95 protein-coding genes, 4 tRNA genes and 1 pseudogene (2 of these 100 cut by a window edge) are annotated in these 115,343 nt (G+C 69.5%); 62 read left to right on the top strand and 38 right to left on the bottom strand.

What is annotated here, in order from left to right; all coding sequences use genetic code 11:
• On the bottom strand, window positions 1–859 hold the 5' portion of the coding sequence (locus tag ACIO52_RS01470; protein ID WP_316576188.1) for a 1,4-dihydroxy-2-naphthoyl-CoA synthase. The gene continues 35 nt to the left of window position 1, outside the view; the window shows 859 of its 894 coding nt (coding positions 1–859); the start codon lies at window positions 857–859; the stop codon falls past the left edge of the window.
• Between the two features lie 141 nt (window positions 860–1,000).
• Between ACIO52_RS01470 and ACIO52_RS01475 the strand changes: the two genes are divergently transcribed.
• From ACIO52_RS01475 to menD, 3 genes are all read left to right on the top strand, one after another.
• The gene (locus tag ACIO52_RS01475) at window positions 1,001–1,447 is read left to right on the top strand and encodes a DUF6918 family protein (RefSeq protein WP_218719592.1); all 447 of its coding nucleotides are present in this window, start codon (window positions 1,001–1,003) and stop codon (window positions 1,445–1,447) included.
• 375 nt (window positions 1,448–1,822) lie between these two features.
• Window positions 1,823–2,134 (top strand): hypothetical protein, encoded by a 312-nt coding sequence (locus ACIO52_RS01480; RefSeq protein ID WP_218719593.1) that lies wholly within the window; start codon window positions 1,823–1,825, stop codon window positions 2,132–2,134.
• A gap of 264 nt (window positions 2,135–2,398) precedes the next feature.
• Complete coding sequence (gene menD, locus ACIO52_RS01485; protein ID WP_218719594.1) at window positions 2,399–4,030, top strand: 2-succinyl-5-enolpyruvyl-6-hydroxy-3-cyclohexene-1-carboxylic-acid synthase; 1,632 nt, start codon at window positions 2,399–2,401, stop codon at window positions 4,028–4,030.
• A gap of 13 nt (window positions 4,031–4,043) precedes the next feature.
• Here menD and ACIO52_RS01490 read toward each other — a convergent pair whose 3' ends face one another.
• The gene (locus ACIO52_RS01490) at window positions 4,044–4,283 is read right to left on the bottom strand and encodes a hypothetical protein (RefSeq protein WP_218719595.1); all 240 of its coding nucleotides are present in this window, start codon (window positions 4,281–4,283) and stop codon (window positions 4,044–4,046) included.
• A gap of 156 nt (window positions 4,284–4,439) precedes the next feature.
• Here ACIO52_RS01490 and ACIO52_RS01495 point away from each other — a divergent pair, with 156 nt between their 5' ends.
• Window positions 4,440–5,039: a TIGR03086 family metal-binding protein gene (locus ACIO52_RS01495; protein WP_402640681.1), complete on the top strand. Its 600-nt coding sequence runs from the start codon at window positions 4,440–4,442 to the stop codon at window positions 5,037–5,039.
• Between the two features lie 108 nt (window positions 5,040–5,147).
• On the opposite strand, the gene ACIO52_RS01500 is transcribed toward ACIO52_RS01495, so the two are convergent.
• Window positions 5,148–5,759, bottom strand: coding sequence for a TetR/AcrR family transcriptional regulator (locus tag ACIO52_RS01500; protein WP_316576185.1), 612 nt, complete (start codon window positions 5,757–5,759; stop codon window positions 5,148–5,150).
• 82 nt (window positions 5,760–5,841) lie between these two features.
• Here ACIO52_RS01500 and ACIO52_RS01505 point away from each other — a divergent pair, with 82 nt between their 5' ends.
• Entirely contained in the window at window positions 5,842–6,885 is a 1,044-nt protein-coding gene (locus ACIO52_RS01505; protein ID WP_218719598.1) for an aldo/keto reductase, read from the top strand.
• Here the strand turns inward: ACIO52_RS01505 and ACIO52_RS01510 are convergent, their stop codons facing one another.
• The 4 genes from ACIO52_RS01510 to ACIO52_RS01525 all read right to left on the bottom strand — a co-directional run bounded on the left by ACIO52_RS01510 (window position 6,886) and on the right by ACIO52_RS01525 (window position 13,706).
• Window positions 6,886–11,106, bottom strand: a complete 4,221-nt coding sequence (locus ACIO52_RS01510; protein WP_402640684.1) for a molybdopterin-dependent oxidoreductase — start codon at window positions 11,104–11,106, stop codon at window positions 6,886–6,888.
• 197 nt (window positions 11,107–11,303) lie between these two features.
• A complete protein-coding gene (locus ACIO52_RS01515) occupies window positions 11,304–12,017 on the bottom strand; it encodes a demethylmenaquinone methyltransferase (protein ID WP_402640687.1) in 714 nt (237 codons plus the stop codon).
• Window positions 12,018–12,050: 33 nt separating this feature from the next.
• Window positions 12,051–13,193 (bottom strand): glycosyltransferase family 4 protein, encoded by a 1,143-nt coding sequence (locus tag ACIO52_RS01520; RefSeq protein WP_402640690.1) that lies wholly within the window; start codon window positions 13,191–13,193, stop codon window positions 12,051–12,053.
• 72 nt (window positions 13,194–13,265) lie between these two features.
• A complete protein-coding gene (locus tag ACIO52_RS01525; RefSeq protein WP_316576182.1) occupies window positions 13,266–13,706 on the bottom strand; it encodes a DUF3592 domain-containing protein in 441 nt (146 codons plus the stop codon).
• A 24-nt stretch (window positions 13,707–13,730) separates the two neighbouring features.
• On the opposite strand from ACIO52_RS01525, the gene ACIO52_RS01530 reads away from it, so the two are divergent.
• Window positions 13,731–14,228: a DUF2505 domain-containing protein gene (locus ACIO52_RS01530; RefSeq protein WP_402640693.1), complete on the top strand. Its 498-nt coding sequence runs from the start codon at window positions 13,731–13,733 to the stop codon at window positions 14,226–14,228.
• A 42-nt stretch (window positions 14,229–14,270) separates the two neighbouring features.
• Here ACIO52_RS01530 and ACIO52_RS01535 read toward each other — a convergent pair whose 3' ends face one another.
• Genes ACIO52_RS01535 through ACIO52_RS01545 form a run of 3 tightly spaced genes read right to left on the bottom strand, consistent with a single transcriptional unit; the run spans window position 14,271 to window position 16,503 of the window.
• Entirely contained in the window at window positions 14,271–14,687 is a 417-nt protein-coding gene (locus tag ACIO52_RS01535) for a VOC family protein (protein WP_402640696.1), read from the bottom strand.
• Between the two features lie 9 nt (window positions 14,688–14,696).
• Entirely contained in the window at window positions 14,697–15,158 is a 462-nt protein-coding gene (locus ACIO52_RS01540; RefSeq protein WP_402640698.1) for a helix-turn-helix transcriptional regulator, read from the bottom strand.
• A 4-nt stretch (window positions 15,159–15,162) separates the two neighbouring features.
• Window positions 15,163–16,503 (bottom strand): geranylgeranyl reductase family protein, encoded by a 1,341-nt coding sequence (locus ACIO52_RS01545; protein WP_255588105.1) that lies wholly within the window; start codon window positions 16,501–16,503, stop codon window positions 15,163–15,165.
• A 145-nt stretch (window positions 16,504–16,648) separates the two neighbouring features.
• On the opposite strand from ACIO52_RS01545, the gene ACIO52_RS01550 reads away from it, so the two are divergent.
• Both ACIO52_RS01550 and htpX read left to right on the top strand, forming a co-directional pair.
• Complete coding sequence (locus ACIO52_RS01550) at window positions 16,649–17,671, top strand: polyprenyl synthetase family protein (RefSeq protein ID WP_255588106.1); 1,023 nt, start codon at window positions 16,649–16,651, stop codon at window positions 17,669–17,671.
• Between the two features lie 173 nt (window positions 17,672–17,844).
• Complete coding sequence (gene htpX, locus ACIO52_RS01555) at window positions 17,845–18,708, top strand: zinc metalloprotease HtpX (protein WP_402640702.1); 864 nt, start codon at window positions 17,845–17,847, stop codon at window positions 18,706–18,708.
• Window positions 18,709–18,725: 17 nt separating this feature from the next.
• Here the strand turns inward: htpX and ACIO52_RS01560 are convergent, their stop codons facing one another.
• Window positions 18,726–19,217: a YajQ family cyclic di-GMP-binding protein gene (locus tag ACIO52_RS01560; protein WP_316576178.1), complete on the bottom strand. Its 492-nt coding sequence runs from the start codon at window positions 19,215–19,217 to the stop codon at window positions 18,726–18,728.
• Between the two features lie 177 nt (window positions 19,218–19,394).
• On the opposite strand from ACIO52_RS01560, the gene ACIO52_RS01565 reads away from it, so the two are divergent.
• The 10 genes from ACIO52_RS01565 (at window position 19,395) to rplA (ending at window position 24,545) form a co-directional block, all read left to right on the top strand.
• Window positions 19,395–19,477: transfer RNA gene (locus ACIO52_RS01565), tRNA-Tyr, on the top strand.
• A gap of 313 nt (window positions 19,478–19,790) precedes the next feature.
• Window positions 19,791–19,863, top strand: a tRNA-Thr gene (locus ACIO52_RS01570).
• Between the two features lie 58 nt (window positions 19,864–19,921).
• Window positions 19,922–19,997: transfer RNA gene (locus ACIO52_RS01575), tRNA-Met, on the top strand.
• A 36-nt stretch (window positions 19,998–20,033) separates the two neighbouring features.
• Complete coding sequence (gene rpmG / locus ACIO52_RS01580; RefSeq protein ID WP_019049401.1) at window positions 20,034–20,204, top strand: 50S ribosomal protein L33; 171 nt, start codon at window positions 20,034–20,036, stop codon at window positions 20,202–20,204.
• 144 nt (window positions 20,205–20,348) lie between these two features.
• On the top strand, window positions 20,349–21,416 hold the full coding sequence (locus ACIO52_RS01585; RefSeq protein WP_308248557.1) for a fused (3R)-hydroxyacyl-ACP dehydratase subunits HadA/HadB: 1,068 nt from the start codon (window positions 20,349–20,351) through the stop codon (window positions 21,414–21,416).
• A 197-nt stretch (window positions 21,417–21,613) separates the two neighbouring features.
• Window positions 21,614–21,686 (top strand) — tRNA-Trp (locus tag ACIO52_RS01590).
• A 108-nt stretch (window positions 21,687–21,794) separates the two neighbouring features.
• Window positions 21,795–22,172, top strand: a complete 378-nt coding sequence (gene secE, locus ACIO52_RS01595) for a preprotein translocase subunit SecE (protein WP_218719608.1) — start codon at window positions 21,795–21,797, stop codon at window positions 22,170–22,172.
• A 112-nt stretch (window positions 22,173–22,284) separates the two neighbouring features.
• Window positions 22,285–23,079 (top strand): transcription termination/antitermination protein NusG, encoded by a 795-nt coding sequence (gene nusG / locus ACIO52_RS01600; protein WP_316576176.1) that lies wholly within the window; start codon window positions 22,285–22,287, stop codon window positions 23,077–23,079.
• A gap of 238 nt (window positions 23,080–23,317) precedes the next feature.
• Window positions 23,318–23,752, top strand: a complete 435-nt coding sequence (rplK, locus tag ACIO52_RS01605) for a 50S ribosomal protein L11 (protein ID WP_019049397.1) — start codon at window positions 23,318–23,320, stop codon at window positions 23,750–23,752.
• A gap of 79 nt (window positions 23,753–23,831) precedes the next feature.
• Window positions 23,832–24,545 carry a 50S ribosomal protein L1 gene (rplA, locus tag ACIO52_RS01610; protein ID WP_067641870.1) on the top strand — a complete coding sequence of 238 codons (714 nt, stop codon included), beginning with the start codon at window positions 23,832–23,834 and terminating at the stop codon, window positions 24,543–24,545.
• Between the two features lie 77 nt (window positions 24,546–24,622).
• On the opposite strand, the gene ACIO52_RS01615 is transcribed toward rplA, so the two are convergent.
• Complete coding sequence (locus ACIO52_RS01615; protein WP_218719610.1) at window positions 24,623–26,221, bottom strand: MFS transporter; 1,599 nt, start codon at window positions 26,219–26,221, stop codon at window positions 24,623–24,625.
• A 404-nt stretch (window positions 26,222–26,625) separates the two neighbouring features.
• Between ACIO52_RS01615 and rplJ the strand changes: the two genes are divergently transcribed.
• The 5 genes from rplJ (at window position 26,626) to ACIO52_RS01640 (ending at window position 37,006) form a co-directional block, all read left to right on the top strand.
• On the top strand, window positions 26,626–27,156 hold the full coding sequence (rplJ, locus tag ACIO52_RS01620; RefSeq protein ID WP_218719611.1) for a 50S ribosomal protein L10: 531 nt from the start codon (window positions 26,626–26,628) through the stop codon (window positions 27,154–27,156).
• A gap of 60 nt (window positions 27,157–27,216) precedes the next feature.
• Window positions 27,217–27,603, top strand: a complete 387-nt coding sequence (gene rplL / locus ACIO52_RS01625) for a 50S ribosomal protein L7/L12 (protein ID WP_218719612.1) — start codon at window positions 27,217–27,219, stop codon at window positions 27,601–27,603.
• Between the two features lie 230 nt (window positions 27,604–27,833).
• On the top strand, window positions 27,834–28,916 hold the full coding sequence (locus ACIO52_RS01630; RefSeq protein WP_255588111.1) for an ABC transporter ATP-binding protein: 1,083 nt from the start codon (window positions 27,834–27,836) through the stop codon (window positions 28,914–28,916).
• A 532-nt stretch (window positions 28,917–29,448) separates the two neighbouring features.
• On the top strand, window positions 29,449–32,949 hold the full coding sequence (locus ACIO52_RS01635) for a DNA-directed RNA polymerase subunit beta (RefSeq protein ID WP_218719614.1): 3,501 nt from the start codon (window positions 29,449–29,451) through the stop codon (window positions 32,947–32,949).
• A gap of 103 nt (window positions 32,950–33,052) precedes the next feature.
• Window positions 33,053–37,006: a DNA-directed RNA polymerase subunit beta' gene (locus tag ACIO52_RS01640; RefSeq protein WP_218719615.1), complete on the top strand. Its 3,954-nt coding sequence runs from the start codon at window positions 33,053–33,055 to the stop codon at window positions 37,004–37,006.
• 55 nt (window positions 37,007–37,061) lie between these two features.
• On the opposite strand, the gene ACIO52_RS01645 is transcribed toward ACIO52_RS01640, so the two are convergent.
• From ACIO52_RS01645 to ACIO52_RS01655, 3 genes are read right to left on the bottom strand one after another with little or no spacing between them, the layout of a single operon-like run.
• Entirely contained in the window at window positions 37,062–37,865 is an 804-nt protein-coding gene (locus tag ACIO52_RS01645) for a hypothetical protein (RefSeq protein ID WP_316576175.1), read from the bottom strand.
• A gap of 41 nt (window positions 37,866–37,906) precedes the next feature.
• The gene (locus ACIO52_RS01650; protein ID WP_402640713.1) at window positions 37,907–39,103 is read right to left on the bottom strand and encodes a Fic family protein; all 1,197 of its coding nucleotides are present in this window, start codon (window positions 39,101–39,103) and stop codon (window positions 37,907–37,909) included.
• 53 nt (window positions 39,104–39,156) lie between these two features.
• Window positions 39,157–39,981, bottom strand: coding sequence for a formate/nitrite transporter family protein (locus ACIO52_RS01655; protein ID WP_316576173.1), 825 nt, complete (start codon window positions 39,979–39,981; stop codon window positions 39,157–39,159).
• A gap of 157 nt (window positions 39,982–40,138) precedes the next feature.
• Here ACIO52_RS01655 and cynS point away from each other — a divergent pair, with 157 nt between their 5' ends.
• Window positions 40,139–40,588 (top strand): cyanase, encoded by a 450-nt coding sequence (cynS, locus tag ACIO52_RS01660; RefSeq protein ID WP_218719617.1) that lies wholly within the window; start codon window positions 40,139–40,141, stop codon window positions 40,586–40,588.
• Window positions 40,589–40,609: 21 nt separating this feature from the next.
• On the opposite strand, the gene ACIO52_RS01665 is transcribed toward cynS, so the two are convergent.
• Entirely contained in the window at window positions 40,610–40,807 is a 198-nt protein-coding gene (locus tag ACIO52_RS01665) for a hypothetical protein (protein WP_218719618.1), read from the bottom strand.
• Window positions 40,808–40,992: 185 nt separating this feature from the next.
• Complete coding sequence (locus ACIO52_RS01670) at window positions 40,993–41,985, bottom strand: DMT family transporter (RefSeq protein ID WP_342800194.1); 993 nt, start codon at window positions 41,983–41,985, stop codon at window positions 40,993–40,995.
• A gap of 38 nt (window positions 41,986–42,023) precedes the next feature.
• On the opposite strand from ACIO52_RS01670, the gene ACIO52_RS01675 reads away from it, so the two are divergent.
• Window positions 42,024–42,554, top strand: a complete 531-nt coding sequence (locus tag ACIO52_RS01675; RefSeq protein ID WP_218719620.1) for a CGNR zinc finger domain-containing protein — start codon at window positions 42,024–42,026, stop codon at window positions 42,552–42,554.
• Here ACIO52_RS01675 and ACIO52_RS01680 read toward each other — a convergent pair.
• Together ACIO52_RS01680 and ACIO52_RS01685 are read right to left on the bottom strand one after the other, a co-directional pair.
• Entirely contained in the window at window positions 42,551–43,237 is a 687-nt protein-coding gene (locus tag ACIO52_RS01680; protein ID WP_316576170.1) for a hypothetical protein, read from the bottom strand. The genes ACIO52_RS01675 and ACIO52_RS01680 overlap by 4 nt on opposite strands.
• A 59-nt stretch (window positions 43,238–43,296) precedes the next feature.
• The gene (locus tag ACIO52_RS01685) at window positions 43,297–44,310 is read right to left on the bottom strand and encodes an aldo/keto reductase (protein WP_402640719.1); all 1,014 of its coding nucleotides are present in this window, start codon (window positions 44,308–44,310) and stop codon (window positions 43,297–43,299) included.
• 100 nt (window positions 44,311–44,410) lie between these two features.
• Here ACIO52_RS01685 and ACIO52_RS01690 point away from each other — a divergent pair, with 100 nt between their 5' ends.
• Entirely contained in the window at window positions 44,411–45,253 is an 843-nt protein-coding gene (locus tag ACIO52_RS01690) for a helix-turn-helix transcriptional regulator (protein ID WP_402640721.1), read from the top strand.
• Between the two features lie 3 nt (window positions 45,254–45,256).
• Here ACIO52_RS01690 and ACIO52_RS01695 read toward each other — a convergent pair whose 3' ends face one another.
• Window positions 45,257–45,889, bottom strand: coding sequence for a hypothetical protein (locus ACIO52_RS01695; protein ID WP_218719624.1), 633 nt, complete (start codon window positions 45,887–45,889; stop codon window positions 45,257–45,259).
• A gap of 96 nt (window positions 45,890–45,985) precedes the next feature.
• The gene (locus tag ACIO52_RS01700; RefSeq protein ID WP_218719625.1) at window positions 45,986–47,242 is read right to left on the bottom strand and encodes an FAD-dependent oxidoreductase; all 1,257 of its coding nucleotides are present in this window, start codon (window positions 47,240–47,242) and stop codon (window positions 45,986–45,988) included.
• A 124-nt stretch (window positions 47,243–47,366) separates the two neighbouring features.
• Between ACIO52_RS01700 and ACIO52_RS01705 the strand changes: the two genes are divergently transcribed.
• On the top strand, window positions 47,367–47,699 hold the full coding sequence (locus ACIO52_RS01705) for a metalloregulator ArsR/SmtB family transcription factor (RefSeq protein ID WP_218719626.1): 333 nt from the start codon (window positions 47,367–47,369) through the stop codon (window positions 47,697–47,699).
• Window positions 47,696–48,175: an SRPBCC family protein gene (locus ACIO52_RS01710; RefSeq protein ID WP_218719627.1), complete on the top strand. Its 480-nt coding sequence runs from the start codon at window positions 47,696–47,698 to the stop codon at window positions 48,173–48,175. The genes ACIO52_RS01705 and ACIO52_RS01710 overlap by 4 nt, the downstream gene beginning before the upstream one ends.
• A gap of 38 nt (window positions 48,176–48,213) precedes the next feature.
• On the opposite strand, the gene ACIO52_RS01715 is transcribed toward ACIO52_RS01710, so the two are convergent.
• The 6 genes and pseudogenes from ACIO52_RS01715 to ACIO52_RS01740 form a co-directional block, all read right to left on the bottom strand.
• The gene (locus ACIO52_RS01715; protein ID WP_402640726.1) at window positions 48,214–49,203 is read right to left on the bottom strand and encodes a pirin family protein; all 990 of its coding nucleotides are present in this window, start codon (window positions 49,201–49,203) and stop codon (window positions 48,214–48,216) included.
• On the bottom strand, window positions 49,200–49,538 hold the full coding sequence (locus ACIO52_RS01720; RefSeq protein WP_255588125.1) for a GNAT family N-acetyltransferase: 339 nt from the start codon (window positions 49,536–49,538) through the stop codon (window positions 49,200–49,202). Before ACIO52_RS01720 ends, ACIO52_RS01715 begins: the two co-directional genes overlap by 4 nt.
• Window positions 49,539–49,553: 15 nt before the next feature.
• Window positions 49,554–50,015 (bottom strand): annotated as a pseudogene (locus tag ACIO52_RS01725) (carboxymuconolactone decarboxylase family protein); the annotation flags it as partial.
• A gap of 55 nt (window positions 50,016–50,070) precedes the next feature.
• Window positions 50,071–51,087, bottom strand: a complete 1,017-nt coding sequence (locus ACIO52_RS01730; protein ID WP_402640729.1) for an aldo/keto reductase — start codon at window positions 51,085–51,087, stop codon at window positions 50,071–50,073.
• Entirely contained in the window at window positions 51,084–51,548 is a 465-nt protein-coding gene (locus tag ACIO52_RS01735; RefSeq protein WP_402640732.1) for a MerR family transcriptional regulator, read from the bottom strand. Before ACIO52_RS01735 ends, ACIO52_RS01730 begins: the two co-directional genes overlap by 4 nt.
• An 89-nt stretch (window positions 51,549–51,637) precedes the next feature.
• Complete coding sequence (locus ACIO52_RS01740) at window positions 51,638–52,006, bottom strand: VOC family protein (protein WP_218719632.1); 369 nt, start codon at window positions 52,004–52,006, stop codon at window positions 51,638–51,640.
• A 48-nt stretch (window positions 52,007–52,054) separates the two neighbouring features.
• Here ACIO52_RS01740 and ACIO52_RS01745 point away from each other — a divergent pair, with 48 nt between their 5' ends.
• Entirely contained in the window at window positions 52,055–52,258 is a 204-nt protein-coding gene (locus ACIO52_RS01745) for a hypothetical protein (RefSeq protein ID WP_218719633.1), read from the top strand.
• A 12-nt stretch (window positions 52,259–52,270) separates the two neighbouring features.
• Here the strand turns inward: ACIO52_RS01745 and ACIO52_RS01750 are convergent, their stop codons facing one another.
• The gene (locus ACIO52_RS01750) at window positions 52,271–52,762 is read right to left on the bottom strand and encodes a SixA phosphatase family protein (RefSeq protein ID WP_402640736.1); all 492 of its coding nucleotides are present in this window, start codon (window positions 52,760–52,762) and stop codon (window positions 52,271–52,273) included.
• Window positions 52,763–52,920: 158 nt separating this feature from the next.
• Here ACIO52_RS01750 and ACIO52_RS01755 point away from each other — a divergent pair, with 158 nt between their 5' ends.
• Entirely contained in the window at window positions 52,921–54,588 is a 1,668-nt protein-coding gene (locus ACIO52_RS01755; protein ID WP_218719635.1) for an FAD-dependent oxidoreductase, read from the top strand.
• A gap of 34 nt (window positions 54,589–54,622) precedes the next feature.
• On the opposite strand, the gene ACIO52_RS01760 is transcribed toward ACIO52_RS01755, so the two are convergent.
• Entirely contained in the window at window positions 54,623–55,396 is a 774-nt protein-coding gene (locus ACIO52_RS01760; RefSeq protein WP_218719636.1) for an acyl-[acyl-carrier-protein] thioesterase, read from the bottom strand.
• A 142-nt stretch (window positions 55,397–55,538) separates the two neighbouring features.
• Here ACIO52_RS01760 and ACIO52_RS01765 point away from each other — a divergent pair, with 142 nt between their 5' ends.
• The 9 genes from ACIO52_RS01765 (at window position 55,539) to ACIO52_RS01805 (ending at window position 65,483) form a co-directional block, all read left to right on the top strand.
• The gene (locus ACIO52_RS01765) at window positions 55,539–57,194 is read left to right on the top strand and encodes a serine/threonine-protein kinase (RefSeq protein WP_218719637.1); all 1,656 of its coding nucleotides are present in this window, start codon (window positions 55,539–55,541) and stop codon (window positions 57,192–57,194) included.
• Between the two features lie 56 nt (window positions 57,195–57,250).
• The gene (locus ACIO52_RS01770; protein WP_218719638.1) at window positions 57,251–58,225 is read left to right on the top strand and encodes an NADPH:quinone oxidoreductase family protein; all 975 of its coding nucleotides are present in this window, start codon (window positions 57,251–57,253) and stop codon (window positions 58,223–58,225) included.
• A gap of 83 nt (window positions 58,226–58,308) precedes the next feature.
• Window positions 58,309–59,421: a winged helix DNA-binding domain-containing protein gene (locus ACIO52_RS01775; protein ID WP_402640741.1), complete on the top strand. Its 1,113-nt coding sequence runs from the start codon at window positions 58,309–58,311 to the stop codon at window positions 59,419–59,421.
• A gap of 127 nt (window positions 59,422–59,548) precedes the next feature.
• On the top strand, window positions 59,549–60,862 hold the full coding sequence (locus ACIO52_RS01780) for an amidohydrolase family protein (protein ID WP_402640744.1): 1,314 nt from the start codon (window positions 59,549–59,551) through the stop codon (window positions 60,860–60,862).
• A 112-nt stretch (window positions 60,863–60,974) separates the two neighbouring features.
• On the top strand, window positions 60,975–61,760 hold the full coding sequence (locus tag ACIO52_RS01785) for an ABC transporter ATP-binding protein (protein WP_316576160.1): 786 nt from the start codon (window positions 60,975–60,977) through the stop codon (window positions 61,758–61,760).
• On the top strand, window positions 61,760–62,608 hold the full coding sequence (locus tag ACIO52_RS01790; RefSeq protein WP_218719642.1) for an ABC transporter permease: 849 nt from the start codon (window positions 61,760–61,762) through the stop codon (window positions 62,606–62,608). The genes ACIO52_RS01785 and ACIO52_RS01790 overlap by 1 nt, the downstream gene beginning before the upstream one ends.
• Before the next feature lie 27 nt (window positions 62,609–62,635).
• The gene (locus tag ACIO52_RS01795; RefSeq protein WP_402640748.1) at window positions 62,636–63,805 is read left to right on the top strand and encodes a nitrate ABC transporter substrate-binding protein; all 1,170 of its coding nucleotides are present in this window, start codon (window positions 62,636–62,638) and stop codon (window positions 63,803–63,805) included.
• 10 nt (window positions 63,806–63,815) lie between these two features.
• Window positions 63,816–64,808 carry a 2-oxoglutarate and iron-dependent oxygenase domain-containing protein gene (locus ACIO52_RS01800; RefSeq protein ID WP_316576158.1) on the top strand — a complete coding sequence of 331 codons (993 nt, stop codon included), beginning with the start codon at window positions 63,816–63,818 and terminating at the stop codon, window positions 64,806–64,808.
• A 30-nt stretch (window positions 64,809–64,838) separates the two neighbouring features.
• The gene (locus tag ACIO52_RS01805; RefSeq protein WP_402640751.1) at window positions 64,839–65,483 is read left to right on the top strand and encodes a GntR family transcriptional regulator; all 645 of its coding nucleotides are present in this window, start codon (window positions 64,839–64,841) and stop codon (window positions 65,481–65,483) included.
• Between the two features lie 28 nt (window positions 65,484–65,511).
• Here the strand turns inward: ACIO52_RS01805 and ACIO52_RS01810 are convergent, their stop codons facing one another.
• On the bottom strand, window positions 65,512–66,027 hold the full coding sequence (locus ACIO52_RS01810; RefSeq protein WP_218719646.1) for an Lrp/AsnC family transcriptional regulator: 516 nt from the start codon (window positions 66,025–66,027) through the stop codon (window positions 65,512–65,514).
• Between the two features lie 141 nt (window positions 66,028–66,168).
• On the opposite strand from ACIO52_RS01810, the gene hppD reads away from it, so the two are divergent.
• The 8 genes from hppD (at window position 66,169) to ACIO52_RS01850 (ending at window position 74,279) form a co-directional block, all read left to right on the top strand.
• On the top strand, window positions 66,169–67,314 hold the full coding sequence (gene hppD, locus ACIO52_RS01815) for a 4-hydroxyphenylpyruvate dioxygenase (RefSeq protein WP_218719647.1): 1,146 nt from the start codon (window positions 66,169–66,171) through the stop codon (window positions 67,312–67,314).
• 157 nt (window positions 67,315–67,471) lie between these two features.
• The gene (locus ACIO52_RS01820) at window positions 67,472–67,996 is read left to right on the top strand and encodes a DUF3558 domain-containing protein (protein WP_218719648.1); all 525 of its coding nucleotides are present in this window, start codon (window positions 67,472–67,474) and stop codon (window positions 67,994–67,996) included.
• Window positions 67,993–68,568 (top strand): DUF3558 domain-containing protein, encoded by a 576-nt coding sequence (locus tag ACIO52_RS01825; protein ID WP_308248558.1) that lies wholly within the window; start codon window positions 67,993–67,995, stop codon window positions 68,566–68,568. Before ACIO52_RS01820 ends, ACIO52_RS01825 begins: the two co-directional genes overlap by 4 nt.
• A 284-nt stretch (window positions 68,569–68,852) precedes the next feature.
• Complete coding sequence (gene rpsL / locus ACIO52_RS01830; RefSeq protein ID WP_019049359.1) at window positions 68,853–69,227, top strand: 30S ribosomal protein S12; 375 nt, start codon at window positions 68,853–68,855, stop codon at window positions 69,225–69,227.
• Between the two features lies 1 nt (window position 69,228).
• Complete coding sequence (gene rpsG, locus ACIO52_RS01835) at window positions 69,229–69,699, top strand: 30S ribosomal protein S7 (protein ID WP_019049358.1); 471 nt, start codon at window positions 69,229–69,231, stop codon at window positions 69,697–69,699.
• Window positions 69,700–69,849: 150 nt separating this feature from the next.
• Entirely contained in the window at window positions 69,850–71,952 is a 2,103-nt protein-coding gene (gene fusA / locus ACIO52_RS01840; RefSeq protein ID WP_218719649.1) for an elongation factor G, read from the top strand.
• Between the two features lie 114 nt (window positions 71,953–72,066).
• Window positions 72,067–73,257, top strand: a complete 1,191-nt coding sequence (gene tuf, locus ACIO52_RS01845) for an elongation factor Tu (RefSeq protein ID WP_218719650.1) — start codon at window positions 72,067–72,069, stop codon at window positions 73,255–73,257.
• Window positions 73,258–73,463: 206 nt separating this feature from the next.
• Window positions 73,464–74,279, top strand: a complete 816-nt coding sequence (locus tag ACIO52_RS01850) for an alpha/beta fold hydrolase (protein WP_402640759.1) — start codon at window positions 73,464–73,466, stop codon at window positions 74,277–74,279.
• A 10-nt stretch (window positions 74,280–74,289) separates the two neighbouring features.
• Here ACIO52_RS01850 and ACIO52_RS01855 read toward each other — a convergent pair whose 3' ends face one another.
• Both ACIO52_RS01855 and ACIO52_RS01860 read right to left on the bottom strand, forming a co-directional pair.
• A complete protein-coding gene (locus ACIO52_RS01855; protein WP_394358753.1) occupies window positions 74,290–74,646 on the bottom strand; it encodes a nitroreductase/quinone reductase family protein in 357 nt (118 codons plus the stop codon).
• Between the two features lie 104 nt (window positions 74,647–74,750).
• The gene (locus ACIO52_RS01860) at window positions 74,751–75,179 is read right to left on the bottom strand and encodes a PPOX class F420-dependent oxidoreductase (protein ID WP_218719651.1); all 429 of its coding nucleotides are present in this window, start codon (window positions 75,177–75,179) and stop codon (window positions 74,751–74,753) included.
• 336 nt (window positions 75,180–75,515) lie between these two features.
• On the opposite strand from ACIO52_RS01860, the gene fusA (ACIO52_RS01865) reads away from it, so the two are divergent.
• The gene (fusA, locus tag ACIO52_RS01865; protein ID WP_402640764.1) at window positions 75,516–77,597 is read left to right on the top strand and encodes an elongation factor G; all 2,082 of its coding nucleotides are present in this window, start codon (window positions 75,516–75,518) and stop codon (window positions 77,595–77,597) included.
• Window positions 77,598–77,724: 127 nt separating this feature from the next.
• Here the strand turns inward: fusA (ACIO52_RS01865) and ACIO52_RS01870 are convergent, their stop codons facing one another.
• Window positions 77,725–78,609: a helix-turn-helix transcriptional regulator gene (locus tag ACIO52_RS01870; protein ID WP_402640767.1), complete on the bottom strand. Its 885-nt coding sequence runs from the start codon at window positions 78,607–78,609 to the stop codon at window positions 77,725–77,727.
• Between the two features lie 102 nt (window positions 78,610–78,711).
• Here ACIO52_RS01870 and ACIO52_RS01875 point away from each other — a divergent pair, with 102 nt between their 5' ends.
• Entirely contained in the window at window positions 78,712–80,226 is a 1,515-nt protein-coding gene (locus tag ACIO52_RS01875) for an MFS transporter (RefSeq protein WP_402640770.1), read from the top strand.
• A 13-nt stretch (window positions 80,227–80,239) separates the two neighbouring features.
• On the opposite strand, the gene ACIO52_RS01880 is transcribed toward ACIO52_RS01875, so the two are convergent.
• Window positions 80,240–80,857 carry a TetR/AcrR family transcriptional regulator gene (locus tag ACIO52_RS01880; protein ID WP_218719655.1) on the bottom strand — a complete coding sequence of 206 codons (618 nt, stop codon included), beginning with the start codon at window positions 80,855–80,857 and terminating at the stop codon, window positions 80,240–80,242.
• The gene (locus tag ACIO52_RS01885) at window positions 80,857–81,213 is read right to left on the bottom strand and encodes an SPW repeat protein (protein ID WP_316576152.1); all 357 of its coding nucleotides are present in this window, start codon (window positions 81,211–81,213) and stop codon (window positions 80,857–80,859) included. The genes ACIO52_RS01880 and ACIO52_RS01885 overlap by 1 nt, the downstream gene beginning before the upstream one ends.
• 325 nt (window positions 81,214–81,538) lie before the next feature.
• Between ACIO52_RS01885 and ACIO52_RS01890 the strand changes: the two genes are divergently transcribed.
• From ACIO52_RS01890 to ACIO52_RS01905, 4 genes are all read left to right on the top strand, one after another.
• On the top strand, window positions 81,539–82,738 hold the full coding sequence (locus ACIO52_RS01890) for an NAD(P)/FAD-dependent oxidoreductase (protein WP_402640773.1): 1,200 nt from the start codon (window positions 81,539–81,541) through the stop codon (window positions 82,736–82,738).
• A 99-nt stretch (window positions 82,739–82,837) separates the two neighbouring features.
• Window positions 82,838–83,047 (top strand): hypothetical protein, encoded by a 210-nt coding sequence (locus ACIO52_RS01895; protein ID WP_218719658.1) that lies wholly within the window; start codon window positions 82,838–82,840, stop codon window positions 83,045–83,047.
• Between the two features lie 56 nt (window positions 83,048–83,103).
• Window positions 83,104–83,868: an aspartate/glutamate racemase family protein gene (locus tag ACIO52_RS01900; protein ID WP_316576149.1), complete on the top strand. Its 765-nt coding sequence runs from the start codon at window positions 83,104–83,106 to the stop codon at window positions 83,866–83,868.
• A gap of 108 nt (window positions 83,869–83,976) precedes the next feature.
• Entirely contained in the window at window positions 83,977–84,717 is a 741-nt protein-coding gene (locus tag ACIO52_RS01905; protein WP_316576148.1) for a DNA alkylation repair protein, read from the top strand.
• Window positions 84,718–84,733: 16 nt separating this feature from the next.
• On the opposite strand, the gene ACIO52_RS01910 is transcribed toward ACIO52_RS01905, so the two are convergent.
• Window positions 84,734–85,789: a 2Fe-2S iron-sulfur cluster-binding protein gene (locus ACIO52_RS01910; protein ID WP_402640778.1), complete on the bottom strand. Its 1,056-nt coding sequence runs from the start codon at window positions 85,787–85,789 to the stop codon at window positions 84,734–84,736.
• 37 nt (window positions 85,790–85,826) lie between these two features.
• Window positions 85,827–86,465, bottom strand: coding sequence for a mycofactocin system transcriptional regulator MftR2 (gene mftR2, locus ACIO52_RS01915; RefSeq protein ID WP_218719662.1), 639 nt, complete (start codon window positions 86,463–86,465; stop codon window positions 85,827–85,829).
• A gap of 176 nt (window positions 86,466–86,641) precedes the next feature.
• Between mftR2 and mftA the strand changes: the two genes are divergently transcribed.
• The 9 genes from mftA to ACIO52_RS01960 all read left to right on the top strand — a co-directional run bounded on the left by mftA (window position 86,642) and on the right by ACIO52_RS01960 (window position 115,315).
• Complete coding sequence (gene mftA, locus ACIO52_RS01920) at window positions 86,642–86,746, top strand: mycofactocin precursor MftA (RefSeq protein ID WP_218719663.1); 105 nt, start codon at window positions 86,642–86,644, stop codon at window positions 86,744–86,746.
• A 2-nt stretch (window positions 86,747–86,748) separates the two neighbouring features.
• Window positions 86,749–88,242 (top strand): mycofactocin radical SAM maturase, encoded by a 1,494-nt coding sequence (gene mftC, locus ACIO52_RS01925; RefSeq protein ID WP_218719690.1) that lies wholly within the window; start codon window positions 86,749–86,751, stop codon window positions 88,240–88,242.
• A gap of 139 nt (window positions 88,243–88,381) precedes the next feature.
• Window positions 88,382–89,779 carry a mycofactocin biosynthesis glycosyltransferase MftF gene (mftF, locus tag ACIO52_RS01930; RefSeq protein WP_218719664.1) on the top strand — a complete coding sequence of 466 codons (1,398 nt, stop codon included), beginning with the start codon at window positions 88,382–88,384 and terminating at the stop codon, window positions 89,777–89,779.
• Between the two features lie 10 nt (window positions 89,780–89,789).
• Window positions 89,790–91,235: a mycofactocin system GMC family oxidoreductase MftG gene (mftG, locus tag ACIO52_RS01935; protein WP_402640782.1), complete on the top strand. Its 1,446-nt coding sequence runs from the start codon at window positions 89,790–89,792 to the stop codon at window positions 91,233–91,235.
• Between the two features lie 105 nt (window positions 91,236–91,340).
• Complete coding sequence (locus tag ACIO52_RS01940; protein ID WP_218719666.1) at window positions 91,341–92,717, top strand: GAF domain-containing protein; 1,377 nt, start codon at window positions 91,341–91,343, stop codon at window positions 92,715–92,717.
• A 469-nt stretch (window positions 92,718–93,186) separates the two neighbouring features.
• Window positions 93,187–111,090: a non-ribosomal peptide synthase/polyketide synthase gene (locus ACIO52_RS01945; RefSeq protein WP_402640785.1), complete on the top strand. Its 17,904-nt coding sequence runs from the start codon at window positions 93,187–93,189 to the stop codon at window positions 111,088–111,090.
• On the top strand, window positions 111,090–114,188 hold the full coding sequence (locus ACIO52_RS01950) for an AMP-binding protein (RefSeq protein WP_218719667.1): 3,099 nt from the start codon (window positions 111,090–111,092) through the stop codon (window positions 114,186–114,188). Before ACIO52_RS01945 ends, ACIO52_RS01950 begins: the two co-directional genes overlap by 1 nt.
• A gap of 27 nt (window positions 114,189–114,215) precedes the next feature.
• A complete protein-coding gene (locus ACIO52_RS01955) occupies window positions 114,216–114,431 on the top strand; it encodes an MbtH family protein (RefSeq protein ID WP_218719668.1) in 216 nt (71 codons plus the stop codon).
• 23 nt (window positions 114,432–114,454) lie between these two features.
• Window positions 114,455–115,315 (top strand): hypothetical protein, encoded by an 861-nt coding sequence (locus tag ACIO52_RS01960; RefSeq protein ID WP_316576143.1) that lies wholly within the window; start codon window positions 114,455–114,457, stop codon window positions 115,313–115,315.
• Window positions 115,316–115,324: 9 nt separating this feature from the next.
• On the opposite strand, the gene ACIO52_RS01965 is transcribed toward ACIO52_RS01960, so the two are convergent.
• Window positions 115,325–115,343: the 3' end of a DUF1254 domain-containing protein gene (locus ACIO52_RS01965; RefSeq protein WP_402640790.1), read on the bottom strand. 1,409 nt of this gene lie beyond the right edge of the window; the window shows 19 of its 1,428 coding nt (coding positions 1,410–1,428); the start codon falls outside the window, past its right edge — the gene reads right to left on this strand; the stop codon is at window positions 115,325–115,327.

Raw genomic sequence — 115,343 nt, forward strand, 5'->3', positions numbered from 1 at the left:
TGCGCTTCTCCAGGAACGCGTCGCGGCCCTCGACCGCTTCGTCGGTCATGTACGCCATTCTGGTCGCCTCGCCCGCGAAGAGCTGCTGGCCGACCAGGCCGTCGTCGAGCAGGTTGAACGCGTACTTCAGCATGCGTTGGGCCTGCGGCGATTTGCCGTTGATGTCGGCGGTCCACTCGAGCGCGACATTCTCCAGCTCGTCGTGGTCGACGACCTTGTTCACCGCGCCCATCTGGTGCATCTCCTCGGCCGTGTACGGCCTGCCGAGGAAGAAGATCTCACGGGCGAACTTCTGCCCGACCATCTTCGCCAGGTACGCGCTGCCGTAGCCGCCGTCGAACGAGCCGACATCGGCGTCGGTCTGCTTGAACCGCGCGTGCTCGCGCGAGGCCAGCGTCAGATCGCAGACGACGTGCAGGCTGTGCCCCCCACCGGCCGCCCAGCCGTTCACCAGCGCGATGACGACCTTGGGCATGAAGCGGATCAGCCGCTGGACCTCGAGGATGTGCAGCCTGCCCGCGCGCGCGGTGTCGACGGTGTCGGCGGTCTCGCCGTCGGCGTACTGGTAACCGTTGCGGCCGCGGATGCGCTGGTCGCCGCCGGAGCAGAAGGCCCAGCCGCCGTCCTTCGGGCTCGGCCCGTTACCCGTGAGCAGCACCGCGCCGACATCCGGTGACATCCGCGCGTGATCGAGCGCGCGGTAGAGCTCGTCGACGGTGTGCGGGCGGAACGCGTTGCGCACCTCCGGCCGGTCGAACGCCACCCGCACCGTGCCCTGCTCGATATGTCGGTGGTAGGTGATGTCGGTCAGGTCCTCGAACCCGGGGACGGGCCGCCACAGCTTCGGATCGAAAGTCACGACCCTGATTATTGCCCTACCGTCCGGCGGACCGGTACGAGGTCGTAACACCGCAGCTCGAGCGGTCGCCGCATGTTTCCTGGACCCGGTGCGTATAGTTGCGGCTGCTCGTTCAACGAACCGATCCGGAGGAACCTGAAAGTGGTTGCAGCGCTGTCTGAATCCCTGCTCGACGACACCAAGCGTCCGGCTTTCCTTGCCGACGCCGTCGAGGTTCTCGACGCCGAGGTCTCGGACAAAGGTGGTGCGTCAGGCCTGGCCGTGAAGGGTGGCTACGCGGCGGTCAAGAAGATCAGCCCGACCATCGTTCCCGATGCGCTGGCATCGCTGGCGCCGAAGCTGCTCGACCAGCTCCAGCCGTACTGGGCCGAATTCACCACCTCGGGTGCGGGCACCTTCGCCGACCTGCTGACCTCGAAGTCCGACGAGGTCGCCGAGTCGCTGCTGGCCGTCACCGACGCCCGCGCCGACGCGTCGAGCCGTCCCGCCCTGCAGAAGGTGTACTCCTCGATGCGTGGCTCGGCCAAGAAGCACGTCGTCGAGGCTCTGCCGCGCGTGGCCGACCTGGTGCAGAAGCACGCGGGCTGAGTCCCATGGCGGGGTAGCCCCCGCACAGCTCGATCGTGAGGCCGGTGTGGCCCGGGTGTGAACCCGGTCCGCACCGGCCTTTCGCGTCCGTGCGTGACCACACTCACGTAACGGAGGACGGCGCGGGCGGCGCCACAGCGTTTCCCGGTCGCGGGTAAATTCCGGCCGCGCGATTGTGAGCCCCGTAACGCCGTCGGTGAACAGCGGGAAAATGAACGGTGGCCGATAATTCCGGCCATGCGGTGGCGGCACCGAACGATTGACTACTTCCGTCCTGAATCGATTACGTTCGATTTCAGGTGATTCGGAAGGAGAATTGCCGCGACGCGGAATATTGTTTTCGCGCGATTCGGTTCGAGAAGGAAGTTCGGTCCCATGATCTCTCGCAAGACCCTCGCCGCCACCGGTGCCGCCGCTGCCGCCGCCGTGATGTTCCTCGGCCCCGTCGCTGTCGCGGGTGCCGATTCCGGCTCGGCGACCGGATCCTTCAGCGGCTCGGCCGATCTGGCCAGCGGCTCCGCCGATCTGTCCTCGGGTTCGGCCGCGCTGACCACCGGTTCGGCCGCAGGCGCAGGCGTGCTCGACTCGGGCAGCTCGGCACTCGACGGCGGTACCTCCGCGCTGGTCAATGTCATCGACCTGATCACCGGTATCAACGGTCTGCTCCCGGCGCCCGCGGCTTCCTGATCTTTGCCTGGGCAAGCTTTTCCGGAATTCGGCGGCGGGTGTGAATCCGCCGCCGAATTCCGCTTTTTCGGCGTGCCCGGCGCGGAGTTGTCGAATAGCGCGCAGGTCATGGCGGAAATGATTCCGTGGTGCCCCTATCGACCGGCCGAAACAGGTGAACATGCCGCTGCCGTCCCGGTTCCGGGGGAGTGTGCACCCGGCCGGTGACGCAGACAACGCGGGCCGGGGGCAGACGGGCGTGGTCCGGTCTGACAGTCTGGGATTGTGAATCCGTCAACTGCGCAGGCACGAGTGGTCGTCGACGAGCTCGTGCGCGGCGGCGTCCGCGAGGTCGTGCTGTGCCCCGGATCGCGTAACGCCCCACTGGCCTTCGCGCTGCAGGCGGCCGATGTCGCCGGGCAGCTGCGGCTGCACATGCGCATCGACGAGCGCACCGCCGGTTTCCTCGCGGTCGGGCTCGCGGTGTCGTCCGGGCGGCCGGTGCCGGTCGTGATGACCTCGGGCACCGCCGTCGCCAACCTCGGTCCCGCCGTGCTCGAGGCCAACTACGCCCGGGTGCCGCTGATCGTGATCAGCGCGAACCGGCCCTACGAGATGCTCGGCACCGGCGCCAATCAGACGATCGAGCAGCTCGGTCTGTTCGGCAGCCAGGTGCGGGCCACCATCAGTCTCGGACTGGCCGAAGCCGAGGCGGGGGAGTCGGCCTATCCGCGGCAGAACAGCGTGTGGCGCTCCTCGGTCTGCCGGGTGCTCGCCGCGGCGCGTGGCACCAGGTCGGGCAATGCCGGGCCGGTGCAGTTCGACATCCCCCTGCGCGAGCCGTTGGTCCCCGAGCTGTCCGACGATCCGCTGCCCGTCGGCCGCGACGGCGAACGGCCATGGACCGCCACCCAGTACGCCACCCTCGACGTGCCACTCGACATCGACCTGACGCCCGACACCGTCGTCATCTCCGGCCACGGCGCGCGGCTGCTGCCCGAACTCGCCGAGCTGCCGACCGTCGCCGAGCCGACGGCGCCGATGCACGGTCCCGCGCTGCACCCGCTCGCGCTGTCGCTGCTGAAGCCGACGCAGGCGATCATCACCGGCCGCCCGACCCTGCATCGGCAGGTCTCGCGGGTGCTCGCCGACCCGAATGTCACCGTCTTCGCGCTCACCACCGGCCCGCGCTGGCCCGATGTCTCCGGCAATGTCGTCGGCACCGGCACCCGCGCGGTCACCACCGGCGCGCCGCGACCGGAGTGGCTGGCGCGCTGCGCCGACCTGAACCGGCAGGCCGAATCGGTGGTGCGCGCCGAACTGGCCACCCACCCCAAGGCCACCGGCCTGCACGTGGCCGCCGTCGTCATGGACGCGCTGCGCGAGGGCGACCAGCTGCTGCTCGGCGCGTCGAACCCGGTCCGCGACGCGGCGCTGGTCTCGCATCCGCGACCCGGCGTGCGGGTGCTGTCCAACCGCGGCGTCGCCGGGATCGACGGCACCGTCTCCGGTGCGGTCGGCGCGGCACTGGCCCATCCGGGCCGCACCATCGCGCTGATGGGTGATCTGACCTTCCTGCACGACGCGTCCGGCCTGCTGATCGGGCGCGGCGAACCACGGCCCGACAACCTCACCATCGTCGTCGCCAACGACGACGGCGGCGGCATCTTCGAGCTGCTCGAACAGGGCGATCCGCAGTACGCGGGCGTGTTCGAGCGGGTCTTCGGCACCCCGCACGGGATGGACCTGGCCGCCCTGTGCGCGGCCTATCGCATTCCGCACCGCCAGGTCGACCCGGAAGAGCTGGCCGTCGAGCTGGCGGATGACGCGCACGGCCTGCGCGTGCTCGAGGTCGCCACGGAGCGCTCCAGCCTGCGCGAACTGCACGCCACCGTGCGCACGAAGATCGCCGGCTAGCCGAGCGCCGCGGTCAGGGCTCCTCGACGAACTCGTCCTCGTAGGGGACGGGGATGGTCTGCTCGATCACGTCGGCGGGGTTCGCGGTGTCGGCGTCGCGGTCGATGTTGGCCGCCATCTCGTCGGAGTAGTCGGCGGCATCGGAGAACGCCGGGTCATCGGGATCGTCGGCGGCGAAGGCCGATTGCTCCTGTTCGATCCGATCGGCCTCGGGAACTTCGTCGAGTGGCCGGGCGGCGTCGTAGTCGATCATCGGTGCTCCTCGGTTGTCGCCTCGCACGGTGTCGCTGATCGTTGCGTCATCCAGCGTGCGCCTATCGGCGGAACTCGGCAACCCGCGCGGCGATGAGATCGCGTGGCTCATCTCGTCACTACTGGTGAACGAGTCCGCCCTCGCCCAGGAGCGTCCATGGAACCGCAGTTCGACTTCGCCCTCGCCGCCCGCACCCTCGCCGACGTCGTCGCCGGGATTCCCGACGACCTGCTCGACGCGCCGACACCGTGCGAGAACACCGCCGTGCGCCAGGTGCTCGCCCACGTCGTCGGGCTGACCGAGGCCTTCCGGCAGGCCGCCACCAAGCAATCCCTCGGCCACTCGGTGCCGCCGAGCCTGGACAGCGCGCTGCCCGCTGATTGGCGCACCCTGATCCCCGCCCAGCTCATCGCGCTCACCGAGGCGTGGCGGGTGCCCGCGGCCTGGGACGGTGACGTCGAGGCCGGTGGGGTGGTGTTGCCCGCGGCGATCATGGCGACCGTCGCGCTCGACGAGGTGACCGTGCACGCCTGGGATCTGGCGGCCGCCACCGGGCAGTCGGTCACCGTCGACCCGGACCACTTGGCGATCCTGCTCGAATTCCTGCGCGACACCGATCCGGAGGGCACGCCCGGTCTGTTCGGTCCGGTCGTCACCGTGCCCGAAGCCGCCCCCGCTTTCGATCGTCTGCTCGGTCTCACCGGGCGCGATCCGGGCTGGCGTCCGGCGGCGATCGCGGCCGACCGGCAGGTCTGACCGTCGATCGCCTGCCTCGACGAGGTCGAGGGCGGCAGGTTCCGCACGCGTCCGATGTCGTCGAATGTCACCGCGCACTGGGCGAACTCGTCTCGGCGCGAGCGCGGTTCAGCGGACGTAGGCGCCGCCGATCGTGGCGAGGGCGGCCGCCCGCGCCGACTGGTCGGCGGCGCTCTCGTCGATGGGGTCGCCGCTGGCGAGCAGGCGGTAGTACAGCGGCGCGGACACCGCCGACAGCACCGCCCTCGGGTCCGTGCCCGCAGGCGCCTCACCGCGCGCCACGGCCGCCTCGACGCAGGGCGCCCATTCGGTGAGCCGGGTGTCGTAGAAGGTGTGCAGCGCCGTGGCGGTGACCTCGTCACCGGTGGCCGCGGCGATGACGGCGCGGAACAGATTGCCCTGGCGTGGGTCGGCGAGCGTCTTCGCGACCAGTCGGGCATTGGCGGTCAGGTCGTCGAGCAGGGAGCCGGTGTCGGCGCGCGGCAGCGACTGCTCGGCCATGTCCACGAGCAGGTCGGCGACCAGCCCCGCCGGTGTGCGCCAGCGCCGGTAGACCGTCGTCTTACCGACGCCCGCCGTCGCGGCGACCTCGGCCAGATCCAGGCTCACGAATCCCCGGTCGGCGATCAGATCGCCGGCGACCTGCAGTACCGACTCGCGCACCCGGGCGGTGCGTCCACCTGGGCGAACGGACCCCGGCCAGGCGATGTCGTGATTCATAACGGAACTCCAGTTTCATTTAGCGCGCAACGGGTGTACTGTCCGAAGTGTTAACGGAACTATAGACCCTTTAGGAGTTCTCATGGAGTATCGGCGGCTCGGCGCATCGGGTCTGCACGTTCCCGCGCTCGGTTTCGGCGCGGGCACCTTCGGCGGACGGGGCGCGCTGTTCAGCGCCTGGGGCGATACCGACGCGGCGCAGGCCAGGCGCCTGGTCGATATCAGCCTGGAGGCGGGTGTCACCCTGTTCGACACGGCCGATGTGTATTCCGACGGGGCCTCGGAAGAGGTGCTCGGCGCGGCGATCAAGGGCAGGCGCGAGCAGGTGCTGCTGTCGACCAAATCCGCCCTGCCGACCGGTCCGGGCGCCCACGAGGCCGGGGCGGGCCGGGCCCGGCTGATCCGCGCCGTCGACGCCTCGCTGCGCCGCCTCGGTACCGACTACCTCGACCTGTTCCAGCTGCACGCCTTCGACGCGGGCACCCCGCTCGCGGAAACCCTCACGGCCCTCGACGATCTCGTGCGCGCGGGCAAGATCCGCTACGTCGGTGTGTCCAACTTCGCCGGCTGGGAGCTGATGAAGACGCTGTCCACCGCCGAGGCGCTCGGCCTGGAAAAGCCTGTCGCGCACCAGGTGTACTACTCGCTCGTCGGTCGCGACTACGAGTGGGAGCTCATGCCGCTCGCCGCGGACCAGGGCGTCGGCGCGATCGTCTGGAGTCCGCTGGGCTGGGGCAGGCTCACTGGCAAGGTCCGCCGTGGCCAGCCGCTACCGGCGGGCAGCAGGCTGCACGAGACCGCGCAGGCGGGCCCGCCGGTGGACGACGAACACCTCTACGACATCGTCGATGTCCTCGATCGCATCGCCGCCGAGACCGGGCACAGTGTCCCGCAGATCGCTCTCAACTGGCTGCTCACCCGGCCCACCGTCGCCAGTGTTCTGATCGGCGCCCGCAACGAGGAGCAGTTGCGCCAGAACCTCGGCGCGGTCGGCTGGCAGCTGGAGCCCGAGCACCGGGCGGCTCTCGACGCCGCGAGCGCCACGACACCGCCGTACCCGTACTACCCGTATCACCGGCTGCCCGACTTCACCCGGCTGAACCCGCCGGCGATTCGGGCGGCGTGATCAGTACACGTCGCGGACGTAGCGCTTCTCGGCGACCAGCTGCTTCTTGAAGGCCAGGGCACCGGCCTCGTCCAGCTTCCCGTGGATCTGGGCGATCCGGAGCAGCGTGTCGTCGACGTCCTTGGCCATCCGGGAGGCATCGCCGCAGACGTAGAAGTGGCCGCCGTCGCGCAGCCACGACCACAGCTCGGCGCCGTGCTCGATCATCCGGTGCTGCACGTAGACCCGCTCGCGCTGGTCGCGGGAGAAGGCCAGGTCCAGGCGGGTGAGGAAGCCCGAGCGGAACATGTCCTCCAGCTCGGTCCGGTAGTAGAAGTTCTGGGCGGCGTGTTGATCGCCGAAGAACAGCCAGTTGCGTCCGGTCGCGCCCAGGGCCCGACGTTCGTGCAGGAAACCGCGGAAAGGAGCGATGCCGGTGCCGGGGCCGACCATGATCATCGGGGCGTTGGGGTCCAGCGGCGGGCGGAAGTGCGGGGCGCGCTGCAGGAAGATCGGCACCTCGGCACCCGCCCGGTCGGCCAGGAAGGTCGAGCACACGCCACCGCGCCGGGTGGAGTTGCCGGCAGGTTCGCCGTAGCGGACGACGCCGACGGTCAGCTGCACTTCGTCGGGGGTGGTCAGCGGGCTGGAGGAGATCGAATACTGGCGCGGCTGCAGCTTTTTCAGAGCGCCGAGCCAGTCGACCAGGTCGGTGCGCACCGGGAAATCACGCAGCACGTCGGCGGCCTGACGGTCCCAGAGGTAGTTGGCGAGTTCGTTGCGGTTGTCGCGCCGCAGCAGCTTGGCCAGCTGGGGGTGCGGATTGCGTTCGGCGATGAAGCCGAGCAGATCCTGACTCACCTTGGTGATGTCGTAGTGGGTGCGCAGGGCCTCGGTGAGGGTGAGTTCGCGGTCGTCGAGCTCGATGACACGGCGACCGTCCAGGCCGGTCGCGGTGAGCCACTCCTCGACGAGTTCGGGGCTGTTGGCCGGGAGCACGCCCAGCGAGTCGCCGACCTCATAGCTGGCGTCGAGGTCGTGCAGGTCGAAACCGAAGCGGCGCACCTCTTTCGACGAGCCCGGCGCGCTGAGTGTTTCGTTGCGCATCAGGGTCGCGCGGACCGGAGCCTGGCGGGTGAACGGCGCCGGGGCGGTGCGCTGGACGCGAGTGGGCGCCGGGGCGAGGGGGCGGTCGAGCACGATCGCGCCGCCGCGACCGGACGGCCGCGGTAGCGATGAGCCGGACATCTGTTGTGGCACAGGGGCATCGGTGTCGCCGATACCCGGTGCGTCGGGTGGGGTGGCCTCGCCCGGGGCCGACCCGCCGAGCGCGGCGAGGACATCGTCGAGCCACTGGTCGGCGGCGTCGGCGAAGTCGGGTTCGCTGTCGACGCGGGGCACCAGCGGCTTGGCGCCGCGCGCGGCGAAGAGGCGGTCGAGTTTGCGGCCGTGGCCACAGAAGTCGTCGTAGGAGGAGTCACCGAGGGCGAACACCGCATAGCGGACGTCGTTGAGCCGGACGATGCTGTCCTCGAGCCGGGTCCAGAAGTCGGCGCCGTTGTCGGGCGGGCCGCCGTCGCCGAAGGTACTGGTGACGATGAGGATGTCGCCGGTGAGCGCCGACAGCTCGCAGGAATCCATATCGAGCAACGACGGCAGGAATCCGGCGGCGGACAGGCGTGCGGCGACGGTGGCCGCGAGTTCCTCGGCATTGCCGGTCTGGGAGGCCCACAGGACCGTCACCGGGGCGGCGGCTGGAGCATCGGCGACCGGGACTTCGGCCGTGGCGCCGGAGGTGCGCGAGTACATCCCGGCCAGCAAGCCGTCGACCCAGAGACGGGACTGGGCCGACAGCGGCGCGCTCGCCGGCAGCACGGGCTGCCCGGAGACCGGCAGCGACTGCAGTGCGGCGAGGTAGCCGCCGAGATAGATGCGTTCGGTCTCGCTGAGGGTCGGCGAGGTGCCCGCGTCCAGGCCGAGGATCCCGGCCAGCGGGTGCGCGCTCGGCTGGGCGGACAGCTGGGCGGGCTGGGCCGGCGCCTGCTCGGGCGCGGCGGCGGGTCCGACCCGGCGCAGCGCCACCGCGCAGGCCTTGAACTCCGGCTGCAGCGAGGCGGGGTCCACCGCATCGTTGGTGACGGCGTTGATCGTCAGGTATTCACCCTGTTCGTCGTTCCAGTGGAAAGGAGCGAAGCAATCGCCGGGCCGAACCCGATCACTGATCTGTACCGGCAGCACGGCACGGCCACGGCGCGAGGCGATTTCGAGCTGGTCGCCGGGCTTCAGGTCCAGCCGCCGCGCGTCTTCGGGATGCACCTCGACGAAGGGAGCGCCGTTGAGCTTGGTCAGCTTGGCGACCTTGCCGGTCTTGGTCATCGTGTGCCACTGATGCTGCAACCGGCCGGTGTTGAGCAGGAACGGGTAATCGTCGTCGGGCAGTTCGGCGGCGGGCAGGTGCGGTCGGGGGAAGAACACCGCGCGCCTGCTCGGGGTGGCGAACGCCAGTCGCGGTGTGGTGCCGTCGGATTCGACGTGCAGCGGCTGGTGGACGCCGTCGTTGCGGTAGCGGATCGGGTTGCGCGGGCTGGTGCTGTCGTTGCAGGGCCACTGCATCGGGCCTTCGCGCAGCCGGTCGTAGCTCATGCCGCTCAGGTCGTAGCCGGTGGCCGGGTTGGTGAACTGCTGGATTTCGGCGAAAACCTCGGCACTCGAGGCGAAGTCGAAGCCGGGGAAGCCCATGGCCGTGGCGACCTGGGCGATCAGCAGCCAGTCCGGTCGCGCGTCGCCGACCGGATCGACCGACTGCTGCAGCAGGGTGACATTGCGCTCCGAGTTCACCATCACCGCATCGGCTTCGGCCCACAGCGTGGCGGGCAGCAGCAGGTCGGCATAGGCGTTGGTGGCGGTCTCGGTGTAGGCGTCCTGCACCACGACCAGCTCGGCCGCTTCCAGGCCCGCGATCACGGTCTTGCGATTGGCTACGGTGGCAACGGGGTTGGTGCAGATGATCCACGCGGCCTTGATCTCGCCGTCGGCCAGACCGCGGAACATGTCGATGGTGCCGGGCCCCGCCTCGGTGCGCAGGGTGTCGGCGGGCAGGCCCCACGCGGTCTCGACGAAGGTCCGGTCGGCGGGGGAGAGCAGGCTGCGCTGGCCGGGCAGGCCGGGGCCCATGTAGCCCATCTCGCGGCCGCCCATGGCGTTGGGCTGACCGGTGAGCGAGAACGGGCCGCTGCCGGGGCGGCAGATCGCGCCGGTCGCCAGGTGCAGGTTCACCAGCGCGTTGGTGTTCCAGGTGCCGTGGGTGGACTGGTTGAGTCCCATCGTCCACAGCGACATCCAGTCGCCGGCCTCGGCGATCATCGTCGCCGCGGTGCGGATGTCGGCCTCGGCCAGGCCGGTGAGCTCGGCGACCCGGGCGGGCGGGTAATCGGCGAGGAACTCGGGCATCGCGTCCCAGCCCTCGGTGTGCTCGGCGATGAACGCGGTGTCGATCGCGCCGTCGGCGACCAGCAGGTGCAGCAGGCCGTTGAGCAACGCCAGGTCGGTGCCGGGCGCGATCTGTAGGAAGAGGTCGGCGCGCGCGGCGGTGTCGGTGCGGCGCGGGTCGACCACGATCAGCTTGGCGCCCGCCTTGAGCCGGTCGGCCATCCGCAGGTAGAGGATCGGGTGGCAGTCGGCCATGTTCGCCCCGGAGACCAAGAACAGGTCGGCGTGCTCGAAGTCGTCGTAGGAGCCGGGTGGACCGTCGGCGCCGAGCGACTGCTTGTAGCCGGTGCCCGCGCTGGCCATGCACAGCCGGGAGTTGGCTTCTATGTGCTTGGTCCGCAGGTAGCCCTTGGCCAGCTTGGTCGCGAGGTACTGGGCCTCGAGCGACATCTGCCCGGAGACGTAGAGGGCGATCGCGTCGGGCCCGTGTTCGTCGAGGATGGCGCGCAGCCGGGTGGCGGTCTCGTGGACGGCCTCGTCGACCGGTAGCGGGACGGGGACTTGGCCGCGTTCGGGGCGGTGGTAGGCGGTGTCCATCCGGCCGGGCGCGGCCATCATCTCCGCGTGCGTCGCGCCCTTGGTGCACAGCCTGCCCGCGTTCGCCGGATGCAGCTTGTCGCCGCTGACCTTCGCGATCAACCGCGCACCCGACTGATCAGTCTTGGTCTGGACGCTGATGCCGCAGCCGACGCCGCAGTACGAGCACTGTGTACGCACAGTGTCCGTGGCGCGGATGTCAGCTTCCCGTGTCATGGCTTCGATCATCCGCACCTGTCGTTGCGCTCGATTTACCGAACGTTATGTCCAGGTGACAATCGACCTCACACGCCAGAATTTCCGCCGTGAGGTCCGGTGGGGAATATCTGCCCTGATCAGGGCGCATTCCGGTGCGGCGCCCCGTGCCGCGCGCCGCCCCGGGGTGACGGGACTCACCCCCGGATCGGGACGGTTCAGCCCAGCTTGTAGCCGCGGTGCAGCGCCACCACACCGCCGGTGAGGTCGCGCCACTGCACCGAGTCCCAGCCGGCGTCGGCGATCCGCCGGGCCAGCCTGCGCTGGTTCGGCCAGGCCCGGATCGACTCCGCCAGGTAGACGTAGGCGTCGGGGTTGGAACTGACCGCGCGCGCCACCCGCGGCAGCGCCTTCATCAGGTACTCCATGTAGACGGTGCGGAACGGCCCGAACACCGGCGTGGAGAACTCACACACCACCACCCGGCCGCCCGGCTTGGTCACCCGCAGCATCTCGCGTAGCGCCAGGTCGATGTCGGAGACATTGCGTAGGCCGAAGGAGATGGTCACCGCGTCGAACGAGTTGTCGGCGAACGGCAGGGCCATCGCGTCACCGGCGACCATCGGCACCTGGCGGAACCGGCCGGCGGCGAGCATGCCCTGGGAGAAGTCGGTGGCCACGCACCAGGCACCGGACTTGCCCAGCTCGACGGTCGAGACGCCGGTGCCCGCGGCGAGGTCGAGCACTCGCTCGCCCGGACGCAGCCCGAGCGCGCGCCGCGTCGCCCACCGCCAGTATCGATCCTGGCCCGCGGAGATGACCGTGTTGGTGAGGTCGTAGCGCTTGGCCACACCGTCGAACATCGACGCGACCTCGTGGGGTTGCTTGTCCAGCGATGCTCGAATCGGTTCCCGCTGCTCTGTTGTCGCCACGATTCGAGCTTATCCGGCGCGCGCTCGAACGCTCTATGCCGAGCGCGGCAATCGGTCGCGCATCCCGGTCACCTCGGCGTAGTGGGTCATCAACTCGGTGCAGATCGCGGGCCAGGTGCGGTGCAGCACCGACTTGCGGGCCGCCGCCGCGAACCGGGCGCGCTGGCCCCGGTCACGCAGGGCCGATACCGCGCTGGGCAGCAGCTCGGCGAACCGGTCGACCGGCAGCAGGTAGCCGTTGCGGCAGTGCGCGATCAGGTCGCGCGGGCCACCCGCGTCCGGCCCGATCACCGGCACACCGGACGACAGCGCCTCCTGCACGCCCTGGCAGAACGTCTCGTGCTCGCCCGGATGCACCATCACGTCCAGGCTCGCGTAGTGCGTGGCCAGGTCGCTGCCGCCGAGCTCGCCGGTGAACACGGCGTCGGGCAGCAGCCGGCTCAGCCGCGCCCGTTCCGGTCCGTCACCCACCACGACCAGCTGGATCGACGGATCGCCCGCCAGCGCCGCGAGCCGTTCGACGTGCTTTTCCGGGGCGAGTCTGCCCACGAAGCCGACCACCAGCCGGTCCTCGCCGCCCAGCCAGCTCGCCCGCAGGTCGGCGCTGCGCGCGGCGGGGTCGAAACGGTCGATGTCGACGCCGCGTCCCCAGCGATGCACCCGGGGGATGCCGTGGTCGGCCAGGTCCTGGGCGGCCGCCGAGGACGGCGCCAGCGTGCGGGTCGCGCCTTCGTGGATCCGGCGCGTCCACGCCCAGGCCGCGCGGGAGGCCAGCCCGAGACCGTAACTCTTGGCGAAACCGGCGACATCGGTCTGATATACCGCGACCGAGGGCAGATCGAGCCGGGTCGCGGCGGCCAGCCCGCCGGCGCCGAGCAGGAACGGCGAGGCCAGATGCACCACGTCGGGGTCGAAGGCGGCGATCGCGGCGGTGATCCCCGGCTGCGGCAGGCCCACCGGCAGCGAGCTGACCTTGGGCACCATCATCGCAGGCACCCGGTGCACCGGGAAGCGGCCGTGGAAGCGGGGTGCGGGCGCGACGCCGCGCAGGGTGTCGGGTGCCACGATCATCGCGTCGTGTCCGTGCTGGTCCAGGTGGTCCAACACCCGCAACACGGAGTTGACGACGCCGTTCATGTTCGGCAGGAATGACTCCGCCACGATGGCTACGCGCACCACCTCAGAGTGACCGCCACACGGCGCGACACCACCACGCCGACGTGAAGCCGGGACGAACAGCAGACGAAGTTACGCCTCGTGCTGCTTGCGCCGCACCAGCCACAGCACGGGCAGCGCCAGCGCCCAGACCACCACGATCACCGAAGCCGCCGGGATGATCGCCACCCGCGCGTCCCGACCGGCGACCCGGACCAGATCGGGGTCACGGGTGCTGTACTCGACATTGATGCGCTGCCCGGCCGTCAGATTGGTCGGATACAGGATGCCGACCTTCGGGTTGTGGGTGACGCTGTCCGGCGTCACGTACATGACCGCCGACCGCAGCCTGCCCGCCGAGAGCACCTCACCGGAGGTGGTTCCGCGATGCTGCTCGATCTCGAAGTCGTTGCGCCAGGCCGCGAGTACGAGCAGCACCATCAGCACGCTGATCACGGTGGCCACGCCGAGCACGCAGGACCGTACCCGTCGCAGGCGCTTGGACCGCCGCTCCGACAGGCTCACTTCCGACACCCGGCACACAGTACCGTTGCCGCCATGTCCCGAAAATTCAGCTTCACCGTGCCCTACGCAGTCCCGGTCGAAGATCTTCACCGGGCACTCGTCGACGATGCGGTCTGGCAGGAGCGATTCGCCGCCGCCGAGACCGCGACCCTCGAACTCTCCCATCCCGACGGGCCGGGTTCGATTCGCCTTCATATGACGGAAAAGCCAGGTCGGGACAAGGTTCCCGGCCTGGTACGCAAGGTGCTCAAGAGCGATCTGGTGCTGTCGCGGACCGACAACTGGCAGCCGCTGCAGGGCGAGGTCGCCAAGGGCAGCTTCACCGGGCAGACCGGCGGCATCAACACCGAGATGTCGGGCACCTACGAACTGCGTCCGACCGCCGAGGGCAGTGAGATCGAAGTCGTCGGCACCGTCACCGTGAAGGTGCCGCTGGTCGGCGGCGCCATCGAACCGCTGGCCGAGCAGCTGCACCAGCGCGTTCTCAACAGCGAACGCAAGTTCATCGAGAACCGCTTCGCCACGAACTAGACCGTCGGAAGGTGCCGCCCGCCGGGCCGGGCGGCACCGCGCTCACGCGCTCGGCTCGACCAGCACCAGCCAGTTGCCGGAGTTGTCGCGAATGATGGCCTCGGTGCCGTACGGGCGCGCGGCGGGCGGCTGGATGAACTCGACGCCCTTGGCGGTGAGCTCCTCGAAGGTCCTCTGACAGTCGGCGGTGCGCAGCCCGAGGGCGCCGTGGGTGCCGTCGGCGAGGGATCGCCGGATCGCGTCGGCCATGTCGTCGGTCAGCGGCGGTCCCGGCACCATCAGCGTGACCTCGAGCTCGGTGTGGTCCGGGTGAGCGACGGTGACCCACCGGAACCCGTTGTCGCCCATGCTCACATCCGCGGTCTCGACGAATCCGAGCTTGTCGATGTACCACTGCTTGGCGGCGTCCTGATCGGTCACATACACGGTGACCAGGGAAACGTTCGTGATCGTTGGCATGACTCGAGGCTAGGACGGACCGGTGCGGCCGGGCTTCTCCGAAATTGCGGTGTCGGGCCGGACCCGGTCGGAGAGCCCGTGCATGAAGACATAGCAGCCCGGAATGTGTGGCGCGCCGTCGGCGAACCTGGCCTGATACTCGCTCGGCGTCGCCCCGACGAGCTGACGGAACTTGCTGCTGAACGAGCCCAGACTCGCGTACCCGACCAGCATGCACACCTCGGTGACGGTCAGATTGGTGGCCCGCAGCAGATCCTGGGCTCGTTCGATCCGCCGCTCGGCCAGATAGGCCCCCGGCGTCGGCCCGTACACGGCGGCGAACGCGCGCAGGAAGTGGTACTTGGAGACCCCGGCGGCGCGGGCGAGATCGTCCAGGTCGAGCGGGTCGGCGTAGTGCCGATCGATCAGATCGCGGGCCGTGCGCAGGTGCGGCAGCAGAGCCAGGACCGGGCGACGCGCCGTCGCGCTCACGACGTCAGCTGAACGGCCGCAGGTCGTCGGCGCGCAGGGAGGCGCGGCCGGCGGCTCGCCAGGCGCGGGCGGTGAGGTCGACGTCCTCGTCGGTCACCAGGTTGCCCATCACCCGAACGGCCGTGCGCTGCAGGTACTTCGAGCGCATCACCGGCGGGCCGCCGAGCGGGACCATCTTCGGGTGGGTGGCCAAGCCGGCCAGCCTGCGCGCGACCGAGAAGGTCCGGCCGTAGCGCTCGCGCAGCAGCTGCGGCCACACCCGGCTCAGGTCGGGCTCGTCGAGCAGGCCGGACAGCAGGTGCCCGCCCTCGAGGCCGTAGTCGATGCCCTCGCCGTTGAGCGGGTTCACGCAGCCCGCCGCATCGCCGACCAGGACCCAGTTCACCCCGGCCACGTTCGAGACCGCGCCGCCCATCGGCAGCAGCGCCGACGCCACCGCGCGCAGCTCGCCCTCGAGCTCCCATTCCTCGCGACGCAGCCGGGTGTAGTGCTCGATCAGCGGCTTGAGCGCGATGTGCGAGGGCCGCTGCTCGGTGGCCAGCGAGCCGACGCCGATATTCACCTCGCCGTTGCCCAGCGGGAAGATCCAGCCGTAGCCGGGGACCAGCTCGTCGGCGGCGTTGCGCAGTTCCAGGTGCGAGGAGATCCACTGATCGTCGCTGCGCCCCGACTTGATGTAGGCGCGCGCCGCGGTGCCGTAGGCGAAGCGCCGATGCCAGGTACGACCCAGCTGTTTTCCGATGGGGGAGCGCACCCCGTCGGCCACCACGAGCACCCGGCAGCGCACGGTGTGGGTGGCCTCGCCGATGCGCACCGTCACCCCGGTGACCCGCTCGCCCTCGCGCAGCACCTCGGTGACCTTGGCCCCGTCGACCATCAGCGCGCCCGACTTGATCGCGGTCTCCCGCAGCTTGTCGTCGAGTTCGGTTCGGGGAACCGCGCTTCCGTAGGTCGGGAACGACCCGCCCGGCCACGGCAGCAGCGCCTCCCGGCCGAAGCCGGCCATCCGCAGGCCGTGATTCACCGTATGCGCGCGCAGCCACTCGCCCAGACCCAGGTGTTCCAGCTCGGCGGTGGCCCGCGGCGTCAAGCCGTCACCACAGGTCTTGTCGCGCGGGAACACCGCGGAATCGAGCAGCAGCACGTCGCGACCGGCCCGCGCGGCCCAGGCCGCCGACGCCGATCCCGCGGGTCCGGCCCCGACCACCAGCACCTCGACGTGGGCAGGCAGCGGCGCGCCTGCCCCCGGCGGGCCGGCGGCGGCAGCGGAGTGTGACCACGCAGGCCCGCGAGGGCGGGCGCCAGGGGCACCGCGGTCGGCGGGGGTGAGATCCGGTGAACCCATGGCTCAATACTGGCACCCCCGGCCGCTGTGCGAGAGTGTCGGGTACACCGGGAATAGTCACTGTGTGACCGTGTTCATCGGCCCTGGCGCCGGAACACGCTAGGTTGCTACCCGTCGGGGTCGGACGCATCGCTGGGAGAAGATAATGAGCACATCGGCTGTGAGCGACGAGAGCACCGTGGTTGCCGGGGTAGATCTCGTCGATCCCGAACTCGCCGCCACCGTGCGCGACGGCCTGGCCGCGGTCGAGAAATTGCTCGTCGACGAACTCTCCGACGGTGAGGAATTCCTGCAGGAAGCGGCGCTGCATCTCGCCCGCGCGGGCGGCAAGCGCTTCCGGCCGTTGTTCACCGTGCTCACCGGTCAGCTCGGTCCCAATCCCACCGATCCGGCCCTGGTCACCGCGGGTACCGTGGTGGAGCTGGTGCATCTGGCCACGCTGTACCACGACGACGTGATGGACGAGGCGCCCCAGCGGCGCGGCGCCGTCAGCGTCAACGCGCGGTGGGGCAACAACATCGCGATCCTGGCGGGCGACTACCTGTTCGCCCACGCCTCCCGCCTGACCTCGACGCTGGGCCCCGACGCGGTCCGCATCATCGCCGAGACCTTCGCCGAGCTGGTCACCGGCCAGATGCGGGAAACCATGGGCGCCAAGCAGACCCAGGACCCGGTCGAGCACTACCTGCGCGTGGTCTGGGAGAAGACCGGCTCGCTCATCGCCGCCGCGGGCCGCTTCGGCGGCACCTTCTCCGGCGCGGGCCCCGAGCACGTCGAACGGCTGGCCCGCCTCGGCGACGCCGTCGGCACCGCCTTCCAGATCTCCGACGACATCATCGACATCTCGTCCTCGGCCGAGCAGTCCGGCAAGACGCCGGGCACCGACCTGCGCGAGGGCGTGCACACCCTGCCCGTCCTCTACGCGCTGCGCGAGTCCGGCGCCGACGGTGACCGCCTGCGCACCCTGCTGGCACGCCCCCTGGAAACCGACGCCGAGGTCGAGGAGGCGCTGGAGCTGCTGCGCCGTTCGCCCGGCATGGCCCAGGCCAAGGAGAAGCTGCAGGAATACGCCGACCTCGCCGACACCGAACTGGCCGCGCTCCCGGCGGGCCCGGCCAACGACGCCCTCAGCCGCCTCGTCCGCTACACCATCGAGCGGGTGGGCTGACCAGGAACTATCGCCGCCACGCAGTCGTTGACCAAACGCGAAGCAACATCGGATTTCGCGCGAACATGGGTGACTCGCCGGGTACGCCCAGAACTGTTCACGTGGTCGACCGCAGGCCCGACGCCTGACGAACCAAGCGCCTGACGACCGGCAAGAGGCGCGGGGAGGCGGAAATGCCCAATGGGATCAGAACATTCGGTTTGATGGTCGGGCTGTCGGCGCTGATCGTCGCCATCGGGGCGATGTTCCGCAGCCCGACGATCCTGATCATCTCGATCGTGCTGGCCGTCGGCATGAACGCCTACGCCTACTTCAACAGCGACAAACTGGCGCTGAAGGCGATGCACGCGCAACCGGTCAGCGAACTGGAAGCGCCGGTCATGTACCGGATCGTGCGCGAGCTCGCGACCACGGCCCGCCAGCCCATGCCGCGGCTCTACATCAGCCCGACCAACGCGCCCAACGCGTTCGCGACCGGGCGTAATCCCCGCCACGCCGCGGTGTGCTGTACCAGCGGCATCCTGCAGTTGCTCGACGAGCGGGAACTGCGCGCGGTGCTCGGACACGAGCTGTCGCACGTCTACAACCGCGACATCCTGATCTCGTCGGTGGCCGGCGCGATGGCCTCGATCATCACCGGCCTGGCCAATATGGCGTTCTTCGCGAGCTCGTTCGGCAGCAGGGACGGGCAGGGCCCGAACATCATCGCCGTGCTGCTGGTCTCGCTGCTCGGCCCGATCGCGGCGGGCCTGATCAAGATGGCCGTCTCACGGTCCCGGGAGTACCAGGCCGATCAGTCCGGCGCCGAACTCACCGGTGACCCACTGGCGCTGGCCTCGGCCCTGCGCAAGATCGAACGCGGCGTCCAGGTGGCCCCGCTGCCGCCGGATCCCCAACTCACCAGCGAATCGCACCTGATGATCGCCAACCCGTTCCGCGCGGGCGATCGCATCGCCCGCTGGTACTCCACGCACCCGCCCATGGAGGAGCGGATCAAGCGACTGGAAGAGATGGCAGGCGGCACCCACCGGCATTGAGTGCCGCCCCGCCCCGGCTACCGATAATTCACGAACTGCAGGGCGATACCGAAGTCCTCGCCCTTGAGCAGCGAGATCACGGCCTGCAGATCGTCGCGCTTCTTGCTGCTGACCCGCAGTTCCTCGCCCTGGATCTGCGCCTTCACGCCCTTGGGGCCCTCGTCGCGGATCTTCTTGGAGATCTTCTTCGCCTTCTCGGTGTCGATGCCCTGCACCAGCGTGCCGGTGATCTTGAACACCTTGCCCGAGGCCTGCGGCTCGCCGGCATCGAACGCCTTGAGCGAGATGTCGCGCCGGATCAGCTTCTCCTTGAACACCTCGAGCGCGGCCTTGACCCGCTCCTCGGCGTTCGCGGTCAGCACGATGGCTTCCTCGCCCGACCACGCGATCGCCGCATCGGTGCCCTTGAAGTCGTAGCGGGAGTTCAGCTCCTTCTCCGCCTGGTGCAGCGCATTGTCGACCTCCTGCCGATCGACCTTGCTCACCACGTCGAATGACGAATCAGCCACACTGCGCTCCTGTCCCTCACGGTCTGCCAACGGGTGGGCCGACAGGTGTGCCGGCCACCGAGACAGTTGTACCCGTATGCCCCCGTCGACCGTGCTCGCAGGGTCGTTGTGCAGGCGGTTTGCATTGGGGGTGTGGGTTCGTTGTAAGCTGCTCAGCGCACCGGAAACGGCGCACAAGGCAGATTGCCCGAGCGGCCAATGGGAGCAGACTGTAAATCTGTCGGTGAAAGCCTACGTAGGTTCGAATCCTACATCTGCCACATCGAACCCCGTCGATCATCACGATCGGCGGGGTTCTTTGGTTCGTGGCCTCGTCCGCCTCTCCGCGATTCTGCGTCCCGTCCGGGAGCTCGACTGTGCGTTCTCGGGCTCGCGTCGTTCTGGCACGGCGTCGAGGTGGCCGGGGGAGTTACCCCTGCACCTGCGTGATCAGTGGGTTGCGGGTCGGTAAAAATGGGGTCTCACCAGGCGATTTGGTGCTCTTCGGTGGAAGTGTGTAATCTCTTTCAGGACGCCGGAGCACGGGGTCGCTCGGATCGGTTCGCCGACCAAGACCTTGTGCCACGTAGTCATGCCCCCTTAGCTCAGTCGGCAGAGCGTTTCCATGGTAAGGAAAAGGTCAACGGTTCGATTCCGTTAGGGGGCTCGCCGGATTGCCGGTGGTGACCGACTTTCCCGCCGGCCCACCGTAACAGGTCCGCCGTGGCGGTGTAGCTCAGTCGGTAGAGCAAACGACTCATAATCGTTGTGTCGCCGGTTCAAGTCCGGCCATCGCTACCAATAACGACTCAGCCCAGACCGGAAAGAAGGCAAATCGTGGCCGCGAAGTCCACCGATGTCCGGCCAAAGATCACCTTGGCCTGCGAAGAGTGCAAGCACCGCAACTACATCACCAAGAAGAACCGGCGCAACGACCCGGACCGCCTCGAGCTGAAGAAGTTCTGCCCGAACTGCGGAACCCACCGGGCGCACCGCGAGTCGCGCTGATTCACCAAGCTTTGCCGAAAGGCCGGACGAGAGTCCGGCCTTTCGTGCGTTTCCGGGGTCGGTACGGTACCCGCCCGAGTGGGTGAATACACCCCGCTCGACGTTGTGACCCGGCTACGTGTGAGTAAGGTCCACGGTGTGACAGTGAACACCGGAACCGACGAAGCGGTCACCGCCGCAGCCGCCGCACCGGTCGATCCCGCCGCGCACGCCGCGGCGATGGTCGGCCACCACTACCGTGTCGACGACTACTACGAGGTCGGCCGCGAGAAGGTGCGCGAATACGCCCGTGCCGTGCAGGACTACCACCCGGTGCACTGGGAGGAAGACGTCGCACGTGAGTACGGCCACGACGGCCTGCTCGCCCCGCTCACCTTCATCTCGCTGGTGGGCATCCTCGCCCAGCGCAAGCTGTTCGAGCAGATCGTCACGGGCTACGACCTGAGCCAGATCATGCAGACCGATCAGATCCTGGAGTTCCACCGCCCTATCCGGGTGGGCGACCAGCTGACCTGTGATGTGTACCTGCATTCCTTCCGGCAGGCTTTCGGCGGCGACATCATCGTGACGAAGAACATCGTCACCGCCCAGGACGACGAGCTGGTGCTCACCACCTACACCACGCTCATCGGCCGCAGCGGCGGTGACATCGATCCCACGATGTCGGACGCGGTGCGCAACATCCTGATGCACGGCCTCGAGGAGCCCGCTCATCACGCGCCCGTCGACGCGCACACCGGGATCACCCCCGATCCGGTCACCAAGCAGCCGGCCCCGTTCTTCAGCACGCGCGCCCTGTCCTTCGACAGCGTGTCGGCCGGTGATGAACTCCCGCCGCGCACCGTCCGGCTCACCCGTGGCGATCTGGTGAACTACGCGGGCGTGTCCGGCGACGCCAATCCGATCCACTGGAGCGACGAGATCGTCAAGCTCGTCGGCCTCGACGACGTGGTCGCGCACGGCATGCTGACGATGGGTCTCGGCGGCGGTTTCGTCACCTCCTGGCTCGGCGATCCCGGCGCCGTCAAGGAGTACAACGTGCGCTTCACCAGCCCGGTCTACGTCGGGTCCGACGCACCGGCCGAGGTCGAGTTCACCGGTAAGGTGAAGTCGGTCGATCCGGAGACCAGGACCGCGGTCGTCGCCATCACGGCGAAGTCGGCGGGCAAGAAGATCTTCGGGCGGGCCACGGCTACCGTTCAGCTGTCCTGACCTGGTCGGCTGTCCCGGATTGGCAAATACCGCACGCGGTAACGTACACTCGGGACTCTGGGGTCACCGGCTGCTGCGCGCTGATCTTCCCGGGGACATGATCCCCATGGAAGCGGCGCGCATGTTGTGTGGCACCAGAGCTCGATAATCGAATATCGACTGTGGTTGGGCACTACAGCTCAGGCTGGTCCAACCGAAGGGGCGTAGCTCAATTGGCAGAGCAGCGGTCTCCAAAACCGCAGGTTGCAGGTTCAAGTCCTGTCGCCCCTGCCCTGAATGCCAGCGACGAGGAAGGATCGACGTGAGCGAGCGGAGCGAGCGAGCCATCAGGCCAGCGCGCTTCGCGCACGGCGGATCCGAGCGAAGCGAGGAGACGACGTGAGCGACGAGCGGGATACTCGCGCCGAAGACGGCGACGACACCGCCGCTGCCACTCGGCCGAGCGGCAAGCGGACAGCTCGCCGTGCGCGCACGTCGGATGCTCCGGCGGACACCGGTTCGGTGGCGACGCTCGACCGGTCCTCCTCGCGCAAGGCAGACAAGACTGCTGGGAAGGCCACGTCGGGCAACCCGTTCAAGCGGCTGCTCAGGTTCCTGCGAGAAGTTATCGCGGAACTGCGCAAGGTGATCTGGCCCAACCGGAAGCAGATGGTCACCTATACGACCGTCGTTCTGGTGTTCGTGGTCTTCATGGTCGCGTTCATATTTGGGCTGGATACGGCGTTCATCAAGGGTGTCGACTGGCTGTTCGGCTGATCGCCGACACCAACGCCGGTAGCCGATCCCGGGCCGGAACGGCGGAGTGTGCGCTCCGCGCCCCCGACCCGGCCCAGAGGATGTAGTGACGACACAGGAAGCGAGTGCCTCAGTGAGCACCCCGGAGAACGAAACAAACGACGAGTTCCCGGTCGACGACGCCGTGGCGGAGACCGCCACCGACGAGGTCGATGCCACCACCGAGGTCGCTGACGCCGACGAGACCGTCGTCGAGGACGTCGCCACCGAGGAAGACCCCGAAGCCGACCCGGTCGAGTCGATGAAGGCCAAGCTGCGCCGCGTCCCCGGCGACTGGTACGTCGTGCACTCCTACGCCGGCTACGAGAACAAGGTCAAGACCAACCTCGAGACCCGCGTGCAGAACCTCGGCCTCGAGGACTACATCTTCCAGGTCGAGGTGCCGACCGAAGAAGTCACCGAGATCAAGAACGGCCAGCGCAAGCACGTCAACCGCAAGGTGCTGCCGGGCTACATCCTGGTCCGGATGGAACTGAACAACGAGTCGTGGGGTGCGGTCCGCAACACTCCCGGCGTCACCGGTTTCGTCGGTATGACCGGCGGTGGCCCCGGCGCCAAGCCGACCCCGCTGACCATCAACGAGGTCGTGAAGTTCCTGGTTCCGGCCGGTGCGCAGCAGAAGAAGGCGGCCGCGGCGGCAGCCTCCTCGACCGGCGCCGAGTCCACCGGCGAGGTGTCGGCCAAGCCGATCATCGAGGTCGACTTCGAGGTCGGCGAGTCGGTGACCGTGATGGACGGCCCGTTCGCGACGCTGCCCGCCAGCATCAGCGAGGTCAACGCCGAGCAGCAGAAGCTCAAGGTGCTCGTCTCGATCTTCGGTCGCGAGACCCCGGTCGAGCTGAACTTCACCCAGGTCTCCAAGATCTAGCTCGAACCAGCTTCACAACGGCACCGCCTCGGCGGTGCCGTTGTCGTTGTACGACCTCCCCGCCTGCGGCCGCCACGGTGGGGTTCGGTAGAGTGTGACAGTTCGTGTGTAGACCCGCTCCAGGCGTTTTCCGCCCGGTGTGACGGTCGTGCGCGAATGCCGGGCTTGGACCCGGCGTGGGAGCGATCCCGCAACAGGCTTACGGCAACCGTAAGGAACCGAAACCCAAGGAAGAAAGATGCCCCCCAAGAAGAAGAAGCTCGCCGGGATCATCAAGCTGCAGATCCAGGCCGGTGCCGCGAACCCGGCTCCTCCGGTCGGCCCCGCGCTCGGTCAGCACGGCGTCAACATCATGGAGTTCTGCAAGGCGTACAACGCCGCGACCGAGTCGCAGCGTGGCAACGTCATCCCGGTCGAGATCTCGGTGTACGAGGACCGGACGTTCGACTTCAAGCTGAAGACCCCGCCCGCCGCGCGTCTGCTGCTCAAGGCCGCCGGTGTGCAGAAGGGCTCGGCCGAGCCGCACAAGACCAAGGTCGCCAAGGTCACCATGGACCAGGTCCGGGAGATCGCCAAGACCAAGGCCGAGGATCTCAACGCCACCGATCTCGATCAGGCCGCGAAGATCATCGCCGGTACCGCGCGTTCGATGGGTATCACCGTCGAAGGCTGAGCGACTACTCGCTCACTGTGGGAGGGCCGGCCAGGCCCGTAACACCACATCTGAACTCGAACATTAAGGACAGAGAAACATGGCAAAGCGAAGCAAGGCGTATCTCGCCGCTGCTGAGAAGGTCGATCGCGACAAGCTGTACTCCCCGCTGGCCGCTGCGCGCCTGGCCAAGGAGACCGCGACCACCAAGACCGACGCGACCGTCGAGGTCGCCGTTCGTCTCGGCGTCGACCCCCGTAAGGCCGACCAGATGGTCCGCGGCACCGTCAACCTGCCGCACGGCACCGGTAAGACCGCCCGCGTCATCGTGTTCGCCGCCGGCGAGAAGGCCGCCGAGGCCGAGGCCGCCGGTGCCGACGCCGTGGGCGCCGAGGACCTGATCGAGCGGATCCAGGGCGGCTGGCTGGACTTCGACGCCGCGATCGCCACCCCGGACCAGATGGCCAAGGTCGGCCGCATCGCGCGTGTCCTGGGCCCGCGCGGTCTGATGCCGAACCCGAAGACGGGCACCGTCACCAACGATGTGACCAAGGCCGTCAACGACATCAAGGGCGGCAAGATCAACTTCCGCGTCGACAAGCAGGCCAACCTGCACTTCGTCATCGGCAAGGCGTCGTTCGACGACGCCAAGCTGGTGGAGAACTACGGCGCCGCGCTGGACGAGATCCTGCGTGTGAAGCCGTCGACCGCCAAGGGTCGCTACGTCAAGAAGATCACGGTTTCGACCAACACCGGACCGGGCATCCCGGTGGACCCGAACCGCACCCGCAACCTCCTCGACGAGGATGCGTGAGCTTCGACTGACAGGTAGCTCCTGATCGACCACGAGGGTGGGAACGCACTGCGTTCCCACCCTCGCGGTCTTTCCGGTCAGTCCTTCTTGCGCCAGCCGAGCAGGACCGATTCGCCGTCCTGCGGCTTCCACGGCAGGAAGATCGCGACGATCACCGCGCAGACGGCGACCGCGCCCGCCGCCACCAGGGACGCGGTGTGCGCACCCTGTAGCGTCGCGGTCTTCATGGCGACGATGAGGTTCTCGCGCTGGGTTTCCAGGAACGGCGTCAGCTCACGCTTACGCAGCTCCAGCACGCTGAGTGGACTGGCCTTGACCAGGCTCTTCTCATTGGCGTTCATGATCGCGAGCGGGATGGCGTCGACCCGGGCGCCGATGCGGCTGCTGTAGTACGAGGCCACGATCGAGCCGAGTACCGCGACGCCGAGGGTGCCGCCGATCTCGCGGGTGGTGTCGTTGACGGCCGAGCCCGCGCCCGCCTCGTCGAGCGGCAGCGCCGACATGATCGACTCCGTGGCCGGGCCCTGCACGATGCCCAACCCCAGCGCCATCGACACCATCGATGGCAGCACGCCGATCAGATACGTGCTGTCGACGGTGACCTGGCCGCCCAGATAGAGGCCGAGTCCGGTGAGCAACAGCCCGATCACCAGCACCGCGGTGGTGCCGACCCGCTGGGCGAGCAGCGTCGCCACCGGTGCGCCGATCGCGACCGAGAACGCGAACGGCAATGACGCGATACCGAATTCGAGCGGGGTGTATTCCCGCACGCCCTGGAAATACTGGGTGATCAGAAACAGGAATCCGAACATCGAGAAGTACGCGATGGCAATGGCCAAGGCGGGCAATGAGAATCGGCGGTTGCGGAACAGTCGCATATCGAGAATCGGTGCCGCGGTGCGCAATTCCCAGGTGACGAAAGCGGCGAGCAGAACGACACCGAGCGCCGCGGTGCACAGGGTGGTGAGCGAGAGCCAGCCGTTGTGCGGTGCCTCGATGATGGCCCACACCACCAGCGTGATGCCCGCGACGGACAGCAGGATGCCGGGCAGATCCAGCCTGCCGACCTGTTCGGCGCGTGATTCCGGCACCCAGATCAGCGTCGCGACCAGTGCGACCAGCGCCACCGGCACATTGATCCAGAACACCGAGTGCCAGCTGAAGTGTTCGAGCAGCCAGCCGCCCGAGATCGGGCCGATGGCGATGGCGAAGCCCGCCATCGCGGTCCAGGCGGCGATGGCCAGCGCGCGTTCGCGCTTGTCGGTGAAGATGTTGATGATCAGGGCCAGGGTGGCCGGGAAGACGGCGGCGGCGAAGACACCCATCGCCGCGCGGGCCGCGATGACCTGCGTCATCGACTCGGCGAGCGCGCCGCCGACCGACATCACCGCGATGCCGATGAGACCCACGATCATGATCCGGCGGCGACCGTAGCGGTCACCGAGATTGCCTGCGGCGAGCAGCAATCCGGCGAAGGTGAGGGTGTAGGCGTCGACGACCCACTGCAGGCCGGAGACTCCGGTCTGTAGTTGGACGCCGATGGAGGGGAGGGCGACGTTGACGATGGTGTTGTCGAGGACGACCAGCAGTTCGGCCAGGCAGATGACGACGAGTGCGAGGAATCGCTGCGGACGCCGGTCCAGCAGCACTGATGGAGCGACTATGGAGGTTGCCATAGTTGAGAAGTGAAGCAGGTTACTGTCACCGAACGTAACACCTTTCCGGTGAGATTGCTGCCACTTCTACCCATGAAATGTGAGCTGAGCCACAATTCGGTACCGGCGAATTCAGCGCTGCCGGGGGCGTTTTGGCAGATCGGGGTAGGTGCCGGTACAGTGGACTCCGGTCATCGACATGTTCGATGGCTACCCATTCGTTCTACCGAAGACCGTTGGTCGTCGATGCCGCTTGCGTGGTGTCGATCGAAGGTCCGGCGACATTGCCGGCGGCCCACGCAGGGAGAGCTGAGGCCGATATTTTCGCGCCCCGGTACGCCTTGCGTCCGGGGCGTTAGTTTTGTCGCCGGCCCCTGAATTCGGTAGTGCGCGTTCACGAACCGACATCAGAGAGGAGGCGAAGTATGGCGAAGCCTGAAAAGGTCACCGCTGTCGCGGAGATCGCGGAGCAGTTCAAGAACTCCACGGCCACTGTTGTCACGGAATACCGTGGTCTTTCGGTCGGCAAGCTCACCGAGCTGCGTCGCGCGCTCGGCGCCGAGGCCACGTACTCCGTCGCCAAGAACACCCTGGTCAAGCTCGCGGCCGCGGAAGCGGGCGTCGAGGGCCTGGACGACTTGTTCGTCGGACCGACCGCCATCACCTTCATCCAGGGTGAGCCGGTCAACGCCGCGAAGGCCCTCAAGACCTTCGCCAAGGACAACAAGGCGCTCATCATCAAGGGCGGCTACATGGACGGCGCTGCGCTGTCCGTGTCCGAGGTCGAGAAGATCGCCGACCTGGAGACCCGCGAGGTCCTGCTGGCCAAGCTGGCCGGTGCGATGAAGGGCAACATGTCCAAGGCTGCCGGGCTGTTCTCGGCTCCTGCCGGTCAGGTGGCCCGTCTGGCCGCCGCGCTGCAGGAGAAGAAGCAGGCCGAAGGCGCTGCCGAGTAATACCCCCGTGTGGGTGTTACCGCCCGCGCGAACAGACATTCACTACCGAAAGGAACAATCATGGCCAAGCTGTCCACCGAAGAGCTGCTCGAGGTTTTCTCGGAGATGACCCTGCTGGAGCTGTCGGGCTTCGTGAAGGCGTTCGAGGAGAAGTTCGAGGTCACCGCCGCTGCCCCCGTCGCCGTTGCCGCCGCGGGTGCCGCCCCGGCCGCCGCTGACGCCGCCGAGGAGCAGGACGAGTTCGACGTCATCCTCGAGGGTGCGGGCGACAAGAAGATCCAGGTCATCAAGGTGGTCCGTGAGATCGTCTCCGGCCTGGGCCTGAAGGAAGCCAAGGACCTGGTCGAGGGTGCCCCGAAGCCGATCCTGGAGAAGGTCACCAAGGAGGCCGCCGAGGCCGCCAAGGCGAAGCTGGAAGAGGCCGGCGCCAAGGTTGCCGTCAAGTAATTCGGCACCAGCCGTTGCGAACGGGCGGTCCCACTCGGGGCCGCCCGTTTGTTATTTACCCAGACATGCGAAAGTGATCTCAGTCGTGAGTTCCGGTCGGGGTTACTCTTCAGTCATGTAGGGGTGTGCCCCGTCTCACTGATGGGTTACAGTGACCGGACCCACAGTGTCGTGACGCACCGCCGTGATGTGAGCGCGCGGTCAGCGGGGTGGGGTGCTCGCAGGGAACAATGGAGGTAGGCGTGGGCGTCGAGGTCAGGACCGAGGGTGTAACAAAATCCTTCGGTTCGCAGCGAATTTGGCAGGATGTGTCGATCACGCTCCCTTCGGGTGAGGTGAGCGCCCTGCTCGGCCCTTCTGGTACGGGTAAGTCGGTGTTCCTGAAGTCGCTGATCGGTCTGTTGCGGCCCGAGCGCGGCTCCATCTTCATCGATGGCACCGATATCACCACCTGCTCCAACAAGGAGCTCTACGAGATCCGGAAGCTGTTCGGCGTCCTTTTCCAGGACGGCGCGCTCTTCGGCTCGATGAATCTGTTCGACAACATCGCTTTCCCGCTTCGTGAGCACACGAAGAAGTCGGAAACCGAGATCAAGCGCATCGTCATGGAGAAGCTCGAGCTGACCGGTCTGCTCGGCGCCGAGGGCAAACTGCCCGGCGAGATCTCCGGCGGTATGCGCAAGCGCGCCGGCCTGGCCCGCGCCCTGGTGCTCGACCCGCAGATCATCCTCGTCGACGAGCCCGACTCCGGTCTGGACCCGGTGCGTACGTCGTACCTGGCGCAGCTGCTGCTCAATATCAACGCGCAGATCGACGCCACGATCCTGATCGTGACGCACAACATCAACCTGGCCCGTACCGTGCCGGACAACATCGGCATGCTGTTCCGTCGCCAGCTGGTCATGTTCGGCCCCCGCGAGGTGCTGCTGACCAGTGACGAGCCGGTGGTCAAGCAGTTCCTCAACGGCCGCATGATCGGCCCGATCGGTATGTCCGAGGAGAAGGACGAGGCGCAGATGGCGCGCGAGCAGGCGCTCGTCGACGCCGGTCACCACCACGGTGGCGCCGAGGAGATCGAGGGCATCATCCCGCAGATGAAGGCGGAGCCGGGCATGCCGGTCCGCCAGGCCGTCTTCCGTCGTCAGGCGCGTGTGCGCGAGATCATGCACACCCTGCCGCACGCGGCTCAGGTGGCGATCCGGGAGTCGCTCGACCAGTCCGACGACACCCAGGTGATGGCCGCCTACGGCAGCGAGCACCCCACCGCGGCCTTCGACACCAAGACGATTCCGCACGGCCAGATCAACGGCTGAGCGCACCCGGCGACACCAGCGAGCCCCGGCCGTCACGGCCGGGGCTCGCTGCGTTCACAGCCGGAAAACAGGCTCTGAACGGGTGTTTCGCGGGTTGGCGTCTTCGGCGTGTCGCGGGTAAAATAGCCGCGGTTCCGGCCGGGGATGTCCAGCGCGCCAGGCGATCTCACTTCTCGGACAGACCCCGCCGCGCCACTTGACGAGGCGCGCGCGAACCGTCACCCTATTCACAGCAGTGTCAGCTGCGCAGGGGCTCCAGCGCCCAGAACGACCGACGCGGCCAGCGTCACGGGAGTTCGGCGCGTTTGCCGTGTGAGCGGTCGCACGGATGGTATGTTGACACCCCTCTATATGTGGGTGTAAGTTTGGACGTTGCGCTGGCTGCCTCCTGTCCACACCTTGATTCGCACACGTAAGTTCCACCTTCCGGTGTTACTTCCGCTGCTGCCTGTTCGGGTTTCGTTCGGGTTGTAACCAGCGGAATTCGTAGCAGACAAGCGACGGTCGCGGACCACCACGCGACGCGCGTGAGGTGCTGGAAGGACGCATCTTGGCAGTCTCCACCCAGACCAAGGCTGGAATCCCCGGAGCCCCGTTGAGGGTTTCGTTCGCGAAGATCCGAGAGCCCTTGGAGGTGCCCGGACTTCTCGACCTACAAACGGACTCGTTCGCCTGGTTGGTCGGTACCCCCGACTGGCGTGAGAAGGCGGCCGCACGCGGCGACGTCGGTCTCGCAGGCGGCTTGGAGGAGGTGCTCGAGGAGCTCTCGCCGATCGAGGACTTCTCCGGTTCGATGTCCCTGTCGTTCTCCGATCCGCGCTTCGAAGAGGTCAAGGCCTCCATCGAAGAGTGCAAAGAGAAGGACATGACCTACGCGGCGCCCCTGTTCGTCACCGCGGAGTTCATCAACAACAACACCGGCGAGATCAAGAGCCAGACGGTCTTCATGGGTGACTTCCCGATGATGACCGACAAGGGCACCTTCATCATCAACGGCACCGAGCGCGTCGTCGTCTCGCAGCTGGTCCGCTCCCCGGGCGTCTACTTCGATCACAGCATCGACAAGGGCACCGAGAAGGACCTGCACAGCGTGCGCGTCATCCCGTCGCGCGGCGCGTGGCTGGAGTTCGACGTCGACAAGCGCGACACCGTCGGTGTCCGCATCGACCGCAAGCGCCGTCAGCCGGTCACCGTGCTGCTCAAGGCGCTGGGTTGGACCACCGAGGAGATCGTCGAGCGTTTCGGCTTCTCCGAGATCATGATGTCCACCCTGGAGAAGGACAGCACGCCCGGCCAGGACGAGGCGCTGCTCGACATCTACCGCAAGCTGCGTCCGGGCGAGCCGCCGACCAAGGAGTCCGCGCAGACCCTGCTGGAGAACCTGTTCTTCAAGGAGAAGCGCTACGACCTGGCGCGCGTCGGTCGCTACAAGATCAACAAGAAGCTCGGCATCCACGTGCACGAGCCGGTGACCTCCTCGGTGCTCACCAAGGAAGACATCGTCACCACCATCGAGTACCTGGTGCGTCTGCACGCCGGTGACCGCTCGATGACCGCCCCCGGTGGTGAAGAGGTCCCCGTCGAGATCGACGACATCGACCACTTCGGTAACCGTCGTCTGCGCACCGTCGGCGAGCTGATCCAGAACCAGATCCGGGTGGGCCTGTCCCGCATGGAGCGCGTGGTCCGCGAGCGGATGACGACTCAGGACGTCGAGGCGATCACGCCGCAGACCCTGATCAACATCCGTCCCGTCGTGGCCGCGATCAAGGAGTTCTTCGGAACCTCCCAGCTGTCGCAGTTCATGGACCAGAACAACCCGCTGTCGGGTCTGACCCACAAGCGCCGCCTGTCGGCGCTGGGCCCGGGTGGTCTGTCCCGTGAGCGCGCCGGCCTGGAAGTCCGAGACGTCCACCCGTCGCACTACGGCCGCATGTGCCCGATCGAGACCCCGGAAGGCCCGAACATCGGCCTGATCGGATCGCTGTCGGTGTACGCGCGGGTCAACCCGTTCGGCTTCATCGAGACCCCGTACCGCCGGGTCATCGACGGCAAGGTGACCGACGAGGTCAAGTACCTGACCGCCGACGAGGAAGACCGCTACGTTCGCGCGCAGGCCAACTCCCCGGTCGACGCCGAGGGCCGCTTCCTCGAGGAGAAGGTCCTCGTCCGCCGTGCGGGCGAAGAGGTCGAGTTCGTGACGCCGGCTCAGGTCGACTACATGGACATCTCGCCGCGCCAGATGGTGTCGGTCGCGACGGCCATGATCCCGTTCCTCGAGCACGACGACGCCAACCGTGCCCTCATGGGCGCGAACATGCAGCGTCAGGCCGTGCCGCTGATCCGTTCCGAGTCCCCGATCGTGGGCACCGGTATGGAGCTGCGCGCCGCGGTGGACGCCGGCGATGTCGTGGTGAACGAGAAGCCGGGTGTGGTCGAGGAGGTCTCGGCCGACTACGTCACCGTGATGGCCGACGACGGCAGCCGCAAGTCCTACCGGATGCGCAAGTTCAACCGCTCGAACCAGGGCACCTGCTCCAACCAGCGTCCGATCGTGGACGAGGGCCAGCGGGTGGAGAAGGGGCAGGTCCTCGCGGACGGCCCCTGCACCGAGAACGGTGAGATGGCGCTCGGCAAGAACCTTCTTGTCGCCGTCATGCCGTGGGAAGGCCACAACTACGAGGACGCGATCATCCTGTCGCAGCGCCTCGTGGAAGAGGACGTTCTCACCTCGATCCACATCGAAGAGCACGAGATCGACGCCCGCGACACCAAGCTGGGCGCCGAGGAGATCACCCGGGACATCCCGAACGTCTCCGACGAGGTGCTGGCCGACCTGGACGAGCGCGGCATCATCCGCATCGGCGCCGAGGTTCGCGACGGCGACATCCTGGTCGGCAAGGTCACCCCGAAGGGCGAGACCGAGCTGACCCCCGAGGAGCGCCTGCTCCGCGCGATCTTCGGTGAGAAGGCGCGCGAGGTGCGCGACACCTCGCTGAAGGTGCCCCACGGTGAGTCCGGCAAGGTCATCGGCATCCGCGTGTTCTCGCGCGAGGACGACGACGATCTGCCTCCGGGCGTCAACGAGCTGGTCCGCGTGTACGTGGCCCAGAAGCGCAAGATCCAGGACGGCGACAAGCTCGCCGGCCGCCACGGCAACAAGGGCGTCATCGGCAAGATCCTCCCCGTGGAGGACATGCCGTTCATGCCCGACGGCACCCCGATCGACATCATCCTGAACACCCACGGTGTTCCGCGTCGTATGAACATCGGCCAGATCCTCGAGACCCACCTGGGCTGGATCGGCAAGGCCGGCTGGAATGTCGACGTGGCCTCCGACGGCACCCGTCCGGACTGGGCGGCCTCGCTGCCCGAGGAGATGCTGGGTGCCCCGGCCGACTCGAACATCGCGACCCCGGTGTTCGACGGCGCCAAGGATGACGAGCTGACCGGTCTGCTCGGCTCGACCCTGCCGAACCGTGACGGTGAGCGCATGGTCGACGAGAACGGCAAGGCGACCCTGTTCGACGGCCGCTCCGGCGAGCCGTTCCCGTACCCGGTCGCGGTCGGTTACATGTACATCCTGAAGCTGCACCACCTGGTCGACGACAAGATCCACGCCCGTTCGACCGGTCCGTACTCGATGATCACGCAGCAGCCGCTGGGTGGTAAGGCGCAGTTCGGTGGTCAGCGTTTCGGTGAGATGGAGTGCTGGGCCATGCAGGCCTACGGCGCGGCGTACACGCTGCAGGAGCTCCTGACCATCAAGTCCGACGACGTGGTCGGCCGCGTGAAGGTCTACGAGGCGATCGTCAAGGGCGAGAACATTCCGGAGCCGGGCATTCCGGAGTCGTTCAAGGTGCTCCTCAAGGAACTCCAGTCGCTGTGCCTCAACGTGGAAGTGCTGTCCTCGGACGGCGCCGCGATCGAGATGCGTGATGGCGACGACGAGGATCTGGAGCGCGCCGCGGCGAACCTGGGCATCAACCTGTCCAGGAACGAAGCGGCCACCGTCGACGATTTGGCGAACTAGGTGGTGACGCGGGTGGCTGCTCCGGCAGCCACCCGCGGACCCGCGATCGGTAACTAGTGAACTTTTTGCTCGAATTCGACCCGAACAGGGGAAAGGAAGTTACGTGCTAGACGTCAACTTCTTCGATGAACTCCGGATCGGCCTGGCCACCGCTGAAGACATCCGCCAGTGGAGCTATGGCGAGGTCAAGAAGCCGGAGACCATCAACTACCGCACGCTCAAGCCGGAGAAGGACGGGCTCTTCTGCGAGAAGATCTTCGGCCCCACCCGGGACTGGGAGTGCTACTGCGGCAAGTACAAGCGCGTCCGCTTCAAGGGCATCATCTGTGAGCGCTGTGGCGTCGAGGTGACTCGCGCCAAGGTGCGCCGCGAGCGGATGGGCCACATCGAGCTGGCCGCACCCGTCACCCACATCTGGTACTTCAAGGGCGTTCCGTCGCGCTTGGGCTACCTGCTGGATCTGGCGCCGAAGGATCTCGAGAAGATCATCTACTTCGCCGCCTACGTCATCGTCGGTGTCGACGAGGAGCTGCGCCACAACGAGCTCAGCACCCTCGAGGCCGAGATGGAGGTCGAGAAGAAGGCCGTCGCCGATCAGCGCGACGCCGATCTCGAGGCCCGCGCGCAGAAGCTCGAGGCCGACCTGGCCGAGCTGGAGGCCGAGGGCGCCAAGTCCGACGTGCGTCGCAAGGTCAAGGACGGCGGCGAGCGCGAGATGCGTCAGCTGCGCGACCGGGCCCAGCGTGAGCTGGACCGTCTCGACGAGATCTGGACGACCTTCACCAAGCTGTCGGTCAAGCAGCTCATCGTCGACGAGGTGCTCTACCGCGAGCTCGTCGACCGCTACGGCGAGTACTTCACCGGCGCCATGGGTGCGGAGTCCATCCAGAAGCTGATGGAGAACTTCGACATCGACGCCGAGGCCGAGAACCTGCGCGAGACCATTCGCTCGGGCAAGGGCCAGAAGAAGCTGCGCGCGCTCAAGCGGCTCAAGGTCGTCGCGGCCTTCCAGGCCAACGGCAACTCGCCCATGGGCATGGTGCTCGACGCCGTTCCGGTGATCCCGCCGGAGCTGCGCCCGATGGTTCAGCTCGACGGTGGCCGTTTCGCCACCTCCGACCTGAACGACCTGTACCGCCGCGTGATCAACCGCAACAACCGCCTCAAGCGACTGATCGATCTGGGTGCGCCCGAGATCATCGTCAACAACGAGAAGCGGATGCTGCAGGAGTCCGTCGACGCGCTGTTCGACAACGGCCGTCGTGGCCGTCCGGTCACCGGACCGGGTAACCGCCCGCTGAAGTCGCTGAGCGATCTGCTCAAGGGCAAGCAGGGTCGTTTCCGTCAGAACCTGCTCGGCAAGCGTGTCGACTACTCGGGCCGTTCGGTCATCGTGGTCGGTCCGCAGCTGAAGCTGCACCAGTGTGGTCTGCCGAAGCTGATGGCGCTCGAGCTGTTCAAGCCGTTCGTCATGAAGCGTCTGGTCGATCTCAACCACGCGCAGAACATCAAGTCCGCCAAGCGGATGGTCGAGCGTCAGCGTCCCCAGGTGTGGGATGTCCTCGAAGAGGTCATCGCCGAGCACCCGGTGCTGCTGAACCGCGCGCCCACCCTGCACCGCCTGGGTATCCAGGCCTTCGAGCCCCAGCTGGTCGAGGGCAAGGCCATCCAGCTGCACCCGCTCGTGTGTGAGGCGTTCAACGCCGACTTCGACGGTGACCAGATGGCCGTGCATCTGCCGCTGTCGGCGGAGGCGCAGGCCGAGGCGCGCATCCTGATGCTGTCGTCGAACAACATCCTGTCCCCGGCGTCGGGTCGCCCGCTGGCGATGCCGCGTCTGGACATGGTGACCGGCCTGTTCTACCTGACTCGTCTCGACGAGAAGGGTGTCGGCACCTACCAGGCCGGCGGCAAGGACACCCCGGAGTCGGGCGTGTACTCCTCGCCCGCCGAGGCCCAGATGGCCGTCGACCGCGGTGAGCTCACCGTGCGTTCGATGATCAAGGTCCGGCTCACCGAGCAGCGCCCGCCGCGCGAGATCGAGGCGGAGCTCTTCCCGGAGGGCTGGCACCGCGGTGACGCGTGGCTGGCCGAGACCACCCTGGGTCGCGTGCTGTTCAACGATCTGCTCCCGGCGGACTACGCGTTCATCAACGAGCCGATGCCGAAGAAGCGGCAGGCCACGATCATCAACGATCTGGCCGAGCGCTACCCGATGATCGTCGTCGCGCAGACCGTCGACAAGCTCAAGGACGCGGGCTTCTACTGGGCCACGCGTTCGGGTGTCACCGTCTCCATGTCGGACGTGCTCGTTCCGCCGGAGAAGGCGGAGATCATGGAGCGGTACGAGGCCATGGCGGATCAGATCGAGAAGAAGTACCAGCGTGGTGCGCTCGATCACCAGGAGCGCAACAACGCCCTGGTCAAGATCTGGCAGGAAGCGACCGAAGAGGTCGGTACGGCGCTGCGTTCGCACTACCCGGCCGACAACCCGATCATCACGATCGTCGACTCGGGTGCGACCGGTAACTTCACCCAGACTCGTACCCTCGCCGGTATGAAGGGTCTGGTGACGAACCCCAAGGGTGAGTTCATCCCGCGCCCGATCAAGTCCTCGTTCCGTGAGGGCCTGACCGTGCTCGAGTACTTCATCAACACCCACGGTGCTCGTAAGGGTCTGGCCGACACCGCGCTGCGTACCGCCGACTCGGGTTACCTGACCCGTCGTCTGGTGGACGTCTCGCAGGACGTCATCGTGCGCGAGCACGACTGCGGCACCGAGCGCGGCATCGTCGTGCCGATCGCGGAGAAGCAGGCCGACGGCTCGCTCATCCGGGACGCGCACGTCGAGACCTCGACCTACGCCCGCACCCTGGCGACCGACGCCGTCGACGCGAGCGGCAACGTCGTCGTGGCCAAGGGCGCCGATCTCGGCGACCCGGCCCTGGAGGCGCTGCTCGAGGCCGGTATCACCGAGGTGAAGGTCCGCTCCGTGCTGACCTGCACCACCGGCACCGGCGTCTGCGCCACCTGCTACGGCCGCTCGATGGCCACTGGCAAGCTGGTCGACATCGGCGAGGCCGTCGGCATCGTCGCCGCCCAGTCCATCGGTGAGCCGGGTACCCAGCTGACCATGCGTACCTTCCACCAGGGTGGTGTCGCGGGCGACGACATCACCGGTGGTCTGCCGCGTGTCCAGGAGCTCTTCGAGGCCCGTGTCCCCAAGGGCAAGGCGCCGATCGCGGAGGTCTCGGGCCGGGTGCGCCTCGAGGACGACGACCGCTTCTACAAGATCACGATCATCCCTGATGACGGGTCGGACGAAGTCGTCTACGACAAGCTCTCGAAGCGTCAGCGTCTGCGTGTGTTCAAGCACGACGACGGCACCGAGCGCCTGCTGGCCGACGGTGACCACGTGGAGGTGGGTCAGCAGCTGCTCGAGGGCGCTGCCGATCCGCACGAGGTGCTGCGCGTGATGGGTCCCCGTCAGGTGCAGGTCCACCTGGTCCACGAGGTCCAGGAGGTCTACCGCTCGCAGGGTGTGTCGATCCACGACAAGCACATCGAGGTCATCGTGCGCCAGATGCTGCGTCGCGTGACGATCATCGATTCGGGTGCGACCGAGTTCCTGCCCGGTTCGCTCACCGAGCGTGCCGAGTTCGAGGCCTCGAACCGTCGCGTGGTGGCCGAGGGCGGCGAGCCCGCCTCCGGTCGTCCGGTGCTGATGGGTATCACCAAGGCGTCGCTGGCCACCGATTCGTGGCTGTCGGCGGCCTCCTTCCAGGAGACCACCCGAGTGCTGACGGACGCGGCCATCAACTGCCGCTCCGACAAGCTGATCGGCCTGAAGGAGAACGTGATCATCGGTAAGCTCATCCCGGCCGGTACCGGTATCAACCGTTACCGCAACATCCAGGTGCAGCCGACCGAAGAAGCCCGTGCCGCCGCGTACGCGGTGCCGTCCTACGACGACACCTACTACTCGCCGGACAGCTTCGGCTCCTCCACCGGTGCCGCGGTGCCGCTGGACGACTACGGCTTCAGCGACTACCGCTAAGCAGTAACCCGAACGCCCCGTTCCTGATTGGAACGGGGCGTTCGTCGTTTCCGGGTCAGCGGACTCGCGGGCAGGTTTTGCCCGCGATGTGGCAGCGTTCCTCGAAGCCGTGGGGGAGCCAGGAGCCGCTGATCAGTTGGGGGTGATGGGGGAATCTCGCATGGCTGGCAAGGAGGAACGCCGGCGTCGCCCACGGAGTCGCCAATTCGAGGTAGTGCGATGTGTTCGCTTCCGTGAATCGGATTCGCAGCCGGTCGGGTTGCGTCAATTCGAGGTGCTCCAACGCCGCCAGCGGGATTCGAGATGAGCGGTGTTGATTGGTGAGGTGAATTCGGAGATTCGTGAGGGTGATGCTGCCGCTCGGCTCGGAGAACCAGCGTGGTTGCATCGCCTGAGTGCGGGCCGCTGCCGCCGCGGCATTCGCGGCCTGCGCCGCCTCGGCGGCCGCCCGAACCATATGGACCGCCATATGTTCGTTTCGCCGTCTGGCATTGAAGGCTGCGGCATTTGCTGCCGTACGTGCCCGCTGCATATCGCGGCTCGAGCTGCCGCGCGGCGGCACGACGACCGGGGCATGCGGGACGACAGCCGCGATCACCGGCGTGGCGACAGTCGGCGGCGGAGGCGGCAGCTCGGGGCTGCGAAACGCCGCCCACATACCCTGCCCTTCCCCGAAACAGGTCTCCTGCTCGTCCATCAGAATCGATGTCGTGTGCGGCGCGAGCGCTGCCATCCCACCCGCCCGCAGCCGCGTTAGCATTTCGCAGGCATAGACCAGATGGTCGTCAACCCAATTCCAGCCGACCTGGGCGGCCAGCGCCCGTTCGACATCCGCCATCGGATCGTGCACTTTCACCACCTGAGTTATGCCACACTGGGCCATTCAGAATAGCGATGCTGTCAGGTTGCGGGGGTGCGTTTGCCTGCTCGGCGGGCGAAGTCGTCGAGGGCGTCGAGGACTTCTCTTGCCTGCCAGAGGCGGTTGCGGCGCATGCCGGTGAATTCGGTGAGTACGCCGACTTCGACCAAGGCGTTGATGGCGCGTACCGCGTTGGAGTCGGCGATGCCGAGTGCGTCCGCTGCGGTGGCGGCGTCGAAGACCGGCTGGCGCAGGGCGACGTCGATCAGGCGCCATGGGGTGGATCCGCGCCGGGCGCGGACCGCCGATTCCCACCGTTCGCGGATTCGGTGGATATCGGCGACCAGCAGGCGCGCGTTGCCGAGTGCGATGAAGGTGGCTTCGGCGACCTGGTGCACGATCGGTGCCGGGTCGCCGGCCCGATAGGCGGTGAGCGCGGCGAAATAGTCGTCGACGCGGGTCAGCAGTCCGGCGGCGATCGGGACCGTCGCCTGTTCGGTGACGCCCTTCGACCGCAGCATCGCGTGCAGCATCGCCCGCCCGGTCCGTCCATTGCCGTCGATGAACGGGTGAATCGTCTCGAAGTGCGCGTGTGCGAGGGCGGTATGAGCCAGAGCCGGAATGTCGTCGCGCCGGATGAACCGGAGCAGATCGTCGATCGAATCCGGTACGCGGGCGTGATGTGGAGCGACGAAGGCCGCACCATGTGGGCCCACATTGTCGCCACCGATCCACACCTGCTGGGCCCGCCACCGCCCGGCCGACTCCGGCTCGTGCACCATCAGCGCGGCATGCATCTCCAGGAGCAGACGCTCGTCGACCTCGCCGACCAGGTTCATCGCGGTCCGCATCGCACGGACATTGCCCACGATCTCGACCGCGTTGCGCTGGTCGGTGCCGCCGATCTCGGCCAGCGCGATCGCCTTGGCTCCCGAGGTCAGGTGTTCGATCTGGGAGGAGGACGCGGATTCGGTCCGCAGCAGGATCGCGCCGAACGGCGTGAGGTCGGCACCGACCAGGGTGTCGAACCGGGTGATCTCCACGGTGGCGGCGTCGGCGGCGGCCAAGACGTCCGAGGGCAGGCAGACGGACTGTTCGGCGATCGTCGGCACCACTGCGGCCCGGTACGGCCCCGTGTGCCGTGCACGCACTCGGCGTGAGAGCAACTCGGCCGGAATTGTCGGAGTCCAATCGTGAGACTCCCAGGTGACAGACGGCCACACGGCATCTGACGACATCCTGCCATCTTATCATCATTTATTCGATAAATGATCACACCTGGCGGGGATGGTCACGCTTCGGAGGATTCGGGGCGGCGGGAGGGGGCGGTGCGGGCGTGGGTGGCGTAGAGGGTGAGGCCGACGAAGGTGAGGCCGCCTACGAGGTTGCCTATGACTGTGGGGATTTCGTTCCAGATGAGGTAGTCGCCGAGGGAGAAGTCGCCGCCGAGGAGGAGGCCGGACGGGAACAGGAACATGTTGACGATGGAGTGTTCGAAGCCCATGTAGAAGAAGAGCATGATGGGCATCCACATGGCGATCACCTTGCCGGAGACCGAGGTGGACATCATGGCGGCGACCACGCCGGTGGAGACCATCCAGTTGCACAGGACGGCGCGGATGAAGAGGGTGAGCATGCCCGCGGCGCCGTATTCGGCGTAGCCGAGGGTGCGGGCCTCGCCGATCTCGCCGAGTTTCTGGCCGACGGCGCTGGGGTCGACGGAGAAGCCCATGGTCAGGATGATCGCCATCATGACGGCGACGGTGAACGCGCCGGCGAAGTTGCCGACGAAGACCAGGCCCCAGTTGCGCAGCATCGAGCGCACGGTGACGCCGCGGCGCTTGTCGAGCAGGGCCAGCGGGACCAGCGTGAAAACGCCGGTGAGCAGGTCGAATCCGAGCAGATACAGCATGCAGAAGCCGACCGGGAAGAGGACGGCGCCCAGCAGCGGCTGGCCGGTGTTGACGGTGATGGTGACCGCGAACGCCGCGGCGAGGGCGAGGATCGCGCCCGCCATGTAGGCGCGGATCACGGTGTCCCTGGTGGACATGAATGCCTTGGCTTCGCCCGCGTCGATCATCTTCTCGACGAAGTCCGCTGGTTTGAGATACGACATGTGACCCCTTCGTAGTGCTTCCAGCACAGTAGTTTTCGCCGCCGAGGTTGCCTCGCGATCACCGGAAGTTGCCACTCGGTAAATAGTGGTATTCCACTATGGCGGGCGGGTGCGGGCGGATGGCAGGCTGACGAAGTCCCCCCACCGAGGAGCCCGTATGCAACCGATCATGAGCAAGTCCGCCGCCGCCGATCTCGTCGTCGCCGCCCGCATCCGCAAAGGCCTGACCTGGGCCGCCATCGCGGAATCGCTGGGCGCGCCGCTGGTCTGGACGACGGCGGCCCTGCTCGGTCAGCACCCGATGACCGAGGAGCAGGCGGCCGCGGCCTGCGCGCTCCTGGACCTGGACGAGACCGTCGCCGAGAGCCTGCGTCTGCAGCCCTCGCGCGGCGCCGACCCGGCGCAACTGGCCGATCCCACCATCTATCGCCTGGTCGAGGCGGTCTCGGTCTACGGCCCGGCGCTCAAGGCTCTCATCCACGAGGAATTCGGCGACGGCATCATGAGCGCCATCAACTTCAACATCGACATCGCCCGCCGCCCCCACCCCGACGGCGACCGCGTGGTCATCACCCTCGACGGCAAGTTCCTCGACTACCGCTGGTGATCGCGGTCCGCGCGCATCCCGTCACCCGCGATCTCGGTCGCGGTTCCTGATCCGGTCGAAGACCGCGCGCTGGTCTTCCTCGGCCTGCCGGTCCTGACACGGTCGGCACCCCCACTGCGGCGAGACGTTGGTGACGCAGCATCCGCCCAGGATGTACTCGCCCCGCTCGGCGGCCTGGAACGACTCGAAGGTGGGGTAGCCGTAGAGGATCCGGAGCATCGGGCCATCGCATTCCGGGCAGCGCGGTGCGTTTTCCTGTGTGTTGGGCACCGGTAGAGCTTGCCGGATCGACGGTCACCGGAGAGCCGAATCGAGGTAGTCGGACGAGGCGGACGCGGGGTTCGCCGAGTCGCGCGGTGACCGCGTCGTCATCGCCGGCGCGGTCATCGACCATCGCTGGTAGGTCAGGCCTCGGGGCGTGTCGGGACCGCGGCGACCGCCCGCGCCTCGGGGTCGCCGGCCGGCAGGGGTTCGGGTTCGCCGAGGCGGACGATGATCACGCCGAGGAGAATCAGCGCGCCGCCGAGTAATTGGATCGGACGGGGGGCCTCGCCGAGCAGGGCCCAGGCGAACAGCAGCGCGGCCAGCACCTCGGTGAGGGCGACGAACGAGGCCAGCCGGGAACCCAGGCGGCGGGTGGCGGCGATGCCGGTGACGTAGGCGATCGCGGCGGTGACGATGCCGATCAGCAGGATCGGGACCCACCACGGCGTGCTGAAATCGTCGAACACGACCGTCGCGGTGGTGGCGTGCAGCGGCACGATGCCGACCAGGCCGGCCAGCACCAGCGTGACCCCGCCGATCAGCAGGCCGCCCGCGGCCAGGACCGTGCCGGGCAGCTCGCCGCCCTGGGCGGAGAGCACGAAATACGCGGCGGCGCCGATCATCGCGGCCAGTGCCCAGGTGATGCCGATCGGATCGGTCGACACCCCGGCGAGGATGTCGAGCACCAGCAGCAGTCCGGTGATGCCGAGCGCGGCACCGGCCAGGGTGGCCGCGCCGGGGCGCTGGCGGTGCCGTGCCCACATCCAGCCGACGACGGCGATCGGCGCGGTGTATTCGATCAGCAACGCCGCGCCGACTTCCATGTGCGCGACCGCGTTGAAGTAAGCCAGCTGGGTGCCGGCTACGGCGAGCAGCCCGTACAGCACGATCAGGGTCGCGTTGGCGCGCACCAGGTTCCAGTTCCCCCGGAGCTGGGGGAGGGCGACGGGCAAGAGGACGACTCCGGCGAGCAGTACGCGCGCGGCGACGACGGCGGCCGCGCTCCAGCCCGCGTTCATCAGCCCGCGCGCGAGTGGGCCGGACAGGCCGAACGAGGTGGCGGAGGCCAGCGCGAAGAGCAGGCCGGTGCGGATCCGGCTGCTCGCCAGTCCGTCATGAGTCAAAGTCGCCATGACTAATGACGGTAAGCAGGCTGCGGTAATATGTCAACGTGGTTTTCGCTCATGACACCGAGGCGGCGCTGCTGGCGGCGGTCGAACTGGTCAATTCCGCGGAGGACCCCGACACCCTCACCGGCACCGACCAGCTCGACGAGTTCTTCGTGCGGCACGTCTACACGGGTGTGCACACCGGCGACGCCGCGGAACTGGCCGCGGTGCGGGCCCTGCGCGCGCCGCTGCGCCGGATGCTCACCAGCGACCGGGACCGCGCGGTGGTCCTGGTGAACGAGACCCTGGCCGAGCATCGCGCGGTGCCGCAGCTGGTCCGGCACGGTGAGGTCGACTATCACGTACACGCCGTCCCGGCCGAGGCCCCGCTGCCGGTCCGCATCGCCGTCGAGACCGCGATGGCCATGATCGATCTGATCCGTGCCGACGACCTGAGCCGCCTGTCGATCTGCGCCGACGACACCTGCGACGGCCTGGTACTTGACCTGTCCCGCAACCGTTCCCGCCGCTACTGCAGCACTGCCTGCGGCAATCGCAACGCCGTCGCGGCCTACCGGGCCAGGCAGCGCTAGAGCGAGCGCACCTTCGGGCATTTCTTGCCCGCCAGGTGACACTTGTCCTCGAACCCGGCGGGCAGCCACGTCCCGTTGCGCAGCAGCGGATGGTGCGGGAAATGTCGCAGGGCCGCGGTGACGAAGATCAGGGGCGCCCAGGCGCTGCGGATCTGCAGTTGCTGGAGGGTCCCGGCGCGGTCGGGGAACCGGCAGCCGACCAGGTCGGGCGCGGTCAGGTCGACGCTCTCCAATGCCGACCAGTACAGCGAGAACGATCGCTCCGGGTTGGCCAGGTGAATCCGGTGCTGGGAGATCATCGCCGATCCCGGACGTTCGGCCACCCAGCGCGGTTGCGTCGCGGCCTCGGCCCGCAGCCGCCGCGACTCGTTGCGCACCGCGTTGCCCAGGTGGGCGACGGCGCCGAGGGGTGTCCGCCCGTCGGCGCGCACCTGGCCGCGCACCCACTTGCCGTTCCCCGGTCCGCGCCAGGTGAACCACTGGACGCCGCCGTCGGCGAAGCAGGTCTCGCCGGGGTCGAGCCGAACCCTGGTCGCGGTGGACGGTATCCGCTCGCCCCGGCCCGAAGCGAGCAGTTCGGCCACGCCGCACGTGTACAGCAGGTAGTCGTCGAACCAGGTCCAGCCCGCCTGCTCGGCCAGGGCCCGATCGATGTCGGCCAGCGGGTCGAACACGTCTCTCACCACCCACTCACAACGTGCGAACTCCTTCCGTCAACGGTAGCGGAGAGTCCGCACGCCACTCAGCGCTCGCTGTCGAGGGCTGCCATCTGCGCGGGCGCGTACCGCTCGCCCGCCACCGCCGCGGCCGGGATGGCGGCCTCGATCGCGGCCAGTTCCCGCTCGGTCAGCGCTATCCGCAGTGCGTCCAGGGTCTCGGTCAGGCGGGTGCGGCTGCGCGCGCCGATCACCGGGACGATGTCCTCGCCACGATGCAGGGCCCACGCGATCGCGAGCTGGGCGACCGAAACGCCCTTGGCGGCAGCGATTTCCGCGAGCGCCTCGACCAGGCGCAGATTGCGGGTGAGGTTCTCGCCCTGGAAGCGCGGGCTGTGGGTGCGGAAGTCGGTGGCGTCGGTGGGCGCGCCCGCGCGGAAGGTGTCGCTGAGCAGGCCGCGCGAGAGCACGCCGTAGGCGGTGATCCCGACACCGAGTTCCCTTGCCACCGGCAGGATCTCGTCCTCGATGCCGCGCGAGAGCAGCGAGTACTCGATCTGCAGATCGACGATCGGGTGCACGGCGGCGGCTCGGCGCAGCGTGTCGGCACCGACTTCGGACAGGCCGATGTGGCGGACATAGCCGGCTTCGACCAGGTCGGCGATGGCGCCGACGGTGTCCTCGATCGGCACCTCGGGATCGAGTCGGGCCGGGCGGTAGATGTCGATGTGGTCGACACCGAGCCGGGTGAGGCTGTAGGTGAGCGAATTGCGGACGGCGGCGGGCCTGCCGTCGAAGCCGGCGAAGGAGCCGTCCGGGCCACGCAGCGCGCCGAACTTCACGCTCAGCACCACGTCCTCGCGGGCCCGTTCGGCGATGGCCTTGCCGATCAGCAGTTCGTTGTGGCCGGCGCCGTAGAAGTCGCCGGTGTCGACGAGGTTGATACCAGCGTCGATCGCGGCGTGCAGGGTGGCGGTGGATTCGCGGTCGTCGGCGGCGCCGTACATGCCGGACATGCCCATCGCGCCGAGGCCGATGCGGCTGACCCGGGGACCGGTGTCGCCGAGGGAGGTCGAGGGGGAGTGTCGGAAATTCGTCATGACCTCAGCCTGCGTGGGGTGTGCCGGACGCGGCAGAGAGCGTTCATCGGGGGATCGCCGGTCCCTGGCTGGGCCGCGCGCGGTCGCGCACCATGGAGGGATGGACCGCTCCGAGCTCGCCGACTTCCTGCGCAGGCACCGCGAACAGCTGACGCCCGCCGACGTCGGCCTGCCGCCCGGGGTGCGCCGGCGAACTCCCGGGCTGCGCCGCGACGAGGTCGCCCTGCTCACCGGCATGTCGACCGACTACTACACCCGGCTGGAGCAGGCGCGCGGACCGCGCCCGTCGACCCAGGTGCTGGCCGCGCTGGCCCGGGCGCTGCGGCTGAGCGCCGACGAACGCGACCACCTGTTCCATCTGTGCGGTCACCGGTCCCCGGATCGGGAGCTGCGGGACAAGCACGTCGGGCCGGGTCTGCTGCACATGCTGTCCAAACTCGACGACACCCCGGCCGCCGTGATCACCGAGCTCGGCGAAGTGCTCGTCCAGAACCGCATGCACACCCTGCTGGCGGGCGATCACGGCGAGCGCAACGGTCTCGACCGCTACTACGCCTGGCGGTGGTTCACCGATCCCGCCGCCAGGGCGGTGTTCCCGGAAGCGGATTGGGATCGGCTCAGCCGCAGCCATGTCGCCGACCTGCGCGCCACTGCGGCACGCCGGGCAGGCGACGCCGAAGTCGCCCACTACATCGCCGAATTACGCAGCACCAGTCCCGAATTCGAGGCGCTGTGGAACGAACACGAGGTGGCCGTGCGGGTCACCGACAGCAAGCGGTTCGCGCATCCCGAGGTCGGGCTGATCGACACGATCTGCGAGGTCCTGGTCACCAGGAACGCGGCGCAGCGGTTGCTCGTCTACCTGCCCAGGCCCGGGACCGACGCCGCCGAGAAGATGGCGTTGCTGCGCGTGATCGGTACCCAGCGCCTGAGTCCGGCGTGACCGTCAGGGCGCCCCGGTGACGTAGGCGAGCGCGGTGTCGACGGCCGGTTGCCCGCCGGCCAGCGCGTACCCGGCCAGCGCGCCGATCGCCGCGCCTGCCACCGTCGCCACCGGCACGGTGATGAAGTCCAGGACGAACAGCCCGAGCGGGAACCCGAGGACGAAGCCGATCGCCGCCCCGATCACGGCGCCCTGGATGATCTGCGGCTGCAGTCGCTGGGTCTCGGCGAAGAAGCGTTCCTGCGCGCTGATATCGCGCACCGGGGTATCGGACTCGCCGACCGGAGTGAGGGTGAGGCTGGTGCCCGCCGCGTCGATGGCCGGCGTCAGCGGCACCTCGCGCTCACCGAGACGGACGACCATCGGCAGCGCGGCGATCACCGTGCCCGCGGCATCGGTCACGGTGACGACCTTCGCGTCGTGCACCAGCTGGAACCGGCCCGCGTCGAGCGTGGTCACCACGGCACGCCGATCCTCGGACACGCCGACCTGGTAGTTCACGTCCTTGTCGACGCCGCGCAGCTGGACGCCGGGCTCGGTGCCGGCCGGTTCGGGCTCGGCGGTCCCGACTCCCGTGCCCGCCAGGGTGACCCCCACCGCCAGCAGCGCCGCGCCGATCACAGTGCCGATCCTCATCCCGCCAAGCCTCCCGCTGATCCACCGGGACCGAATCGTCCCGTTCGTCGCGGCAAACCTAACCGCTGAGCGGCTTTTCGGAAAGTTGTCGGGCGGTCAGCGCGACGCGGCCGACCGTCCCGCATCGGCATTCGGCCTGCGCGCGAAGTCCGGCGCGTGCTCGGGGCGGAGGCCGATACCGCCGAGGTACGCGGCGAGCCCGGCCAGCATCGGCACGGCATCGACGACCCGCAGCGGCAGTGGGGCAGTGGTCAGCTCACCGCGCAGGGCGGGCGCGATCAGCATGTCGTGCTCGCCGCGCTGGGAGCGCTGGGTGAAGCTCGCGGGCAGCATCCGCCTGCGCTGGACCTTCTCCAGGTCGGCGGTTCGCACCGTCCCGTCCAGCAATGGCTGGGCGAGCAGCCGCGCGGTCGCGACAGCGTCCTGCACCGCCAGGTTGACCCCGACACCGCCGACCGGCGACATCGTGTGCGCGGCGTCGCCGATGCACAGCAGGCCGGGCACGTACCAGCGATCCAGCATCCCGACGGTCACCTCGAGCAGTTTCACGTCGTCCCAGGACCCGATCGCCGCGGTCGCCTCGGTGGGCCAGCCGAACAGCTCGGTGACGCGTTCGCGGAGCCATGCCACGTCGTGGGCGGCCCGCAGGGCCGCGTCGCGACCCTTCTCGATGATGTAACCGGTCTGGTAGTAGTCGCCGCGGTCGATCGCCACCGCCGAGTTCCCGCTGGTGAAGCGGGCTTGCACCGCGCCACCATCGGTGTCGTCGGCGCCCTTCGGGACGCGGAAGAACCACATGTCCATCGGCACGTCCTCGCTCCGCTGGCGGAGTCCGGCGGCCTCGCGCGCTACGGAATCGCGTCCGTCGCAGGCGATCACGAGGTCGGCGCGCAGGGTGTGCTCGGTGCCGTGGGCGTCGCGGTATCGCACCCCGGTGACGGTATCGGCCTGGTGGATGAGCCCGGTGACGGTCGAGCGCATGCGGAGCGTGAAGGTCGGCTCGGTGGCGGCGGCGCGGACCAGCAGGTCGAGGAAGTCCCACTGCGGGACCATCGCGATGTGGCGGTACCGGCCGGGAATCCGGCTGAGATCGGCGGCGACGACCATCCGATCGCCGGCGTACATGCACATCCTGGTCAGCGTGGACTGCGGGAGCCGGGCGAAGTCCACGCCGAGGCCGAGTTCGTCGAGCAGTCGCACGGTCGACGGGTGCACGGTGTCGCCGCGGAAATCGCGCAGGAAGTCGGGGTGCTTCTCCAGCACCGTCACCTCGACGCCCGCCCTGGCCAGCAGCAGGCCCGCCATCGTGCCCGCCGGTCCGCCGCCGACGATGCAGCATGTCGTCTTGTCCATGTATCCCCCTCGAACGCCGATGTCTACGACGGAGCGTAGTAGTCAATTCGGGGGCAGGTCCAGGGTTTTCGGAAATCTTCGACCGCTCTTGACGAGGAGGCATGGCCGCGCAATACTGAACTAGATGGTTCAGTATGACTTCCTGGATGCCTCGTTCGGGGCGCTCGCGGACCCCACCCGGCGGGGCATCCTCGAGCAACTCGGGCGTGGGCCCGCCAGCATCAGCGAGTTGGCCGAGCGGTTCGAGATGACCCTGACCGGCATCAAGAAGCACATCGGCCTGCTCGAGAACGCGGGCATGGTGGTCACCGAGAAGCGTGGCCGGGTCCGGTACTGCCGGATCGGCGAGCACGTCTTCGATCGAGAGGTGGCCTGGATGCAGGGTTATCGGCAGATGCTCGAAGCCCGGATGGACCGTCTCGGTGAATTCCTCGAACGAACGGAGCCAGAGCAATGAGCACAACGACCAACGACGCGGTCATCACCTCGACCTCGGACCGCGAAGTCCACATCGAACGCGATTTCGACGCACCGCTGGACCGGGTGTGGAACGCCTACAGCCGGATCGAACAGCTCTCGCGCTGGTGGGGCCGCGGCCATGTCGTCGATGTCGAGCGCTGGGAGTTCCGCAAGGGCGGCCACTGGCGCTTCGTCGAACACGACGGCGACGAGTCCTACGGCTTCGAGGGCCGCTTCCGCGAGATCACCCCGAAGGAGCGCATCGTGCAGTCCTTCGAGTGGGACGGCATGCCCGCCCACATCTCGATCGACTCGACCACCTTCGTCGACCTCGGCAACGGCCGCACCCGGGTCGTCACCGACAGCATCTTCCACACCGCCGAGGAATGCGCGGGCATGCTCGCCTCGGGTATGGAAGGCGGCCTCAACGACAGCTACCGCGCCCTCGACGCCCTGCTGGCCGACGGCCGCTAGCGGCCGTCGGATCCGGCGCCGCGGGAGGCGGCGCCGGATCAGCGGTGGGCGCAGCCGGTCGCCCGCTTGCGTGGCTTCAAACGCAGCGGCGGCAGCGGTGGGGCGGGAATCCGCTCGTCCGGCGCGTGGCCGACCACCTCGGCGAAACGGCTGGTGTCGTGGGCTTCCCAGGCATTGCGGGCCGCGACGATCTCGTCGTGACTGCGGCCGACGAAGTTCCACCACATCACCAGTTCCTCGGCGAATGGTTCACCGCCGATCAGCGCGAAGTGCGCGCCCTCGGTGCTGGTCAGGCGCACCTCGGCCCGATCGGTGCCCAGATACAGCAGGGGGCCGGGCGAGAGTTCGGTCCCGTCCACCACCACGGTGCCCTCGACGACCAGCACCGCGTGCTCGAAGGCGCGTTCCAGCGGCAGCCGCACCTCGGCGCCGGGGTCGAGCACGATATCCGCCCCGACGATCGGCGTGTAGGCCCGTGCCGGTGAGGTGACGCCGCCCAGCGTGCCGATCAGCACGGTGGCCCGCAGGCCCGGTTCCTCGTACACGGGCAGCTCGCGATGCTGCTCGAAATGCGGTTCGATCCCGGTCGCGGTGCCGGGCAGCGCGATCCACAGCTGCAGCCCGTTGCCCGCGTGGGCGCCGGAGACGCCGAACTCCGAATGGGCGATACCGCGGCCCGAGGTCATCAGGTTCAGCTGGCCCGGCTCGATCTCGACGTCGGAGCCCACCGAATCCCGGTGCCGGATCCGGCCGTCGAACGGCCACGTCACCGTCTGCAGGCCGATGTGCGGGTGCGGCAGGATATCGGGCGACGCGCCGGTCCGGGTGACGGTCGGCGAACCGAACCGGTCCAGGAAACACCACGCGCCGACGGTCGGCAGATCCCGTTGCGGCAGGGTGCGTTCGACGTACACACCGCGCACGCCACCGAGCGGTACCTCCCTGGCGGGGTACAGCTCGGTGATCGGTCCCGGACTCGCCGACGGCTCGCACACCGCCTCGGTGGGATCGAGCTCCAGATCGCTCACTTGGCGATGCCCTTGCCGACGACGTGCGCGTCGTACTCGGGGTGCTTGTCGAGCCAGCCGCGGATGAACGGGCAGTGCGCGGTGATGGTGCGCCCGCGCGCGATCACGTCCTCGACGGCCTGGCGGGCGAGCACGCTGCCCAGGCCCTTGCCCGCGAAGGCGCCGTCGATCTCGGTGTGGATGAAATCGGTGTCGTTGTCGCGCTCGATGTACTCGGCGAAGCCGGCCAGTGCGCCGTCGTAGAACACGTCGTAGCGGTTCTTCTCCGGGTTGCGCACGACCCGGCGCTCGGGCTCGGTCGACGCGGGCTGCGCGGCGGGGGTGGTCTCGGACATCTTCTTGCGCTCCTTCCGCACCGGAACAGGGTGCGCGCTCAGGATCGACACGCGGTTGAACGCGCCGATCGCGACGGCGATCCAGATGATCACCGAGATCTGTTCCTCGGACCAATGCTCGCGCGCGATCTCGTATTCCCGATCGGTGCGCTCCTCGTCGGGCAGGGTGGTGACGGCCTCGGCCAGCCCCAGCGCGGCCCGGTCGGCGGCCGAGTACGTGCCGCCGCGCCGCCAGGCGGGCAGCACCGCGATCTCCTGTGCCGACAAGCCGGCGCCGAGGCCCGCGTGCTCGTGCACGTCGAGGCAGTACGGGCAGCCGTTGATCTGGGAGACCCGCAGATTGATCAGCTCGATCAGCCGCCGCTCGATCCCCGCGGCCGCCGCGGCGGCGCGGATCTCGGCAGCGGTCGCGCTGAGCGCTTTGAAGATCGCGGGGTGCTGCTTGTCGATCCACACGCGGTCGTGGCGTTCGGTCACTCTCGCGATGCTAGCGCCGCGCGCCGCGGCCCGTCGGACCGCGGCGCGCCGACGGCTATTCCCGACCGGCGGAGGTGAAGGACATGTCGGCGTAGCGGTTGCCCGCCACTTGCCCGGCGATCGGCTCCAGCGTGGCGAGCTCCTCGGCGGTGAGCCGCACCGTGGCCGCCGCGACGTTCTCGGCCAGCCGGACGCGCTTGCGGGTGCCGGGGATCGGCACCACCGGCAGGCCGTGCGCCTCGGCGCGCGCGTGCACCCACGCCAGCGCCGCCTGGGCCTGGGTGATCCCGTGCGCCGCGGCGATCGCGGCCAGCGGGGCGAGCAGCTCGGCGTTGTGCTCGGCGTTGTCGCCGGTGAAGCGGGGCTGGAACCGGCGGAAGTCCTTGTCGCCGAGGTCCTTCGCGGTGCGGAACGCGCCGGTGAGGAAGCCACGACCCAGCGGCGAGTACGGCACGAACGCCACGCCGAGTTCGGCGGCGGCGGGCACCGCGGTGCGCTCGACGTCGCGGGAGAACAGCGACCACTCCGACTGCACGGCCGCGATCGGGTGCACCGCGTGCGCGGCGCGCAGTTCGTCGCCGGTCACCTCCGAGAGCCCCAGCGCGCGCACCTTGCCCGCCGCGACGAGTTCGGCCAGCGTGCCGACGGTCTCCTCGATCGGCACCCGCGGATCGCGCCGGTGCATGTAGTACAGGTCGATCGTGTCGATGCCGAGCCTGCGCAGGCTCGCGTCGACCGCGGCGCGGATGTAGCCGGGGGAGTTGTCGAAGCCGCGGTAGGCGGGATCGTCGGCCTTGCGCACGATGCCGAACTTGGTCGCGATCACCAGCTCGTCGCGATGGGCGCGGACGAACTCGGACAGGAACTCCTCGTTGTGGCCCGAGCCGTAGATGTCGGCGGTGTCGAACAGGGTGACGCCGAGTTCGAGCGCATGCTCGAGGGTGGCGCGCGATTCGGCCGGATCGGTCTCGCCGTAGAACTCGCTGATGCCCATGCAGCCCAGGCCCTGCACGCCGACCAGCGGGCCGCCGGTGCCGAGGGTGGTGGTGGGCAGCGTCGCGGTGGTGCTCATGTATCGGTTCCTTCGCTCGTGGACGCGGTGTGCGTGGCCGGCCGGTCGGCCTCGGATCTGCCCTCGTAGATGGCGATCTTGTAGTCGAGGACGGCCACGGTCTGCTGGAGTTCCGCGATCTTGTCGAGCACGTCGGACCTGGTCTGGCGGAACATCGCGAGCCGCTCCGGGTAGGTCTGCTCACCCGCCTTGACCAGTTCGGCGTAGCGGATCATGTCGGCCACCGGCATGCCGGTCATCCGCAACCGCTTGATCAGCGTCAGCCATTCCAGGTCGCGGTCGCTGAAGCGCCGGTTGCCGGTGTGGTCGCGGCCGACGTAGCTCATCAGCCCGATCCGCTCGTACCAGCGCAGGGTGTCGCGACTGAGGCCCGATCGCTCGGCGACCTGGCCGATCGAGTATCGCGGGCGTTCGCGATCGTCGTCCCCGGCGGTGCTGCGCAGGGCCGCGTCCTGATCCATCGTGCTCGTCCCTTTCTCGTGGAACCCCACCGACGCTATCCACCTGGAGTGCGCTCCAAGCAAGACTTATTCTCGCGGGACGAGCGAATTCAGTTGTACTTCGGCAGCTCCTGTACGGCCCACCGGTTGCCGTCGGGGTCGGCGAAGAAGGTGAACAGGCCCCAGCCCATGTCCTGCACCGGGCTGGCCTCCACGCCCGCGGCCACGAGCTGCTCGTAGGCCTGCTGGGCACTGGGGACGACCATCTGCATGCCCTCGACGCTGCCGGGGGCCGCACTGGTCAGGCCGCGGCCGATGCAGATCGAGCAGCCGGAGCCGGGCGGGGTGAGCTGGACGAAGCGGATGTCCGGGCTCGGGGTGTGGTCGTGATCGGCGTTGAAACCGATGCTGGTGTAGAAGTCCTTGGCCCGATCGACATCGGTGACCGGGATGGCAACGAGTTCGATTTTCCAATCCATGCCGTTCAGCATGGCACCAGAGGCCGACAGAAACGTAGTGTGGATCACATGGCAGGTAAGGACATCGACCGCGTCAGGGCCCGATCGGCCTGGGAGACGGTCAAGGAGAGCCCGGTGATCACCGCGATCGCGGTGGCGCCGGTGGTGCTGGTGCTCGGCGTGGTGTGGTGGCTGACGAACGGTTTCGTCGCCTTCGTGCTGCTCGCCCTGCTGGGGGTCGGCATCGTCGTCGGCGGCAAGCTGCTCAAGTAGCCGCGTCCGCCCTCAGCGGGGCACGTGGAAGTACGTGAGTTCACCCGAACCCGGGTCCAGCTGTGCCCACGGCCGGTCGAACTCGAGCACGGCCAGCGCCGAGGTGGGAAATTTGCGGCTGAGCTCGGTCGCCTGATCGGAGTCGCGATTGGCCGCGAGTTCCCAAGCGGTCCACGGGATTCCGGGCACGTGCCCGACGACGAGCAGCGTGGCGACGGCATCGTCGGTGAGCTGGACCAGCTCGATCAGGGTGTGCGGGTTCGCCTCGTAGATGTCGTCGGTGTACTCCACCGGCGCATCGATCCCGGTCGCGGCGAGCGTCTGCCTGGTCCTGGTGGCGGTCGAGCAGCGCACGGCGTCGATCGGCGGCTGGGTGGCCCGCAGCCAGTCACCGGCCAGGGCCGCCTCCCGCTGCCCACGCGGCGCCAGCGGGCGGGCGTGATCGCCGACACCGTCGGGGTATGCCGATTTTCCGTGCCGCATGAGGATCAGGGTCGCCACCATGGGAACCACCGTAATCCCGACCGCCGGTGAGGTAGCGGTCACACTCGAGGCACACTGAAAGCTGCGTCACCGTAGATGTGTTCGTGGCACACCCGCCGCGGGCCCGCCACGGACGACGTCTCGAGCCACCGACCACACATTTCGAGGATCTGCACACTATGGCCTACGTCATCACGCAGCGTTGTTGCAACGACGCCAGCTGCGTCACCGAGTGCCCGGTCGACTGCATCCGTCCGACCCCGGATCAGCCGGAATTCGCCACGGCGGAGATGCTGTACATCGACCCCGACACCTGCATCGACTGCGGAGCCTGTGTCGACGCGTGCCCGGTGGACGCCATCTTCTCCGAGGACGACCTGCTCGCCTCGCTGGCCAGGTACCGCGAGATCAACGCCGCCTACTTCCAGCGCCACCCGCTGGAGTCGAACTTCGATCCGCTGGCGACCCCGACCCGTCCGCCCAAGGACCTGGGCACGCTGCGCGTCGCGATCGTCGGCGCCGGCCCGGCCGCCTGTTACGCCGCCGACGAACTGCTGCGCCGCAGCGACGTCGAGGTCGAGATGTTCGACCGGCTGCCGACCCCGTGGGGTCTGGTCCGGGCGGGCGTCGCGCCCGACCACGCGGGCACCAAGAACGTGGCGAACATGTTCGACTCGGCCTTCCGCCGCGAGACGCTGCAGTACTACCTCAACGTCGAGGTCGGTCAGCACATCGACCATCAGGAACTGCTCGATCACCACCACGCGGTGATCTACGCGGTCGGCGCGTCCAGCGATCGCAAGCTCGGCGTGCCCGGCGAGGACCTGCCCGGCAGTCACTCGGCCACCGAGTTCGTCGCCTGGTACAACGGCCACCCCGACTTCGCCGATCGCGAGTTCGACCTGTCGGGCGAGCGCGCGGTGATCGTCGGCAACGGCAATGTCGCGCTCGACGTCGCCCGCGTGCTCACCGTCGACCCGGACGAGCTCGCCAAGACCGACATCGCCGACCACGCCCTGGACGCGCTGCGCAACAGCAACATCCGCGAGGTGGTGATCCTGGGCAGGCGCGGCCCGCTGCAAGCCGCCTACAGCACCCCGGAGTTCCTGTCGCTGACGCACCTGAAGGGCGTCGACGTCGTCGTCGATCCGGCCGATCTGGCGCTGGACCCGCACAGCCAGGCGCTGCTCGACGACCCGAACATCGAGCCGTCGCTGCGGCTGAAGTACACCCTCGCGCAGGAGTACTCCACCGCCGAGCACGACCCCGCGCACAAGCGGATCGTCTTCCGCTACCTGACCACGCCGACCGCGGTGCACGGCGAGGACAAGGCAACCTCGATCGAGTTCGCGCACAACGAACTGACCGAGGAGAACGGTCAGCTCGTGGCGACCGCCACCGATCGCACCGAGTCGCTCGACACCGGTCTGGTGCTGCGCTCGATCGGTTACCGCGGCGTGCCGATCGCCGGTCTGCCCTTCGACGAGCGGCGCGGCACCGTGCCCAGCGAGCACGGCCGGGTCATCGAGGCGACCGAGCCGGTGCCGGGCGTGTACGTCTCCGGCTGGATCAAGCGCGGCCCGCGCGGCGTGATCGGCTCCAATCGGGTCGACGCCGAGGAAACGGTGGAGGCGCTGATCGCCGACTTCATCGCGGGCAAGCTCACCGCGCCGACCGGTGACCGGGCGGCGCTGCAGGCGCTGCTCGCGCAGCGGCAGCCGGAGCTGGTCGACCGGAAGGGCTGGAAGACCATCGACCAGGCCGAGAAGGCCGCGGGCAAGGCGGCGGGCAGGCCGCGGGTCAAGTTCACCACCCGCGCCGATCTGCTCAAAGCGGCCAAGGGCTAGCCGAGGCAGCCCCGGTCCGCGCGGCGGGCCGGGGCTACTCCGGCAGGGGCATGATCCGGACGACGGTCGTGGTGATCCCGCCGACCACGAACCACAGCCGCAGCACCGGGCGGCCGGTCCGGTCGCCCGATTCGTAGCGGCCGCGCACCGTGATGTGCTCACGGGCCAGCACCGGGGCCACGTATTCGATGACCGCGCGGTGCGGTCCGGCGACCAGCTTGGGGTAGTCGACCAGGAACTGCTCGACCGCCTGCCAGTAGCAGGTGTGGTTGACGTGGTTGTACTGGTCGATATCGGTCGCGCGGACCGGGAACGGCAGATCGGTGTCGGACTCGCGCGGGGCCGGATCGGTCAGGTAGGGCCGCCAGCGCAACCGGTGCTCGTCGGTGGATCGGGCCAGGTAGGCCAGGCCCTCGTCGCTGATCCGGGCGGGCAGATTGCTGGACTCGCTGAGGTTGATCCAGAAGCCCTCGGTCTCGATCAGCCCGCCGCCGTCGCTGGTGATCCGCGTGCGCATGTTCGTCCACCGGGTCGACATGCTCGAACACCAGCGGGTCAGGTGCACCTGGTCGGGCCAGGTGACCGGCCGGATGACGTCGATGACGGTGCGGCGCACGATCCAGGTGGGGTCGGTCCGATGCAGGGCCGTCTGATGCAGTTCGTCCCAGGAGATGTCCTGCAGATAGCGCGCCACGGCATCGAAGCGCAGCCGGTGATAGGGATCCACATCGCCAGCCCGGACGGGCCACGCCGCGGCGAAACCCATGCCCTCCTGGGGAAGCGGGGCCAGTGGCTGATCGAGTGACACGTGTGCTCCTTGCACGGCGCACCAGGTGTGCCGCGACTTCTTGCGTAGTTCTGCTGACGACTTTACGGGGCGCAGATCACACCCTCGCGCGGAGCCGGGGCAAGCGGTATCGAATTCCACCGGCTCCCGGTAGCCTGCAGGAATGGCCGGCGGGGCGATGGCGGGCTCGATGTTCGGGCGCTATGAATTGCGCAGACTCCTCGGAGTCGGCGGTATGGGGGAGGTCTACGAGGCCTACGACACCTCCAAGAATCGCACTGTCGCCGTCAAGGTGCTCAACCGCGATCTGGCCAGAGACCCCGTCTACGTGCAGCGATTCCGCCGGGAGTCGCACGCGATGGCGAGTGTGCAGGAGCCGCACGTCATCCCGGTGCACGACTGGGGTGAGGTCGACGGTGTCCTCTACATCGACATGCGGCTGGTCAAGGGCACCGATCTCAAGGACCGCCTGCAGCGGCACGGCAGGCTGACGCCCGGTGAGGCGGTGCAGGTGGTCGAACAGATCGCCGCCGCGCTCGACGCCGCCCACGAGATCGGCCTGATCCATCGCGACGTGAAGCCCGCCAACATCCTGCTCACCAGCAGCATGTTCGCCTACCTGGTCGACTTCGGCATCGCGCACACCGACTCCGATCCGCAGCTCACCAGCACCGGCAGCGCCGTCGGCTCGATGGCCTACATGGCGCCGGAACGCTTCGAGGACGCGCCGCTGACCGCCGCCGTCGACACCTACGCGCTGACCTGCGTGCTCTACGAGGCCCTGGTCGGGCGGGTCCCGTACCCGGTGAACAGCCTCGCAGGCGCGATCGGCTCGCATCAGATGGCGCCGCCGCCACGGCCCAGCGCCGTGGACCCGGCCCTGGAATTCTTCGATCCGGTGATCGATCGGGGCATGGCCAAGCGGCCGGGACAGCGCTACGCCACTCCCGGTGACCTGGCTCGCGCGGCCCGCGCCGCGCTGGTGCAGGGCGAGCGCGCGGCGCCGCGCACCGCGCCGGGCCCGCAAGTGGCGGCGGCGACCGTGGTCGGCCCGCTGACCGGGCCCCGGTCCTACGACACCGGTGAGCCGCCACCGCCGACGGTGTCCGGTCCCCAGGTGGTGGTGCCGCAGGCCGCCGGCCCGCAGCCGCAGTGGACGCCGCCGCCGGGCTATCGGATGAACGGTCCGCAGCCCACCCGGCCCGGCGGATACACCCACCCCTCCGCGCCGCTGCCGCTGCCGCCGCGGCGCGGTTCGTCGACGCCGATCCTGGCCGGTGCGCTGGGCGCGCTGATCGTGGTCGCGGTGGTCGGCGCGGCGGTGTGGATCATGCTCAGCGTCGGCGACGACAAGCAGCGGACCATCGCCGATCCGCCGATCACGACCACCGGCGACGTGGTCCCGCCGCCGGTGATCGAGACGGTCAGCCAGACCGTGCCGACCACCCGGAACGCGCCGACCCCGACCCCGACGACGGTGCCGCCGCTGCAATCGAGCGTCTCCGGCGCCGACGGCCAGGGCTTCCTGACCAGCCCGCGCTGCAACGACAACGACGCCGCGATGACGATCGCGCGCACCACCGGCTCCCGTGTCGTCATCTGCCACACCGGCGACAACCGCTACTACTACAAGGGCGCGCGCGCCAGCGACGGCCTCGGGATCGAACTCGACGACCCGGTGCCGACCGGCGGTGGTGGTTTCACCGCGACCAATCCGACCGACGGCACGCAGTATCAGCTCAGTTCGGCCGGACTCACCATCGTCAAGGGCGGCTCGGTGCTGGCCAGCGAGTCGGTGACGGAATTCGCCCATCGCTGATCGGTCCGCCGGGATATGTTCGCGGTAGAGGGTGTCACCGAGAGAGGTTCTGGAAAATGCGCGCAGCCCAGGTCGGCAAGCTGGATGGTCCGTCGGCGATCGAGATCGTCGAACTGCCCGAGCCGGTGGCCTATCCCGGTGGGGTCCTGATCGACGTGCACGCGGCGGGCATCGCCTTCCCGGATGTGCTGATGACGCGCGGCCTGTACCAGATGAAGCCGGGCCTGCCGTTCGTCGTCGGCGGCGAGGTGGCGGGGGTGGTGCGCGAGGCGCCGGAGGGCTCGGCGCTGCGCCCGGGGGATCGTGTCGCCGCCCTGACCATGCTCGGCAACGGTGTCGCCGAGGTGGCCGTCTCGCCCGAGCACGCCGTGTTCAAGCTGCCGGACAACGTCTCGCTCGACGCGGGCGCGGGCATTCTGTTCAACGACCTCACCGTCCACTTCTGCCTGACCAAGCGTGGCCGGATCGCCCAGGGCGAGACCGTGCTGGTGCACGGCGCGGCGGGCGGCATCGGCACCTCCACCCTGCGCATGGCCAGGGCGCTGGGCGCGGGCCGGGTGATCGCGGTGGTGAGTACCGAGTCGAAGGCGCAGGTGGCCAAGGCCAACGGCGCGACCGACGTGGTGCTGGCCGAGGGCTGGCTCGCCGCGGTGAAGGAGCTCACCGAGGGCCGTGGCGTCGACATCGTGCTCGACCCGGTGGGCGGCGACCGCTTCACCGACAGCGTCCGCTCGCTGGCCGGTGGCGGCAGGCTGCTGGTCGTCGGTTTCACCGCGGGCGAGATCCCGACGGTGAAGGTGAACCGGCTGCTGCTCAAGAACGTCGAGGTGGTCGGGGCCGCGTGGGGCGAATGGGTGATGAGCCACCCGACCTACCTGGCCGAACAGTGGGCCGAGGTCGAGCCGCTGCTGGCCTCCGGCGCCATCCCCGCGCCCGAGCCGGTGCTGTACCCGCTGGAGAAGACGGCCGAAGCCGTTGCGGCGCTGGACAACCGGACCGCCACCGGCAAGGTCGTCGTGCGGCTGCGCTGAGCGGACGGTGCCCGCTCGTCCCGGCGGCGGTCGGTGGCGGGCGGTACTGTCCATGTCGTTCGCCGGGTCGTCGAAGGAGCCGCATGCAGCTGTCCAATCGGGTACTCAACCGGACGCTGCTCGCCCGCCAGCACCTGCTGGAGCGCTCGACGCTGACCGCCGCGCAGATGTGCGATCACCTCGTCGGTCTGCAAGCCCAGGATGTCCCGCCGCCGTTCGTCGGATTGTGGGGGCGGATCGCCGATTTCGATCCCGCCGTGGTCTCGGCGGGGCTCGAGGATCGCTCGCTGGTGCGGATCACCCTGATGCGCGGCACGATTCACCTGGTCACCCCGCCCGACGCGCTGCGCATCGCGCCGCACATCCAGCCGGAGCTGGAGAAGGTGCCGTTCCGCAAGGGCTTCAACTACGGCGCGATGGTCGGCCTCGAGCCCGACGAGGTGCGCGCCCACGGCGAAGCGGTGCTCGGTGCCGAGCCGATGTCGGCCACCGCGCTGCGCGACGAAGCGGCCAGGATCTATCCGGATCGCGACCCGGGCGCGATCGTCCAGACCTGGCTCTATCAACTACCCGTGCTGCAAACACCGCCGCGCGGGCGCTGGCGCGACAACAGCAGGCCGGTGTGGTCGCGGGTGCAACCCTGGCTCGACGCACCCCTCGACCCGAGCTATCCGGTGGCCGAACTGATCCTGCGGTATCTGCGCGCGTTCGGCCCGGCGAGCACCATGGACATGCAGGCGTGGTCGCGTCTGCCCGCGATGAAGCAGGCCGTGGCCGCGCTGGGCGATCGGGTCCGCACCTACACCGACGAGCGCGGGCGCACCCTCTACGACGCCGCCGACCTCACGCTCGCCGACCCCGATCTGCCCGCGCCGGTGCGGCTGCTCGGCTGGTACGACAACGCCCTGCTCTCGCACCAGGATCGTTCGCGGATCGTCGGTGACAGCTCCGCGCCGCCGTTGCGGGCCTTCGCCGCCAACGTCTCGCCGGTCCTGATCGACGGCTTCCTGGCCGGTCTGTACAAGATCTTCGTCAAGTCCGGTACCGCGCGCCTGCGGATCAGCCCGATCCGGCCCTGGACGAAAGCCGAAGTCGCGCAGGTGGAACCGGAGGCGGCCGGCCTGCTCGCCTTCCTCGAACCGGAATCTGCCCCGGCCGTGGAGATCCTGGCGCCCGGTGCGGACGTCCGCCCGTGACACGGGTTTAACGCCGTGGCAACACCGGCTTCCTAGGGTCGGTGCCACGACGTTCATGGCTGCAACGGACGACGTGCTCCGCTGAACCGGGCGGGCGAACCAGCCGCATCCCAGAAGAGGTGCGCGCATGGGTTCCCCCGCGTCCGTCGTCATCACCGATGTCACCGTCTACACCGAACAGGGCTGGGCGCCCGGCGAGGTCGTCGTCCGCGACGGCGTCGTCGTCGCCCTGCGTGCGGGCCCCGAACACGCCGACCTGCCGCGCTTCGACGGTGGTTCCGGCTACCTGCTGCCCGGCTTCGTCAATACCCACACCCACCTGCAGCAAGCCGTGCTGCGCGGAGTCGGCGAGGGCCTGCCTCTGCTCGAATGGCTGCGCTGCGTAGGCGAATTCACGGTCGCGGCCACCCCCGAGCGGACCTATCTCTCGGCGCTGGCCGGCGGCCTGGAGCTGCTGCGCAGCGGGGTCACCACGGTGGTCGAGCACATGTGGCCGAGCCCGTCGGACGAGATCCACCAGGCGATGATCCGGGCGCTCGACGAGCTCGGCATCCGCGTCGTCCTCGGTCGCGGCCTCGCCGATCGGGCCGACAGCACTCGTAAGTGGGGCCTGGATCCGCGCCTGATGCAGCCGCTGGACGAGGCGCTGGCCCACGTCGACGCCCTCGACAAGCAACTGCTCGGCACCCGCATCAGCACCGCGCTGGCCGTGCCCAACCCCCGCTGCCTGACCCCGGAGGGGATGGCGGCCACCCGCGAGTACGCCCAGGCGACGGGCAAGACGGTGTCGATACATGTTCTGGAGACCACCACCGACGAGGAGATGTGCCGATTGCATGCAGGCGCCGGTGCCGTCGACTACCTCGACGCGAGCGGTTTCCTCTGGGATCGCACGTTGGCGGTGCACTGCGTCAACCTCGACGCCCACGGCCGCGCGCTCTTCGCCGAGCGCGGGGTGGCGGTGTCCTACAACCCGGTCTCCAACATGCGCCTCGGCAGCGGCGTCGCCCCGGTGCCGGAGATGCTGGCCGCAGGCATCGAGGTGACCCTCGGCGTCGACGGCGCCGCCAGCAACGACACCCAGGACATGCTGCTGGCGCTCCGTCTCGGCGCGTTCCTGCAGCGTGCGGCCCACAAACAGGCCGACCTGCTCGGCTTCGCCGACATGCTGCACATGGCCACCGGCGCGGCGGGCCGCGTCCTCGGCAGGCCCACCCGCACCGGCGTCGCCGTCGGCGACCGCGCCGACCTCACCCTGGTCCGCTTCGATCGCGACTTCGCCTGCCTGCCGGTCCTCGACCCCGGCGCCACGCTGCTCACCGCCGCGTCGTCGCGGGTGATCGACACCGTCTGGGTCGACGGCGAGGCCGTGATCCGCGACGGCGTCAGTACCCGAGTCGACGCGCAGGACCTGGCTGCGCGCCTGGTTCGCATGCGCTGATTGTTAATGCGCCAGAAACGAATCACACATTGCATGTAATCCAGTCAATTCACACTGATATTGATCTCAAGTTGCACGCAACATCGACAACCCGTAGGAGAAGGTGATCACGGTGACGCTCTACGACACGGTGAACGACGCCGACGCGAGGACGCTGCTGTCCGGCCTGGAAGTCTCCTTCGCCGGCGTCGGCAAGCGCTTCGGCGGCGAGGAGGGCACGCTCGCCCTGACCGAGATCGACCTCGACATCCGCGAGGGCGAATTCGTCGCGGTGGTCGGCCCGTCCGGCTGCGGCAAGTCGACGCTGCTGCGCCTGGCCGCCGGACTCGAACCGGTGAGCGAGGGCGCCGTCGCGGTCCGCACGGACTCGATCGGCTTCATCTTCCAGGAGGCCACCCTGCTGCCGTGGCGCAAGGTCCGCCGCAATGTCGAGCTCTCGGCCGAACTGGCCGGTGTCGACCGGACCGTGCGCCGCGAACGCGTCGAACGGGCGATCGCGGCGGTCGGCCTGGCCGACTTCGCGAACAAACTGCCCCACCAGCTCTCGGGCGGCATGCGTATGCGCGTCTCGCTGGCCAGGGCGCTCTCGCTGGAGCCACGGCTGATGCTGCTCGACGAGCCGTTCGGCGCGCTCGACGAGATGACCAGGCTGAACATGCAGGAGGAGCTGCTGCGCCTCTACCGCGACAACGCCTTCACCGCGTTGTTCATCACCCACTCGGTCTCCGAGGCGGTGTTCCTCGCCTCGCGTGTGGTGGTGATGTCGGCCCGGCCGGGCCGCGTCCACGAGGTGATCGACGTCGACCTGCCCTACCCGCGCGATCGGGAGCTGCGCTTCGATCCCGCCTTCACCGAACTCGTCTCGCGCATCTCGCGCTCGCTGAAAGAGGCTGCCTGATGGTCAGTATCGCGGCCCGAGCCGTCGCCCCCGCCCGTCCGCGCCCGGCACTGCCGGTGTCGCAGGTCCGCAAGCTCGCCCGCGCCCTCGTCGCGCCGACGGTGTCCATCGCGCTGGCGCTGGCCGCCTGGTACGCGGTGTCGATGCTGGTGCTCAGCGAGGGGCGCCGCTTCCTGCTGCCGCCGCCGCACGTCGTGTTCAGCGAATCGCTCGCCGATCCGGCCAAGCTGGCGGTGATGGCCGAAGCGCTGGCGGTCACCGCCCGGGTGGCGCTCACCGGTCTGCTGATCTCGGCGGTCCTCGGCGTCGCCATCGCGGTGCTGATGAGCCAGGCCAAGCCGATCGAGCAGGTCGTCTACCCGTACGCCGTGGTCCTGCAAGCCATTCCGGTGCTCGCGGTGGTCCCGCTGATCGGGCTGTGGCTCGGCTACGGCTTCGCCGCCCGCACCACCGTCTGCGTGCTCATCGCCATCCACCCGATCATCGCGATGACCCTGTTCGGCATCAAATCCGTCGACGCCAACCTGCAGGAACTGTTCACCCTCGGCCGGGCGGGCAGGCTGCGCAGGCTCTGGTCGCTGCAACTGCCCGCCGCGCTGCCCTCGACGCTGACCGGATTGCGCACCGCCGCCGGGCTTTCGGTCACCGGCGCGATCATCGGCGACATGTTCTTCGCACAGGGCAAACCCGGCATCGGCACCCTGCTCGACACCTACCGCGCCCGCCTGCAATCGGAGGACCTGATCGGTGCGTTGCTGCTGGCCGCGCTGTTCGGCGTGCTCGTGTTCACCGTTTTCACCGTGGTGCAGAAGGTCAGCGTCGGCCGCTGGCACAACTCCGCGCACTAGCTCGTCCCCCTGCACAGAGGATCAACCATGAAGACACTTCCCTTGCGCCGCATCGGCATCGCCGCGCTCGCCGTGCTGCTGGCCGGCGCCGCGACCGCCTGTTCCGACGACGCCACCGACGGTCCCGCCGTCGCGCTGGAACCGGCGCCCGCCGAACAGCAGCTGGCCGGCGCCTGCCCGAGCACCGTCGTCGTGCAGTTGCAGTGGGCGCCCGAGACCGACTCCGGGCCGATCTTCGGCCTGCTCGGTCCCGGGTACAAGGTCGACGCCGACAACAACAAGATCACCGGTCCGCTCGTCACCGACGGCAAGGACACCGGGGTGAAGCTGGAGATCCGGGCCGGTGGTCCGGCGATCGGCTTCCAGACGGTGCCGTCGCAGATGTATGTCGACCAGAGCATCACCCTCGGCCTGGCCCACTCCGAGCACGCCATCGCGGCCGCCGGCCAGCAGCCGATCGTCGCGGTCACCACGCTGCTGCGCAACAGCCCGCAGATGCTGATGTGGGATCCCGGGACCCATCCCGAGTGGCGGGGGATCGCCGATATCGGCAAGTCGGGCAAGCCGATCGTGGTGTCGAAGGGACAGCTGTACCCGGACTGGCTGGTCGCCCGCGGGCTGGTGCAGCAGGGTCAGGTCGACGCCTCCTACGACAACTCCCCATCGCGGTTCGTCACCGATCCGTCCTTCGCCCAGCAGGGCTTCGCCAACGCCGAGCCCTTCACCTACCAGCACGAGGTGCGGGCCTGGAACAAGCCCGTCGCCTATCAGCTGCTCAAGGACGTCGGCTACGAGGGCTATGCCCGCACCGTGAACGTGCGCGCCGACAAGCTGGCCGAACTGCGGCCCTGCCTGCAGAAGCTCGTGCCGATGATCCAGCGGGCGACGGCGCGGTTCGAAGCCGATCCGGCACCGGTGAACGACGTGGTCGTCGACGTGGTGTCGAAGAACCCCAAGCTCACCCCGTACAGCGCCGAGCTGGCCGCCTTCGGGTCCAAGGCCCTCATCGACGGCGGTCTGATCGGCAACGACACCGACGGCGTCCTCGGCAGTTTCGACGAGGCCCGCGTCCAGCGCATCATCGACGAATTCGGACCCATCCTGCGCAAGGGCGGCGCGAACGTGCCGACCGGGCTGACCGCCAAGGACCTGGTCACCAAGGAATTCCTCGATCCCGCCATCTCCGTCACCGGCTAAGGAGCCATCCATGACCACCAGTTACGACCTGTCCGAAGTCTCGCGCGAGAAGCAGATGGGCGGCCTCGGTAAGGAAACCGATGCCCGCGAGATCCGCGTCGTCGACCTCACCGACTTCGAGCACCGCCGCGCCGAGATCACCGAGGAGCTGTGGGCCGCTGCCACCGAGATCGGCTTCTTCCAGCTCTCCGGCCACGGCATCCCGCAGGACCTGATCGACGAGATGTTCGGCGCGACAGCCGATTTCTTCGCGCTGCCCGAGGACGTGAAGGGGCAGTATCCGCTGGTCAAGCAGAACAACGCGGGCTGGGAGAGCCTGAGCCAGGTGCGTCCGTCCATCGGGGTGCCCGACCAGAAGGAGTCCTACCAGATCACCCGTCCGCACATGGACCAGCTCTGGCCCAGCGAGACCGAACTCGCCGGATTCCGGGCCCGTGTCCTCGATTTCGAGGAACGGGCGTGGGCGGTGGCGATGCGCGTGCTGTCCTGCTTCGCCGACCGGCTCGGCCTGCCGCGCGAGCACTTCACCGCCGCCCACGATCCGTCCTCGCCGAACTACCAGAGCGCGCTGCGGCTGCTGCACTACTTCGCGGTGCCCGAGGAGCTGCGCGGTGTCCCCGGGCGCTGGCGGGCCGGCGCGCACACCGATTTCGACTGCCTGACCCTGCTGTTCCAGCGCGACGGTCAGGGCGGCCTGCAGGTGTGCCCCGGCAAGGAGATGCAGGAGCAGGAATGGACCTCCATCACCCCGTCGTCGAGCCTGATCACCTGCAATATCGGTGACATGCTGACCCGTTGGAGCGACGACCTGCTGCCGTCGAACTTCCACCGCGTCCGCAGTCCGGGCGAGGGGGAGTACCAGGGTGAGCGCTACAGCATCGCCTACTTCGCCCAGGCCGACCGCGACGCGATCATCCAGGGCCCGGCGGGCAAATACCCGCCTGTCACCGCCGCCGATTTCCTGGCGCAGCGGGTGCAGGCGAACTACCGGCCCCAGGGATAATCGAGCACCGACACGGAAAGGACCACGGCGATGACCGACGAGAGCTCCGCGCTGCTCGGCCAGTCAGTGCACCGGCAGATCAGGCAGATGGTCCTCTCCGGCGAGCTGGCCCCGGGCCGATCGCTCAGCGTGCCCGCGCTGGCGACCCAGCTCGGGGTCAGCCGCAGCCCCGTCCGCGAGGCGGTGCAGCAGCTGATCTACGAGGGGCTGGCCGTCAGCGCGCCGCACGCGGGCGCCAAGGTGGCCGCCGTCGACGCGGCGCAGATCCGCGATGTCCTCGCGGTGCGCGCCGCCCTCGACGGGCTCGCCGCCGCCGCGGCGGCCACCCGGCTCACCGAAGCGGACCTGGACAAGCTGGCGAGCATCCTCGCCGCCCAGGAGGCCAACCTCGACGACGCCACCGACGCGGCCCGCGACGCCCAGCTCGACCTGGAGTTCCACACTTTCATCCGCGACGCCTCCGGCAACAGCTGCGTCGTCGACGAGCTGGCCCGGCTGGAGGCCAAGGCCCACCTCTACCGCGGCGACCTGTGGTGCTCGGCCCGCAACCGCCGCGTCGCCCTCCGCGAACACCGGCGCATCGTCGAAGCACTCGAATCCGGGCATCCCGAGTCGGCGCGCACGGCCGCCGAGGCGCACGTGCACGGCCTGCTGACCCGCCTGGGCAGGCGGTGAGCGGTCAGCCTGGGCAGGCGGTGAGCGCTCAGCGCGGCTCGCGGTAGGCGGGCGCCTTCGCGGTGCCCGCCGGGGTCAGCGTGCGCAGCAGCGGCATGGTGCGGCGCGCGATCACCGTCGACAGCACGATCACGCTGTGCGACCGCACCACCGAACCGGTCCGGTCGATGCTGAGCAGCACGGCTTGCAGGCCGGCGTGTGAGTCGGCGCCGATCCGGCACAGTACGTCACCGGACCCGGTGGTCGCGTAGGCCTCGAGCACGCCGGGAATGGCCTCGAGCTCGGCGCTGACGGTGTCGAGCGCGCCCTGCGCGATCTCCAGCGTCACGAAGGCCTGCACCTCGAATCCGGCCGCGGTGACGTCGATCTGCGGGTCGTAGGAGGCGATCACCCCCGACTCCTCCATCCGGTTGATCCGGGCCTGCACGGTGGCCCGCGCGACCTTCGTGCGGCGCGAGAGTTCGAGGATTCCGGCCTTCTGATACGTGTGCATCGCGGTCAGGATCGCGAGATCGAGTTCGTCCAGTTTCGCTGGCGTCCGCATCGAGAGACCTCCGTGCCGTGCGCGGTCGAGTGCTATTCAAATTGTCCACCATCGGGGGTGAATCGGTAGCTTCTCGTGTCAGCCTGTTCAGGGTTCTCCGGTGTTGTTGCCTAGGTCGGCCGGGGCGAGATTTCCTTGGTCATGACCATTGAGCAGCAGCTCGTCGGGCTGATCGAGCACGACGACAGCGTCGATCCGTTTCCGGTGATCGGGTGGGACGCGCTGGTGTGGGTCGTGGGTAACGCGACCCAGAGCGCGCACTTCCTGCAGTCGGCGTTCGGGATGCGGCTGGAGGCCTACTCCGGTCCCGAGACCGGCAATCGCGACCACAAGGCGTTCGTGTTGCGCAGCGGGGGAGCGCGCTTCGTCGTGCAGGGCGCGGTCGACCCGGACAGTCCGCTCGTCGCCCACCACGACCGGCACGGCGACGGCGTCGTCGACATCGCGCTCGAGGTGCCCGACGTGGACCGCTGCATCGCCTGGGCCCGCGACCACGGTGCGCGCATCCTGGTCGAACCACACGACGCGACCGACGAATTCGGCACCGTCCGCTCCGCGGCCCTGGCCACCTACGGCGAGACCAGGCACACCCTGGTCGACCGGTCGCGGTACTACGGGCCGTATCTGCCCGGCTATGTCGCGCGCACGTCCACCCATCAGCGGCGCACCGCCCGGCTGTTCCAGGCGATCGACCATGTGGTCGGCAATGTGGAGCTGGGCATGATGGACCGCTGGGTCGACTTCTACCGCAGCGTCATGGGATTCACGAACATGGCCGAGTTCGTCGGCGACGACATCGCCACCGAGTACTCCGCGCTGATGAGCAAGGTCGTCGCCAACGGCAACCACCGGGTCAAGTTCCCGCTCAACGAACCGGCCGTGGGCCGCAAGCGATCCCAGATCGACGAGTATCTCGAGTTCTATCGCGGCCCCGGCGTCCAGCACATCGCCCTGGCCACCGGCGACATCATCGCCACCGTCGACGCCATGCGCGCCGAGGGCGTCGAATTCCTGCCCACCCCCGACACCTACTACGAGGACCCCGAACTGCGCGCCCGCATCGGGCACGTGCGCGTCCCGGTGGCGGAGCTGCAGCGCCGCGGCATCCTCGTCGACCGCGACGAGGACGGCTACCTCCTGCAGATCTTCACCCGACCCCTGGCCGACCGCCCCACCGTCTTCTTCGAACTCATCGAGCGGCACGGTTCACTCGGCTTCGGAAAGGGCAATTTCAAGGCCCTTTTCCAGGCCATCGAACGCGAGCAGGAGGCCCGCGGCAATCTGTGAGTGCCGTTGCTGACAGAAGAACGCGTCGTCGCGCTCATCGATGAATGTCGCCCGCCGATCGATGAGTGCGGCGGAGCGGGCGAGATCGGTTGCGCGTGGGCGAGGTCGCACCATCGGATACGGTCTCCAGCCCGCCCCACTGGGTAGAGTTTCGGCTATGCGGTTCAAACCTGCGGTGGCGATCGGGCTGGCGTGCGTGGCACTGGCTGCCTGCGGGTCGGGCGGCTCCGACGACTCCTCGGGTTCGTCGCGGACGCCACCCAAGGTCGCCGCGCTGGGGCCGTTCGTCGGGGAGTGCGGACATGTCGGTGACGACGAGGTGCGGTCGATCGCCGGTCTCCCGCAGGTCTCGGCGGTGTTCCGCAACGCGGTCGGGTGTAACTGGCAGTCGGCGGGCATCGATTCTTCCGTGGTCACCTTCGCCTCCTACCGAGGTAGTCCGATAGATCGAGAGCGGGCCTGGGTGCAGTCCAAGGACCGCGTCGTCGAGTCGGTCACGGTCCAGGGGCGCACCGGGTTTCAGTCGTACGGAACCAGCTACGGCGCCACCACGTGCGATTTCGCCATCGGGCTCGGCGACGATTTCTTCGAGTGGTCGACCTACGGGTACACGGCCCCCGGGCGTGGCCCGTGTGACGCCGCCCGGCAACTGGCCGAACTGACGTTGGGGAGATTGCAGTGACCGGGACGCGCTCACCTCGGCCGGCCGCGCGCCTCGCGGCGATCGCCGTCATCATCGCCGCCGCGGGCACCGCGCTGGCCGGCTGCGGCCGGACGGTGCCGGGGGCGCCCGCCGCGGTCGGTGAAGGCGGCGGGGGGAGCGCGGTCAACGTCGATTTCGACAAGTTGCTGCGTGAGTGTGAGGTTCTCACCGAGGAACAGATGGCCGAAGCCGTCGGCGGCGACGCGCAATTCAACGACTCCTTCGTCGGAGCCGTGTGCATGTGGGATGTCGTCGGTGCGCCGGGCGGCGGCGCCAAGCTGACTTTGAACTGGTACGAGCACGGCTCGCTCAACGTCGAGCGGCAGACGTATCAGAAGCTCGGCTACAACTCGGCGATCACCACGATCCAAGGGGCGTCCGCGGTCGAGATCCGTCGTCCGGGTGACCCCGACTCCTGTGGTGTCAGCGCCAAAGCCGCCGACGCGGGTGTGGTCGGCTGGTGGATCAACTATCGGGCGGGGTCCGCCCATCCCGATCCGTGCCCGGTGGCGGCCAAGCTGGTCGAACTCACCTTGAACCGAGCCCGCTAGACTCCTGACCAGGTGCCCCGCTTTGACCCTCTGCGGGACACACGGGTATCGTGGATCCCTGTGCCCGGATTGCTACGGGCAAGTTCGTGCGTGAACGTAGGCCAGCGAGAGCGGCCGGTACGTTCCAGCGTGCCCAGAAAAAGGGCCCTGAGCTGCGCGCGACACGCCCGACCGCGGGTAGAGGAAAACACGGTCGGACGTGCGAGTGAAAGCTCGATGAACTGAAGACATGTGTTCTGCCCACCGCAATACAAGCCGCAATTACCAATAAGGAAAGCCGGTCTATGCCAACCATCAACCAGCTGGTCCGCAAGGGTCGCCGCGACAAGGTCTCCAAGACCAAGACTGCGGCCCTGAAGGGGAGCCCGCAGCGTCGTGGCGTGTGCACTCGCGTGTACACCACCACCCCCAAGAAGCCGAACTCCGCGCTGCGTAAGGTCGCGCGTGTTCGCCTGACCAGCGCAGTCGAGGTCACGGCGTACATCCCCGGCGAGGGTCACAACCTGCAGGAGCACTCGATGGTGCTCGTCCGTGGCGGTCGTGTGAAGGACCTCCCCGGTGTCCGCTACAAGATCATCCGTGGCTCGCTGGACACCCAGGGTGTGAAGAACCGCAAGCAGGCCCGCAGCCGCTACGGCGCCAAGAAGGAGAAGAGCTGATATGCCACGCAAGGGCCCCGCACCCAAGCGTCCGCTGATCAACGACCCGGTCTACGGGTCGCCGCTGGTCACTCAGCTGGTCAACAAGATCCTGCTGGACGGTAAGAAGTCCACCGCCGAGCGCATCGTCTACGGTGCTCTCGAGCAGGCGCGTGAGAAGACCGGCACCGATCCGGTCGTCACCCTCAAGCGTGCGCTGGACAACGTCAAGCCCGCCCTCGAGGTGAAGCCCCGCCGCGTCGGTGGCGCCACCTACCAGGTGCCGGTCGAGGTCCGTCCGGGCCGCGCCAACACCCTGGCGCTGCGCTGGCTGGTCAGCTACTCCCGCGCTCGTCGCGAGAAGACCATGGTCGAGCGTCTCGCCAACGAGCTCCTCGATGCCAGCAACGGCCTCGGCGCTTCGGTGAAGCGTCGCGAGGACACCCACAAGATGGCCGAGTCGAACCGGGCCTTCGCGCACTACCGCTGGTGATTGCCGCCCGGCCCGTCGCTAGTGTCGGCGCCGGAAGGCTTTCAGTCGGGACGCGGCACTTCGGTGCCGCCCCCGGCGTTGACATTGTGACGACCCGAACCAGGGTCGTTCCCGAGAATCCCAACTAGCTAACGAGCGGGGAAGATTTCCGTGGCACAGGACGTGCTCACCGACCTGAACAAGGTCCGCAACATCGGCATCATGGCCCACATCGATGCGGGCAAGACCACCACTACCGAACGCATCCTCTTCTACACCGGTATCACGTACAAGATCGGTGAGGTCCACGACGGCGCGGCCACCATGGACTGGATGGAGCAGGAGCAGGAGCGTGGTATCACCATCACCTCCGCCGCTACCACCTGCTTCTGGAAAGACAACCAGATCAACATCATCGACACCCCCGGGCACGTCGACTTCACCGTCGAGGTGGAGCGGTCGCTGCGCGTGCTCGATGGTGCGGTCGCCGTGTTCGACGGCAAAGAGGGTGTCGAGCCGCAGTCCGAGCAGGTGTGGCGTCAGGCCGACAAGTACGACGTGCCGCGTATCTGCTTCGTGAACAAGATGGACAAGCTCGGCGCCGACTTCTACTTCACGGTGCAGACCATCAAGGATCGTCTCGGTGCCAAGCCGCTGGTCATCCAGCTGCCGATCGGCGCGGAGAACGACTTCGAGGGCATCGTCGACCTGGTCGAGAACAACGCCAAGGTCTGGAAGGGCGAGACCAAGCTCGGCGAAGAGTACGAGGTCGTCGAGATCCCGGCCGATCTCAAGGACAAGGCCGAGCAGTACCGTCAGGAGCTGCTCGAGACCGTCGCCGAGTCCGACGAGTCCCTGCTGGAGAAGTTCTTCGGCGGCGAGGAGCTCTCGGTCGAGGAGATCAAGGGCGCCATCCGCAAGATGACGGTCAACTCCGAGCTGTACCCGGTGCTGTGTGGTTCCGCGTTCAAGAACAAGGGCGTGCAGCCCATGCTCGACGCGGTCATCGACTACCTGCCCTCCCCGCTGGACGTCGAGGCCACCACCGGCCACGTGCCCGGCAAGGAAGACGAGCTGGTCACCCGCAAGCCGAACGTCGACGAGCCGTTCGCGGCCCTGGCGTTCAAGATCGCGGTGCACCCGTTCTTCGGTGAGCTCACCTACGTCCGCGTGTACTCGGGCAAGGTCGACTCCGGCTCGCAGGTCGTCAACTCGACCAAGGGCAAGAAGGAGCGTCTGGGCAAGCTGTTCCAGATGCACTCCAACAAGGAGAACCCGGTCACCACCGCGTCGGCCGGCCACATCTACGCCGTGATCGGTCTGAAGGACACCACCACCGGTGACACCCTCTCGGACCCGCAGAACCAGGTCGTCCTCGAGTCGATGACGTTCCCGGACCCGGTCATCGAGGTCTCGATCGAGCCCAAGACCAAGTCCGACCAGGAGAAGCTCGGCACCGCGATCCAGAAGCTGGCGCGCGAAGATCCGACGTTCTCGGTCAAGCTGGATGCCGAGACCGGCCAGACCGTCATCGGCGGCATGGGCGAGCTCCACCTCGACATCCTCGTCGACCGCATGAAGCGCGAGTTCAAGGTCGAGGCGAACGTCGGTAAGCCGCAGGTGGCCTACCGCGAGACGATCACCAAGCCGGTCGAGAAGCTCGAGTTCACGCACAAGAAGCAGACGGGTGGCTCCGGCCAGTTCGCGAAGGTCATCATCGCGGTCGAGCCCTTCGTCGGCGAGGACGGCGCGCACTACGAGTTCGAGAACAAGGTCTCCGGCGGTCGCGTGCCCCGTGAGTACATCCCGTCGGTCGACGCGGGTGCCCAGGACGCCATGCAGTACGGCGTGCTCGCCGGCTACCCGCTGGTGAACCTGAAGGTCACCCTGCTCGACGGCGCGTACCACGACGTCGACTCCTCGGAAATGGCGTTCAAGATCGCGGGCTCGCAGGCCCTCAAGGAAGCGGCCCGTAAGGCCGGTCCGGTGATCCTCGAGCCGCTCATGGCGGTCGAGGTCATCACGCCCGAGGATTACATGGGCGACGTGATCGGCGACCTCAACTCCCGCCGTGGCCAGATCCAGGCCATGGAGGAACGCAGTGGTGCCCGTGTCGTCAAGGCGCTGGTTCCGCTCTCGGAGATGTTCGGTTACATCGGTGACCTGCGGTCGAAGACCCAGGGCCGCGCGAACTACTCCATGGTGTTCGCCCAGTACGCGGAGGTTCCGGCCAACGTGTCCAAGGAGATCATCGCCAAGGCGACCGGCGAGTAATTCGCTTGCCGGGGCCAAGTACGCTTGGCCCCGGCAACCGGGCGTCAGCACGACCCCCCTTAATAACCGCACTGCTGCAAAAAAGCACGCACTAACTAGTCCAGGAGGACAACAGTGGCGAAGGCGAAGTTCGAGCGGACGAAGCCCCACGTCAACATCGGCACCATCGGTCACGTCGACCACGGCAAGACCACGCTGACTGCGGCGATCACCAAGGTGCTGGCTGACAAGTACCCGGATCTGAACGAGAGCTTCGCTTTCGACCAGATCGACAAGGCGCCGGAGGAGAAGGCTCGTGGTATCACGATCAACATCTCCCACGTCGAGTACCAGACCGAGAAGCGCCACTACGCGCACGTCGACGCCCCGGGCCACGCCGACTACATCAAGAACATGATCACCGGTGCCGCCCAGATGGACGGCGCGATCCTGGTCGTGGCCGCCACCGACGGCCCGATGCCGCAGACCCGTGAGCACGTGCTGCTCGCCCGTCAGGTCGGCGTGCCCTACATCCTGGTCGCGCTGAACAAGTCGGACATGGTCGACGACGAGGAAATCCTCGAGCTCGTCGAGATGGAGGTCCGCGAGCTGCTGGCGTCGCAGGAATTCGACGAGGATGCCCCCGTCGTGCGCGTCTCCGGCCTGAAGGCCCTCGAGGGCGACGAGAAGTGGGCCGAGTCCATCGTCGAGCTCATGGCTGCCGTCGACGAGTCGATCCCGGACCCGGTCCGTGAGACCGAGCTCCCCTTCCTGATGCCGGTCGAGGACGTCTTCACGATCACCGGTCGTGGCACCGTCGTCACCGGTCGCGTCGAGCGCGGCATCATCAACGTGAACGAGGAAGTCGAGATCGTCGGCATCCGTCCGGACAAGACCAAGACCACGGTCACCGGTATCGAGATGTTCCGCAAGCTGCTCGACCAGGGCCAGGCGGGCGACAACGTCGGTCTGCTGGTTCGTGGCATCAAGCGCGAGGACGTGGAGCGCGGCCAGGTCGTCGTGAAGCCGGGCACCACCACCCCGCACACCGAGTTCGAGGGCCAGGCGTACATCCTGTCGAAGGACGAGGGCGGCCGCCACACCCCGTTCTTCAACAACTACCGTCCGCAGTTCTACTTCCGTACGACTGACGTGACGGGCGTTGTGACCCTGCCTGAGGGCACCGAGATGGTCATGCCCGGTGACAACACCGAGATGTCCGTCAAGCTGATCCAGCCGGTCGCCATGGACGAGGGCCTGCGTTTCGCGATCCGTGAGGGTGGCCGCACCGTCGGCGCCGGTCGCGTCACGAAGATCATCAAGTGAGTCTGTAGACCCACTGACACCGCAACGGCGTCGCTCCCCCGGGAGCGGCGCCGTTCGGCGTTTCCCGGGGCTGTCGCGTGGCCGCAGCACCAGTGATCCAGCGCGGCGGCCAGCGACGAGATCGCCATGACCTCCGGGGTCATCGCGGGGCGGCACCACGCTGGGTAGCGTTCGGGAGGGAGATATCCGGCGGATCGGAGGCAGGCGTGTCTGTGGTGCAGGGGTTCGAGGTCACCGAGGGTGTGCTCGAGCACGGGATGCCCTATCTGGCGTTCGGGGACGGGCCGCCGCTGGTGTTTCTCCGGTGGTTCACGCCCGATCACGCGAATCCGCGGGGGTGGATGCGGAGCTCGGAGATCAAGACGATGGCGCCGCTGGCCAGGAACTTCCGGGTGTACGCGGTGAATCGGGCGCCGGGGATGGCGGTGGGGACGACGATGGCCGATATCGCGCGCGAGCATGCGGAGGCGCTGTTGGGCGAGTTCGGTGCTCCGGTCGACGTGCTCGGGATTTCGTCGGGTGGGTCGCTGGCCTTGCAGCTCGCCGCGGATCATCCGTCGGCGGTGCGGCGGCTGGTGGTCGCGTCGTCGGGGTATCGGCTCGAGGACGCTGCCAGGGAATCGCAGATGAAGTACGCGACGGCGGCCGCCGCGGGCAAGCGGGCGCTGCATCATCTGGCGACCCAGGGGATCGAGTCGCGGGTCAAGGCACGGCTGGTCGGCGCGGTCGCCTGGCTCGCAGATCCCCTGGTGCGGCCGAAGAACCCGGCCGACACGCTCGCGTTCGTGCGCGCCGAGGACGCGTTCGACCTCGACGGCAGGCTCGCCGATATCACCGCCCCGACCCTGGTGGTCGGCGGTGAGCGGGACGAGTACTACTCCGTCGAGACCTTCCGGCGCACCGCCGACGGCATCCCCGACGCCCGCCTCGTGGTCTACCCGGACACCAGCCACCTCGGCGCGATCAAGCACGAGCGCTTCGCTGCCGACGTCACCGCGTTCCTGACGGCGCCGGGAATCTGAGCGGCGGGAATCAGGCCGGGGCGAGCAGGCGGACGCGGACGGTGACCCGGCCACGGTCGTCGCGGTGGGTCACCGCGTGACCGGCCTTGTCGACGCCGTCGATGCGCAAGGTGATCGGGCCGCCCTCGCCGAGGAAGTTGCGCCACCACTGCTTCTTGTCGGGCATGGCCACGCCGATGACGTACTCGTCCCCGGAGCGGCGGTAGCTGACCGGGGTGCTGAAGGTGCGTCCCGAGCGCCGGCCGACGTAGCTGACCTGCGCGAACGCCTTACCGAGGAACTTGCCGACGACGGGGGCTTCGGTCAGCGCGACCACGCCCGCGTTCATGCCGTGCACGACTCGGCGCAACACTGATTCCTGACTCAACGGCTTCTCCTGCCTGAGGATGAAGAACGGGCTCGTTGCGCCCACGGTACCGAGGTTCTTTGGCAGAGCCCTGAGAGTTCTTGGGGCCGAAACGGTTCCGGCGTTCAGCGGATCTTGGCGCCGTAGACGTGTTCGACGCTCAGCGCCATGAGGACGCGGCGGTCGGCGACCATGACCTCGCGGTACTCGTTCCAGTCCGGGTGCTCGCCGGCGGCGGCGCGGTAGTAGTCGACGAGGGCGGCGACCTCGGGGCCGTCGGGATCGGTGCCGGGACCGGTCAGGGTGACGCTGCCTTCGGCGGTGGCCCAGGACCAGCCGTCGGGCGCGGTCACCTCGACGGCGGCCCTGGGGTCGCGGCGCAGGTTGGTGGTCTTGGCGCGGCCCTCGGTCATCGAGACGTAGATGACGCCGGCTTCGCGGTCGTAGTACGGGGTGACGGGCGACAGCTGGGGCCGTCCGTCCGCCTTGATGGTGGCGAGCACGCCGAGCTTCGCTGTCGCGAGCAGATCGTGCGGGTCGAATGCCGCTGTCATCGGTGGGTCTCCTCTGGGTGGGCTGACTCGCTGGACGAGGCCACCGCGATCGACGGCGCGATGTCCCCTCGGTGAGACGAACTGCCGTGACGGCCGATTTATGCCCGCCGGGCCCCGAGGACATCGGACGGGAAAACCCGTCGACAGCGCGGGGTCCGAGCGCGTAGAACTGGGGGCATGGTTACGGTACGTCCGCATTCGCGGCGCTAGTTCGCATCGGGTCCTCGGGCGCCGGTGTGGCGCCGCGTGATTCGATGCCCGTGCCGTCCGGTGGAACGCACAACTGGCGAGCGTCGACTTCTTCGACCGAACTAGTTGACGTACTGGGGGATTCCCATGACCACGAGACGGCCCGACCTCGCCCACATGCGCAATATCGGCATCGCGGCCCATATCGACGCGGGCAAGACGACCACCACCGAACGCATCCTGTTCTATACCGGCGTCACCCGCACCCTGGGTGAGGTCCACGACGGCACCGCCGCCATGGACCGGATGATCCAGGAGCGCGAGCACGGCATCACCATCGCCGCCGCGGCCACCACCTGCCGGTGGAACGAGCACGAGATCACCATCCTCGACACCCCCGGCCACGTCGACTTCACCGTCGAGGTGGAGCGATCGCTGCGGGTGCTCGACGGCGCGGTCGCCGTGTTCGATGCCAAGGAGGGCGTCGAGCCGCAGTCCGAGCAGGTGTGGCGGCAGGCCGACCGCTACGGCGTGCCCCGCCTCTGTTTCGTGAACAAGATGGACAAGCTCGGCGCGGACTTCGCGTTCACCGTGCGGACCATCGCGGAGCGACTCGGCGTGCGGCCGTTGGTGATCCAGCTGCCGATCGGCGCCGAGCGCGAGTTCGAGGGCATCGTCGACCTGGTCGAGATGACGGCGAAGGTGTGGCGTGGGGACACCGACCGTGGCGTGCGGTTCGAGATCGTCGAGATCCCGGACGACCTGCGCGTCACGGCCGAACAGCACCGCGAGGCGCTGGTGGCCGCGGTCGCCGAGGCCGACGAGGCGGTGCTGCTGCCGTACCTGTCCGGCGCGCCGATTCCGGTCGACGTGCTCAAGGCCGCCATCCGCACGATGACGATCGACGCGCGCGCCTACCCGGTTCTGTGCGGTTCGGCGCTGGCCAATATCGGCGTGCAGCCGCTGCTGGACGCGGTCGTCGACTACCTGCCCTCGCCGCTGGATGTCGTTGCCGTACACGGGTTCTCGCCGGAGGGTGAGTACCTCGAGCGCGCACCCGATGTCGCCGAGCCGTTCGCGGCGCTGGCGTTCAAGGTGGCGCTGCATCCGTTCTTCGGCAAGCTCGTGTACCTGCGGGTCTACTCGGGACATGTCGAACCCGGTGCGGCCGTACTGAATTCGACCACGGGACGAAAGGAGCGCCTGGGCAAGCTGTTCCAGATGCAGTCGAGCACCGAGATCGCCGTCGATCGGGTGCGGGCCGGGCAGATCTGTGCCGTCATCGGCCTGAAGGAGACGCGCACCGGCGACACCCTGTGCGATCGGAACCATCCGGTCGTGCTGGAGTCGATGGCCTTCCCCGAACCCGTCCTGGCGGTCTCGATCGAACCGCGGACCCGCGCGGATCAGGACAAACTGGGCACCGCCCTGGCGCGCCTGGCCGAGGAGGATCCGACGTTCACCGTGCAGGTCGACGCCGAGACCGGTCAGACGGTCATCGGCGGCATGGGCGAGCTGCATCTGGAGATCCTGGTCGACCGGATGCGCCGGGAGTTCCGGGTCGAGGCCGAGATCGGCGCGCCCCGGGTGGCCTATCGCGAGACCATCACCGCCGCCGTCGAGCAGTTCGAGTACACCCATCGCAAGCAGGTGGGCGGGCGCGGGCAGTTCGCCAAGGTGGTGATCGCGGTGCGGCCGCACGTGGCCGAGGACGGCGCGGTCTACGAATTCGAGAGCCGGGTGGCCGGTGGGCGCGTGCCGCGGGAGTACCTGCCCGCGGTCGACGCGGGCGCGCAGGACGCGCTGCGGGTCGGCGCGCTCGCCGGGTTCCCCCTGGTGAACGTGCGGGTGACGCTGCTCGACGGCGCCGCCCACGTGCAGGATTCGTCGGATCTGGCGTTCCGGCTGGCGGGTGCGGCGGCGGTGCGCGCGGCGGTCGCGCGGGCGAAGCCGGTGCTGCTCGAACCGGTGATGGCCGTGGAGGTCGTCACCCCGGAGGAGTATCTCGGCGAGGTGATCGGTGATCTGAACGCCCGGCGCGGGCGGGTCACCGAGCTCACCGAGCGGGCGGGCGCGCGCGTCGTGCGGGCCCTGACTCCGCTGCAGGAGATGTTCGGCTACATCGGGGATCTTCGTTCGAAGACCCGCGGCCGAGCGACCTACTCCATGGTGTTCGACTCCTACGCGCCGGTTCCGGCCGGCGTCGCGGCGTCGATCATCGCCGGCTGACGAGGCGCAGGTGGCGTCGTATCCACGGATACGGCGCCACCTGCTCGGACTGCTTGCGGTCGAACGTGGCCGCGGGCGCCGCGATGGAAAGTCGGTGCTGTCCGCCCGTTGATGCCGAGCTAGCCGCTCATTCGGGGGTGACGACCCGATCCTGGCGGTTCGCACTCTCCGCTGCCGCCCGGGCGAGCAGCCGCAGCGCGTCGGCGGTGCTCGCGTCGCGCGGGGTGTAGACCTCGAGCCGATGATCGGGGCTGTCCGGCTGCAACCACACCTGGTAGTCGACATCGACGTCGCCGACGGTGGGATGGTGCAGGTGCATCGCGCCGACGGTGCAGTCGGCGACTTCCCCTTCGGCCCACCGGGTCGCGAACTCGGTGCTGCGCATGGCGAGTTCGCCGATCAGCTCGGCCAGGTGCGCGTCGGTGGGGTAGCGGCCCGCGGTGCGGCGCAGGTAGGCGACGTGGACGCGGGCCAGTTCGGACCAGTTGCGGTGCAGGTCCCGGCTGAGCGGATCGAGGAAGAACATGCGCGGGATCGACGGCCGCACCGCCGGATCGGCCGGCGCGGCGGCATCGAGGTGTGCGGCGAACAGGGCGTGCCCGGTGGGGTTCCAGGCCAGGACGTCCCCACGGCGGCCGAGGACGAGCGCGGGCATGCTGTCGCCGAGCGCGTCGAGCAGGGCGAGGACTCGCGGGTGCGCGCGTTCGGGCCCGGACCGCGTCAGCCGGGGCGCGGCGGGCGATTCGGCCAGGTTGTGCAGGTGGGCGGTCTCGGCGACGTCCAGCCGCAGCACCCGCGCGATGGCATCGATGACCTGCGTCGACGCGGTTCCCGCCTGGTCCTGTTCGAGCCGCGTGTAGTACCCGGCGCTGACCCCGGCCAGCTGGGCCAGCTCCTCGCGGCGCAGACCGGGAACCCGGCGGGTCACGCCGTAGGTCCGTAACCCGATGGACTCGGGCGTGACCCGGCCGCGGCGGGACTTGAGGAAGGCGCCGAGGGTTTCCCGTTCCATGCCTTCCGATCGTAGGCACGGCGGCCGGGCGGCGGGTGTCCCTGCGAGGTGTACCCATCGCCGGGTCTGGCTGCCGGGCGCGGACCGCCGCAGATTCGGGACATGACTCGACACGACGCCCCACCCACGCCGGTGCGGGCCTGGCTCGGCCTGCTGGTGATCCTTGGCCCGGTGCTGCTGGTCGCCATGGACGGCTCGGTGCTGTTCCTGACCATGCCCGTGCTCACCGAGGCCCTCACCCCGAGCGCCGACCAATCCCTGTGGATCCTGGACAGTTACGGCTTCGCGGTCGGCTCGCTGCTGATCGCGTTCGGCGCCATCGGTGACCGGTACGGGCGGTTGCGGCTGTTGCTGATCGGCGCCGCGGTCTTCGGTATCGCCTCGGCGGCAGCGGCTTTCGCGCCGAACGCGGCGATCCTGATCGGATTGCGGGTGCTGATGGGCGTGGCCGGGGCGACGTTGCTGCCGTCGGCGCTGGCGATCCTGAGCACCCTGTTCCCCGATCCGCGTACGCGGGCCCAGGCCATCGGCATCTTCGCCGCCACCTTCGCCGCGGGCTTCGCGATCGGGCCGATCGTGGCGGGACAGCTGCTCACCAGGTTCTGGTGGGGATCGGTGCTGTTGCTCAATCTGCCGGTGCTGCTGGTGTTCCTGCTGCTGGCGCCGGTGCTGCTGCGCGAGGTGCGCGCGCCGGGCACCGGCCGGGTCGACGTGGCGAGTGTGCTCGCCTCGGCCGCCGGATTGCTGCTCACCATGTACGCGCTGAAGCACGCGGCGGCCGACGGTCCGTCGGCGACCGGCTCGGTGGCCGGGCTGGTGGGCGTCGCCCTGCTGGCGTGGTTCGTGCGCAGGCAGTTCCGGATCGCGCACCCGCTGGTCGAATTCGGGTTGTTCGGCAATCCGGTGTTCGCGATCGCGATCGTCACCGGGTTCCTGCCGCTGGCGGCGTGGTCGGCGACGGCCTATCTCGCGAGTACCTATCTGCAATCCGTGCTGGGGCTCACGGTCGCCCGCGCCGCGTGGCTCGCGGTGCCCGGCGCCGTCGTCCTCACCGTGGCGGCGGTGCTGACCCCGGCCGTGGTCGCCCGGATCGGCCGGTCGAACGCGCTGATCAGCGCGCACTTCGGCATCGCGGCGGGACTGCTGCTGTTGCTGCTCGCCGACGACGCGGCGGGCATCGGCTGGTACATCGCCTCGACCGCCGTCGCCGGGATCGGGTACGGGATCTCGTTCAGTGTGGTCGCCGATATCGCCGTCGCGGCGGTGCCGCCCGCGCGGGCGGGATCGGCCGCCGCGCTCGCCGAGACCGGCAACGAACTCGGCAACGCGATCGGGATCGCGGTCTTCGGTTCGCTGGCCGCGCTGGTCTTCCGGCTGGCCGGACCCGATCTCGCGCCGACCCTCGGCGAGACGTTGCGGCTGCCCGGGGCGGCTCCCGCGACGCTCGACGCCGCGCGCGGCGCGTTCGTCACGGGACTGCACGCGGTCGCGTCGGTCGCCGCGGTCCTGCACATCGTGCTGGGCGGGGTGGCCGCGCGGGTCCTGCGTGCCCGCGCGGACGTCGCCGGTACACCGGACGCCGTGACCGGCCACGAACGCGCCTCCGCGCCGGGGTGAGGGCGGGCGGTCCTCAGCCGAGCTGGGTCATCCCCGCCGCCACCACCTGGGCGACATCGAGCAGGTCGTCGGGGGTCGGCACCGGGACGCCGTCCAGGGCGTGCAGGCGGTCGGTGCTGGCGATGGCGAACATGGCCGAGACCCAGGCCGACGCGCACGCGTGCAGGGTGCTCGGACGGACGGGCGTGGGGACGCTGGCCTGCAGGACGCGGGCGGTGGCGTCGAGAAGCTGGTCGCGCAGGTTGCGCAGGGTACGCCGCACGTCGGGGTGGGTGTCGGCCTCGCGCCACATGATCACCCGCAGGACCGAGGAATGGTGGTCGCGCAGGTTGATGGCGGAGTCGAGGTTGATCAGGCTGGCGGCCGGATCACCGGGGGCGACCACGGCTCCGAGATCGTCGATCGGGTGTTCGGGGACCCGTTCGCGCATCAGCGCGGACAGGATCGCGTTCTTGGTGGGGAAGTAGTAGAAGACCAGGCCCTTGGGTACCCCGGCGGCCGCGGCCAGGGCAGCGGTCGGGGTGGCGTCGAATCCCTGTGCGGCGAACAGGTTCTCGGCGGCATCCAGAATGAGTTGCCGGGCGTCGCCATCGCGTTTCGCGTTGCGGCGCCCGACGCGTCGGCCCGGCATCAGTGATGCGGAGCCATCTTGTGCAGGCGTTCGTTCATCGCGGGCAGCGCGGCGACCGCCACCACCGCCGTCACTACCCCGACCACCCATGCGGTCCAGGAGGCGCCGCGGAACGCGGTGAAGTCCATCGCCCACGGCGAGATGAACAGCAGGACGCCGAACAGGCCCATCGCGTAGTCGGCGCTGGACATGCTCGCCCGGGCCATCTGGATCAGCCCGGTCGCGGCGATGAGTACGCCGAGCACGATGAGCGTCCAGCGGGCGTTGTCGTTGGTGTCGACCCACAGGGGCGACAGCGCGGTGAATGCGCCGAGCACGACGGCGAGAAGATCCTGTGCGCGGCTGTCGGTGAACATGGGGAATGCCTCCTCGATGAGACGAAAAATACTTCTGACCTCGGTCTACCCCTGATTGACCGCCCGGTCGACATCGGAAGCGGCACGGTTGCGTTGCGACGTGGGTGTCACCTGTGGCGGGTCGCACTGGTACAAACATCTTCGGGGCCGTAGTGGCCCGCAACACAAGAACATGGCATGAGCGGTCAGCGCCCGAAGGCGGCAGTCTGCGTAACCACGTAGGGCGCCCGAGCATGCCGAATCGAGAGAGCATGAGCGGTCAGCTCCCGGCGGCGGTGGCTCGCGCGAGCAGGCAGGGCGCCGCACAGGCCGAGAGGACACAGGTATGAGCGCGCCCATCGTGATCGTCGGAGCGGGTCTGGCAGGCCTGCGCACGGCGGAGGAACTACGCCGGGCCGGGTACGAGGGCGGGGTGCTGCTGCTCGGCGACGAGTCGCGTCCGCCCTACGACCGCCCGCCGCTGTCGAAGCAGTTCGTCCGCGGCGAGACCGACGACACCACCCTGCGGCCGCCGGAGTTCTTCGCGGAGAAGGATATCGAGCTGCGCCTCGGCACCGCCGTCACCGGCGTCGACACCGCCGCGCGCACGATCACCCTCGCCGACGGCAGCGACCTCGGCTACGACCAGCTGATCATCGCGACCGGGCTGCGCCCGCGCAGGCTGCCCGGGCTGCCCGAGGTGGCGGGCGTGCACGTGCTGCGCGCCCACGAAGACGCCGAGACGCTGCGCGCCGAACTGGACGGCGCGAATCGGGCGCTGATCATCGGCGCCGGTTTCATCGGCTGCGAACTGGCCGCGAGCTTCCGGGCCGCGGATGTCGCGGTGACTCTGGTCGAGCCGCAGCCGACTCCGCTGGCCTCGGTGCTCGGCGAGCGGATCGGCGGGCTGGTGGCCCGCATGCACCGCGACGAGGGCGTCGACCTGCGCTGCGGCGTCGGCGTCGACACCCTGCGGTCCGACGAATCCGGCCGGGTGCGCGGCGGGCTGCTCACCGACGGCACCGAGGTCGATGCGGACCTGGTGGTGGTCGGTGTCGGATCGGTGCCGGTGACCGACTGGCTGGCCGGTTCCGGCATCGAACTGGCCGAGGCTTCCGCCGGGGGCGGCGTGCTCGCCGACGAGGTCGGCCGCACCTCCGCGGAGGCCGTCTGGGCGGTCGGCGACGTGGCCGCCTGGCAGCACGACACCGGTGTCCGCAAGCGGGTGGAGCACTGGACCAGCGCGGGCGAGCAGGCCAAGCTGCTGGTCACCGCGCTGCTCGGCGGTGCGGCCCCGACCGCGGCCCGGGTGCCGTACTTCTGGAGCGACCAGTACGACGTCAAGATCCAGGCGCTGGGCACCCCGTCGCCCGCCGACGACGTCACCGTGGTCAGTGACGACGGCCGCAAGTTCCTGGCCTACTACTCCCGCGACGGCATCCTCACCGCCGTTCTCGGCGCCGGTCTGACCGGTCAGGTGATGAAGCTGCGCGCCAAGCTGGCCACCGACACCCCGGTGGCCGACCTGCTCGCCGCCGCGGGCTGATCCGGAAAGGTTCACAGCCGCCGCGCCGATCGATCGGGACGGCGGCTGAGAACCGGCCGACGCCGGGACCTCGTCACCGGCCTGGATTACTGTGGCGCCGTGGGGTTTACCGAGTACTCGGCCGGTGATGTCGTCTATTTCCCGGAAGGCCCGTTCAGCGGTGTCTGCGGTGTGGTCAGGGAGGTCGACGTGCGCCGCGCCACGGTGCGGCTGGAATTCGCGGAGGGGAGCGTGCACCGCGAAGGCGGTGTGCTGCGGGAACGGCGGCACACGCTGACGGTGGGCTTCGACGAGATCGAACTGGTGTAGTGCGCGGGGATACGGTCGCGGCAGGTCGATTCGCGGGCCTGTAATACGGTGGACCCGTGATCGTCGCGCTTATCGATTCCGGCCTCGGCCTGCTGCCGACGGCGGCGTGGTTGCGCACAATGCGTCCCGATGCGGATCTGCTGCTGCTGCTCGACCCCGAGGGCGCGCCCTGGGGGCCCAAGCCGGAGGACTGGGTGGTCGAGCGGGTGCTCGGTGCGGCGCGGCAGGCGCTGGAACTCGGCGCCGAAGTGATCGTGCTGCCGTGCAATACGGCGAGCGTGACCGCGCTGGCGCACGTGCGGGCCGAGGTGGGGGAGTCGGTGCCGGTGATCGGGACCGTGCCCGCCATCAAGCCGGCGGCGGCGCAGTGCCGTTCGGTGGCCGTGTGGGCGACCGCGGCGACCACCGCCAGCCGCTACCAGGCCGACCTGATCGCCCAGTTCGCCGGAGACGCCAAAGTCGTCGGGGTGGCCTGCCACGGCCTGGCCGACGCGATCGACCGCGGCGACCTGTCCGCCATCGGCGAGTCCATCGCCGACGCGGCCGCTCGCACGCCCGCCGATGTGGAGGGCGTCGTCCTGGGCTGCACGCACTATCCGCTGGTCATCGATGCCATCATCGGGGCGCTGCCGGACGGCGTTCGCCTGTTCGACAGCGCTCAGGCCGTCGCCGCGCAGACGATCCGCAAGATGGACGAACTCGGCCGCCCGACCGCCGGCACCGGCACCGTCACCGTCCGCAACAGCGGCAGGCCGGGGGAATTGCCCAGCAGTGCCGCCACTTTCGAGTCCGGCCGGGTCGTCGGCGCGCTGCCCGGCTGAGGTCGCCGAGCCGATCGGTCGGCGGACACGCCCGTCGGCGGCCGACGCGAATCTGTCGGTCCGCCGGTGTTGAATGCGAGGGAATTCCCCCGACGCCGGAGGTGCCCTGTGTCCGAGCTCCCCACCGCCGCGCAGGTGCGGGCGGCGCTCGCCGAGCAAGCCGATCCCGCCGATGCCATCCACCTCCAGCGCTTCTTCAAGACGGGCGCCGGTGAATACGGTGAGGGCGATGTCTTCCTCGGCGTTCGCGTCCCCGCCACGCGCAAGGTCGCCAAACAGTTCGCCACCCTGCCGCTGAAGCAGATCGGCGACCTGCTCGACAGCCCGGTCCACGAGGAACGGCTGGCCGCGCTGCTCATCCTGAACGCCCGCTTCGCGGCGGCGTCGAAACCGCGCACCCGCGACGACGCGGCGCGCGCGGAGATGGTCGAGTTCTACCTGGACGCGGTGCGCCGGGGCCGGGTGAACAACTGGGATCTGGTCGACGCCTCCGCCGAGAACATCGTCGGCCCGTGGCTGCTCGACAAGGACCGCGGCCTGCTGTTCGACCTGGCGCGGCGGGATTCGCTGTGGGAGCGGCGGGTGGCGTTGCTGTCGACCTTCGCCTTCATCAAGGCGGGCGATCCGAGCACCACGCTGGAACTGGCGAGCGAGCTGCTCGACGACCGCCGCGATCTCATCCAGAAGGCGCTGGGCTGGATGCTGCGCGAGATCGGCAAACGCGTCGATCCGGCGGTGCTCACCGGCTTCCTCGACGCCAACGCGGCCGGGATGGGCCGGACCGCGCTGAGCTACGCCGTCGAGCACCTGACGCCCGAGGAACGCGCCGCCTACCGCGCGCTGCGCTGAGGCGGCGCGGCCCCGCTCAGAACTGGATCTTCACGTGGTCGGTGACCGGCCGGGCCTGGCAGCCGAGGATGTAGCCGTTCTCGATGTCCTCGGGGTCGAGGATCTCGGCGTTGGCCATCTCGACCTTGCCCTCGAGCACGGTGCAGGCGCAGGAGCCGCACTCGCCCTCCTGGCAGGAGTACGGCACGTCCAGGCCCTTGTCGAGCATGATGTCGACGAGCGTCTGCTTGCGCGGCCAGGACAGCTCGTGCACCTGGCCGTCGAGCTCCACCTCGACGGTCGCGGCGTCGGCCGCCTCTTCCTCGCTGAGCTCGACGGGAGCGTGGTCGGCGAACGGATCGCCCGCCAGCGAGTTGAAGATCTCGGCGTGGGTGCGGTTGCGCGGCACCTCGAGGGTAGCCAGCGCGTCGTGGACCAGGTCCATGAACGGCTTGGGTCCGCACATGAACGCCTCGTAGGCGGTGTAGGGCGCGACCAGGGTGGCCAGCATGTCGGCGGTCGGCAGGCCGAGCAGCGGCTCGAGCCAGTGGATGACCGACAGGCGCTGGGGATGCTTGCCCACCAGGTCGCGCAGTTCGTCGGCGAAGATCACCGAGTCGGCGTCGCGGTTGGCGTAGACGAGCACGATCTTGCCGTTGCCCTGCGACAACGCCGACTTCAGGATCGACATCACCGGGGTGATGCCGCTGCCCGCGCCGAACAGCAGCAGGTCCTCGTCGAGGTTCTTGGGGGTGAACACGCCCGAGGGCGGCAGCACCTCGAGCTCGTCGCCCGCGGAGATGTTGTCGCACAGCCAGTTCGAGCCGTAGCCACCCTCGGTGCGCTTGACCGTCACCTTGGGCAGATCGTCGGTGAACGGCGAGCTGGCCAGCGAGTAGCAGCGGGCGACCGAGCCGGTCTGGTCGCTGGGGATGCGCAGGGTCAGGAACTGGCCCGGGGTGTAGGCCATGCGTTCGCGGAGGTCGGCGGGCACCTCGAAGACCACGGAGTGGGTGTCGGCCGTTTCGGCGATCACCGCGGCCACCCGCAGCACCACCGACCGCGAACCGTGCGGAACCTCGACTGTGGTCATGTCGTCCTCTCGAACAAAACTAGAACGTGTTTCAGTTTCATGCTAGGTCGGGACGCGCCTGCAGGGCAAGCTGCGCCTCGAGACCGGCGACCAGCACCTCCATCCCGAAGTCGTAGGAGTACTTGCCGCGCAGGTCCGCCATGTACTTCGTGGCCCGTGCCACCGCCTCGGGCAACAGCACGTCCGCCGGGGCGGAGCGGTCCCGCGGATTCACCCGGCTGCGGCCGAACAGGTAGGTGTGGATGGTCGCATACGCGGCCAGCACGTTGCGGTCGCTGAAGCCCGCGTCGAACAGGATCTCCATCACGGCGTCGATCAGGTCGAGCTGCTTGCCGAGCATCTGCTCGAGCAGGATGTCGCCCAGGCCGGGATGCCTGCGCAGTTTATCGTCTATCTGATCGATGAGGTCGCGCAGGCGCTCCTGCCACGGCCCCGACTCCCGGGTGGGCTTGCGGACCCCGAGCAGGGCCGCGCTGGCCACCAGATCGAGCAGTTCCCGCTTGTCGGCGACGTAGTAGTACGGCGCCATCGGCGAGACGCCGAGCTCGCGGGAGAGCCTGCGCATCGACAGTTTCTCCACGCCGTCCTCGCGCACGACTCGCAGTGCCGCCTCGACGATCTCCGACTCCGAGAGTGTGGAATGCGCGCCGCTCCCTGCCCCTCCGTGGTTACGCAAGCTTCCGCCTCACCTCTACTGCCACCGGACCCACCGGCGGCGTTCCCGTCCTGCTCCCGGAAGTCTAGAGGGGTGCGCCGAGGTGCTCGCGGCCATCGAGATTTTCGAATTCCGCCCCTTTATGGCAGTGACTGACGTTAAAGTCGGCGGTGACCGGCAACACAATGGAGGTAGTCATGCCCGAGAACGCAACGCCTGCGACCGTCGAATCCGACGAAGACCTGGTCACCGAGACGCTGATCGAAGAGGTCAGCATCGACGGCATGTGCGGCGTGTACTGACCATGGAGGCAGGCGTGCTCGATCTCGACACCCGCTGGGCGCTGCATCCGCGCGTCTCGCTGCGCCCGGAGTCCTTCGGTGCGCTGCTGTACCACTTCGGCACTCGCAAGCTCTCGTTCCTCAAGAGCCGCGATCTGGTCGACGTGGTGCAGTCGCTGCCTGCTCACGCCTCGGTGCGGGACGCGCTGCGAGCCAAGGGCGTCGGCGCGTCCGACGCCCACATCAAGGCGCTGGCGCAGCTGGCCGACACCGACATGATCGTGCCCGCGCCGGGCCCGGTCACGCCGGTGACACCGGTGAGCCTGCCTGCCTCCACGGACACCACCCAGGGCGGCAAGCTGATCGACCGGTTCGAATCCGGCCTGGCGGCGCCGATCTGCCTGACCTGGGAACTCACCTACGCGTGCAACCTGTCCTGCGTGCACTGCCTGTCCTCGTCGGGTCGCCGCGACCCGAACGAGCTGACGACCGAGCAGTGCAAGGCGCTCATCGACGAGTTCGAGCGCATGCAGATCTTCTACGTCAACATCGGCGGCGGTGAGCCGACGGTGCGACCCGACTTCTGGGAGCTGGTCGACTACGCGACCGCCCATCATGTCGGGGTCAAGTTCTCCACCAACGGCGTTCGCATCAACGAGGAGGTCGCCGCGCGGCTGGCCGCCAGCGACTACGTCGACGTGCAGATCTCCCTCGACGGCGCCGACGCCGCGGTCAATGACGCCGTGCGCGGCCCCGGCTCCTACGACACCGCGATCCGCGCCCTGGAGAACCTGCACAACGCGGGGTTCAAGGACGCCAAGCTCTCGGTCGTCGCGACCCGGCACAACATCGCCCAGCTCGACGAATTCAAGGCCATCGCCGACCGTTACGGCGCGACCCTGCGGCTGACCCGCCTGCGTCCGTCCGGCCGCGGCGCCGACGTCTGGGACGAGCTGCACCCGCTGCCCGAACAGCAGCGCGAGCTCTACGACTGGCTCGTCGCCAACGGCGAGGGCGTGCTGACCGGCGACTCGTTCTTCCACCTGTCGGCGTTCGGTTCCGCGCTGCCGGGCCTGAACATGTGCGGCGCGGGCCGGGTGGTGTGCCTGGTCGATCCGGTCGGTGACGTCTACGCCTGCCCGTTCGCCATCCACGACCGGTTCAAGGCCGGAAACATCGTCGCCGACGGCGGTTTCGACGCGGTGTGGACCACCTCGGAGCTGTTCGCCGAACTGCGCGAGCCGGTCGACGGCGGCGCCTGCACCAAGTGCTCGCACTACGACGCGTGCCGCGGCGGCTGCATGGCGGCGAAGTTCTTCACCGGCCTGCCCGCCAACGGTCCCGACCCGGAATGCGTGCAGGGCTATGGCGAAGCGGCACTGTCGATGCCGGGCCGCACGATTCCGCGACCCGCGGTCGATCATTCGCGCCCGGTTCGTACCCGTGGTCGGGTCTCGCTGCCGTTGACGGTCAAGCGCGCTCCTGCCAAGGCGTGCAACGAGAGTCCACTCGGATAGACGGGTCGGTTGCCGAAAGTGCGCTGCCGATCTTGTTGACGCGCCCGGATATCGGTCACGGCGGCATTTCTGGCGGACTTTCCTCCTTTTTTGTGGGGTGATGATGTCTGCGAGCTCGAGTGCGCATAGCATGCGAGGAATGCGCCATGATCGTCTGCCCGACGGCTTCGGGGTACGGATCGATCCACGGGTACGCGCATTTTCCGGGGGTCGGATCCTGATCGGTGGATCGCCCGCGCGGATGCTGCGCCTGGCCCCGGAGGCCGCCGAGCTGATCGGCGACGGGTACCTGGAGGTGACCGATACCAAGTCCGCGATCGTCGCCCGCCGGCTGCTCGATTCCGGTGTGGCGAACCCGCGGCCGCGGCTGCTGCCCTCGCTCGACGACATCACCGTCGTCATCCCGCTGTACAACAACGCCGACGGGTTGATGCGGCTGCTGGCCACGCTGCGTGGGCACAACGTGATCGTCGTCGACGACGGTTCCGACGAGCCGGTGCGGATCCCGCCCCGGCAGGGCCGTGGGCAGGTGACGGTGCTGCGGCACGAGTCCCCGCTCGGCCCGGCCGCCGCGCGCAACGCCGGATTACGGGCGGCCACAACGGGCTTCGTCGCGTTCCTGGACTCCGACGTGGTGCCGCGCAGCGGCTGGCTCGAGGTGATGCTCGGGCACTTCAGCGATCCGCAGGTGGCGCTGGTCGCGCCGCGGATCGTCGCGCTGGACAAGGAGTCCAACGCGCTGGCCCGCTACGAGCACACCCGGTCCTCGCTGGATCTGGGCAGACGCGAGGCGGCGGTGCACGCGCGCGGAGTCGTGTCGTACGTGCCGAGCGCGGCCCTGCTGACCCGGCGCGCGGCGCTGCTCAACGAGGGCGGCTTCGACGAGTCGATGCAGGTGGCCGAGGACGTCGACCTGTGCTGGCGGCTGGAACGGGCGGGCTGGCGGCTGCGCTACGAGCCCGCCGCGCACGTCGCCCACGACCATCGGGTGGCCTTCCGCGCGTGGTTCGGCCGCAGGCTGTTCTACGGCACCGGCGCCGCGCCGCTGGGCAAGCGGCACGCGGGCATGGTCTCGCCGCTGTCGGTGCCGACCTGGACCGTGCTGGCGAGCATCCTGTTCGCGACGCTGTCCAAATGGGGCCTGCTCGGTGGGCTGGTCACGTTGGCCACCGCGCTGGTGCGGATGCGGCGGGTGTTCACCGAACTGGACAACCCCACGCGCATCGCGGCGGTGTATCTGGCGCGCGGCTATTTCGCCGGAATGTGGCGGCTGGCTTCGGCGATGTGCCGGGACTATTGGCCGGTGACGCTGATCGCGGTGCTCGCTTCCCGGCGGATTCGCAAGATCGCGATCACCATGGCCCTGGCCGACGGGCTGGCCGACTGGTTCACCCATCGCGACGCCGGCGGGCTCGATCCGGTGCGCTATGTCGCCTACAAGCGTCTCGACGACGTGGCCTATGGCAGTGGCCTGTGGCTCGGCGTGATCAGGGCGCGCAGCTTCGAGGCGCTCAAGCCGAGCGTGCCGCCGCGCTGAGTTCGGCCGCGTGACGAACACACTCGTCGTCGGCGCAGGCTCGGCCGGCTGCGTGGTCGCGGCCGAGCTCGGCGCCGACCCGGCGCACACGGTCAACGTGTTCGAGGCGGGTCCGGTCTGGCCGTCGGCGGCCGCGATGCCCGCCGACCTGCTCGATCCGGGGCGGCTGCCGGTCGGCCCGGAATCCGCCGTGGTGTGGCGGTATCCGGGGAACATCGTGCGGGGCAAGCTGATCGGCGGCTCGGGTGCGATCAACGGCAGCTATTTCGTCCGCCCGCCCGCCGCCGACTTCGCGGCCTGGAGCGCGGCGGCGGACAGTGCGCTGTGGTCGTTCGACGCGGTGCTGCCGTTCCTGCGCGGGCTGGAGACCGACCACGATTTCGGCACCGCGCCCGGTCACGGCACCACCGGCCCGATCCCGATCCGCCGCACGACCGAGCCGACCCCGGTCAGCGTGGATTTCGCCACCCGATGCGCGGCGGCGGGTTTCGCCGAGATCGCCGATCTGAACGCGCCACACCCCGAAGCACTTCCGCCCGGCCGAGAACACGGCGCCGCCGCGGTCCACCCGGGGGAGACGGTCGGCTTCGGACGCGTGCCACTGGCGATCGCGGACGGCCGCCGAGCGGGCACCGCGATCACTCATCTCTATCCCGCGCTCGCCCGCCCGAACCTCACGATCGCCGCCGCGACGATGGTGACCCGCCTGGTGTCGCGCGGCGCCAGGGTGGTCGGCGTCGAGTGGGCGCGCGGTCGCGAACGCGGCACGGTCTACGCCGACCGGGTGATCCTGTGCGCGGGCGCGGTGGAATCGGCCGCGCTGCTGATCCGCTCGGGGATCGGCCCGGAACCGCTCCTGCGTTCGCTCGGCATCCCGGTGGTGCGGCCCGCGCCGGTGGGGCAGTGGTGCACCGACCATCCCGAGATCGGTGTCGAGTACCCGGGGCCGACGCCGACGGCGAGCACGGTCGCCCTCGAATACGTCCTGGAACTCGGCGACCTCGAACTGCGCCCGTATACCCCGATGTTCACGCCCGGCCTGCGCAGGCTCGGCGTCGCGCTGATGCTGCCGGAGTCATCCGGCACGCTCGGCCTCGTCTCCGCCGACCCGGCCGTTCCCGCCCGGATCGACCAGGGCTATCTGCGCGCCGCCGTCGATCGGGATCGCCTGCGCGCGGGGGTCGAACTCGCCGGGCGGATTCTCGGGCGGCCGCCGGGCACCGTCGACGATGCCTGGCTACGCTCGCATCTGGGGACGTCCCAGCACCTTTCGGGCACCTGCCGGATGGGCCCCGCCGACGACTCGCGCGCCGTCGTCGACGATCGCGGCCGGGTGCACGGCATCGAGGGTCTGACGGTGGCCGATCTGTCGATCGTGCCGGTCCCCTTGCGCCGCGGTCCGCAGGCCGCGACGGTGCTGCTCGCCACAGTGATAGCGCGTCGACACCGGGTGTGACGAAGTGACATCTGCTACCACAATGTGACCTGCGGGACAAACCCACACTTCTGGCGAGGCTGCCGATAACTCACCGGTACAGTTTGTAGCGGGAAAGAAAGGCAAATGGTCAGCAATCTCGCAGGTGGGCGGCCCCCACGGCAGGCGGCGGAGTCGGGCGCACAGCTCGGAGCTCTGGAAGCCTATGCCGCACAGGCCCATGGTTTTCTCAGTGCCGGTGGTGACCAGCTGACCCAGCTGGCCGGCCTGTTGCGTCCGCTCGTTCTCGAGTCCTGGTTGCGCAGTACGCGTGGCGGAATCGATCCGACGGACATACTCGACGGTCGCGGTCTTCGTGGTGCCGATCTGGTGCGTTATCGGGATGCCCATCCCATCGCCGCACTGATGCCACTCATCGACAAACTGCTGGTCCAGGACGCGGCGCGGGCTGGACTGATCGTGACGGTCGCCGACCAGTTCGGTCGTGTGCTGTCGGTGCACGGCCATCCGGAGCAGGTCGCCGCCGCCGCCGAGATCGGCGTGCGCGAAGGCGACGATCTGAGCGAGCGCCGGATCGGCACGAACGCGGTCGGTCTCGTCGTGCGCACCGGTCGCGCGACATGGATCCACGGACCCGAGCATTTCCTCCATCGGATGCATCAGATCACCGGCGCGGCGGCCCCCGTGCACGAGCCGGACGGCCGATTGATCGGCGTGCTGATGATTGCCGGCGGGATGCGGGTGGCCAAGCCTGAAATCCTCGCTCTGGTCAAAGCCGCGGCGACGGCCGCCGAGATGGATCTGGTGCTGCGGGCGATGCGCGCCGGCCGCGGGGTCCCCGCGGCCGAGCCGAACCGCCCGGGCGAGCAAGCCGCCGACGCGGAACCGGCCCGGCTCGGGCTCGAGGTCCTCGGGCTCGGCCAGCCGCAACTGAGTGTGGCGGGGGAGCGGGTATCGCTGTCGCAACGCCATGCCGAGATCCTGCTGTTGCTCACCGAGCATCCCGAAGGGCTCGGCGCCGATCATCTGGCGCTGCTGCTCGACGACACCGATCTCGACAACGGCACCATCCGCGCGGCGATGTCGCGCCTGCGGTCGGTGATCGGCGCGACGGTCGTCGGATCGCGCCCATACCGTCTGCGCGTCCATGTCGCAACCGATGTGGAGGCCCTGCGGGCCGCGCTCGACTCCGGTGATATCGAATCCGCATTGCGCTTGTATGCCGGTCCGGTGCTCCCCAGATCGTCGGCTCCGGGCATCTGCGACATCCGAGACGAGCTTCGGGTGCGGTTGCGCACCGCCGTGCTCGCGTCCGCCGATCCCGGCGTGCTGCGCCGGTGGACCGCGGGCCCGGAAGGTCGCGACGACGCCGCCGCGTGGGCCGCGTACCGGTCCACCGTCGACCGCGATTCGCCACTGTATGCGCAGATCGAGGCCAAGATCCGGGTGCTCGATCGGCGCCTCGGTGCCGATGCAACGCAGATGCAACGTTTCGGCTCATAGTCTCCCGTTCTGAAAGTGTGGTAGCTCACACATCTGGCGTAGATGTGGTGTGGCACACACTGATGCCCAGGTCGCGGCAACCTCCCCGGAGAGACTGGACGTTCGTCCGATTTTTTTAGCGGAAAAAGTTTCTTTTTATTAACTGACCGCCTAGTGTCTGCAATGCATGGACAGGCAGCCATGTGATGTAAGTGACATAGCCGGGGCGCGAGGTTCGGGCCGCGGCCGCGATGTTGGAGGAACGATCAACAGCTAGGCACCCCGCGACGGACACAGTGGTTCGTCGCGCCGGCGGTCCACCGGGCCGTCGATCTCGTCCACATGATCTGTCGGGGATCCTGCGCGAGTGTGGCGGTTGCGCCCACTGCGCTCACAGGCGAATTTCTCGCTCCACGGAGTACCTCAGGTGTCTTCGTGCTGCCCGAAAACGGTTCGCCTCTGCTTTTTTTCGCGATTCGAGGAGGCTCTGGTGCACGGTACGGAGTTGGGTGGGTTCAGCGCGCGACCGCAGGAAGCGGAGGTCGCCGCCACGGCGTCGGCACCGTTCCCGCTGACACCGGCCCAGCTGGGAGTCTGGTACGCGCAGCTGCTCGACCCCGAGGTCCCGATCACCATCGCCCAGTACGTCGACATCACCGGTGAGCTGGATGCGGCTGTGCTGCAACAGGTCACGGCCGAGGCGGCGCACACCTACGGTTCCCCGCTGGTGCGCATCGGCGAATCCGACGGTGTCCCTTACCAGGTCGTCGACCACACCATCCCGGTCGAGAACGAGCTGCCGCTGATCGATCTGCGCCACCACGACGACCCCGTCGCCGCCGCCCACGAGTGGATGCGCGCGGAGTTCGGCGCGCCGCTGGACCTGCTCACCGACCGGCTGGTGGCGGGCGCGGTGCTGCGCGTCGGCGAGGACCGCTGGTTCTGGTACCTGCGCGGACACCACATCGTGCTCGACGGCTACGGCGCCTTCACCAATTCCCAGCGCATCGCCGAGCTCTACACCGCCCGCGTGCTCGGCACCGAGGCCAAGGCGGCGGCCCCGGGCGACCTGGCCGACCTCGTCGACGGCGAACAGCGCTACCGCGAGAGCACCCGCTTCGCCAACGACCGCGAGCACTGGGCCCAGCGCATCGCCGGCCTGGACAGCCCGACCAGCCTCGACAGCCGTACCGCGCCGCGCGCCGCGATCAACCTGGTGACCGGCGGCAGGCTCTCCGAGAAGCTGGTCGATCGGCTGGAAACCATTGCCGCCAGCGATGATTCGACCATCTCGGCGGTGCTGCTGGCCGCCTTCGCCGCCTACCTCGGCCGGCTCACCGACCGCCCGGACGCGGTGCTCAGCCTGCCCGTCACCGCGCGCACCACCGCGGTGATGCGCCGCTCGGCGGGCATGCTGTCCAATATCGTGCCGCTGCGCCTGCCCACCGGCGCCGCCGGGGCCCCCACCACCTGGGGCGAGCTGCTGCGCGCGGCCCGCGTCGAGGTGGCCGGCGCGCTGCGGCATCAGCGCTACCGCGCCGAGGACATCCGCCGCGACGCCGAGGACGACGGCCGCCCCGCCCGGCGCGCGCTGTTCGGCCCGCTCGCCAACTTCATGCTCTTCCGCAGCGACCTCACCCTCGGCACCACCACCGGCCGCTACCGGGTGCTGTCCACCGGCCCCATCGAGGACCTGAGCCTCAACGTCTACTACGGCGATCGCGATCGCGTACACGTCGACTTCGAGGCCAACCCGCACCTCTACGACGCCGATACCCTGGCCCGGCATCATTCCCGATTCCTCGGTTTCCTCGAGCGCCTCGCCGCCGCCGACCTGGACACCGCGATCGGCGCGATCGAAGTGGCGACCGAGCTGGAACTCCAGGTCAGCACCAAGATCTGGAACGCGACCGGTTTCGACGTCGCGGCCGCCCTGGCCGAGCGCGCGGTGGCGTCGGCGACGCTGCCCGCGCTGTTCGAGGCCCAGGTCGCCCGCACCCCCGACGACGTCGCCGTGCGGATGGCGGGCGAGGACGCCGCCACCCTGACCTACCGCGAGCTTTCCCAGCGGGTGAACCGGCTGGCCCGGCGTCTGCGCGCCGACGGCATCGGCCCCGAATCGCTGGTGGCGCTGAGCATTCGGCGCTCGCCGGAGCTGGTCGTCGCCATGTACGCGGTGCTCGCCGCCGGTGCGGCCTACGTGCCGATCGACCCCGATCACCCCGCTGAGCGGATCGCCCACATCCTGGCCACCGCCGCCCCGGCCGCCGTCCTGACCACCTCCCGCGACGGCGCGCCCGGCGCCGACGCGCTGCCGGTGCTGGCCGTGGACGCGCTCGAGCTGACCGACTACGCCGACACCCCGCTGACCGACGCCGACCGCACCGCGCCGCTGCGCCCCGGCCATCCCGCCTACGTCATCTTCACCTCCGGTTCGACCGGTCTGCCCAAGGGCGTCGCGGTCGAGCACGCCGCGATCGTCAACCGGCTGGTGTGGATGCAGCAGGCCTACCGGCTGTACGGCGTCGACGTGGTGCTGCAGAAGACCCCGATGACCTTCGACGTCTCGGTGTGGGAGTTCTTCTGGCCCTTGCAGATCGGCGCGACGTTGCTGCTCGCGGAGCCCGACGGGCACCGGGATCCCGGCTACCTGCGCGGCGTGATCGCCGAATACGGCGTCACGGTCGCGCATTTCGTGCCATCGATGCTGGAAGCCTTTCTCGCCCAGCAGGAGATCGCCGAGCACTCCTCGCTGCGACTGGTCTTCGCCTCGGGTGAGGCACTGCCCGCCGCCCTGGCGCAGCGGCTGCGGCTGCTCACCGGAGCGCGGCTGCACAACCTGTACGGTCCGACCGAGGCCGCCGTCGACGTCACCTTCCACGAGGTGAACGACGCGGACCGGACCACGGTGCCGATCGGCGCGCCGGTGTTCAACACCCGGCTCCATGTTCTCGACTCGCGGCTGCGGCCGGTACCGGTCGGGGCTCCGGGTGAGCTGTATCTGTCGGGGGTACAGCTCGCCCGGGGTTATGTCGGCAGGCCCGAACTGACGTCCGGGCGGTTCGTCGCCGACCTGGACGCGCCGGGCGAGCGGATGTACCGCACCGGCGACCTGGTCCGCTGGACCACCAACGGTGAACTGGAATACCTGGGCCGCACCGACTTCCAGGTGAAGCTGCGCGGTCTGCGGATCGAGCTCGGCGAGATCGAGGCCGTGCTCGAAGGCGTCGAGGGCGCGGTGCGCGCCGTCGTCGTCGTGCGTGGCGACGCGGGCGTCGGCGAACAGCTGGTCGCCTATGTGGTGGAGGCCGAGCCGGGCGCGGTCGCGGTGGAACTGCTGCGCGAGGCCGCGCTGCGCGCGCTGCCCGCGTACATGGTGCCCGCCGCGTTCGTACTGCTCGATGCCCTGCCGGTGAACGCCTCCGGCAAACTCGACCGCAAGGCGCTGCCCGCGCCCGCCCGCACCGTCGTCGCCTACGCCGAGCCCGCCGGGCCGGTGGAACAGACGGTGGCCAGGGTGTTCGGCGAGGTGCTCGGGATCGAGCGGATCGGCCGGGACGACGACTTCTTCGCCCTGGGCGGCAACAGCCTGGTGGCTACCCAGGTGGCGGCCCGGCTCGGCGCCGATCTCGGGATCCGGCTGGGGGTGCGCGATCTGTTCGGCGCGACCACCCCGGCCCGGTTGGCCGCCGCGGTCGCCGAGCGCGCCGACGTCGGCGTCACGGCCCAGCTGCCGGTGCTCGCGGCCGGACCGCGCCCCGCGCTGATCCCGCTTTCGCCCGCGCAGCAGCGGATCTGGTTCCTCAACCGCTTCGATCCGTCCGCGCCCGGCTACAACATGCCGTTCGTGGTCCGGATGCGCGGCGCCGCGAATCTGTCCGCGCTGGTCACCGCGCTGACCGCCGTCGTCGAACGGCACGAGGCGCTGCGCACCGTGTTCCCCGCGGTCGATGTGCCCGGCGGGGAGGTGGCCGAGCAGGTCGTGCGCGACGCCGGGATCGTCCGCATCGACGAGCCGACCACGGTCGACGTGGCCGAGCTCGACGCCGAACTCGCCCGATTCGCCGCCGCCGGTTTCGATCTGGAACACGAGGCGCCGTTCCGGGCGCGGATCTTCGTCGTCGCGGGCGATGCGGCGGGTGAGTGCGCGCTGGCCGTCGTGCTGCATCACATCGCGGCGGACGGTGTGTCGCTGCAGGTCCTGGCGCGCGACGTGCTTACCGCCTACCAGGCCGCGACCGCGCGGCTCACGCCCGGCTGGGCGCCGCTGAGCGTGCAGTACGCCGACTACGCCCTGTGGCAGCGCGAACTGCTCGGCTCGGAGACCGATCCGCAGTCGCTGGCCTCGCGCGAGATCGCCTTCTGGGAGCGGACACTGGCGGGCCTGCCGGATCAGCTGGAGTTGCCCTCGGCCCGGCCGCGACCGGTGACGCCGAGCATGCGCGGCGCCCGGACCGGCTTCACCATCGGCGCCGGCCTGCACCGGCAGCTGACCGAGCTGGCCAACGAGGCGGGCGCGTCGCTGTTCATGGTGCTGCACACCGCGCTGGCCGTGCTGCTGGCCCGGCTCAGCGGCACCAGCGACATCGCCATCGGCACCGGCGTCGCCGGCCGTGGTGACCGGGCGATCGACGATCTGATCGGCATGTTCGTCAACACGCTCGTGCTGCGCACCGAGATCGACCCCGCCGCGAGCTTCACCGCCGCGCTCGAGCACACCCGCGAAACCGATCTGGCCGCGTTCGCGCACGCCACCGTCCCGTTCGACCGGCTCGTCGACGTGGTCAACCCGGCGCGCTCGCAGGCCCGCCATCCGCTGTTCCAGGTGGCGCTGAACTTCCAGGCCGGGCTGGACACCCGCTTCGAGCTGGGCGGCACGCCGGTATCGGTGCACGAGATCGAACTCGACATCACCAAGTTCGACTTGCAGCTCACCCTCGACGAACGTCGCGGCGCCGCGGGCGAACCCGCGGGCATCGACGCCGTCGCCCTCTACGCCACCGACCTGTTCGACGACGCCGAGATCGTCGCGCTGGGCGCGCGGTTCGTGCGACTACTCGCCGCGGCCGTCGCCGCCCCCGCCACCGCGGTCGGTGACCTGCCGCTGCTGTCGCCAGCCGAGCACGCCCGCTTCACCGGTATGCGCGGTGCGCCCGTCACCGCCACCGGTCTGCTCCCCGACCTGTTCGCCGCCGCCGTCGCGGCCGGTCAGGACCGGATCGCGGTCACTGACGGCGATCGTGCCCTCACCTACCGCGAGCTCGACCGCGCGTCCTCGCGCCTGGCCAGGGTGCTGGTGGACGGGGGGGTCGGCCCCGACGACATCGTCGCGGTCGGGATTCCGCGCTCCGTCGAATCGGTGCTCGCCGTGTGGGCGATCGCCAAGGCCGGCGCGGCCTGGCTGCCCGTCGATCCGAGCTACCCGCTCGATCGGATCACCCATATGGTGACCGATTCCGGCGCGCGAGTGGGTCTTACGGTGTCCGAGGCGCAGTCCGCGCTGCCCGGCCCGACCGACTGGCTGGTGCTCGACGAGCTGAAGCTGATGGCCGAGTGCGCGGCGCGCTCCAGCGATCCGATCACCGACGCCGACCGGGTGCGGCCGCTGCGCCCCGCGCACCTGGCCTACGTCATCTACACCTCCGGCTCCACCGGCCTGCCCAAGGGCGTGCTGGTGACTCAGGCGGGCATCGCCGGTTTCGCCGCCGAGGAATCCGAGCGGATGTTCGGTACCGCCGACGCGCGGGTGCTGCAGGTCGGGTCGCCCTCGTTCGACATCTCGGTGATGGAGCTGCTGCTCGCGGTGAACTCGGCCGCCACCCTGGTGATCGCGCCGACGGGTCGTCACGTCGGCGCCGAACTGGCGCAGCTGCTGGCCGAGGAGAAGGTCACCCACGCGCTGATGACCCCCTCGGGTCTGGCCGTGCTCGATCCCGAACAGCTCGACGACCTGCGCATGGTGATGGTCGGCGGCGAAGCCTGCCCGCCGGACCTGGTCGCGCGCTGGACCGAGGGCTCGGTGTCCCGGGCGTTCGTGAACGCCTACGGCCCGTCCGAGACGACCGTCGCGACCAATATCAGCGCACCGCTCACGGCGGATTCGCCGCTGACGCTGGGTACGCCGCTGCGCGGCATCGCGCAGTGGGTGCTCGACGACCGGTTGCGGCCGGTGCCCGCCGGGGTCGCCGGTGAGCTGTACGTCGCCGGGGCCCAGGTGGCGCGCGGCTACCGTAGCCGGGCCGCGCTCACCGCGGGGCGCTTCGTCGCCTGCCCGTGGGAGCCGGGTGCGCGCATGTACCGCACCGGTGACCTGGTGCGCTGGACGGCCGACGGCACCCTGGAGTACCTGGGCCGCAACGACGACCAGGTGAAGCTGCGCGGCTTCCGGATCGAGCTCGGCGAGATCGAGGCGGCGCTGCTCGCCCAGCCGTCGGTGCGCCGCGCCGTGGTCCTGGTGCGGGCCGACGCGCATCGCGGTGATCAGCTGGTGGCCTACGTGGTGCCGAACCCCGAACCGGCCGTGCCGGATCTGGGCGCCGAACTCACCGCGACGCTGCGCGCCACCCTTGCCGCGCACATGGTCCCCTCGGCGTTCGTCGTGCTCGACGCGCTGCCGCTGACCCCGAACGGCAAGCTCGACCGCCGCGCGCTGCCCGCACCCGTCTTCGCCGCCCGCGCCTTCCGCGCGCCGGCCGAGGGCGCCGAGACCGTGGTGGCCGAGGTGTTCGGCGAGGTGCTCGGTCTCGCGCGGGTCGGCGCCGACGACGACTTCTTCGCCCTCGGCGGCAATTCGCTGGTCGCCACCCAGGTGGCTTCTCGCCTGGGTGCCGCGCTCGGCGTCACGGTCTCGCTGAAGACGCTGTTCGAGGCGCCGACCGTTACCGCCCTCGCGGCCGCGCTCGGCACGGCCGAGACCACCGCGACCCGGCCGCCGTTGGTGGCGGGCGAACGGCCGCAGCGCATTCCGCTGTCCTACGCGCAGCAGCGCATGTGGTTCCTCAACCAGTTCGACGCCGACTCGGTCGCCGACAATATCGCCGCCGCGATCCGGCTGACCGGCACCATCGACCATGCCGCCATGACCGCCGCGGTCGCCGCGGTCTTCGCTCGGCACGAGGCGCTGCGCACCCGCTACCCGGCGGTCGACGGCATCCCCTTCCAGCAGATCCTCGGCGCCGACCAGCTGACCATCACGCTCGAGCCCGAGACCATCGACCCGGCCACGCTCGACGACCGCGTGCGCGCCCTGGCCGGGGTGCCGTTCGCGGTGGACCAGGAACCGCCGGTGCGTCTGCGCCTGCTGCGCATCGGCGCCGACCAGCACGTGCTCGTGCTGGTGCTGCACCACATCGCCGCCGACGGCTGGTCGGTCGCGCCGCTGACCCGCGACGTGATGGTGGCCTACGCCGCCCACCTGGCCGGTGCCGCGCCGCGATGGACGCCGCTGCCCGTGCAGTACGCCGACTTCGCGCTGTGGCAGCGCGAAGCCCTCGGCGCCGAGGACGACCCGGACTCGCCGATGGCGCGCCAGATCGATTTCTGGACAACCGAACTCGCCGGACTGCCCGATGTGCTCGCGCTGCCCGCCGACCGCCCCCGCCCTGCCGTCGCCTCGGGCCGCGGCGCCCGGCACACCTTCGCGGTGCCCGCCGCGCTCACCGAGCGGCTGCGCGCCCTCGCCACCGATGCCCAGGCCTCGCTGTTCATGGTGCTGCACGCCGCGTTCGCCACCACCTTGGCGAAACTGTCCGGGCAGCAAGACATCTCGATCGGCACCCCGGTGGCCGGTCGTGGCGACCGGGCGCTCGACGAGCTCGTCGGCATGTTCGTCAACACCCTGGTGCTGCGTACCCGGATCGACCTCGCCGCCACCTTCGCCGACCTGGTCGGCACGGTGCGCGAGGGCGATCTGCGCGCGCTGGCCAACACCGACGTCACCTTCGACCGGCTGGTCGAGACGCTCAACCCCGAGCGCTCCACCGCCCGGCACCCGTTGTTCCAGGTGATGCTCGACTTCCAGAACAACTCCAGGACCGAGCTCGAACTGGCCGGGCTGACCGCCGCGGAGATCGAGATCGACACCCGCACGGCCAAATTCGACCTGCAGCTGACCCTGCGCGAGACCACCGACGGCCTGCTCGCCCGCTTCGAGTACGCGACCGACCTGTTCGACGCGCAGACCATCACAGATTTCGGTACCCGCCTGCTGCGGGTGCTGGAAACGGTGAGCGCCGATCCCAGCGTCGTGATCGGCGACATCGACCTGCTCGGCGCCGCGGAGCGCACCCGGATCCTCGAGACCTGGAACGCCACGGCGTACCCGGTCGACGAGACGATGACGCTGGTGTCGCTGTTCGCGGCGCAGGCGGCGCGTACCCCGGGTGCGACCGCGGTGACCTGCGCGGACGAATCGCTCACCTACGGCGAGTTCACCGAGCGGGTGAACCGCCTCGCCCGCCTGCTGATCTCGATCGGCGTGCGGCCCGACCGCACCGTGGCCCTCGGGATGCGCCGCTCGACCGACCTGATCGTGGCCATGTACGCCGTGCTCGCCGCCGGCGGCGCCTACGTGCCGCTGGACCCCGAGCACCCGGCCGAGCGCCTGGCGCACGTCATCGACGCCGCCGCGCCGGTGTGCGTGCTCACCCGCGCCGCCGACGAACTGGATCTCCCCGCGACGACGTCGGTCGCGGTGCTCGACCTCGAGCAGCTCGACACCACCGACTACCCGGCCGAACCGATCACCGACGCCGACCGGCTGGGCACCCTCACCCCGGCCCATGCCGCCTACTTGATCTTCACCTCCGGCTCGACCGGCAAGCCCAAGGGCGTCGTCGTCTCGCACGCCGCGATCGTCAACCGTCTGGTGTGGATGCAGGACGCCTACCGGCTCACCGCGGCCGACACGGTCCTGCAGAAGACCCCGGCGACGTTCGACGTGTCGGTGTGGGAGTTCTTCTGGCCCTTGCAGATCGGCGCCCGCCTGGTGCTCGCCCGGCCCGACGGGCATCGCGACCCGGCGTACCTGGCCGAGCTGATCGAGGCCGAGTCGGTCACCGTCGCCCACTTCGTGCCGTCGATGCTGTCGGTCTTCGTCGCGGCCCTCGACTCGGCACCGGCGGGTGCGCGGCGGTGCGCCTCGCTGCGCATGGTGTTCGCCTCCGGCGAGGCCCTGCCGCCCGCGCCCGCGCACCGGTTGCACGCCCTGACCGGCGCCACGGTGCACAACCTCTACGGTCCTACCGAAGCCGCCGTCGACGTCACCTTCCACGAGGTGACCGCCGCCGATGTCGTCTCGGTGCCGATCGGCGAGCCCGTCCACAACACGCGCGTCTACGTCCTCGACAGCAGGCTGCGACCGGTGCCGGTCGGCGTCCCCGGCGAGCTGTACCTGGCCGGCGCTCAACTGGCGCGGGGCTACGCGGGCCGGGTCGACCTGACCGCCGACCGTTTCGTCGCCGACCCGTTCGCCACGGGCGAGCGCATGTACCGCACCGGTGACCTGGTCGCCTGGACCGCGGTGTGCGAGAACGACGCGGCCGAGGGCCGTGCGTGGTCCCATTCCGCTACCGGTTCCGACCGCGTCGTGCGTGGCGAGCTGGAGTACCTGGGCCGCACCGACTTCCAGGTGAAGCTGCGTGGTCTGCGGATCGAGCTCGGCGAGATCGAGGCCGCGCTGGGCGCTCTGACCGAGGTCGGACAGGCGGCGGTCGTCGTCCGCGACGAGCTGCTGGTGGCCTATCTCGTGCCGGCCGCCGAGCTCGACGTCGACGGGGTGCGCGCGGCGCTGACCCGCACGCTCCCGGCCTACATGGTCCCGGCGGCCTTCGTCGAGCTGGCCGAGTTCCCGCTCAACGCCTCCGGCAAGCTCGACCGCAAGGCGCTGCCCGCGCCGGTGTTCGAGGCCGCGGTCTTCCGCGCCCCGGTCACCGAGGTGGAGCAGATCGTGGCGGCCACCTTCGCCGCGGTGCTCGGCTTCCCCGCCGACCGGGAAGTCGGCCTGGACGACGACTTCTTCGCCCTCGGCGGCAATTCGCTCAACGCCACCCAGGTGGCGGCCCGCCTCGGCGCCGCGCTCGACACCCAGGTCCCGGTGCGACTGCTCTTCGACGCGCCGACCGTGCTCGAGCTGGCCGCCCGCTGCGCCGCGCTGCGCGGCACCGGCAGGCGCGTCGAGCTCACCACTCGTGAACGGCCGCGGCGTATTCCGCTCTCCGCCGCGCAGCGCCGGATGTGGTTCCTCAACCGCTACCTGGCCGACGCCGACGGCTCCGGCGACGCCGTGAACAACATCCCGGTCGCTCTGCGGCTGACCGGCGAGCTCGATATCGTCGCGCTCGAAGCGGCCCTCGCCGATGTGATCGATCGGCACGAAACCCTGCGCACCAGCTACCCGGACGGCCCCGACGGCGCCGAACAACTGGTCGCCGACGCCGCGCATCTCACGCTGCGCGCCGAGCCGATCGGCGCGGGCGAGCTGCCCGCGCGCCTGCTGTCCTGCGCGGCGGTGCGGTTCGACCTCACCACCGAGATCCCGCTGCGCGCCACGCTGTTCGCGGTCGCCGAGGAGCACGTGCTCGTGCTGGTGGTGCACCACATCGCCGCCGACGGCTTCTCCCTCGGGCCGCTGGCCGCCGACCTGATGACCGCCTACGCCGCCCGCCGCGACGGCACCGCTCCCGACTGGGCGCCGCTGCCGGTCCAGTACGCGGACTACGCGCTCTGGCAGGACGAGAACCTCGGCGACGCGAGCGATCCCGACTCGCTCGCGCACGCGCAACTGGCGTTCTGGCGGCGCGGCCTGGCCGGTCTGCCCGAGCAGCTCGAGCTGCCGACCGACCGGCAGCGTCCGGCCGAATCCAGCTTCCGTGGCGGGGTGCACCGCTTCCAGATCGACTCCGATCTGCACAGCGAACTGCGCGAGCTGGCCCGCAAGCACGAGGCCACCCTGTTCAGCACCGTGCACGCCGCGCTGGCCGTGCTGCTGGCCCGCCTCTCCGGCGGTAGCGACATCGCCATCGGCACCCCGGTCGCCGGGCGCGGTGAGGCCGCCCTGGACGGGCTGATCGGCATGTTCGTCAACACCCTGGTGCTGCGCAGCCAGATCGACCCGCGCGCGGAGTTCGAGTCCACCCTCGACGCCGTCCGCGCCGGTGACCTCGACGCCCTCTCCCACGCGGACATCCCGTTCGAGCAGGTCGTCGACGCCGTCGACCCGGCGCGGGCGCGCAACCGCCACCCGCTGTTCCAGGTGGCGCTGGTCCTGCAGAACTTCACCGTGCCCGCGCTGACCGCGGCCGGGCTGCGCGTCGCACCGATCGACTTCGACGCCGCCGTGGCGAAGTTCGACCTGCAGTTCACCGTCACCGAATCCGGGGATGTCGACGGCCGCGCCGACGGCATGGCCATCGAAATCGCCTACGCCACCGACCTGTTCGACGCGGGCAGCATCGCCGTGCTGGCGCGCCGGTTCACCCAGGTGCTGGCCGCGGTGGTCGCCGATCCGACCGTGGTCGTCGGGGACATCCAGCTGCTCAGCGCCGAGGAGCAGCAGCGCATGCTGCACGACTGGGCCACCACCGGCGACGCGGTCGCCACCGGCGCCGAGACCATGCTCGACCGGTTCGCCGCCATCGCGGCGCGGCACCCGCACGCCGTCGCGGTGAAGGCCGAGGGCGCCACGCTCACCTACGGCGAGCTCGACGCCTGGTCCAACCGGCTGGCGCGGCGTCTCGTCGGCGCCGGCGTCGGCCCGGAAACCCTGGTGGCCGTGGCCCTTCCACGGTCGGTGGAACTGGCCGTCGCGCTGCTGGCGGTGCTCAAGGCGGGTGGCGGCTACCTGCCGATCGACCCCAACTACCCGGCCGACCGCATCGAGTACGTCCTCGACGACGCCCGCCCGCTGTGCGCGATCGCGAACGCGGACACCGGGCTGGCCCGCGACTGGTTCGGCGGACCGGTGATCGACCCCGCCGCCGAGAACCTCACCGGCTTCGCGGCCACGCCGCTGACGGCGGCGGACCGGCGCGCGCCACTGGTGCCCGCGAACACCGCGTACGTCATCTACACCTCCGGCTCCACCGGCCGCCCCAAGGGCGTGGTGATCCCGCACGCGAACGTGCTCGCGCTGCTGGACAACAGCGAGCGCCACTTCGGCTTCGGCCCGTCGGACGTGTGGACGATGTTCCACTCCTACGCCTTCGACTTCTCGGTGTGGGAGCTGTGGGGCGCGCTGCTGACCGGCGGCTCGATCGTGCTGGTCGACTACTTCACCTCGCGCTCGCCCGAGCAGTTCCGGGAGCTGCTGCTGGCCGAGCGGGTCACCGTGCTCAACCAGACGCCGTCGGCGTTCTACCAGCTCGTCGCCGCCGATCTGGCCGTCGCGCCCGGCGACTACGCCCTGCGCACGGTGATCTTCGGTGGTGAGGCGCTGGAACCGCAGCGGCTGGCCGGTTGGTTCGCTCGCTACCCGCGCTCGCCCCGGCTGGTGAACATGTACGGCATCACCGAGACCACGGTGCACGCCTCCTACCGGGAGATCACCCCGGAGACCGGTTCGGCCAGCGTCATCGGCGGTGCCCTCGCGGGACTGACCGTGCGCGTGCTGGATTCGCGCCTGCGGCCGGTGCCGGTCGGCGTGCCCGGCGAGATCTACGTCTCCGGAGCGCAATTGGCGCGCGGCTACCTGGCCAGGCCCGACCTGACCGCGAGCCGGTTCGTCGCCGACGCCTACGGCGCTCCCGGCAGCCTCGCCTACCGCTCGGGCGACCTGGCCCGCTGGACCGCCGACGGCGAGCTGGAGTACCTGGGCCGGGCCGATCAGCAGGTCAACCTGCGTGGGTTCCGGGTCGAGCTCGGTGAGATCGAGGCCGCGCTGCTCGCCAGCTCGGTCGCGCCGCGCGAGGTCGCGGTGCTGGTGCGCACCGACCTGGTCGACGAGCCGCGCATCGTGGCCTACCTGGTCGCCGGGCCGGAGACCGGCCGGGTGGACGCGGCCGCCATCCGCCAGGAACTGGCCCGCACGCTGCCCGAACACATGCTCCCGGCGGCGGTCGTCGCGGTCGAGCGGATTCCGCTGACCGTCAACGGCAAGCTGGACCGGGCCGCGTTGCCCGCGCCGGTCTTCGAGACCACCGTCTACCGCAAGCCGGCCACGGTCACCGAGGAGATCATCGCCGCGGTGTACGCCGAGGTGCTCGGCCGCACCCGCGCCGACGATCAGCCGGTCGGCGCCGACGACGACTTCTTCGCCCTCGGCGGCAGCTCGCTGCTCGCCGCCAAGGCGGTCGCCCGGATCGGCTCCGCGCTGGATCGCCGGGTCGGCGTGCGCGCGCTGTTCGAGACGCCGCGCGTCGGCGAGCTGGCCGCGGCGGTGGACGCCCAGGCGAAGGTCGACCGGCCCGCCCTGGTCGGCCGGGCCCGCCCCGAGCAGCTGCCGCTCTCGCCTGCCCAGCAGCGGATGTGGTTCCTCAACCGCTTCGATCGCGCCTCGGTGGCGTACAACATCCCGTTCGCGCTGCGGCTGTCCGGTGACCTCGATGTCGCCGCGCTGCGCGCGGCGGTGGCCGACCTGGTCGCCCGCCACGAATCGCTGCGCACGGTGTACCCGGAGGTCGACGGCGCGCCGGTGCAGTCGATCACCCCCGCCGCGCAGGCGATTCCGGAACTCGACCCGATCGTGGTGACCGAGGCCGACCTGCCCGGCGCGATCGCCGACCTGGCCGCTACCACCTTCGACGTCACCGCCGAGATCCCGGTGCGGCTGCGGCTGTTCCAGGTGGGCGCCGCCGAGCCCGCCGCGTCCGCCGGACCGGCCACGGGTGAATTCGTGCTCGCCGCCGTCCTGCACCACATCGCGGCCGACGGTTCCTCGATCGCGCCGTTCGTCGCCGACCTGATGCGCGCCTACACCGCGCGCCTGGCCGACACCGCGCCCTGCTGGGCGCCGCCTGCGGTGCAGTTCGCCGACTACGCGCTGTGGCAGCGGGAACTGCTCGGCGACGAGGCCGACCCGGAGTCGGTCGCGGCCCAGCAGGTCGGCTACTGGCGTACCCAGCTGGCCGGACTGCCCGACCAGCTGACCCTGCCGACCGACCGGCCCCGCCCGGCCCGGCAGAGCCTGCGCGGCGACAAGGTGAGCTTCACCGTCGACGCCGACCTGCACGCCGCCCTGGTCGCCCTCGGCCGGGGGAACGGCGCCACGCTGTTCATGGTGGTGCACGCGGCCTTCGCCGCCCTGCTGGCCCGGCTCTCCGGGACCGCCGACATCGCCGTCGGCACCCCGAACGCGGGCCGTGGCGAGGCCGAACTCGACGAGGTCATCGGCATGTTCGTCAACACGCTGGTGCTGCGCACCCCGGTCGCGGGCGACGCGCCGTTCACCGACCTGCTCGCCGCCGCCCGTGCCGCCGACATCGCCGCGTTCTCGCACGCCGACGTCCCGTTCGAGCGCCTGGTCGAGGTGCTCAACCCGGCCCGCTCCACCGCCCGGCACCCGCTGTTCCAGGTCGGCTACTCGTTCCAGAACCATGAGCGCGGACAGCTCGAGCTGCCCGGCCTGACCGTCTCGGACCTCGAATTCGATTCCGGCGTGGCCCAATTCGACCTGCACCTGTTCGCCCTCGACCACTACACGGCCGACGGCGCGCCCGCGGGCATCGAGATGGCGCTCGGCTACGCGAGCGACCTGTTCGACGCGGGCACGGCCGAGCGGTTCGCCACCCAGCTGCGCCGCATCCTCGAATCCGTCACCGTCGCACCGGACACCGTGGTCGGCGACCTCGACCTGCTCGGCGCCGACCGCGGCCTGCTGCTCGACACCTGGAATGCCACCGCGCATCCGGTGGCGGCGGTCACCCTGGCCGAGCTCGGCGCGCGCCAGGCGGCCGCCACCCCCGGCGCGCCTGCCCTGGTCGACGCCGAGACCGGCACCTCGCTGGACTACGCGGCCTTCGACGCCAGGGTCAACCGGATCGCCCGGCTGCTGATCGCCGAGGGCGTCGGCCCGGAGCGCACGGTGGTGCTGGCCATGCGGCGCGGGCTCGACCTCGTGATCGCCATGCACGCCGTGGTGCGGGCGGGTGGCGCGTACGTGCCGATCGACCCCGATCATCCGGTCGACCGGATCGCCTACATCGTGGCGACCGCCGCGCCGCTGTGCGTGCTCACCACGGCCGCCGACGGCCTGCCGGTCGCCGTGGACGTGCCCGTCTTCGAGCTGGATCACCAAGCGCTGGAAGAGCTTTCCGACGCACCGGTGGATGATGCCGAGCGCATCGCCCCCCTGCGTCCCGCCCATCCCGCCTACCTCATCTTCACCTCCGGCTCGACCGGTCAGCCCAAGGGCGTCGCCGTGCCGCACGCGGCGATCGTCAACCAGCTGGCCTGGCTGCACGACCGCTTCGCCATGACCGGCGCGGACCGGGTGCTGCTCAAGACGCCTGCCACCTTCGACCTGTCGGTCTGGGAGTTCTGGTCACCGCTGACCTGCGGCGGCGCGCTGATCGTCACTCGCCCCGGCGACGAACGCGATCCGGATCGCCTGCGCGACACCATGACCCGCTACGGCGTCACCGTGCTGCACGCGGTGCCGTCACTGGTCGGCATGCTGCTGGCCGCCGAGGCCACACCCGCGCTGCCGGAGTCGCTGCGCGCGGTCCTGGCCATCGGCGAGGCGCTGCCCGCCGCCACGGCCGCCCAGTTCCTGGCCTGCGGCACCGGCGCACGTCTGCACAACCTGTACGGGCCGACCGAGGCGGCGGTGTCCATCACCGAATACGCGGTGGCCCGGGACCTCTCGCATGTCGTGCCGATCGGGACGCCCGCCTGGAACAGCGCGCTCTACGTGCTCGACGCCCGGCTGCGCCCCGTTCCCGTCGGGGTCGCGGGCGAGCTGTACCTGGCCGGTGACCAACTCGCCCGCGGCTACCACGGCCGCCGGGCGCTGACCGCCGACCGTTTCGTCGCCAACCCCTTCGCTCCGCCGGCCGCCGAAACAGCTGCCCGTGGCGTGCCGACCCGGGCCGGAGCCGCCGGGGGTGCCCGGATGTACCGCACCGGTGACATCGTCCGGTGGCGCGCGGACGGCACCCTCGAGTACCTCGAGCGCGCCGACTTCCAGGTGAAGATCGGTGGCTTCCGGATCGAGCTCGGCGAGGTCGAGACCGCGCTGCTGCGGTGCGCCGGCGTGCGCGCGGCGGTGGCCGTCGCCAGGACCGACGAACGGGCCGGGGCGCGGTTGATCGCCTACGCCGCGGTCGCCGACCTCACCCCCGGCGACGAGCAGGCCGTGGCGGCCGAACTGCGCGGCGAGCTCGCCGCCGAACTGCCCGCCTACATGGTGCCCGCGGCCCTGGTCGTGCTGGAGTCTTTGCCGCTCAACGCCAATGGCAAGGTCGACCGGTCCCGACTGCCGGAGCCGGAGTTCGGTGAGGCGGTCTTCCGCGCGCCGGTCACCGCGACCGAGCAACTGGTCGCGCGGACCTTCGCCGAGGTGATCGGCTGCGCGAGCGCCGGCCTGGACGACGACTTCTTCGCCCTCGGCGGCAACTCGCTGATGGCGACCAGGCTGGCCGCCCGGCTCGGCGCCGCGCTCGGCGCCCAGGTGCCGGTGGCCGAGGTGTTCGACGCCCCGACCGTGGCCGCGCTGGCCGAGCGGCTCGGCGGCCTGGATCGCTCGGCCGCCCGTCCGCCGCTGACCCGGCGCGCCGGCGACGGACCCGCCGTGCTCTCGCCCGCGCAGCAACGCATGTGGGTCCTGCACCAGCTGGCGCCGCAGTCGGCGGCCTATCACATCCCGGCCGCCATCCGGCTCACCGGCCGGCTCGACCTGCCCGCCCTGCAATCGGCGGTCGGCGACCTGCTGTCGCGGCACGACACCCTGCGCACCCGCTACCCCGACACGGCGGCAGGTCCGGTCCAGCAGGTGATGCCCGCCTGGTCGGCCGCGGTCGAACTGACCCCGATCCCGGTCGCCGCCGAGGACGTCGAGGCCCGGATCACCGCCCTGGTGGCCCAGCCGTTCGACATCACCGCCGCGCCGCCGGTGCGGGTGGCGCTCTACGGTCTCGGCCCGGACGATCACGTGCTCGTCGTCGTGGTGCATCACATCAGCGCCGACGGCTACTCGATAGCTCCGCTCACCCGGGATCTGGTGCGCGCCTATGTCGATCGCAGCGAAGGCCGCGCGCCCGGCTGGGCACCACTGGAGATCCAGTACGGCGATTTCAGCGCCTGGCAGCACGAGCTGCTCGGCACCGAAGCCGACCCGGACAGCGTGCTCACCCAGCAGCTGACCTACTGGACCAGGGAACTGTCCGGCGCGCCCGAACTGCTCGCCCTGCCCACCGACCGCCCCCGCGCCACCCGGCGCGAGATGCGCGGCGCGGCAGAGCGGTTCGAGATCGACGCGGCGCTGACCCGGCGCCTCGACGAGATCGCCCGCGAGCACGGCACGACGCTGTTCACGCTGGTGCACAGCGCGCTGGCGGTGCTACTGGCCAAGCAGTCCGGCAGCGCCGACATCACCATCGGCGCCCCGGTGGCCGGTCGCGGTGCCCGCGAACTCGACGATCTGGTCGGCATGTTCGTCAACACCGTCGTGCTGCGCACCGAGGTCGACTCGCGGGCGCCGTTCACCGAGCTGCTGGCCCAGGCCAGGCGGCGCGACCTCGCCGCCCTCGCCCACGCCGACGTGCCGTTCGAGCAGGTCGTCGATGCCCTGGGCCGGACCCGTTCGGGCGCCTACACCCCGCTGTTCCAGGTGATGCTCACCTTCCAGAACATGCCGCCCGGTGGCATCGAACTGCCCGGCCTGCACGTGCGGATCCTGGACCCCGGGCTCGGCGAGGCCAAGTTCGACCTGCACCTGACCGCCCTGCAGCGCTACGACGCGGCCGGTGCGCTCGACGGGCTGGACGTGCACTTCGGTTACGCCACCGACCTTTTCGACGCTTCGACCGTCCGGATACTGGCCGAGCGGTTCCGCAAGGTCCTCGCGGCCGTCGCGGCCGACCCGGCCGTACCCGTGCGGGCGATCGACGTGCGCACCGACGCGGAGAAGACCCCGCGTCCGCGTACCTACACCATTGCCGATCTGCCGGGCCTCGTCGGCTCGGCGGCCCGGCTCGCGCCGGCGACCGTGGCATTCGCCCACGGCGAGCACGCCATCTCGTTCGAAGCGCTCGACGCCAAGCTCACCGCGGTGCGCAAGGCGATGGGCGCCGCGATGAAACCCGAAGCGCTGGTGAACGTCGCGCTGGCCGGGCTGGTGCCCGGCGTGCTCGCCGCACTCGGCGCGTCCGGACTCACCACCACTTTGCAAACACTGGTGACCGATGCCGCCGCGGTGATCGCCGGGTCGGGGTCGGCTGACGACTCGGAAGGACAACTCTGATGTCGCACACGGATTCGGTCACGGCGGCTGTCTCGCTCGACGCGCTGCTGCGTGACCAGGCGGACGAGCGCAGGCGTGATCCCGCCACGTTGCTCGCCGCCTTCACCACCCAGATCCGCCAGGATCCCGACGCCGTCGCGGTGCGTGACGGCGTGACCGAGCTCAGCTACGGCGAGCTCGGCGCACGGGTCGACGCGCTGGCGGTCTGCCTGGCCGCCCGCGGTGTCGGGCCGGAGACCACGGTCGCGGTGTCGTTGCCGCGATCGGTCGACCTGGTCGTCGCGGTGCACGCGGTGATCGCCGCGGGCGGCGCGTTCGTCCTGCTCGACCCCGACGCCCCCGCCGACGTGCGGCAGCGCACGGTCGCCCTCGCCGCGCCCGTGCTGGTGATCACCGCGCCGGAGGTGCCCCACCCGACCGGTGTCCCGGTCCTGGGCATCGACGCCGAACCCACCGTCGATCTCGTCGCCGACGACCTACCCGGTCCGGGTGCGGACAACCCGGCCTACCTGGTCGTCGACGTAGCGGGCGCGAGCGCGGTCGTCGTCGGACACCGGGCCGCACAAGCGAATTCGGTCTGGCGGCAGCGGCTGTGCGGTCTCGGCGCCGGCGACGCGGTGCTCTGGCACGCGCCGCTGGGCACGCAGGCCACGGTGGGGGAGCTGCTGCTGGCCCTGCAGACCGGCGCCACCCTGGTGCTCCCGACCAGCGACTCCCTGGCGCGTTCGATCGCCGACACCGGCGCCACCGCGGCGTGCTTCGACCCCGACCAGCTCGCCGCGCTGGCCGCGCTGCCCGACGCCGAGGCACGCCTCGACTCGCTGCGGATCGTCCTGAGCTGCGGCGCACCACTGCCCGCCAAGACCGCGGCCGCCCTGCGCGCGGTGAGCGGCGCGACGCTGTGGCACGTCTACGGCAGGCCGGAGACCGCGGGCGAGGTCGTCGCGCACGAGGTGACCGGCGCCGACCTCGAATCGGTCCCGCTCGGCTCGGCCGCCGACGACGTCGAGCTGCTGATCCTCGACGAGCACCTGTGCCCGGTGCCCGACGGTGAAGTCGGCGAACTCTATGTCTCCGGTGTGCAATTGGCGCGCGGCTACCTCGGCAGGCAGGCCACCGCCGCCACCTTCCTGGCCAACCCGATCGGCCCGGTCGACGACCGCATGTTCGCCACCGGCGACCTCGTGCGGCGCAGGCCGCCCGGCGACGGCTGGACGGCCGAACTCGAATTCGTCGGCCGCGTCGACGCCGAGGAGGTGAGCACGGCGCCGCAGGGCGGACTGCCCGGGGAACTGCTGCTCGACGAGTTCGAAGCGCAGGCCGCCGCCACCCCTTTCGACCCCGCGGTCGTGCACGCCCCGAGCACGGGCGGCGCGGCCTCGATCATCACCTACGGTGACCTGGACCGGCGCACCAACCAGCTGGCCCGGCACTTGACCGCGCTCGGCATCGGCCCGGAATCGGCGGTGCTGGTGGATGTCCCGCGCTCGGTCGAGCTGGTGGTGGCGATGTACGCCGTGCTCAAGGCGGGCGGTGCCGTGGTGCCCGTCGACACCGCGACCAGTCCCGCCGTGCTGCCGCCGGTCGCGAGTCCCGCGCTGGTGCTGACCGTGCGCTCGCGCGATCACGGTGCGGTGTACGACATTCCGGCCGTCGTCATCGACGACGTGCCGCTCGCCGACTACTCCGACGAGCCGATCGCCCGCGCCGAGCGCCGGACCCCCGTACTGCCGGAGCACCCGGCGTTCGTGCTGTACCCGCCGGGGGCTACGCAGGGCATCACCATCAGCCACATCGCGGCCGTGCACCGGTTGACCGGCATGCAGGGCAGGCACGGCTTCACCGGTCGTGACGTCTACCTGCATCAGGCCGCCATCGGCGAGGTGACCGAGTGGCACGGCTACGTGCTGCCGTTGCGGGTCGGCGCCACCGTCGTCCTCACCGAACCGCCCGATCCGGTGCGGTTAGCGCGTCTGGTCGCCGACTACGGCGTCACCGCCGCCGATTTCACCCCGCCGCGGCTGGCCGCGTTCACCGACCACGTCCACCGCGCCGGCCTGCGCGCGCAGATCGGCTCGCTGCGCAGCGTCGTCGTCCTCGGCGCGCCGCTCAGCGCGGCGCAGGTGCGGGCTTTCGGCGCGGTGACCAGCGCCCGGCTGCACCACGATTACGGCAGGGCCGAGGCCACCGTCACCCTCACCTATCCCGCCGCGCCCGGCGCGGACACCCCCGAACCGCAGGCCGTGCGGGTGCGGGAATGGAACCGCCGGGTCTACGTGCTCGACGCGCGGCTGCGCCCGGCCAGCCCCGGTGTGGCCGGCGAGCTGTACCTGTCCGGCGCGCAACTGGCCCGCGGCTATCGCGACGATCCGCGCGGCACCTCGGACCGGTTCGTCGCCAATCCGTTCGGCATCCCGGGGGAGCGGATGTTCCGCACCGGGGAGCTGGCGCGCTGGGAGATCGACGGCACCAGCGCCGCGCTCGTTCGTCTCGGCACCGTGGGCGCGGCGACCGTGGGCGCGCTGGAATCGCTGCTCGGGCGCGGGGCGAGCATGCGGGCCAGGATCGGCGCCGGGATCGGCGCGCGGATCACCGAACTCTCGCGCAGACACGCGGTTCCGCCGTTCGCGGTGGTCCGGGCCGCGATGACGGTGCTGCTGGCCTGGCAGGCGGGCACGGCCGTCGCGGGCGCGACCACCCTGTCCGAGATCCTGTGCGCCGAACCCGATCCCGTGGTGTCCTCGGCCACCGCGGCGACCAGTGAGTCGTGCGCGCTGTCCGGGCCGCTCGGCGCGGTGACGCTGAGCTATCTCGACACCGGCGCCGAGGCGTTCGGCGTTCCCGGCCTCGAACTCACCGCCCTGCGTTTCGACGGATCGACGGTGGCCGACGGCGTGCACTTCATCGTCTCCACGCACGCCGACCCCGACGGCAATCTCGGCCTCGAACTGGAATACAGCACAGACCGTTTCGACGATCACGCCGCGGCTGCCCTGCTGCGCCGCTTCTCCCGCGCCCTGGGGCTGCTCACCGGCGACCCCGATGCCCCGAGCGACTCGTTCGACCTGCGCACCCCCGCCGAGCGCGCCGCGAGCTGACCCCCACCCCCTCAGGAAGGCAATCCGATGAGCAATCCGTTCGACGATGAGAACGCCCAGTTCTACGTCTTGGTCAACGCCGAGGGGGAACACTCCCTCTGGCCCACCTTCGCCGCCGTCCCCGGTGGCTGGACCGTCGCCTTCGGCGCCGCCACCCGCACCTCCTGTCTTCAGTACGTCGAATCCCATTGGCTCGACATGCGTCCCAACTCCCTGATCGCCGCGATGGCCAACGAGGGCTGACCTCGCCCTACGTACAGTGGGGTATGCGGAGCGCTCGGTTCGGGATCGTGGTGGCGCTGCTGGCGGGACTGCTGGCGGGCGCGTACCTGGGGGCGCTGTTCGCGTCGTCGACCGACTCCGATCCGCCGCGGCGGCAGGCCACGGGACACGATGTCGAGCACGCCGAGCTGGTGCTGTTCGAGTCCACCCGGGGGCTGCCCGACGTCCGGACCGTACTGCGATCGACCGCCGACGTCGCCCAGTTCGCCGGGCGATTCCCTGGCGACGAACGCGCGGCCGGTCGGCTCACGGACACGCTCTCGCGCCGCGACTTCGACACCGAGGCGCTGATCGCCTTCTCCTGGGGCGCGGGCTGTTCGCCCGGTGACGGCGCGAAGCTGACCAGCGAGGGCGACGCCGACTACTCCGTCCGGCTGACCGGCGCGGACGATCCGCCGCCGGAATGCGTCGCGCCGTGGGAGATCCTGGCGGTGTTCGCGCTGCCCGCGGCGGACGTGCCGGCGACCACCCGGCTCGGCGGGTACCGCCCCGACCCGCCGGGTCCGGCGATCCTCGCCCATTTCGAGCGCATCGCAGTCGGCACCGCCCCGCGCGGCGCCGAGGTCTCCCAGCCGGATCAGCTCGCCGCCTTCGCCGCCGGGCTCGACACCGTGACGGCCGCTCGGGTGCGTTCGGCGGTGTCGGGGCGCGCCGCCGGTGATCGGGCGTTCGCCTTCGTCGCCACCGGCTGTCACGACGACGGCGCCTATCTCGCGATCTCGCGGGAACGGCTGCGTCCGGTGCTGACCGCGACCGAACCGGTCGCCTGCGTCGTCCCGGACTACTACGTCGCGGTGTTCACCACCCCGGCCGTCTCCGTCCCGATCGAGGCCGTCATCGGCTGAGACCGGGGGTCATGGCACCGGGGTCATC

Origin of the sequence: Nocardia sp. NPDC087230, from assembly GCF_044744725.1 — a bacterium.
Lineage (GTDB): Bacteria > Actinomycetota > Actinomycetes > Mycobacteriales > Mycobacteriaceae > Nocardia > Nocardia canadensis.

Bases quoted from the DNA above. Each gene is read 5' to 3' on its own strand.
- ACIO52_RS01480 (WP_218719593.1), top strand. From the start codon at position 1,823: ATGATCTCTCGCAAGACCCTCGCCGCCACCGGTGCCGCCGCTGCCGCC.
- ACIO52_RS01490 (WP_218719595.1), bottom strand. From the start codon at position 4,283: ATGATCGACTACGACGCCGCCCGGCCACTCGACGAAGTTCCCGAGGCC.
- ACIO52_RS01495 (WP_402640681.1), top strand. From the start codon at position 4,440: ATGGAACCGCAGTTCGACTTCGCCCTCGCCGCCCGCACCCTCGCCGAC.
- ACIO52_RS01500 (WP_316576185.1), bottom strand. From the start codon at position 5,759: ATGAATCACGACATCGCCTGGCCGGGGTCCGTTCGCCCAGGTGGACGC.
- ACIO52_RS01505 (WP_218719598.1), top strand. From the start codon at position 5,842: ATGGAGTATCGGCGGCTCGGCGCATCGGGTCTGCACGTTCCCGCGCTC.
- ACIO52_RS01510 (WP_402640684.1), bottom strand. From the start codon at position 11,106: ATGACACGGGAAGCTGACATCCGCGCCACGGACACTGTGCGTACACAG.
- ACIO52_RS01530 (WP_402640693.1), top strand. From the start codon at position 13,731: ATGTCCCGAAAATTCAGCTTCACCGTGCCCTACGCAGTCCCGGTCGAA.
- ACIO52_RS01535 (WP_402640696.1), bottom strand. From the start codon at position 14,687: ATGCCAACGATCACGAACGTTTCCCTGGTCACCGTGTATGTGACCGAT.
- ACIO52_RS01545 (WP_255588105.1), bottom strand. From the start codon at position 16,503: ATGGGTTCACCGGATCTCACCCCCGCCGACCGCGGTGCCCCTGGCGCC.
- ACIO52_RS01550 (WP_255588106.1), top strand. From the start codon at position 16,649: ATGAGCACATCGGCTGTGAGCGACGAGAGCACCGTGGTTGCCGGGGTA.
- htpX (WP_402640702.1), top strand. From the start codon at position 17,845: ATGCCCAATGGGATCAGAACATTCGGTTTGATGGTCGGGCTGTCGGCG.
- rplK (WP_019049397.1), top strand. From the start codon at position 23,318: ATGCCCCCCAAGAAGAAGAAGCTCGCCGGGATCATCAAGCTGCAGATC.
- rplA (WP_067641870.1), top strand. From the start codon at position 23,832: ATGGCAAAGCGAAGCAAGGCGTATCTCGCCGCTGCTGAGAAGGTCGAT.
- ACIO52_RS01615 (WP_218719610.1), bottom strand. From the start codon at position 26,221: ATGGCAACCTCCATAGTCGCTCCATCAGTGCTGCTGGACCGGCGTCCG.
- rplJ (WP_218719611.1), top strand. From the start codon at position 26,626: ATGGCGAAGCCTGAAAAGGTCACCGCTGTCGCGGAGATCGCGGAGCAG.
- rplL (WP_218719612.1), top strand. From the start codon at position 27,217: ATGGCCAAGCTGTCCACCGAAGAGCTGCTCGAGGTTTTCTCGGAGATG.
- ACIO52_RS01630 (WP_255588111.1), top strand. From the start codon at position 27,834: ATGGAGGTAGGCGTGGGCGTCGAGGTCAGGACCGAGGGTGTAACAAAA.
- ACIO52_RS01650 (WP_402640713.1), bottom strand. From the start codon at position 39,103: ATGTCGTCAGATGCCGTGTGGCCGTCTGTCACCTGGGAGTCTCACGAT.
- ACIO52_RS01655 (WP_316576173.1), bottom strand. From the start codon at position 39,981: ATGTCGTATCTCAAACCAGCGGACTTCGTCGAGAAGATGATCGACGCG.
- cynS (WP_218719617.1), top strand. From the start codon at position 40,139: ATGCAACCGATCATGAGCAAGTCCGCCGCCGCCGATCTCGTCGTCGCC.
- ACIO52_RS01665 (WP_218719618.1), bottom strand. From the start codon at position 40,807: ATGCTCCGGATCCTCTACGGCTACCCCACCTTCGAGTCGTTCCAGGCC.
- ACIO52_RS01670 (WP_342800194.1), bottom strand. From the start codon at position 41,985: ATGGCGACTTTGACTCATGACGGACTGGCGAGCAGCCGGATCCGCACC.
- ACIO52_RS01685 (WP_402640719.1), bottom strand. From the start codon at position 44,310: ATGACGAATTTCCGACACTCCCCCTCGACCTCCCTCGGCGACACCGGT.
- ACIO52_RS01690 (WP_402640721.1), top strand. From the start codon at position 44,411: ATGGACCGCTCCGAGCTCGCCGACTTCCTGCGCAGGCACCGCGAACAG.
- ACIO52_RS01695 (WP_218719624.1), bottom strand. From the start codon at position 45,889: ATGAGGATCGGCACTGTGATCGGCGCGGCGCTGCTGGCGGTGGGGGTC.
- ACIO52_RS01700 (WP_218719625.1), bottom strand. From the start codon at position 47,242: ATGGACAAGACGACATGCTGCATCGTCGGCGGCGGACCGGCGGGCACG.
- ACIO52_RS01705 (WP_218719626.1), top strand. From the start codon at position 47,367: ATGGTTCAGTATGACTTCCTGGATGCCTCGTTCGGGGCGCTCGCGGAC.
- ACIO52_RS01710 (WP_218719627.1), top strand. From the start codon at position 47,696: ATGAGCACAACGACCAACGACGCGGTCATCACCTCGACCTCGGACCGC.
- ACIO52_RS01720 (WP_255588125.1), bottom strand. From the start codon at position 49,538: ATGTCCGAGACCACCCCCGCCGCGCAGCCCGCGTCGACCGAGCCCGAG.
- ACIO52_RS01730 (WP_402640729.1), bottom strand. From the start codon at position 51,087: ATGAGCACCACCGCGACGCTGCCCACCACCACCCTCGGCACCGGCGGC.
- ACIO52_RS01735 (WP_402640732.1), bottom strand. From the start codon at position 51,548: ATGGATCAGGACGCGGCCCTGCGCAGCACCGCCGGGGACGACGATCGC.
- ACIO52_RS01740 (WP_218719632.1), bottom strand. From the start codon at position 52,006: ATGGATTGGAAAATCGAACTCGTTGCCATCCCGGTCACCGATGTCGAT.
- ACIO52_RS01745 (WP_218719633.1), top strand. From the start codon at position 52,055: ATGGCAGGTAAGGACATCGACCGCGTCAGGGCCCGATCGGCCTGGGAG.
- ACIO52_RS01750 (WP_402640736.1), bottom strand. From the start codon at position 52,762: ATGGTGGCGACCCTGATCCTCATGCGGCACGGAAAATCGGCATACCCC.
- ACIO52_RS01755 (WP_218719635.1), top strand. From the start codon at position 52,921: ATGGCCTACGTCATCACGCAGCGTTGTTGCAACGACGCCAGCTGCGTC.
- ACIO52_RS01765 (WP_218719637.1), top strand. From the start codon at position 55,539: ATGGCCGGCGGGGCGATGGCGGGCTCGATGTTCGGGCGCTATGAATTG.
- ACIO52_RS01770 (WP_218719638.1), top strand. From the start codon at position 57,251: ATGCGCGCAGCCCAGGTCGGCAAGCTGGATGGTCCGTCGGCGATCGAG.
- ACIO52_RS01775 (WP_402640741.1), top strand. From the start codon at position 58,309: ATGCAGCTGTCCAATCGGGTACTCAACCGGACGCTGCTCGCCCGCCAG.
- ACIO52_RS01780 (WP_402640744.1), top strand. From the start codon at position 59,549: ATGGGTTCCCCCGCGTCCGTCGTCATCACCGATGTCACCGTCTACACC.
- ACIO52_RS01790 (WP_218719642.1), top strand. From the start codon at position 61,760: ATGGTCAGTATCGCGGCCCGAGCCGTCGCCCCCGCCCGTCCGCGCCCG.
- ACIO52_RS01795 (WP_402640748.1), top strand. From the start codon at position 62,636: ATGAAGACACTTCCCTTGCGCCGCATCGGCATCGCCGCGCTCGCCGTG.
- ACIO52_RS01800 (WP_316576158.1), top strand. From the start codon at position 63,816: ATGACCACCAGTTACGACCTGTCCGAAGTCTCGCGCGAGAAGCAGATG.
- ACIO52_RS01805 (WP_402640751.1), top strand. From the start codon at position 64,839: ATGACCGACGAGAGCTCCGCGCTGCTCGGCCAGTCAGTGCACCGGCAG.
- ACIO52_RS01810 (WP_218719646.1), bottom strand. From the start codon at position 66,027: ATGCGGACGCCAGCGAAACTGGACGAACTCGATCTCGCGATCCTGACC.
- hppD (WP_218719647.1), top strand. From the start codon at position 66,169: ATGACCATTGAGCAGCAGCTCGTCGGGCTGATCGAGCACGACGACAGC.
- ACIO52_RS01820 (WP_218719648.1), top strand. From the start codon at position 67,472: ATGCGGTTCAAACCTGCGGTGGCGATCGGGCTGGCGTGCGTGGCACTG.
- rpsL (WP_019049359.1), top strand. From the start codon at position 68,853: ATGCCAACCATCAACCAGCTGGTCCGCAAGGGTCGCCGCGACAAGGTC.
- rpsG (WP_019049358.1), top strand. From the start codon at position 69,229: ATGCCACGCAAGGGCCCCGCACCCAAGCGTCCGCTGATCAACGACCCG.
- ACIO52_RS01860 (WP_218719651.1), bottom strand. From the start codon at position 75,179: ATGACAGCGGCATTCGACCCGCACGATCTGCTCGCGACAGCGAAGCTC.
- fusA (WP_402640764.1), top strand. From the start codon at position 75,516: ATGACCACGAGACGGCCCGACCTCGCCCACATGCGCAATATCGGCATC.
- ACIO52_RS01870 (WP_402640767.1), bottom strand. From the start codon at position 78,609: ATGGAACGGGAAACCCTCGGCGCCTTCCTCAAGTCCCGCCGCGGCCGG.
- ACIO52_RS01875 (WP_402640770.1), top strand. From the start codon at position 78,712: ATGACTCGACACGACGCCCCACCCACGCCGGTGCGGGCCTGGCTCGGC.
- ACIO52_RS01880 (WP_218719655.1), bottom strand. From the start codon at position 80,857: ATGCCGGGCCGACGCGTCGGGCGCCGCAACGCGAAACGCGATGGCGAC.
- ACIO52_RS01885 (WP_316576152.1), bottom strand. From the start codon at position 81,213: ATGTTCACCGACAGCCGCGCACAGGATCTTCTCGCCGTCGTGCTCGGC.
- ACIO52_RS01890 (WP_402640773.1), top strand. From the start codon at position 81,539: ATGAGCGCGCCCATCGTGATCGTCGGAGCGGGTCTGGCAGGCCTGCGC.
- ACIO52_RS01910 (WP_402640778.1), bottom strand. From the start codon at position 85,789: ATGACCACAGTCGAGGTTCCGCACGGTTCGCGGTCGGTGGTGCTGCGG.
- mftA (WP_218719663.1), top strand. From the start codon at position 86,642: ATGCCCGAGAACGCAACGCCTGCGACCGTCGAATCCGACGAAGACCTG.
- mftC (WP_218719690.1), top strand. From the start codon at position 86,749: ATGGAGGCAGGCGTGCTCGATCTCGACACCCGCTGGGCGCTGCATCCG.
- mftF (WP_218719664.1), top strand. From the start codon at position 88,382: ATGCGCCATGATCGTCTGCCCGACGGCTTCGGGGTACGGATCGATCCA.
- ACIO52_RS01940 (WP_218719666.1), top strand. From the start codon at position 91,341: ATGGTCAGCAATCTCGCAGGTGGGCGGCCCCCACGGCAGGCGGCGGAG.
- ACIO52_RS01950 (WP_218719667.1), top strand. From the start codon at position 111,090: ATGTCGCACACGGATTCGGTCACGGCGGCTGTCTCGCTCGACGCGCTG.
- ACIO52_RS01955 (WP_218719668.1), top strand. From the start codon at position 114,216: ATGAGCAATCCGTTCGACGATGAGAACGCCCAGTTCTACGTCTTGGTC.
- ACIO52_RS01960 (WP_316576143.1), top strand. From the start codon at position 114,455: ATGCGGAGCGCTCGGTTCGGGATCGTGGTGGCGCTGCTGGCGGGACTG.